The organism is Yoonia sp. 2307UL14-13, assembly GCF_037572755.1.
Classification (GTDB): domain Bacteria; phylum Pseudomonadota; class Alphaproteobacteria; order Rhodobacterales; family Rhodobacteraceae; genus Yoonia.
Genome location: NZ_JBBIFZ010000006.1, coordinates 1 through 111,015, shown reverse-complemented (window position 1 = coordinate 111,015; position 111,015 = coordinate 1). Strand labels below are relative to the sequence as shown.

The window sequence follows — 111,015 nt, the reverse complement described above, 5'->3', positions numbered from 1 at the left end:
TTCCGCTGCCGCCACTTTCGGTTGCGGCATAGGTGATCTGGCCCGTCGTGACTGGCCAGGTTTTGCTCGCCCGCGCTTTCCAGGTTTGCATCCCGCCCAGCACGAAAATGAATAAAGCGGCGCAGAATAGAAGGACGGCAAACGAACCAGCAATGGCGGTCTTCATTGCGCTAGCTCACCGGCGCATAGACGCGGCAGCTTGGATCCACAGGGATCGCGCTGACAAGGAACGGCGTTTCGGGGGGCATCCCGCTTTCCTCGACCCACACGCCGTTCACGCAGAAATCCTGCGCATAGTTTCCAAGATTGAAGCCAAAGCCAGGATTGCCGCAATCCTCTGCCGTACCGTCCGCATTCCAGGCCTGGCTGACGCCCAGACCGATCTCGCCCGGGGTCATGAAAGAACTGCGGGCAGGATTGTAGCGCAACATCCAGCTATCATCGGGCTCGCGGCTTGCCATGTCCCATTTCCCCAGCAACTGCCCGTCCTTGTAACCTGCGATCTTGAACAGGGTCACGTCGTCCTCGGTCACGAGCGGTTTGTTCAGCGCACCGGGGGCAAGGGTCATTTGTCCGGTCATCGTATAATCATTCGCTCCCTTCCAGCAAAAATAGAAATCCGCCGCATGGGCGTTTGTGGCGAACAGGGTCAGGGCGGCGGTCAAAAAACACTTCATCGAAAATTCTCTCGCATCACATGGCCCGCCAGATAAAGCGATCCGCAGATCAGGATACGGGCATTTGGCGCGGTTTCGGTGATCGCTGCAAGGGCCGCGCGAACATCGGTGGCTTCGTGGGCGATCATCCCCACCTTTGCCGCCGCCGCCGCGGTCTCGGTCGCGGTCAGGGTCGCGGCTTCACCGGGGATGGACACGGCGTACAGGCTTTCGGCATGGGCGGTGAGTGGGGCCATATAGCCCGTGACATCCTTGGTCTTCAGCATCCCGCAGATCAGATAGGTCGGGCGTTTGGGCATGGCCGCCAACGTATCGGCAAGTGCGCGCCCCGCTGCCGGGTTATGCCCGCCATCCAGCCAAAGCTCAGCAGGTGCGACCAGATCCACCAGCGCACCTTTGGTCAACCGCTCCATCCGGGCGGGCCAATAGGCGCGGGTCACGGCAGCCTCGCAGGCCGCTTCATCCTGACCCAAAGCGCGCAAAGCGGCCAGCGCCGCGCCCGCATTCATGATCTGGTGCGGACCCGGCAGATTGGGCGGGGGCAGATCGAGCAACCCGCGTTCATCCTGATAGACCAGCCTTTCCCGCTCTATCGTGACATGCCAGTGCTGACCATGGACCAGCAGCGGCGCGCCCATCAGCGCCGCCTGTCGTTCGATCACGGCCAAGGCGTCATCGTGCTGCGGCCCGACGACACACGGCACCCCGCGCTTGATGATCCCGGCCTTTTCGCCCGCGATCTCGGGCAGCGTTTCGCCCAGATATTGCTGGTGGTCCAGATCGACGGGGGTGATGATCGTCAGTGCGGGCCGGTCCACCACGTTCGTCGCATCCAATCGGCCACCCAGACCGACCTCGAGCAAGGTGTAATCGGCATCGGTCTCGGCAAAGGCCAGCAGCGCAGCAACAGTCGTGATCTCGAAATACGTGATCGGCTGACCGTCGTTCGCGGTATAGCAACGATCCAGAACGGTGGTCAGCGCATCCTCGGAAATCAGTTCGCCTGCCAACCTGATCCGTTCATGAAACCGCGCCAGATGGGGCGAGGTATAGGCATGCACCTTCGCGCCACCCGCCTCCAACCCCGCGCGGATCATCGCCTGGGTCGAGCCCTTCCCATTCGTCCCTGCAATATGGATCACCGGGGGCAGCGCGTTCTGCGGATTGCCGACCGCCTCCAACAGATGCCACACGCGATCCAGCACCAGATCCATGACTTTGGGGTGCAAGGTCATCATCCGGTCCAGGATCACATCGGATCGGGTTGTCACTTCGCCTCTTCTTCCGCCGCCGCAAGCTCTTCGGCGGCTTCAGAGGTAATCTCGGGCGCGGGCAGGTCCCCTTTGACCGGCGCATCCTGCTTCATCAGCAGGCGTACGATCGTGACCAGCTCGTCCTTCAGATCGGTCCGCTTGGTCACCCGGTCCAGCATGCCGTGATCCAGCAGGTACTCGGCGCGCTGGAAGCCTTCGGGCAGCTGTTCCCCAATCGTCTGTTCAATCACGCGCGCACCGGCAAAGCCGATCAGCGCGTTGGGTTCGGCGATCTGGACATCACCCAGCATCGCATAGGATGCCGTCACACCACCCGTCGTCGGATGGGTCAGGACCACGATATAAGGCAGGCCCGCCTCCTTCAGCATCTGCACCGCGATCGTCGTCCGGGGCATCTGCATCAGGCCCAGGATACCCTCTTGCATCCGGGCACCACCGGCGGCGGAAAACAGGATCAACGGGCGTTTCAGGGCGACCGCGCGCTCAGCGGCAGCAACGATCGCATTGCCCACATACATCGACATCGATCCGCCCATAAAGGAAAAGTCCTGCACGGCCACGACGACAGGCGTGCGGCCCATGGCCCCCTCGGCCACCAGCATCGCATCTTTTTCGCCGGTTTTGCGGCGCGCTTCCTTGATCCGGTCGGTATAGCGTTTCTGATCGCGGAAATGCAGCGGATCGGGAACCGGCTCGGGCACCGGCACCTCGACAAAGATGCCGCCATCAAAGATCGAGCGCAGCCTGTCGCGCGCACCGATGGCCATGTGATGCCCGCAATTCGTGCAGACGTTCAGGTTGTCGGCCAATTCGCGATGAAACAGCATCGTCCCGCAGGAATCGCACTTGGTCCAAAGGTTTTCAGGCACTTCGCGTCGCGAAAACAGCGAATTGATCGTAGGGCGGACGTAATTGGTGATCCAGTTCATCGGGCGACCTTTTGCTTTACAGACCTGAAATATGCCTCACTGATGCGGAATGCAATCAACGGCGCAACGCGATCCGGGCGGCCAGCCACATGACCAGAACCGTCATGCACATGATGGCAAGTTCGAACATCGCACCCGGTGTCGCAAGCGCCTGCGCGCTGAAATCAAAGCCTTCGCGGTCGATCGCCGGATACAGAAACAAGGCCAGACCCGACGCAGGTTGCCCTTCGATGCCCAACACCATCAGCGCGAAAAAGTTGTTGGCCAAATGCAGGCCGATCGCCGCACCCAACGTCCCTGTTCGGGCCGTCAGGTCCGCGCAGGCCAGGCCAAGCGCCGTCGCCCAGATCATCCACAAAGTGCTGTCCGCAGTTCCTTCGCCATTGCCGTAATGCGCAAAACCGAAGATCATCGACGGCAGCACCATCCAGATCAACCGCGATGACGACAGACAGGCGAGCTGTTGCTGCAGATAACCGCGGAAATAGATCTCTTCCGTTCCGACCTGCAACAGCAGCACGATCAGCCCCGGTACGATCATCAGGGCCCACCATAGCGGATCACGGATTTCGGCCATCTCTGAAAGCGGCAGCCATGGCGGCAGAAACTCCAGCACCAGCAAAAGAAAACCAACACCCAGTACCACCCGCCACAGATCGGCCAGCGCCTGTTCGGGCGCGCCGATCAACGACCAGAAGCCGCGTGCGTGCACGATCCGCAAAACGATGACAAAGGCCCAGCCGACCAATCCGAAGATACCAAACTGCAAAAGGGTCGCCCACGTCGTGACCCCATCATAAAACGCCTCTGCCCCGTCGGGACCCAGAAGACTTGCCAGGATCGGTGGCAGGGTGAAAAATGCGACTTCGAAGCAGATGATCATCACCGCAATGCGCCACCGTTCGGACCGGGTCCAAGCGGGTGCGATAAACGCCTGATGCGGCGCATATGGGGTCTGGTGATCGCTCATCGCCCAACCATGACGGGGCCGCAACGCGGGTGCAACAACACTTGCACCGGCAACGCCCTCTATTTAGACCCCTTTCATCAGTTTCCGGGAGACGAACAGATGCTCAAGAATCAGACCGACAAGACCAAACTGCCCAGCCGTCACGTGACCGAAGGTCCCGCCCGCGCACCGCATCGGTCCTATTTCTACGCGATGGAACTGACAGAAGCCGAGATCAACCAGCCCTTCGTCGGCGTCGCGACCTGCTGGAACGAAGCCGCGCCCTGCAATATCGCGCTGAACTGGCAGGCGCAGTCGGTCAAGACAGGCGTGAAAGCCGCAGGCGGCACCCCACGCGAGTTCACGACGATCACGGTCACGGACGGCATCGCGATGGGGCATGAAGGGATGCGGTCCTCACTCGCCAGCCGCGAGGCGATTGCCGATACGGTGGAACTGACCATGCGCGGCCATTGCTATGACGCGATCGTGGGCCTCGCCGGTTGTGACAAATCCCTGCCGGGGATGATGATGGCGATGGTACGTCTGAACACGCCGTCGGTCTTCATGTATGGCGGCTCGATCCTTCCGGGCAAGGTGCCCGACGGCGCAGATGTTCCCGCCGATTTCGCCTCCCGTGATCTCACGGTTCAAGACATGTTCGAAGCCGTTGGTCGCTATCAGGCGGGCGATGTCTCGGACGCGCAACTCGCTGTTCTGGAACGTGTTGCCTGCCCAAGCGCCGGAGCCTGTGGTGGCCAGTTTACCGCCAACACAATGGCCTGCGTGTCCGAGGCCATCGGCCTCGCGCTGTTCAACTCGTCGGGTATGCCAGCACCTTATGAGAGCCGGGGAGAATACGGCATTGCGTCCGGCGAAGCGGTCATGACCCTACTCGACAAGAACATCCGCGCCCGCGATGTGGTCACATTGAAATCGCTGCAAAATGCCGCGCGCGTCGTGGCCTGTACCGGCGGATCGACCAATGCCGGGCTACACCTGCCCGCGATTGCGCATGAGGCCGGGGTCGACTTCACGCTAGAGGATGTCTGCGACATTTTCCGTGACACGCCTTATTTCGTCGATCTGAAACCGGGCGGACAATATGTGGCAAAGGATCTCTATGAGGCGGGTGGCGTGCCGGTGGTGATGAAAGAGCTGCGCAAATCGGGCCTGATCCACGAGGATTGCGTCACTGCCAGCGGACGCACCATCGGTGAAGAAATCGACCGCGTAACGGGCGAGGCTGATGGTCGCGTCATCTACCCCGTCGAAAACCCGATCACCAAAACCGGCGGCGTCGTCGGGCTGAAGGGCAACCTTGCGCCCGAGGGTGCCATCGTAAAGGTCGCGGGCATGTCGGAAGAGGAACAGGTCTTCACCGGACCCGCGCGCGTCTTCGAATCCGAGGAAGAGGCGTTCGAGGCCGTCAAACAGCGCGGCTATAAGGAAGGCGAGGTCATCGTCATCCGTAACGAAGGGCCGTCCGGTGGTCCGGGCATGCGCGAAATGCTGGCCACGACAGCGGCGCTATCTGGGCAAGGCATGGGCAAAAAGGTTGCGCTCATCACCGACGGGCGCTTTTCAGGCGCAACACGCGGGTTCTGCGTCGGCCATGTGGGGCCAGAGGCCGCGCATGGCGGGCCCATCGGCATGCTGGAAGACGGCGACGTGATCACCATCAACGCGATCACCGGTGAATTGTCCGTCGATCTGACGGATGAGGAACTGGCAACGCGCAAAGCCAACTGGAAAGGCCCGAAAGAGACGATCTACGCCTCCGGCGCGCTATGGAAATACGCGCAACTTGTTGGCGGGGCGCAAAAGGGTGCGGTCACCCATCCGGGCGCCAAGGCGGAAAAGCACATCTATATGGACCTCTGATCTTGCGGGTTTCCTTCGTCATGGCGGCGCTGACGCTTGCTGCCTGCGACCAGCAGCGACCCGCCAAATCGGTGGCACTCGTCCAGGGCGACATCATGGCAACCGCCCCGGCGGGCTATTGCATCGACCCCGCCACCAGCACGCCCGCCAACGGCTTTGCCGTCATGGCCCCCTGCGCCACCTTGGGCGGCCGTGACCCCGCGCCGGACGTGCTGGGTGTCGCCACGGTACAGGTCGGTGCTGCAGCCAGCGGCACCGTCGCGGGCGAGGAAGAGACCTTGCGCAATCTGATGCAAACCGCTGCAGGGGCGCAGCTGCTCAGCAATTCAGGCGACGCAAACCAGATCGAGGTACTGGACACGAAAACCGACGAAAACACCGTCACCGTGCATTTTCGTGACGACGGCACGCCACCCGTCGACGGCATGGGCAACGAGGAATGGCGGGCATTCACCGATATCGGCGGGCGGCTGGTGACGGTGGCCGTGCGCGGTCTGGCAGCGGCGCCGATGGATGGGGATACAGGTACGTGGCTGCTGGGACGGGTGGTCAACGGTCTTGTGCCGACACGGCCCGGCGAAAGCCCCGAAACATAAGCAATTTCACAATTCTTTGCCGCTACACTAAACACAAGGGGCAACGTTTGGGACGAACATGGCGATAAACCCCGATGGTCTGATAGGGCGGATGCTGCACCAGCGGGCGCTGCGGCGGTGGCAGGCCGCCGCAAGGGCGGCGGTCACGGCTGATCTGTCGGCGCTCCGGGCGCAACGGCAACAGGCGCGGCAACTACGCAATCCGCTGCGGGAACTGACTTATATCGCCAATGACCGGCTGGCCCTGCCACGCATTGGGACAAACACTTTTCCTCGGCCTGCGGGCACCGATTGGGCCTGGCGTCCGCAGCTTTGGCGCGGGGCGCTGCCAGAACGCGGGATCGCTCCGGCGCTTAACAAACAACGGCTGGGGCCGGATCTGGGGGTCTTCCACGATTGCCCGGCCAATGAAATCTCGTTGCGGCAGGTGCGAAATACACGGGACGATGATCTTGCCGCCTTCGGCGTGACGGTCGAGGTGTTCCAGTTCGACGGCAGCTTTCTGTCGCTCGTGCTCGACCTGCCGCAAGGCGCCTGCACTGGGCTACAAAGGCGGCACCTGATCCGGCTGACCACAGCGCTCGACCGGGAAAGGCCGATCCGGCTGTACACCAGGCTGAACGTCAAACACGGACCGAATACCGAACAGATCCTGCTATCGCTGCCCGAAACCACAGATGAGGGTCATGTCGAGTTTGACCTTGCCTATAGCCAACTCAACGAAAAACGGGCCGAGAAAATGTGGATCGATCTGATCTTCGAAAACCCCGCCATGAACCGGATCACCCTGCGCGACCTGAACATATGCCGGTTCCCCCGGGCCGAGGTATAAGAACGGAACATGGGCAAACTTGCACTGACGAAGACACGGCTGGCGCACGGCATCTGGGAAGGGGTCCTGTCCGGTGCCGGGCACGATACACCGCAACTGCGGGTCACGCACCAGGGGAAACTGCTCGATGGGCCCGACCTGCAGCACGATCCCGACCAGAATGTCTGGCTGGTCAGCATCAGCATCCCTGCGCGGCTGATCAGCGACGGGGTGCAAACCTTTGTGATCAGCGATGCGCAGGATAATACGCTTGGCAGCTTTACCCTGATGTCGGACGAGGTGATGGAAGGCGACCTGCGCGCGGAAATCGCCCTGTTGCGGAGCGAGCTTGAAATGCTCAAACAATCGTTCCGGCGGCATTGCAGCGAAGGATAGGCCGAAACATTCGGGCGGGCATTGTTTCAGACGTATGCAATCTTGACGACAAGTCGCCGTAAACGTTTCGTCGTGTGGGTGATTGAACCGTGATGGCGATGATGCACAATCCTTGGCAAAATGATCAATTTCGCACAAGACTTACGTTTTCGGATGGTATTTGGATCAATCGGCAATGCCGGTCTCAACTGATTGTCAGAACGGCAACCATATCAGGCAACGCTGCGTAACAACGACGTCAACAGGGACTTGAAAGGACTGCCCAATGAACCGTCGTTTTGCTTTGAAATCTTCCATCGCCGCTGCCGGTCTGGCCATCGTTGCCGCCTGTGCGCCGATGACGGAACCCGACATCGTCGATATCGCCGCCTCGAACGGTAATTTCAACACGCTGGTCGCCGCCGTGACCGCCGCCGATTTGGTGGACACGCTGAAGGGCCCCGGTCCATTCACCGTCTTCGCGCCGACGGACGCGGCATTCGCGGCCCTGCCAGCAGGCACAGTGGACAACCTGCTGCTGCCCGAGAACAAGGATCAGCTTGTCGCGATCCTGACCTACCACGTCGTGCCAGGCGCTGTGACCTCTGACCAGTTGGCAGGTCAGCGGCTGAGCGTCGCAACCGTGAATGGCGCCAACGTACATATCGACGGCACCAACGGTGTAAAAGTCGAAGAGGCGAACGTCACGACCGCCGATATCATCGCATCGAATGGCGTGATCCACGTGATCGACAGCGTGCTGTTGCCCTAAACATAGAAAGGTGGCGGATTGCTCCGCCACCTTCTCCCCCCTGACCCGACGCGACCAGCGCGTTGGGATCGCTGACCTCCGGATCAGTCGAAGTTATAGATCACCGATGCACCCAGCGTGTTGATACCGTCGCGCAGTTCGTCGTCGGTTTCGCTGTTGAACGTCGTCGTGTAGCTGGTGCGCAGCGACAGCGTGTTGGTCATCGCCACGTTCAGCGCCAATTCGTTGATCAGCGTGGTCGCCGTCTCGGAATAGATCACGTCGGTGTCGTTGGTGACATAGGTCGCATCCGACAGGCTGTAGAACACGTTGGACGAAACCGATGCGGCTGCTTCCGACACCTGATCCTCGTCAATACGCTCGGCAAAACGGTAGCCGGGACCAGCCTGAACCGACCACTGGGTTCCGGCTGTATCGATGATCCGATACCCCAGACCGCCACCGCCAAAGATGTCTTGTTCGAAATCACCTGCCTCATCGGCAGTGTTGTCGAACGCGGCTTCGATCTTGCCAAAGGCGAACAGACGGTCGGTCAGGTCGCGGCGGTAATCGACACCGGCCAGCAACGTGTCTTTGGTGACTTCGTCATTCGCTTCGCCATAGGCCAGGCTTGCGGTGATGTCGAAACCGTTCACGCCGTCATATGTGCCGTAGCGCAGGCCAAAACCGACATCGGTCGTCGTGTCGCCATCGTTGTTCACGGACGTGCCGCGGAATGCCAGCGATCCATAATCGCCCACTTCGCGGCCCTGGTTGCCAAATCGGTCCAGATCGCGGTCACGATCATCCTCGATCGCTTCTTCGATGTCTTCGACGGCGTCAGCCGACGCATCCTGGTTGTCGAAAGCGGTCGTTTGCGCAGATGCGGCTGCGGCAACGAAGCCGCTGATCGCTGCAATGATAAAGACGTTGGTTTTCATGGGTCTATCCTTTCCCAACAAGGTGACCCGTCCTGTTCGTCGAACGGGAGCATTTCTGCTGGGTGGACACTTAGACCGTCGCTAACGTCAAGGGAAATTCAAATTAATTATAGTTAAGGGAAGTATTACTCATGGATCGGTTTACTCTCCCAGAACCTCGACCTCTTGATCTTCGCTGATGTCGCGCAGTTGCGCGATCACCGCTTCGCCATCCGCCTCGGCCAGGTCGACGACCTTTTCCAGCGCCGCATTGGCGGCCTTGTAGGTATTGTTGTCCAGGTCATCGCGCCAGACCGCCCAAACCGGATAGGGAAAGCGCGGCGCGTCCGGCACCAGATGCAGTTGCCCACCGTCGATATACCGTTTGATGTAACGCGCTGGCAGATAGGCCGCACCTTTGCGGTTGATCAGGTACTCCGCCGCCATTGCCCCCAGCGAAAAGGTCAGGCCTGGATTGGTCAGATCAGGCAGTTCCAGCGCATGGGCTCCTACGAATTCCGGCCCCCAATCGACGAACAGATAGTTTTCAGCCAGATCATCGAAATCTGCATCGGGCCACGTGGCGACCATGACCAGTTCTTCCTCCAGCACCTTGTCGGCGATCAGACCAGGGCGCAGTTGCGGCATATATAACAGCCCGACCTGCATGATCCCCTCGATCAGGAATCGGGTCAGACGGTCGGGCATGCCCAGCTCGGCCCGGATATTCAGATCAGGCATGTCTGCGCGCAGCGCATCCACCCAGCGAAAACCCAGCCGCGGCCACAGTGAATATTGTGCGCCGATCGTCAGACTGCGGGTAAAGCCCTCCGGAATGGCAACTTGCTGGCGCGCCTCTTCCCAGACGCGGATCATCGACAGGGCATAACGTTCGAATTCGCGCCCCGCATTCGTCAACTCCGCCCCGGCCTTTGAGCGGGTGAACATCGGCTTGCCCAATGAATCCTCCAACCGCTGAATACGCAAGGACACGGCGGATTGCGTGACATAAAGCCGTTCGGACGCGGACACGAACGATCCGGTCGCCGCCACTTCTAGGAACGTCTTCAACAGGGTGATATCCATCATGCCCATCCATATGTAAAAATCGTCTTATATATATTTCTTATTCGTTTTTCTTGAATAAGGAAAGGGCGTAAATATCCCTCAGCAGCCAAGAGGCCGCACATCAGACACCTCGAGTTGGGAAGGGTAAAGAGATGAAAAACTTTGTAATCCGCAAGGCCGTTCTGGGCTTCGCCGCCATCAGCATGATCGCCCTCAGCGCATGTTCGACGGAAAAAGTGGTCGACAACACCGTAGACGGGACCCTCTTCGTCGGTCGCACCGCAGTCAAAGGTGTTGTCGGTGCCGGCAAGCTGGCTGTGCGCGGCACTGGCGCCGCCTACAACGCTGTGACTGGCCAGGCTGAATAAGAAAACCGAAACGCGGTTGTCCTCGGCAGCCGCGTTTACGTATTTTTAGCCCCTTCGACAAAATCCGACCGTGCGTTGCGTTAACCTAGGGGGTGACGTACGCAAAGGTCCGATGGAATTCCGATGGTTTTCCGATGCAATTCCGATAGCCTATTCAGCGTTAATCATGGCCGAAAGGGATTAACGCACCGTCCCAGATTTCGTCGTGCATTAACCAATATGACGCCGCGTTTGGGGGTGACGCGCACGTCAACTTTGGCCATTGTCCCGCCCCAAACGGGAGGCGACACATGACCCAATATCCACATCTTCTGGCACCACTTGACCTTGGCTTTACGACGCTGAAGAACCGCGTCCTGATGGGCTCGATGCATACCGGTTTGGAAGAAACCAAAGACTGGAACCGCGTCGCCGAATTCTACGCCGAACGCGCCCGCGGTGGTGTCGCGCTGATGGTCACTGGTGGTATGGCCCCCAACCCCGAAGGCGGGGTTTTCCCAGGCGCTGCGGGGCTTTACACCGATGAAGACATCGCTAACCACAAGGTCGTCACCGACCGCGTTCACGACGCCGACGGCAAGATCGCGATGCAGATTTTGCACGCCGGTCGCTACGCCTACAGCCCTAAATGCGTCGCCCCATCCGCGATCAAATCCCCCATCTCACCCTTCCCCCCGGCCGAGCTGGACGAGGAAGGGATCGAAAAGCAGATCAATGACATCGTCACCGCCGCCGCCCGCGCGCGACAGGCGGGATATGACGGGGTCGAGGTCATGGGGTCCGAGGGCTACTTCATTAACCAATTCCTCGTCACCCACACCAACAAGCGCGAGGACCGCTGGGGCGGATCATACGAGAACCGGATGCGCCTGCCAGTCGAGATCATCCGCCGGGTCCGCGAGGCCGTAGGCACTGATTTCATTGTGATTTATCGCCTCTCCATGATCGATCTCGTGCCCAACGGATCTACCTGGGAAGAGGTCGTGCAACTAGCCAAAGCCATCGAAAAAGCGGGTGCCACAATCATTAACACCGGCATCGGCTGGCACGAGGCGCGCATCCCCACCATCGCCACCTCCGTCCCCCGCCGCGCCTTTACGTGGGTGACAAAAAAGCTGATGGGTGAGGTGCAGATCCCGATTATCACATCCAACAGGATCAACATGCCCGAGGTCGCGGAAAACGTGCTCGCCGATGCGTGCGCTGACATGGTCAGCATGGCGCGCCCCTTCCTTGCGGATGCGGATTTCGTCGCCAAGGCTGCGGCAGGCAAGGCGGCGGAAATCGCGCCCTGCATAGCGTGCAATCAGGCCTGTCTGGACCACACATTCAGCGGTAAGCTGTCATCTTGCCTTGTGAACCCACGCGCCTGTCATGAAACCGAACTGATCATCGAACCTGCTGACACGAAAAGGAAAATCGCTGTCGTCGGCGCCGGGCCCGCGGGCCTGTCGTCGGCCATCACAGCGGCTGAGCGCGGCCACGACGTGACCATCTTCGACAAATTGGACGAAATCGGCGGACAGCTTAACATGGCCAAACAAGTCCCGGGGAAAGAGGAATTCTGGGGCCTCGTCGATTACTACCGCACCATGGTTGCCAAGGCCGGGATTACGCTGCAACTCGGCACCACGGCTACGCTTGAGAACCTGTCAGACTTCGACGAAATCATCATCGCAACCGGCGTCCTGCCCCGCGATCCCGCGATTCCCGGACAGGACGGCCCGAACGTGCTCAACTATATCGACGTCCTGCGCGGCAAGGCCGATGTTGGCCAAAACGTCGCCATCATCGGGGCAGGCGGTATCGGTTTCGACGTTGCCGAATTCCTCGTCACTGATGACAGCCCGACCGAAAACCTTGATGAATGGCTGGAAGAATGGGGGGTCGGCGACCCTGCCAATGTCCGCGGCGGTTTGCGGCCCGAAGGTCCCCAGCCAGAGGCAGCGGCCCGGCAGGTAACACTTCTTCAACGCAAAGCCGAGAAGCTGGGCAAACGTCTTGGCAAAACCACGGGTTGGATTCACCGCGCCGGGCTGCAGATGAAGAACGTCCAGATGATCGGCGGTGTGAACTACGAAAAGATCGACGCCGAGGGGCTGCATGTCAGCAAGGGTGAAGCCCGCGAAGACCCGAAGGTGATTCCCGTAGACACGATCATCCTTTGCGCCGGACAGGTGTCTGAACGTAGCCTCGCGGATGATCTGATCGCTGCCGGGCGCAACGTGCACGTGATTGGCGGTGCCGATGTGGCCGCGGAATTGGACGCAAAACGCGCAATCGACCAGGGTACGCGGCTTGCTGCCACACTGTAGGCGGCAAGTTGCCGTTGGGTCACTTTGGCTAATAAAACAAGGCCTTTCGGGGCCGTTCGAACTGGTTTTTTCAATGGAATCAGCTGTTTCCACACCTTCACCAAACCCATAGATACCCCGGTATTGTCAGGCGTTGGTCCTATTCCTGCCCGATTTCAGCACGAACACTAGGTCGATGAATGATGAGCTTGGGAAAACGTAATGGATCGTCTGACAGAAATGGAAGCCTTCGCCACGGTCGTTGATCAGGGCGGGTTCACAGACGCCGCGAAAAAGATGGGGATTTCCAAATCCGCCGTCTCCAAACACGTTTCCTCGCTCGAGGCGCGGCTTGGTGCGCGCCTCTTGAACCGGACGACCCGCCGGGTGAGCCCCACGGAAATCGGTCTGGCCTATTATGATCGCGCACGACGGGTACTGAACGACGCGGGCGAGGCGGATGCGCTGGTGACATCCATGCAATCCGCACCATCGGGCCTTCTGAGGATCAGCGTCGCGACGGACTTCGGGGTGAACCATCTGTCCCCGGTTCTGGGCGATTTCCTGAGCGAATTTCCCGATATCACCGTCAATATGGTGCTGAACAATCGCTACGTCGAACTGATCTCTGAAGGGTTCGACATGGCCGTCCGCATTGGTGAACTGGAAGACAGCACCCTGCGCGCGCGCAAACTGACGGAAACAACCAAACGCATGATCGCAAGTCCGGCCTATTTTGAGCAGTACGGCCGCCCGGAGAAGATCGACGACCTCAACGAACACAAACTGCTGCATTATTCCAACCAGGCAAATTCTGCCGTTTGGAAACTGACAGCACCTTCGGGCGAAAAACGGCAGGTACGCACAGCGGGTTGGCTGACCGTGAATGATGGTCAGTCGCTGCTGAACGCATGTGTCGGTGGTTTGGGCATCGCTTATCTGCCAAGTTTCCTGTATGCTGACGCCATGCGGAACGGTCAGGTCGAAGAGGCGATCCCTGACCTGCCACAAGAAACGCAAGGCATCTATGCCGTCTACCCGCCAGGCCGCTTTACGCAGCCCAAGGTGCGGGCATTTATCGATTTCCTGGTTCACGCCTTCGCCGAGAAGGGTCCCGATAGCTGGTAAGCTAACAGAATTTTCCCAAGGTGCATGTCACCCTACTGGCGCGGCCGTGTTGTTGGCCGCGCTTTTTTCTTGAAAGGGTTCAGCCCTTTTTGAGGCATTCACGCCCCAGAAGCTCCGCAATCTGCACGGCGTTCAATGCCGCACCTTTACGAAGGTTGTCGGACACGCACCAAAGGTTCAGCCCATTGTCGATCGTGCTGTCCTGCCGGATCCGGCTGATGAAGGTCGCAAAGTCACCGACGCATTCAACTGGGGTCACATAACCGCCGTCTTCACGCTTATCGATGACCATGATCCCTGGCGCTTCGCGCAGAATGTCGCGCGCTTCATCTTCATCGAGGAACTCTTCGAACTCGATATTCACGGCCTCGGAATGGCCCACAAAGACAGGCACACGAACGCAAGTCGCGGTGACCTTGATCGATGGGTCGACGATCTTTTTCGTCTCGGCGACCATCTTCCACTCTTCCTTGGTCTCGCCGCTGTCCATAAACTTGTCGATATGCGGGATCACGTTGAAGGCGATTTGCTTGGTGAATTGCTTGGCCGGTTTGTCATCGGTGGGGTTGTAGATCGATTTGGTCTGATCCCACAGCTCATCGATGCCGCCTTTGCCCGCGCCGGACACGGATTGATACGTGCTGACGACGACGCGCTTGATCTTGGCGCGGTCGTGCAACGGCTTGAGCGCGACAACCATCTGCGCTGTCGAGCAATTCGGGTTCGCGATGATGTTCTTTTTATCATAGCCGTGAACGGCCTGCGGGTTCACCTCTGGTACGATCAGCGGCACGTCGGAGTCATACCGATAAAGCGATGAGTTATCGATGACGACACATCCCGCTGCAGCGGCCTTGGGTGCATAGATCTTCGTCGGGTCCGACCCGATGGCGAACAGCGCAATGTCCCAACCGGTGAAGTCGAACGTGTCCAGGTCCTTGGTCTTCAAGGTGGTATCGCCAAAGCTGACCTCGGTTCCCAGCGATTTGCGGCTGGCAAGCACGGTGATTTCATCAACGGGAAACGCCCGTTCATGAAGGATATTCAGCATTTCGCGGCCCACATTGCCGGTGGCGCCTGCGACGACGATTCGATAGCCCATTGGCTGGCTCCTTGGTTGCAAGTGGCGCCTCTTACCGTGCTGCAGCGCATAGGAAAAGGGGGGGTAAGTCGCGTGACGTCATGGGCCACGACGGTGAACCAACGATGAATAAGCCATTAACCTACATTTAAGTTAGGTTTTGTGCGAAAAGTCACTTTCATTTATCACGAAATGTATAGGCTTACAGTCGGTCACGATGATTACGCGACCGTGTTTTGAACGAGTGAAAGAGAATTACGATGAAGAACCAGTCGCTTCGGGGATTGTGCATGTTGATGGCGCTGGCCGTGATACCCGGTATTGCCGCCGCCGATCAAATCACCCTGACCTCACCTGACAACACCGTCCGGCTGACCGGAAACTTCATCGGCTTCGAACAGGACAGTTATGTCATCGATCTGAAAGGTCATGAAGTCCGCGTACCGATCGTGACGATGAACTGCGAGGGGGCCGATTGCCTTGGGTTTTCGCCGCTGCCGGTCGCCGTTCAGGTCGGCGGCTGACGGGCCCAATAAGGGCCATCGTCTAAAAATACTGGTACAATACGGATTGTGATGTAATCTTCACGCGCCAGCAAACTGTTATGCGGCATGGTTTCGGATGAGTGGAGGAGAGTTGCCGTGACCAATCAATCGCCTTGGCGATGGCCTATTCCGGTGGGTGTCAGCATCTTGATTGCCCTTTCGACACCCGCGGTCAGCGCCGGAGAAATGACCCTGACATCCGCCGATGGCACGGTGCGCTTTACCGGAGAGTTCCTGAGGCTCGAAGGGCTAAGTTACGTGATCGAAGTCAACGGAAACGAAGTCGCCGTTCCTGCGTTCGAAGTGAATTGCGAAGGTGAGGATTGTCTGAATTTCCCGCCTTTGCCGCCAGTATCACCAGAAAACGGTTAACCGGCGCGCTGCCGTTCGATATAGGCCCGCAGCTCTTCGGTTTCGTGCCTTGCCTCGCGCAGACCATCCATGGCGGCGCGCAACTCCGCCTCGGTTTGCGATAGCTGGTTCGTCATCTCGGCCTCGCGCTGCTGCAGATATGTAATGGCCTGATCGCGCGTTTCTTCGGCCTCGTGCAGCGCTTGTGCCATCTTGTCCAGCTCGCCCACCTCGGCCTTGGTGACGCGGGTAAAGCGGTTGACCAGCCAGCTGGCGAACCAGCCCAGCATAAAGGCCACGAACAGGATAATGGCGGTGGCGATGATGAATTCGGTTCTGTTCAACGTCTTGCTTTCATTTAGTCGCTGCCGTCGTCCGCAGCGGGCGCATCCTCGGATGGTTCTTCATCTGGCGCCTCGGCGGCGATTTCGTCAAGCACGCTTGTCTCTTCCGCCGTCGATTCCGGAATGATCAGACTGAACTCGATACGCCTGTTCGCCTCGCGCCCGGCCTCGGTTTCATTATCGGCGATCGGGTCGGATTCACCATATCCAATCGCGTCGAATGTGCCCACGGGCACGCGCCGCGATTGCAGCGCGGTCAATACCGCCTCTGCCCGCTGTTGGCTGAGCGCCTGGTTCATGACCTCGCGGCCCTGACTGTCGGTGTAGCCGGCGACGCGGATGCGCAAATCGCCGCAACGTTTGAGGATTTCGGCGATGTCGTCCACGACCGCCTGTGCCGAAGCTGAGATATCGGCCGAGCTTGGGTCGAAAGTGATCTTGCGGTTTTCAGTGACCACACCGATCTGCTCGATACATTCCTCCGGTGTCGGCAGGCCCGCGATCGGGTCGAGCTGTTCAACATATGTCACGTCAACCTCGAACGCCGCACCTTGACCCAATTTGTCGATCAGCAGGCGTGAAATTTCGGCGCTCGCGTCCTGATTGCCCGTATTGCCGCGCACCTGGATGTTGTCGGGCTGCACGATGACAGCGCCGTTCGACAGTTTCGACAGGGCCTCGATCCCCGCCAATACCCGGACCGACCAACCGCTTGGCAGACCATTGGCCAATCGTGTGCCCATGGTGATGCTGGCCTGACCGAATTTCGCATTGGCGAAGTTTTCCGCGACCGTGTTGGTGACCGCATCAGGGATGCGTCCACGCAGCTGAACCTCGCCTTCGGGGCTGAGTGTGGCGGTGAATTGCGGCGGGCCTCCGCTTGATGTTTCGGGCCGTTCGGGCAGTTCGGACGACAATGCAAAGGCCGGTGGCAGGGCGTTTTCCAACTCGCCGACCACGTCGTCGAAGGTGCCTTGGCCCGTGCCCAGCGGCGCGATCAGCGTCACATCGGTATCGGCGATCGTCACGGTCCCGCCACCCAAATCGGCTACGGCCCCGATGGAAAGCGCCACGGCTTCACCCCAGGTTTGGGAAGGCGTACCCAAAGCGAGCGTGCAATTCGCCCGTTCCGTCAGGCCGGCCGCGCTTGCCGCCGAGAGCACCTGGCTAAGGGCTTCTTCCGTATCAACCGCACAGGCGTCGAATTGCGCCCCGTCCGCATCGATCCGAAAGCGGGTTGTGAACGGTGAGATCACCGGACGCGGCGCACCGATATTCACGGCAAGGCGAATGCTGTCAGGCGTGTTGCGGGCCAGCAACGTCTCGAGCCGGCGCTTTTCTTCGGGACTGTCCGAGATCGCATTGATGACGACCCGTTCGGCATTCACCGAAATCTTGGATCGTGGCAATTCCTCAAGCGCGCGCAGGCTGTAGTTGACGGCATCACGCCATGTTTCGGGCTCGGGATAGTCCGCGACCTCCAGCAGGTCGGTCACCGGCTTGCCGTCGGCGATATCCGTGATCCGTTCAGCAAGGTCGTCACGATCGGCGCTTGCCGGGATCAGCCCGATCAAAGATACCCCGGCATCGTTGCGCAGGATTTCGATCGCAAATTCCGGGGCCTTGATTTCCTCCGAATCGGCGACGGACAGATTGTCGATCACTCGGCTGGCATCGACCATTTCGCCAGCAGCGGAAATGGCGCGGAACCGTACCGCCTCGGTCGGTGCGGTGCCTTCAAGGATGACTTGCAGGCCGTCACCCAGCACCGAAGCCCATTCATAGCCCTTGTCCACAAGGGTTTCGCGTACCGCGATGACCGAGCGTTCTTCGACAATGGCAACGGCACTGCGGGCGGCCGTAAAGGCGCCAAAGGCAGCGACGGCAAAAACCACAAGGCGGATCATAAGGGCAGAAAGGCGCATGAAGTTCCGTTCGTTAGGTGCCGCCTGCATAGGCCTGCACGCGGTGGGGTGCAATCACACCAAAAGCGCCAAAGCGAAAAACGGCAAGGGTAGCATACCTGCATTTCGGTTGGATCGGAACAGGCGCAGCAGACCATCATTGTTGTCGGGATCGAACCGGGCCAGCTGCCAGGTCATATGCCAGCCCATCGCCCAGGGTCCACCGATCGCCAGCACCAAGGACAGGATCGACCGTTCGTGCGATGCCATGACTACCGCGACACCGAACAGGACCACGGTGATCGTCAGGAAAAGCCGCAGCCATTTGCGTGTATCTTCGCCGAATAACCGTGCCGTGGATTTCACCCCGATCAGCGCGTCATCGTCTGTGTCTTGATGGGCATAGATCGTGTCGTAGAAGAGCGTCCACGCGATCCCGGACATGTAAAGGACAATCGGCGTCGGTCCGATCTGATTGGTATGCGCGGCCCATGCCAGCAGCGCGCCCCAGTTGAACGCGATGCCCAGAAAGAGCTGCGGCCACCAAGTGAACCGCTTGGCGAAGGGGTAGATCGCGACCGGTAGCAGGGCGATGATTCCCAGAAGGATCGCGGTGTCGTAAAAGCTGATGAGGATCACGAGGGCGAGCAGTGACTGCACGATCATCCAGATCAGAGCATTCCGCACACTGACCTGACCCGACGGGATGGGCCGCGATCGCGTGCGCGCGACAGATCCGTCGATATTCCGATCGCTGATATCATTCCACGTGCAACCTGCGCCGCGCATCAGGAACGCGCCCAGACCGCAACCCACAAGCGTCCAGATATCATGGGTGCCCCCACGACTCGTGGCAAGCATCGCAAGGCTTAGTCCCCAAAGACACGGCAGATAAAGAAGCCACGTGCCGATAGGCCTGTCGGCCCGGCTCAGCCGCAGGTAGGGGCGCGTGAAACGCGGTGCGAACCGGTCGACCCAGTTATCCGGGATCGCATCGGCGACGGTGCCGTCGGCCTCTGGCGTCTGGGCTTGGTCGGTCATATGGTCCGCCTCATGGCATCCAAGGTTCGGCTTTTTGTAGATCACCCATTGGGGGAAGGGCAATCGGTTCCGCTGTCGCGGGACCAGGCGCACTACCTGTTCGGGGTCATGCGGCTGGGGCCGGGTAGGGTGCTGTCGCTAATCAACAGTCGCGACGGCGAATGGAATGCTGAGGTTGCCGAGGCGGGCAAGCGTGGCGGTGTGCTTGTTTGTCAGACGCAAACCAAACCGTTGCAGATGCCGCCCGACCTGTGGCTGTTGTTTGCGCCGATCCGGAAAGAGCGGACGGCGTTTATCGTCGAGAAGGCGGTTGAACTTGGCGTGGCCCGGATTTGCCCGATACACACAGCGTACACACAGCGTACACACGGCGTGCGCACAGACAAGCTGCACGCCCACGCGGTCGAGGCCGCCGAGCAGTGCGGCGGGACATTTGTGCCCCCTGTGGATGAACCGGTAAAATTGGAGAAGGTGCTGGCGGAGTGGCCCTCTGATCGCATGTTGATGTTTTGCGATGAAGCGATGCTGGATCAGCGTGTCGACCTTCCCCAAAAGGTCGGCCCATGGGCGATTGTCATCGGTCCGGAGGGCGGGTTCTCAGACGCTGAGCGGGACATGCTGGGCGCGATGCCGATGGCTCACCCGATCAGCCTTGGCCCTCGCATACTGCGCGCGGATACGGCAGCGGTTGCCGCGCTGACGCTTTGGCAGCACCAGTTGGGGGATTGGGGATGAGCACCGACCCCATTCTGCGCCTCTACCTCTTCTTCGCGACCGAGAATGACAGCGCCCTGATCCTGCGCCGATCGGGGAAGAAGATGTATAACCTGATCGGTTGGGACCGCAGCAACGACGGTTTCGTCGAAGGGCAATGGCTGAAAAAATCCGTACGGGCAGAGGATTGCGCGCTGTCGCCTGATGGGCGGCATTTCATCTATGCGGTGCGCGAAGCAAACCCCGATACCCGCGCGACGTCGAATTACACAGTGGTGAGCCGTGCGCCATGGTTCACGGCCCTCGCGCTTTTCCCGCAGGAATGGGCGTGGCGCAGTGGTGGCTATTTTCTGGATAATGATTTGTATCGCATCCATGGCGATACGGACTATGACGACATTGTCGGTGCGGCGGATGGTCTGTTTCAGGTGGTCGTCGGTGAGATTACGAAGGACTGCCGCACCGGTTTACGCCTGCGGAATGGCCAGCCCGCCCCGCTCAGCAAGGCGTTGCGTGATCAGTTACTGGATGGCGGGCCAGTGCAACGCGACATCGCAATGGATCGCTACGAAACACAGGCCGGGCGCTTGTATCGGTTGGCCAATGGCGAACCTGAACTGATCCGCGACTTTACGGATATGGAGCCGCAATTCATCCGCGCGCCTTACGATACACGGTCAAAGCAGGACGTCGCCGACGACTGGCACCCGTTAAGGGATGACGGATGATCAAGGCCGACCCAGCTGACCAACCCGAGATCACGGCATTTCTGCAACCCCATGCCCCGTTCGCGATGTTTCCAATGAGTAACTTGGCTGATCATGGCATGTCTGGTGGCCATGATTACGCGATGACCTGTTGGGTTGCGCGCGAAGCGGGCCAGATTACTGATGTTATGAGCCTTTGCGACAACGGAATGGCCATGCCGTTTTTGCCGTCGGGCGACCACACCGCAGCTCTTGCCGCGCTTGGCGATCGTGATGTCATCGGCATGGCCGGACCCCGGCAGCAGGTGCGCGGATTGATGGCGCTTGGTTTTGCCCATGCCAAATGCACGTTTGATCATGATGAGCCACAGTTTCTTTTGTCGCTGAAATATCTGATTATTTCTGACGGACCGGGTGACCTGCGCCCGCTGACCGACGCACCAACCGACATCATCACCGGATGGATCAAGGATTACGACGTCAACACCCTCAATGCGCCTGAAGAACAAGCCACAAAGCAGGCGGCGAAGACCTATGACCGTTATGTCGCCACCCAAAGTCATATGGTGCTGATGGACGGCGACACCCCACTGGCCATGACCGGCTTCAACGCGCGTCTGCCCGATATCGTGCAGCTTGGCGGCATCTACACCCCGCCGGCTCTGCGCAATCAGGGTCACGCCCGCCGCGCCGTCGCCTTGCATCTGGCGCAGGTGGCAAAAGAGGGCGTGACCCGCGCCACTCTGTTCTCGGCCAGCGAAGCCGCGGCAAAGGCGTACCAAGCCGTTGGTTTCCGCCAGATCGGCGAATGGTCGCTGATCCTTTTCGACGGTCCGCACAGGGTATCCTTCACATGATCCCCGCGACGGAAGGCGACATTCCGGCGATTGAGGCCTTTTTACGTGTGCACATCGCGACCTCGATGTTCCCGCTGGTCAATCTGCGGGATCACGGGATGGCGGGTGGTCATGCGCGGGCAGTGACCTGTTGGGTGAAATGGAGCTCTGGGCAGATCACGGATGTGCTGGCACTGACGGACGAGGGGGTCGTGTTTCCGCAGTGTCCGACCGGGCCCTGGGGTGATGTCGCCGTGATCCTGACGGGGCGTATGGTGAAAGGCGTGCTGGGTGCAGCGGATCAGGTGACTGCCTTGCGACAGACGATTGGGCTGACGCAGAAAGCGGATTTGGACACGAAAGAGCCGTTGTTCGCCCTACCGTTGGCCGATCTGGTCATGCCCGACGTCAGCGGCTTTGTCTTGCGTCCGTTGTCTGCCGTCCCGCGCGACTTTGTCGAGCGGTGGCGCGCCGATTACAGTATTGAGGCGCTGGCGGTGCCTGGTGTCGACGCTGCTGAACAGGCCGCTAAGGATATCGTCGGTTATCTCGAGCAGGACAGTCATCGGCTGTTGCTGAAGGAGGGAGAGCCGGTGGCCATGACCGGGTTTAACGCCATGCTGCCGGAAACGGTGCAGATCGGTGGGGTCTACACGCCGCCTGCGCATCGGTCACAGGGGTTCGCACGCCGCGCCGTTGCGCTGCATCTGGCCGAAGCGCGTGTGAAAGGTGTGAAAGAGGCCATTCTCTTTGCCGCCAACGCCCCCGCGGCGCGGGCTTATGAGGCAATCGGCTTCCGGCGCATCGGTTCATTTGCCATCGCCCTTAACGCCGATCCGCAGGTCATCCATGGCTGAGTTCCTCCGCCCCGAAGTCCGTGCCTTTCTTGAGAAATGGCGCGAGGTGATAGCTGCCTTGGCCATGCTCATCCTCGGCCTCTGGATGGTACTGACGGGCGTCGGTATCACCCCTTGGATCGGCGGCGCCTTCATGCTGGTCGGCATCGGCTGGACTTATGCCGGTGTCCAAAGGGTTCGGTTTGACCAAGGCCATGACGGCCCAGGTGTCGTACAAATCCGCGAACGGCGTCTGGCGTATTTCGGACCGCTGGATGGTGGCGTGATGGATATCAACGACATTACCCGCCTGACGCTTGACCCGACCAGTCACCCGGCACCAAGTTGGATCTTGGAGGGTGAGGGCGGGCAGCGATTGTCGATCCCGGTGAATGCAGCCGAAGCCGACGACCTGTTCGATGTCTTCGCGGCATTGCCGGGTATCGATACATCCGAGCTGCTGAACGTGCTGTCACGCACACCCGATGCGCGGGTCGTGATCTGGGAAAGGACCCGCCCGCTCTTGCATTGACAGTGCGGTTGGTTCACTGCACCGATGGTAATCTCGTGACCACAGCGCGGAGCGTTTCATGTCTATCCCACAAACCGGCGGTGGCCTGATCGAAAATCATTCGCAACTCGCAGAGTATCTGGCCAAGGGGTGCAAGCCGAAGGATCAGTGGCGGATCGGAACGGAACACGAAAAATTTGGCTATTGTCAGGATAGCCTGCTGCCATTGCCCTATGATGGCGAACGTTCGATCCGCGCGGTACTCGAAGGGTTGCAGCGGCTTTATGATTGGCAGCCAGTCAACGAAGACGGCAAGATCATCGGCCTGACCAAACACGGCGCGAGCGTCAGTCTGGAACCGGGTGGTGCGCTGGAATTGTCCGGCGCGCCGTTGGAGACGATCCACCAGACTTGCGATGAGGTGAACACCCATCTGGCCGAGGTGAAATCGGTCGCTGATGGAATCGGGGTCAAGTTCATCGGCCTCGGTGCGGCGCCCGAATGGACACATGAGCAGATGCCGCTCATGCCCAAGGGCCGTTACAAGCTGATGAACGACTACATGACCAAGGTCGGCACGATGGGCACGGCGATGATGCGCCGGACCTGCACGGTGCAGGTGAACCTCGATTTCAGTTCCGAGGCCGACATGGTGCAAAAGATGCGCGTTGCACTGGCCTTGCAACCGGTGGCGACGGCTTTGTTCGCCAATTCGCCGTTCTTTGAGGGTCAGCCCAATGGCCACAAATCCTGGCGCGCGCGCATCTGGCGCTCGCTTGATGCGGACCGGACCGGCATGCTGCCGTTCGTGTTCGAAGATGGGTTCGGGTTTGAGCGCTGGGCGGAATGGGTTCTCGATGTGCCGATGTATTTCGTCTATCGCGATGGGGAATATGTCGATGCGCTGGGCATGTCGTTCCGGGATTTCCTAAAGGGCGAGCTGCCCGCGCTTCCCGGTGAGAAACCGACTTTGTCCGACTGGGCGGACCACCTGACCACGGTATTCCCCGAAGCGCGGGTGAAGCAGTTCATCGAAATGCGCGGTGCGGATGGCGGGCCATGGCGCCGTCTATGCGCGTTGCCCGCATTCTGGGTCGGGTTGATGTATGACCAGACGGCCCTGGATGCCGCGTGGGACCTGTGCAAGGGCTGGACCGTAGAACAGCGCGAGGCGTTGCGGGTCGGTGCCTCGGTTGACGGGCTGGCAGCGCAGGTCGATGACATCAACATGCATGATGTTGCACGCGAAGTTGTCGCGATTTCCGAGGCCGGGCTAGTTGCAAGGTCGCGTCCGGGGGCTGGCGGGCTTGTTCCTGACGAAACGCATTTCCTTTCGGCGCTAAAAGAGACGCTTGAAAGTGGCCAGACCCCTGCCGACGAATTACTGGCGCATTATCATGGTGATTGGGGCGAGGACCTGACCCGGATTTACGCGGAATACAGTTACTGACGGTCCAAGCCGGACGGACCCTGGGCGCCGGAAACCTTCCCGCCGATCTTCGTCTCTGTCCCCTGACGTAGTCTTTGGATATTCGCCCAATGCCGTGCGTAGATCAGCATAGCCATCGCCATGGCGAGAAAGGCGAAAACCCCAAAGCCGGTGAAGAGCATGACCACCGGCAGCCACCCCGCCGCGACCAACGCGGCCAGCGATGAATAGCGGCTGATCAAGGCCACGATCAACCAGATGCCGCAGGCCGCAAGACCCATCGGCCAGGCCAGCGCGCCGATGACGCCAAGATAGGTCGCGACGCCTTTCCCCCCCTTGAATTTCAGCCAGGCTGGAAAGCAATGCCCGAAAAGCGCCATCAGCCCGGCGAGTTGTGCTGCATCCATCGCGCCAAACCGCAGGGCAAGCAGGACGGCAACCGCCCCTTTGCCCGCGTCGATCAGCAGGGTCAGTACGGCGGCCTTTTTATTGCCTGTCCGCAGGACGTTCGTGGCACCGATATTCCCCGACCCGATCGCGCGCAAATCACCAAGGTTCATGACCTTGGCGAGGATGATACCCGTCGGGATCGATCCGAAAACGTAACCGATGACGCCCCAAAGGATCAGGATTTGGGTGGTGCTTTCAATCGGTGGCATTAGGCGCCCTCCCAGATGCGGGTGCCGTCCACCCATGTGCCCAGAACCCGGCCTTGCAACCGCGCCCCGTCGAAAGGTGTATTCTTCGATTTGGACAAAAGTTTGGTGCGGTCGAGCACAAACGGTGCGTCAGGGTCGAACAGGATCAGGTCGGCGGGCGCACCTTCCTGCAGCCGTCCACTGGGCCGTCGCAGGATACGCGATGGGTTCAGGGACAGCGCCCGGAACAGGCGCGGCAGGTTGATCATCTCGGCATGGTAGAGCCGCAATGCCGCAGGCAAAAGCGTTTCAAGGGCGACCGCGCCGCTCGCCGCCTCTTCATAGGGTAGCCGTTTGCTTTCTTCGTCCTGCGGTGTGTGCATCGACGAAATGCAATCGATCAAACCATCCGCGACCGCCTGGATAACGGCGATCCGGTCATCCTCGCTTCGCAGCGGGGGTTTCAGTTTGAAGAACGTTCGGTAGTCCGCCACGTCCAGTTCGTTCAGCGTCAAGTGATGGATGCCAACCCCTGCGGTGATATGCAGCCCGTTCCGTTTGGCCCGCTCCAGCGCGGGCAGGGCGCGGGCCGTGGTAATCTGGTCCACATGATAGCGGGCGCCGGTCATCTCGAGCAGGCTGACGTCGCGGTCAAGGCCCATGCGTTCGGCCATCGCCGATACGGCGGGCAGGCCGCGCAACGATGCGAACTTGCCGGACGTCGCTGCCGCGCCTGTGGACAGGCCCGGCTCTTGCACGTGGGCGATAACCAGCGCGTCAAGACTGCGGGCATAGGTGAGTGCGCGGCCAAAGACCTTCGTATCGCTGACCACACGGTCGCAATCGGTGAAGGCGACCGCACCAAGGTCTTGCAAAAACCCGATCTCGGTCATCTCGCGCCCGTCACGGCCTTTGGTCAGGGCGGCCATCGGCAGGACGTGGACCGGCGCATCCAACTGCGCACGGCGTTCGACGAATTCCAAAGTCTCGGGCGTATCGATCGCGGGCAAAGTGTCGGGGCGGGTGACCATCGTGGTGACACCACCTGCGGCGGCGGCCCGCCCGGCAGAGCGGAAGGATTCCTTGTGCCGTTCCCCCGGTTCGCTGACCTTCACGCCGATATCGACGATGCCGGGGGCAAGACACTGGCCGCCGCAATCGATGATCTTCGCGCCGTCGGGCAGTGTCGGGTCGCCCTCGAAAACCTCGGCGATCAACCCGTCCTTGACAAGGATCGACCCCGGCGCGTCGGTCAGCGCAACCGGATCGATCAAGCGGGCATTGGTCAGAAACGTTGTGGTCACGGCAGGTCCTTTTGAATGGCGCGGATGTGCTGGAATACGGCTCTTCCGTCCTGCAACAACTCAAAGCCAATGGGCACGTCGTAGGTTCCGTTCTTGCTGCGCCGGGTTTTGCTTGCAAAGAACACGCTGGACAGATCACCGTCTTCAAAAGTGATCTGGGTATCCTTGCTGATCGGATAAGAGGCCAGATTGCGTCCGCGTAAGGGAAGGCTGGTGGCGATAAAGGCGCGTTTGTTGGTTAGGGTGTACCATGTGTGCCGCCGCCGATAGGCCGCCCCATATGTCGCGAACCAGATGATCCCGACCCCGACGCTGAAGTGGATCAGGCCAAACATCCAAAAGAAGCCACCAGCCAAGGATGCCATGATCATCCAGAACAGGGCGAACCCGGCGAAGGCGCAGCCGAAAAGCAGCATAAAAAGGGATTTGCCGCCGATTTTCAAACGGCCATCGGGGCGACCCTGCCAGATGATATCTTCGTCCGGGTCCAGAATACCATCCCACGCATCGCCATGTTTGTCGGTCAGTCGGTCCATCACGCGATCCAGATCATCAGCCCGACCAACAACATCATCGCAATTAGGACGTACATGGCGATCATGCCGCTGATACGTGCCTGCGATTTGGCGGGTTTCACCGGCGGATCGCCGATGACCCCTGTAGCACCGTCGCTGGAGAGCGGTTCGAGCACCTGAATCTGCGCGTCAGGCACATAGGTCGTTACATGTCGCACTTGGGGTGCAAGGGTCAGCGTGACCTCTTCCCCACGTGTGGCGCTGGACATGATCAGGATCGCGTGGCCTTCGATCCGGTTGACAGCGCTGATATCATGTTCCGCAATCTCGATGTCATAGCCTTGCCGGATGTAATCGGTCAGCGACATAGAGCTGAGATCGATGATGTTGATCACGTCGACATAGGTCGGGTCGAGCGCGTCTGTACCGAAAAGTGTGGCCAAAACTTCGGGCATCTCGGCCGGTAATCCGTCGCGCACCTCGAAAATACGGATCTGGCCGAAATCATTGGCGGGGATGGTCAGTGTCATGTCTGCTCTGCCTGGATTTTGCGGATCATCTGATAGACTTCACGCGCATCGACAATGCCGTCGAACCCGATCTGATGGGTTGTCTTGTCGCCATCGCTGTCGCGGTCATGCACGGTTTTGAAATGGACGCTGTCGAAGTTGCCCTGGGTTAGGGTGATGATGTCGTCTGGTTTGATCTGAAAAGATTTCAGACTGTGCCGATAGAAGGAATTGGCGATATAGGCGCGTTTATTGGTCAAGGCATAACGGGTGAACCGGTGGCCATAGATCGCGGCAAGCCAGCTACCCACCACAAGCCCGGCGCCGACGGTGAGGAACGGCACGGAAAATGCCAGCAGAAAGATCCCCATGGCGATGCCGAAAAGGTTCCAGCCCTGGAAAAAGCTCGCGAACGCCGACCCGGCGATCATCAGGCCGCCACCGAAAAACGGTACCCCGAAGATCGACAGAAACAGCGTTCCCCAAAACGACCTGATCCCCGGTTCGGGCGCACCTTGCCACAGCAGCACTTCGCCGGGTTCAAAGTAATCGTCCCAACGGTCATGTTTGGGCGGCTGCGTAAAGCGGGTGATCAAGCTATCACCTCTTGCGGGCCGCGTGATTGACGCAGGTTGCGGGCGAGAAGCTCCATGGCGGCCATCCGCACGGCAACGCCCATCTCGACCTGTTCCTGAATGACGGACCTGTTGATGTCGTCGGCGATCGTCCCGTCAATCTCGACCCCGCGGTTCATTGGCCCGGGATGCATGACGATGGCGTCGGGCTTGGCCTTGGCCAGTTTTTCGGCGTCTAGCCCGTAGCGATGGAAATACTCCCGTTCGGACGGGATAAAGCCACCATCCATCCGCTCTTTCTGTAGCCGCAGCATCATCACGACGTCTACGTCCTGCAGCCCTTCGTTCATGTCCTCGAACACCTCGACGCCGAATTCGCTGATCCCCGACGGCATCAGCGTCGGCGGCGCGATCAGCCGCACCCGGTTTTCCATTTTGCCCAATAGCATGATGTTCGACCGTGCGACGCGCGAGTGGGCGATGTCCCCGCAAATCGCGATGGACAGCCGGTGCAGCCGCCCCTTCGCCCGGCGAATCGTCAGCCCGTCCAATAGCGCCTGCGTCGGATGTTCATGCCGCCCATCACCCGCATTCAGCACTGCACAATTCACCTTCTGCGCCAGCAGGTCGACAGCGCCCGAATGCGGATGGCGCACGACCAGCAGATCCGGCCGCATCGCATTCAGCGTCAGTGCCGTATCGATCAGCGTCTCACCCTTTTTGATGGACGAGGCCTGCATTCCCATATTCATCACATCCGCGCCCAGACGCTTGCCCGCCAGTTCGAAACTCGACTGCGTGCGGGTTGAGTTTTCGAAAAACATGTTGATCTGCGTCAGCCCAGCCAGCACGTCGCGATGCGGGATGCCCTTGCGATTATGATCGGCATAGCTGTCGGCGAGGTCCAGAAGTGTCGTGATTTCAGTCGGATGAAGATGTTCGATGCCCAAAAGATGTTTGGCATTGAATGTCATGTTGTGCGCTCCAACCGATGTTTCCGCCTTATAGGCGGGTGGGGGGATGCCTTCAATGCCAGACCCTCTGCACATTCGGGGCAAAGCGGCTTAGGGTCAGCCTATGGAATCGGATAGGACATATTGGGCGGACTGCGCCGCGCTGGAATGGCAGGTGGAACTGGGCGTGACCGATGCCATCGGTGATGATCCGTTGGATCGGTACCAGTTGGAGACGAAAAAGCCCGCGCCCAAGCCTGCCACAGCGCCCACACCACCACCCACGCTGATGGCGGAAGAGGTCGACCCGGTCGCCATCGCCCGCACAATGGCCAGCAAAGCAGGCGATTTGCAGACGCTCGCATCGGTCATGCAGGCTTATGAGCATTGCGAGTTGAAGAAAGGCGCTAGGTCTTTCGTGTTTTGTGACGGCCAGCCGGAGGCGCGTGTTATGATCGTAGGCGAAGCGCCCGGACGAGACGAGGACCGGATGGGCAAGCCGTTCGTGGGCCGTGCCGGACAACTGCTCGACCGGATGCTGGAGGCCATCAACATGGGCCGCGCCCACGATGATCCGGCGCGGGCGGTCTATATCACCAATGTCCTGCCCTGGCGCCCCCCGTCGAACCGCACACCCGACAAGGCCGAAATCGCGATGCTGCTGCCGTTTCTCGAACGGCACATTGCCCTCGCCGACTCCAACCTACTGATCCTTATGGGCAACACACCCTGCCAGGCCCTGATGGGCCGCACCGGGATCACGCGCATGCGGGGGCAATGGACAGAGGTGCTTGGCAAGCCGACCCTGCCGATGTTCCACCCCGCCTATCTGTTGCGAAACCCGATCGCCAAACGCAAGGCATGGGCGGATTTGCTGGATCTGAACGCAAGGCTGCGTGGATGAAGATCCTTGCAGCGTCCGACCTGCATCTGAATACCGATTGCCGCACGGCGATCCTGCAGCAAGCCCCACGGGCCGATGTGGTCATCATCGCGGGCGATTTCGCGCAGCGTCGGAAGGGGCTGGATGAATTCATGCCGCCATTCGAAGCGATTGCGGACAAAGCTATTTTCGTGCCGGGAAACAACGAAACCGAGGAAGAGTTGCGTGCCGCGACCTCAGCCAAAGTGCTGCACGGCGATACGACTGAATGGCAGGGCCTGACCATTGCGGGCATCGGCTGCGCCATCCCGCCCTTACCGCCGCTGCCTTGGGGCAGTGCGGATATGACGGAGGACGAAGCCGAAACCATGCTGGGCCGGATCGCGCAAGCGGATATTCTGATCAGTCATTCCCCGCCATATGGGCATTGTGATTACCACGTCGGACTTGGCCGTCATCTGGGATCAGTGGCGTTGGAAACGGCGATCCGGCGCATGAACGCCAAACTCGTTCTATGTGGCCACGTCCACGATAGCTGGGGTGCGCGTTCGCAAATTGGCGCGTCAACTATCGCCAATGTTGGCCCCGTTCCCGTTTTCTTTGAGGTCTGAACCATGAGCCGCATCGACGAAACCCTCGACTTCATGCCGGTCCGCATCGCGGTTCTCACCGTCAGCGACACGCGGCGGATGGATGACGACAAATCGGGCCAAACCCTCGTCGATCGGATCGAAGGCGCGGGGCACATGGTCGTGGACCGGAAAATCATCCCCGATGAGCGCGCGCAGATCGCCGGCCAACTTCGCGAATGGTGCGCCGATACGCGCGTCGATGTGGTCATCTCGACTGGCGGGACGGGGCTGACAGGCCGCGATGTCACCGTCGAAGCGCATCGCGATGTCTATGAGAAAGAGATCGATGCCTTCGGCACGATCTTCACCATCGTCAGCATGCAAAAAATAGGCACTTCAGCGGTGCAAAGCCGCGCGACCGCAGGAGTCGCGCGAGGCACATACCTCTTTGCGCTGCCCGGAAGCCCCGGCGCCTGCAAGGATGCGTGGGATGAAATCCTGGCCAAACAGCTCGATTTCCGCCACCGTCCCTGCAATTTCGTCGAAATCCTCCCAAGACTTGATGAACATTTGCGCCGGAAGTGATCCGCACTACCGTATAAACAACGGCGGCGGATATGATCCGCCCATTTTGAAACGGAGACGACGTATATGCGGTTCTTACGGCGCAGCCTTGTAGGCGTTTTCCTTTTGGCCGTTACGGTGGCGTTGATCGCGCTTGCGGCAAATACGGTGCGGGTCGCCGTCGTCGAACGGCTGAACGAAGAGCCGCGCCGTGCCCCGGCGCGTGAACGGGTGATCGCGGCCAACGTACTGACGCTCGAACCCCAGAATATCGTGCCCGAGTTGACGGTCTTCGGCGAGCTGCGCAGCCGCCGCACCTTGGATTTGCGCAGCGCGACAGGTGGCACGGTGCTGGAGGCCAGCGATGCGCTGGTCGAAGGCGGGACGGTGACGGCGGGCCAGATGCTCTTGCGGATCGACCCGGCAGAGGCGCAGGCCGCACTTGATCGTGGCAAGGCGGATTTGCAGGACGCCGAGGCCGAGTTGCGGGATGCCGAGCGGGCGCTTTTGCTGGCGCAGGATGAATTAGAGGCCGCGCGGGCGCAGGCCACATTGCGGGAACAGGCTTTGACCCGGGCACAAGACCTGCAAGGCCGTGGTGTGGGAACGGCCGCGAATGTGGAAACCGCGGAACTTGCCGCTTCGACCGCGCAGGCAACCGTTCTGACCCGCAGGCAGGCCGTTGCCACCGCCGAGGCGCGCGTGGATCAGGCGGCCACGCGGCTGGCCCGCGAACGCATCAACCTGTCAGAGGCCGAGCGCGATCTTGCCGACACCGAAATCACCGCGGCCTTTGATGGCGCACTGGCCGAGGTCAGCGTCAGCCCCGGCGGACGGATCACCCCGAACGAACGTTTCGCGCAGCTGGTGGACCCGACCATGCTCGAGGTCGCGTTCCGCGTGTCGACCTCGCAATATGCGCGGCTGCTGGATGGCAATGGGTCTTTGATCAACGCACCTGTGCAGGTGGCGCTGGATGTCTCAGGTATCGATTTGCGCGCCACCGGGCAGATCACGCGCGAAGGTGCAAGTGTGGGTGCAGGGCAGACGGGGCGTTTGATTTTTGCCTCGCTTGAGAACGCGCCGGGCTTCCGTCCCGGCGATTTCGTGACCGTCAGCATCGATGAGCCGGAGTTGACCGATGTGGCCGTCGTCCCCGCAACCGCCGTGGCCGCGGACGAGACCGTGCTGGTCGTCGGTGAAGAGGATCGCCTGCAAAGTGCAAACGTGACCTTGCTGCGCCGGCAGGGCGACGACGTGATTGTCACGGTCGGCGATCTTGCCGGGGCCACCATCGTTTCCGAACGCTCACCCCTGCTGGGTGCGGGCATCAAGATACGTCCGATCAGACCCGGCGGGGCGGAGGTGTCGGCAGAGCCCGAGATGATCGCGCTTGATGCCGATCGCAGGGCCAAACTGATCGCCTTTGTGACCGACAGCCGCATGCCGGATGAGGTCAAGACAAGGATCATCGGGCAGTTGGAACAGGATGAGGTGTCGTCCGAAACCGTCGCCCGCCTTGAAAGCCGGATGGGCAGCTGATGGCGACCGGGGGTGACAGGTTGAGCGCGGGGGCGGGCGGTATCCTGTCCTATTTCACGCGGCACCGGACAGCGGCGAACCTGTTGCTGGTGTTGATGATCACGGCGGGTCTGTTCGCCTTTCCGAACATGCGTGCGCAGTTCTTCCCGGATGTCGTCGTCGATGATATCGACGTGTCGGTCACCTGGGATGGTGCCGGGGCCGAGGACGTGGACGCCGCCATCGTTCAGGTGCTTGAACCGGTCCTGCTGGGCGTCGAGGGTGTCACATCTTCATCCGCCCGTTCAACCGAAGGCCGCGCCTCGGTCCGGCTGGAATTTGAGCCAGGCTATGACATCGACCGCGCGGCAGAGGATGTGCAGCTTGCCGTCGATAGCACGACCAACCTGCCCGAGGATGCAGACGAGCCCAATGTCAGGCGCGGCGGCTGGCGTGACCGTGTCACCGATGTGGTGATCAGCGGACCGGTCAGTGTCGAACAACTGGCCCGGTTCGCGGATGAAATGTCGACGCGATTGTTCGCAGAAGGGGTCACCCAGGTTTTGGTGCAGGGCGTGGCGGCACCATCCACGATCGTCGAAGTCCCATCCCTTTCACTGATCGAATATGACATCAGCATGGCCGACATAGCGGCCAGCATCGGGGAAGAGGCGGCGGCGGACCCGGCAGGCGATGTATCTTCGAACGCGCGGGTGCGCACGGGTGTGGCCAAACGTTCAGCCGATGATATCGGCGCGATTGTCCTGCGGTCGAACCCGGATGGATCAAAGCTGACGGTCGCCGATGTCGCCACGATCCGGGTCGAGGGTCCGGATCGGGAAAGGGCCTATTTCGTTGGCGACAACCCGGCGATCAAGCTGCGGGTGCAGCGATCGTCGCAGGGTGATGCGATCGGAATGCAGGAAACCGTCGAAGAGGTCGCGGATGAATTGTCGGCCATCCTGCCCGCCGGTGTGAATATCGATCTGACCAACGGCCGGGCCGAATTCATCACCGGGCGTCTCGATATCCTGTTCGAAAACGGGCTGACCGGGCTGGCGCTTGTGGTGGCCCTTTTGTTCCTGTTCCTAAATGCCCGCACGGCGTTCTGGGTAGCTGCCGGTATTCCCGTGGCCATGCTGGCCGCGATCGCGCTGATGTATCTGGTGGGGATTACGATCAACATGATCTCGTTGTTCGCATTGATCATCACGTTGGGCATTGTCGTCGATGACGCGATCGTCGTCGGCGAACACGCCGATTTCCGGGTGCGGCAGTTGAAAGAAGACCCGACGGTCGCCGCCGAGAATGCTGCGAAACGGATGTTCAGCCCGGTGTTTTCGGCCACGACGACGACGATTATCGCCTTTTTCGGCCTCGTCATCATCGGCGGCCGCTTTGGCGACCTGATCGCCGACATCCCCTTCACGGTCATCGTGGTGCTCGCGGCCAGCCTTGTTGAATGTTTTATCATCCTTCCACACCATCTGGCCCATTCGATGCGCCATTCGGCAAAGGATCATTGGTACGATTGGCCGTCCCGAACCGTCAATCGCGGGTTCGACTGGTTCCGCGACCGTCTGTTCCGGCCCTTCATGGGCTTTGTCATCTGGGCGCGCTATCCGGTCTTTGGGTTGGCGCTGGTCGTCTTGGCTTACACGGTGTCTCTCTTCATCCAGCGCGATGTCAGCTGGCGGTTCTTCAATGCGCCTGAACAAAGCCAGGTGACAGGCAACTTTGCCATGCTGCCCGGCGCGACCCGCGAAGATACGCTCGAGATGATGCGCGAGATGCAGCGCGCGACCGAGGTGCTTGGTGCGGAATACGAGGAAACCCACGGCACCAACCCGTTGAAATTCGTGGCGGCAGAGGTTGGGGGCAATTCCGGACGCGCGATTGCGGGGTCCGAGACAAAGGATGCCGATCAGCTTGGGTCGATCACAATCGAACTGATCGATGCCGACAGCCGACCCTATACCAGCTTTGCCTTCGTGGCGGCCTTGCAGGACAGTATCCGCCAGCATCCTCTGGCCGAGACGGTCAGTTTCCGGTCATGGGGGTCCGGGCCGGGTGGCGATAGCCTGGATATCCAGATGTTCGGTGCGGACAGCGACACGTTGAAGGCGGCAGCCGAGGCGCTGAAGACAGAACTGGCCCAATTCGCCGAGATTTCGGGGCTGGAGGATTCGCTGGCCTACGACAAACAGGAACTGATCCTTGAATTGACGCCGCAAGGGCAGGCGTTGGGGCTGAGCATCGACGGTCTTGGTCGGGTTCTGCGCAATCGGTTGGGCGGAATCGAGGCGGCAAGCTATCCCGAAGGTGCGCGATCGGCCACGATCCGGGTGGAATTGCCGGCTGGGGAGTTATCAGCCGATTTCCTCGACCGTACTCAGATCCGCACGGGCGAGGGCGCTTACGTTCCGCTCGCGGACGTCGTGTCGGTGATCAGCCGCACCGGCTTTTCCTCGGTCATTCGCGAAAACGGGATACAGCTGATTTCGGTCCAGGGAGATCTGGATGACGACGATGCCGCACGGGCGACGGAAATTCAGCAGACCATCAACGAAGACATCCTGCCGCGGATTGAAACGAATTTCGGGATCGAAAGCCAGCTATCGGGCCAAAGCGAACAGGAACGCGAATTCCTGAGTGACGCGCGAACCGGACTGATCCTTGTATTGTTGGGGATTTATCTGACACTCAGCTGGATCTTCAGCAGTTGGACCCGGCCCGTCGTCGTCATGGCGATCATCCCGTTCGGCCTGATCGGAACGATCTACGGCCACTATGTCTGGGATGTGCCGCTGAGCATGTTCACCGTGGTCGGCATGATCGGAATGGTCGGAATCATCATCAACGACAGTATTGTGCTGGTTACGACGGTGGATGAATACGCGGAAGAGCGGGGACTGATCCCGGCGATCATCGACGGCGCATGTGATCGTCTGCGACCGGTGATGCTGACGACGATGACCACGGTTCTGGGCCTGATGCCGCTACTTTATGAAGGGTCCAATCAGGCGGAATTCCTGAAACCGACGGTGATCACCCTGGTCTTTGGCCTGGGGGCGGGGATGTTCCTGGTGTTGCTGGTCGTGCCGTCGCTGATGGCGATGCAGCATGATGTCGGCAAGCAGGTGCAGGCGGCCAAGCGGGCATTGCGGGGTCGGCGTTTCGCGATGGGCGCACCGGCGGGATTGGGTGTCGCGGCGGCGCTGGCGCTGGCGGCGCTGACCTTCGTGCCGTATCTGGTGACGGGTACGGCACTTCCCTTGGCAGTTGCGGTTCTGCCTGTTCTGGAAAACGGAATCGCGGCTGCGCTGGGGCTGTTCGTGGCCGGACTTATGCTGTCGCTGTGCCTGATCTACGCAGGCGCTGCGCTTGTCATCGGCGGCGCGCGGCGCAGCGCTTAACCGGCGCGGCAGCCCTGAATATCGATCGCCTGCTCGCTACCCAGCACGGTGAACCGCAGGGCGGATCGGTCCAGCGCGAATGCCTCGCCCGTCGTATTGACCATGTCCACTGTCGCTTGAAGCGCATCACCCACACGGGTGACATCGGCCTCTGATACCCAGATCGCGGGGTTGCCGGATTCCACGACAACAACCTCTGACCCACCGGTCGATCCGACCTCCATTGTCGTCGTGACCTTTAGACCATCTTGGATCGGCGCGATTTGACAGATAACTTCGCCCACCCCGGCCTCGGCCGCCGAAAGCGGCTGGTTGATCAGCGCGGCGGTGATCGCGCTGTCACGTTCGCCAGCGGATGGAAGAAGCGCGTCGAATGTCGCGCTGACGGGGATACAGATTTCCTCGCAGACGCCGATGGTCAATACGCCGTCGATTTCGATGTCTTCATCAGGATCGCGGCTTTGAATGGCCAGGGGAAAAACGACGCTGTCGTAATAGCCGATGGATTGCAGTCCGTTTTCATAAAACACATGGGGCACTGGCCAGTGCGGCGTGACACCAACGATATTGCCTGAGCCCGCAAATGAGAATTGCGGCGGGATGCCCGCATCGCCCGGCGCGCGCCAATAGGTCTTCCAACCGGGGGCGAGCGTGATTCGAATGCCGGCCATGTGTATGCCGCTTTGCATACGCCAACCCGGCAAAATCTCAACTTTGGCAAGATCGTCGTAAGGATCCGCAACCGCAAGAGCAGGTAGACCAAGAATAACAAGGAATTTAAGCAAGATTTGGCGCATAAACCCTCATGAAACATTGACCCTGTAATAGGAAGTCACGTTTGGGCGAGGGCGTCGCTACGTTGCCCTTGCGTCAACCCTAAGGAAAACCGAAAATACGCCATGATCACCGAAACGGATAGCCTTGCCGGCAAGATGCTGATTGCCATGCCCGAAATGAGCGATCCGCGCTTTGCGCAAAGCGTCGTTTATATGTGTGCCCATGCCGAGGATGGTGGCATGGGACTTATCGTGAACAAGCCGCAGACAGACATACGTTTCAGCGACCTGCTCGAGCAGTTGGGCATCGATTGCATGCCGGGTGTCCGCGATATCCGCGTGCATTTCGGGGGGCCTGTCGACAACGCGCGCGGATTTGTCCTGCACACAAGCGATTACCGGTCCGAGGCGGGCACGCTGCAGGTCGACGATCACATCGGGATGACGGCTACACTGGACGTGCTCGAGGACATCGGGCGCGGGCAAGGCCCCAAAACCTCGATGCTGGCGCTGGGCTATGCCGGTTGGGCCCCGGGACAACTGGAATCCGAGATCGCCCAGAATGGCTGGCTGATCGGCGACCCACGCGACGACATCGTCTTTGGCCGCGCGAACGAACATAAATGGATGGCCGCGATGAAGGCGATGGGGATCGACCCGCTTTTGCTGTCATCGACGGCGGGGCGGGCTTAACCCTTTTTGTTCAGGGTCGTGATCAAGTTAAAGAGCGCCATGGCCACCTTCCCAAGCGCATCGGACAGTTCGGCCATGTTCGCCTTTTGACTGGCCAGCCGCTGCCGGCGGAGTAACTGCCGGGGCCGAACCCGTTCTGCCGATGGATCATGTGGTTGAAATGGCTTTGCGATGTCAGGTCGCGTTCGACATTCCTGATCGTCTGTTTCCAGGTCTCGATCTTGCGCACGCTGGTTTTTGCCCGGCCATGTAATGACATGAAGGCACCACATCCAAGGATCGTGTTAGCTGCCGCCTTCGCCATCCAAAAGCGCATTGATGATCGCATAGGCGCTATCGCTCGACCAATCCGCATCGCCCTGCAGGCGGGCGATTTCCTGACCCTCCGGGTTCAGGATAATCGTCACGGGCAGCCCCAGAACCCCCAGACTACGGGCCAGCGATTGCCGCGCATCGGTGTGCAGCGGCAGGTTATCGACGCCGATCTCGTCGAAAAACCGCTCCATCCCCGGGCGTGGATTGCGGCCCGTGGCCACCGTAACGACCGAAAAGTCATCGCTGCCCAGTTCCGCCTGCATTTCCGACAGCATCGGCATCTCTTCCCGGCATGGTGCGCACCATGTCGCCCAAAAGTTCAGAACAACGTGCTGGCCCGCATAATCGGCCAGCGTCATCTCTTCCCCGTCTTCGCTGGTAAACGGAGTATCAGACCCTTTGATCGGCGCGCTGTGCACGACCAGTTTCCGCATGTCGCCCTCGCGCAGCGCGGCAATGTCAGGCCCCTCGGCCATTGCTTGGTTTGCAACGCCCAAAAGGGCCGTATAAAGCAGGGCAGATACCAATTTCCGCATAGGCGTTTCCTTCATGACCAAGACCGCGAATACGATGTGGGGCGGGCGTTTCGCCGCCGGACCAGACGCGATCATGGAGGCGATCAACGCCTCGATCGGGTATGACCGCCGTCTTGCACCGCAGGACATCGCAGGGTCGCGTGCCCATGCCGCCATGCTGGCCGCCACAGGCATTATTACGGATAGCGACGCCGAGGCGATCCGGGAAGGCCTGCTCACCGTTTTGTCAGAGATTGAAACGGGGGCATTCACCTTTTCGACGGCGCTGGAAGACATCCACATGAATGTCGAGGCGCGGCTGAAGGAACTGATCGGAGAGCCTGCGGGGCGGCTGCACACCGCACGGTCGCGGAACGACCAGGTCGCTGTCGACTTCCGGCTGTGGGTCCGCGATCAATGCGACCAGGCGGATGAGGCTTTGGGCGCTTTGCAAAAGGCGCTGCTGGGCCAGGCCGAGGCAGGGGCCGACTGGGTCATGCCCGGCTTTACCCATCTGCAGACAGCCCAGCCGGTCACATGGGGCCACCACATGCTGGCCTATGTCGAGATGTTTGACCGTGACAGGTGGCGCATGACGGATGCGCGTAAGCGCATGAATAAGTCACCGTTAGGCGCGGCTGCCTTAGCCGGCACATCGTTCCCTATTGATCGGTATATGACAGCAGAAGCCTTGAGTTTCGATGCGCCGATGGCCAATTCATTGGACGCTGTATCCGACCGCGACTTCGCTCTGGAATTCCTCAGCGCCGCGAGCATCTGCGCTATGCATCTCAGCCGCTTGGCCGAAGAACTGGTGATCTGGTCCTCTGCCCAATTCCGCTTTGTAAAGATGTCCGACAAATGGTCCACCGGATCGTCGATCATGCCGCAAAAGCGCAACCCGGACGCGGCAGAACTGATCCGCGCCAAGATCGGGCGGATCTTTGGGGCCAATGTTGCGCTGATGACGGTGATGAAGGGCCTGCCGCTGACCTATTCCAAGGACATGCAGGAAGACAAGGAACAGGTCTTTGACGCCGCCGACAACCTGATGCTGGCCCTTGCCGCGATGACAGGGATGGTCGGCGACATGACCGCCAATCGCGACAACCTCAAAGCCGCCGCCTCAAGCGGATTTTCGACCGCCACCGATCTGGCCGATTGGCTGGTGCGCGAGCTTGGGCTACCTTTCCGGGACGCGCATCATATCACCGGATCGCTGGTCGCTGTGGCCGAAGAAAAGGGCTGCGACCTGCCGGACCTGACGTTGGACGATATGCAAAAGGTGCATGATGGCATCAGGGCCGATGTGTTCGATGTGCTGGGGGTTGAGAACTCGGTGGCATCTCGGACAAGCTATGGCGGGACGGCACCGGCAAATGTGCGTGCGCAAATCGCGCAGTGGAAAGAGGTTTTGGGATGAGAATATTCGGGTTCCTTCTGGCAGCGGCCTTTTTGGCCAGTTGCGGCGCAAACGGCGCCCCGCTACGACCCAACGCGAATGTCGGTGTCAGTGTCGGCAATGGCGGTGTGAACACCAATGCTAGCGTCGGGGCTACGAATGGCACCGTATCGGTCGGAGTTGGCTTCTGATGCGTTACGTCTTTCTGCTGCTCGCTATCTGGGGCACGATCCACCCGATGTATTACTTCATCACGTGGTTTCAGGAAAACACGTGGAGCATCATGGCCATGGTCGATGCGTGGCACGCCAATGCGGCCACCAGCGGCCTGACATGGGACCTGACGATCGCCGCGGTCGCGCTGACGATCTGGATCCTCATCGAGGTGCCGAAGACCAAGAATTATTACGGCCTCGTCGCAATCCCCGCGACCTTTTGCATCGGGGTCAGTTGCGGATTGCCGCTGTATCTGTTCTTTCGCGAACGGATTATCGTGATCCGGGATCGCAGTCCCGTCAGAGTCTAGGGCACACATTTGGACCACTTCCTCTACCGCAACGGCGCCCTCCACGCCGAAGACGTTCCCGTGGCCGACATCGCCGCGGCCGTCGGCACGCCCTTCTACGTCTATTCCACTGCGACGCTGACCCGGCATTTCAAGCTGTTTGATGACGCACTTGACGGGATGGATCACCTCGTCTGCTTCGCCATGAAATCCGCTTCGAACCAGGCGATCATCAAGGTGCTCGCCGATGCGGGCGCGGGCATGGATGTCGTGTCAGTCGGAGAATACCTGCGGGCCAAGGCGGCAGGCGTGCCCGGCGACAAAATCGTGTTCTCGGGCGTCGGTAAGACAGCAGACGAGATGCGCACAGCGCTCGATGGCGGCATTCGCCAGTTCAACATCGAATCCGAGCCGGAAATGATCGTTCTGGACCAAGTTGCGCAATCACTCGGCGTCCGCGCCCCAATCACCGTCCGCGTCAATCCCGACGTTGACGCCAAGACGCATGCCAAGATCGCCACCGGCAAATCCGAAAACAAGTTCGGCATCCCGATCAGCCGCGCCCGCGACGTCTATGCGATGGCCGGTAAGCTGCCGGGCCTCAAGGTCATCGGGATCGACGTGCATATCGGATCCCAACTGACCGAACTCGCCCCGTTCGAAGCTGCCTATAGCAAGGTCGCCGAACTGACCGAACAACTGCGCGCCGACGGGCACGACATCACCCGCCTCGACCTCGGCGGCGGTCTGGGCATCCCGTACACCCGCTCAAACGAAGCGCCGCCACTGCCCACCGACTACGGCAATCTCATCAAACGCACCGTCGGTCACCTCGGTTGCGAAATCGAAATCGAACCGGGGCGCCTCATCTCCGGCAATGCGGGGATCATGGTGACCAAGGTCATCTACGTGAAATCCGGCGAAGATCGCGATTTCCTGATCCTCGATGCCGCCATGAACGACCTGATCCGCCCCGCCATGTACGAGGCTTGGCACGATATAGTCCCCGTCATCGAACCGGCCCCCGGCACCGAACCGGCCAAATATGACGTCGTCGGCCCCGTTTGCGAAAGTGGCGATACTTTCGCCAAATCGCGCGAAATGTCGCCTGTCGGTGCCGATGATTTGGTCGCTTTCCGCTCTGCGGGGGCCTATGGGGCGGTCATGTCGTCCGAATACAACTCGCGCCCCTTGATCCCAGAGGTGCTTGTGGACAAGGATCAATTTGCAGTTATCCGCGCACGCCCTACCTATCAAGAGATGATCGCGCGCGATACGCTGCCGCCGTGGCTGGGCTAAACCAGCCCAAAACAGGAGAGGGCCTCTGAAGGACCACCCGGATCAAATGCGCCACCTGCGCCTACCCGTGACGGCAACGCGCATCGGCATGGTGGCCGAGCAGATCGTGCGCGCCTTCTGGCCGTTCTGGACGGTCCTGTTCCTGATCCTCGCGCCACTTATGATGGGTTGGCATGACACGCTGCCGGTCGAGGCGCTATGGGGTGGTGTCGTCGTGGCCGCAATCGCGCTCTTCGGCACCTTTGCATGGGGTTTCCGCCGCTTTCACCTGCCGGATCGGGCCGCTGCGGTCGAACGGGTTGACGCCGCCATGCCGGGTCGCCCCATCGCGGCACTGGCTGACACCCAAGCCATCGGCAGCGGCGATATGGGGTCAGAGGCAGTCTGGCGCGCGCATGTCGCCCGCATGGCCGAACGGACCAGGGATGCCCGCTATGTCAAACCGGATTTGCGGGTCTCGCATCGCGATCCATATGGCTTGCGTTTCATCGCGCTCTTGTTCTTCGTAACGGCGCTTCTTTTCGGGTCGCTTCTGCGCGTCGGATCGGTTGGTGAGCTAAATGCGGGGCAGGATATCGACCTTGCCGCCGGACCCGTCTGGGAAGGATGGGTCGAACCGCCCGCCTATACCGGCAAACCATCAATTTACCTTAACGACGTGCCTCCCGGCCCTTTGCGTGTACCGGCGGGCAGTAAAATTACCCTCCGCCTCTACGGCGAAGTCGGGGCACTGACTGTCGCCGAAACCGTATCGGGCCGAACGGGGGAAATCACCCCTGCCTCCGACGCGCAACAGACCTTTGAAATCACCCAATCGGGCCAACTGGCCATCGAAGGTGAAAACGGCGTGACCTGGCAGGTCAGCGCCATTGCCGACAACCCACCGACGGTGACCATATCCGAACCGGTCGAGGCCTCGGCGGATGGTGAGATGTCGCAGCTCTTTGCCGCCAGTGACGATTACGGCGTGGAAACCGGAACGGCGACGATTAGCTTGAACCTCGCAGCGGTCGATCGCGCGCATGGTTTGGTCATCGATCCCGATCCTGTCGAACCGCTGGTTCTGGACCTTCCGATGCCGTTCACCGGCGACCGATCCGAATTTGATGAAACGCTGATCGAAAACCTTAGCCAACATCCTTTGGCCAATCTGCCGGTGACCATGCAGCTCGAGGTGATCGATGCATCGGAACAAACCGGCCAGAGCGAACCAAAGGAGCTGATCCTGCCCGGTCGCCGCTTTTTCCAGCCTTTCGCTAAGGCGGTGATCGAACAACGGCGCGACCTGATGTGGTCCAAGGCCAATGCGCGGCGGGTCACGCAGGTTCTGCGCGCCATATCTCACCGGCCCGAGGGACTGTTTTCCAACGAAACCACTTATCTGCGCTTGCGCACAATTATCCGTCGTTTGGACACGATGGCCGAATTCGGGATGAACGATGAAGGACAGGCCGAGATCGTCGAGGCCCTGTGGGACCTTGCCATTCAACTGGAAGACGGACGGCTCAAAGACGCCCGCGAACGGCTGGAACGCGCGCAGGAACGTCTGGCTGAGGCGATGCGCAATGGTGCTTCTGACGAAGAAATCGCCGAACTGATGCAGGAACTGCGCGAGGCCACGAACGACTACATGCGCATGCTCGCCGAAGAGATGGAGCCGGGCGAGAACGGCACCGATCAGCGGGATACGGCGGAAAATTCGTTCGAATTCACGCAGGACGAATTGCAGGCGCTTATGGACCGCATCGAAGAGCTGATGCAGGAAGGCCGGATGGCCGAGGCGCAGGAATTGATGGAACAGCTCAACGAGCTAATGGAAAACATGCGCGTCACCCAAGGTGAGGGTGGCGACGGCCCACAAACGCCGGGCCAGCAATCCATGCAGGATCTGGCCGAGACATTGCGCGATCAGGAAGACCTGTCCGATGAAGCGTTCCGCGATCTGCAAGAGCAGTTCAATCAGGGCCAGCAAGGTCAGCAGGGTCAGCAGCAGCAACCGGGACAGCAGGGCCAGCAAGGGCAACAACAAGGCCAGCAGCCCGGTCAACAGGGTCAACAAGGCCAGCAAGGGCAACGCCCAGGTCAGCAGGGCCAGCAAGGCCAGGACGGTCAGGATGGCCAGCAGGGCGAAGGCCAGGGCGTCGGTGAGGATGGCCAAAGCGGCCAGCAAGGCGAAAACGGTGCCGGCGGCGAAGGCGGCGATGCCCGCACGCTGGCCGAGCGCCAGCGCGCCTTGCGGCAGCAACTCAATGATCTGCGCGGCAATATTCCCAGCCTCGACGGAGACGCCGCCGATATCGCGCGCCGCGCGCTGGGCCGGGCCGAGGGTGCGATGGAAGGGGCCGAGGACGCCCTGCGTGAAGGCGATCTGGCCGAGGCGATCGACCAACAGGCCGAGGCGATGGATGCCCTGCGCGACGGGATGCGTCAGCTGGGTCAGGCTTTAGCTGACAACCAAACCGATCAGCCGGGGCAGGGCGAACAGCAAGGCGATCAGGCCGCACGCCCGACACCCAGCCAGCGTGATCCTTTGGGGCGCGAGGCTGGAAATACCGGGCAGCTTGGCACCGATCAGCAGATGCTGGGCCAGCAGGATATCAACCGGCGGGCTGAGGAGTTGCTGGATGAAATCCGCCGCCGCTCGGCCGAACAGGAACGGCCCGAGGTCGAACGGGATTATCTGCGGCGGTTGCTGGATCAGTTCTGATCAGTTGTTGCGTCAGTCGCCGGGACCGCATCGACCGATCCCTCAGATCCTTCCATGTAGCTGGCGACCAATTCCCGCGCGGCGATGATCTGATTATCCAGCCAAACGCGCAGGTTATCGACCGTCTGCACATAGGTTTCCATGTAAGGCGCGGTCTGCGGCAGGTTTTCGAGGATTTGGTCGACAAAGAAATAGGGCGCGATCAGGATCGCGATCAAAATCAGGACGAAAAAGAAACCACGGCGGAAACCGCGACGCTGTTTGATCTCTTCCTGTTCTTCCTCAGTCAGGCCCGAATCGTCGTTGGCGGTCGCGCGGGCGCGCAAGGTCGCGTTGATTTCGTCGATATCGGGCATTGTGCGGACATTTACACCGGCAACCGCGCCGGTCGATGCAGCGGCGACCGCAGCGGGACTTTGGTCGTCTTCTTCCGTCATCTGCGCGATGCGTTTGCGGGTTTCCGCGGCGCGTTCACTGGCTGATTGGCCGGCCTTTTCCGATGGGTGCGGCTGCGCCTCTTCGGTCGCGCGGGCCTGCTGTTCATGCGCGGCCTCTTCCCGCAGGATATCGGCGATGGATGAATCAAGCGGTTGGCGCTGCGGCGCGTCCTCGATCGGCTGGTGCCTGGGGCCATCATCATCGGCGACCCGTGTCGCCGGTTTGGGTGTGGGCCGTTGCGTCAGCGGACGCCCGGCGACCTTGGGTTTGTCCATCTGGAACCAGGTATGCGCGCAGCTTGAACATTGCACATCCCTGCCGCCTTCGGGAATGACATCGTCAGCGATGTCATATTGCGCATTACATTTCGGGCAAATCAGCCGCATCTTGTTATCCCTCTGCCCGCCAACCCACAGTTCTTATTGCCTGATTACGCTGCAATCTAGCAATCGGCGCGGCAAAGGCAAAGGATTTGCGCGCAGGCCCGGTGGGGATCATTGCAACATGTTGCAGTTTTGGGCAGAACGGCGCCGGGATCAAAGGATGCGCGACAGTGATCGAACTGGAAAATGTCTCTTACGGCTATGGGGGTCAGGCGCTATTTTCCCAAGTGTCGCTATCACTTACGCCAGGCGCGTTTCATTTCCTGACCGGTCCGTCCGGGGCGGGGAAAACCACGCTGTTGCGTCTGTGCTATGCCGATCTGCTGGCGATGCAGGGCCGGATCAGCCTGTTCGGGCAGGACGCTGCGACGCTGAACCGTGACGCGGTGGCAATGGCACGGCGCCGGATCGGGGTGGTGCACCAGGATTGCGCCTTCCTTGACCATCTGTCGATCGCCGAAAATATCGCGCTGCCGCTGACGGTCGCGGATCGCGGGGACGAGGCCGCGGCCAACCTGCCGGAATTACTGAATTGGGTCGGCCTGACTGCCCAGATGGACCAGCTGCCCCCGACTTTGTCGGGGGGCGAACGGCAGCGCGCGGCACTTGCGCGCGCCGTGATCATGTCACCCGATGTCATCATCGCGGATGAGCCCACGGGCAACGTCGATTGGGAGATGTCGCAGCGCCTGCTGACCCTGCTGGTCGAGCTGAACAGGATGGGCAAGGCCGTCCTGATCGCCACCCACGACCTGACGCTGATCCGCACGATGAAATCAGAGATCAACGCCCGGGTGCTGCGCCTGAAAAACGGTGCGCTCGAACAGGCCGGGGCAGAGCTATGAAGGCAGTGCTCGACCTGATCGTCGGCGACCCGCAAGCCGATCGCGCAGTGCCGCCAACCGGGATCACGGCGCGACTGACGATATTCGTGGCCGGTGCGATGGCCTTTCTGGCAGTATTCGTGCTGGCCCTGTCGCTCAGCGCCGGGCGGGCCGCCGATCGCTGGGCGAACGAACTGGCGCAGGCCGCGACCCTGCGAATGCCTATCGACACACCGGCCGAAGAGATCGCGCGTGCAGTCGACATCCTGAACACGACGCCGGGGATCGCCGCCGCGCGGGCCTTGACGGTCGATGAACAGCAGACGCTGCTGGCCCCCTGGTTGGGTGCGGAACTGACGCTCGACGCGCTACCCGTCCCGCAACTGATCGAAATCGTCGCGACAGACGAAGGCTATGATCGGGCAGGCCTGCAAGCCCGGCTGACCGGAGAGTTTCCCGATGCCGTGCTGGATGATCATGGCCGCTGGCGCGCGCCGCTGATCGCCGCAGCCGGTCGGTTGCGACTGATCGGTGGGATCGTCACGCTGCTGATCGGGGGTGCCATGGCGGCGATGATCGTGCTCGCCGCGCAGGCGTCCCTTGCCGCGAATGCTCAGGTGATCCGGGTGCTGCGTCTTGTCGGGGCGCGTGACATCTATATCGCCCGCGCCTTCGTGCGGCGGTTCACCCTGCGGGCCCTTATCGGCGCCGTGATTGGCGCTGTCTTCGGGGTGATCGCATTGCAGCTTTTGCCAGATGGTGGCGCGACGGGTGGTTTCCTTGCCGATATCGGGTTTCGGGGGGCTGGGTGGCTATGGCCTCTGGTCATTCCGCTGCTTGCGGCTATCGTGGCGTTCGTTGCGACGCGGGCGGCAGCCCTTGCGCGGTTAAGGGATGAGACATGAGTTATGCGGTACAATGGGTCCGGTCGCTGATCTTCAATGCATCGATGTATGTGGCGATGCTGGTCATCGGGGTCGCCTATCTGCCCGCCGCCATCGCCTCGCGTCGGGGCGCGATCGCGGGCTGTCATATGTATTGCCGCTGGGTGATCTGGAGCGCATCGTGGATGATCGGGCTTAAGGTCGAAATTCGGGGTGAACCGCCAACGGATGAGGTCATGGTCGCGGCCAAGCACCAATCGTTCTTTGACGTGCTGGTGATCTATGGGGCGATCCCACGGGGTAAGTTCATCATGAAATCCATCCTGAAGTATGCTCCGATCATCGGGCAATTTGGCCTGCGCATCGGATGTATCCCAGTGCAACGGGGCAAGCGGGGTCAGGCCATCAAAAGAATGGTCGCCGACGTGCAGGCCGGTCGTGCATTGCCGGGGCAGTTGATCATCTATCCGCAGGGGACCCGCACAGCACCCGGTGACTACCGCCCCTACAAGATCGGGACTGGTGCGCTTTATCGGGAATTGGGTCAGCCGGTCGTGCCGGTCGCCACAAATGTGGGGGTGTTCTGGCCCAAACGCGGTGTGCTGCGCAAACCGGGCATTGCCGTTTTCGAGTTTCTGCCGCGGATCGCGCCAGGCCTGCCCGTCGATGAATTCATGACCCGGCTCGAGGCCGACATTGAAAAGACGTCGAACAGGCTCAATGCAGAGGCCGGATTTCATGCCCTCCCATCGGATCACTGACATCGCCGCGCTCGAGGCGCTTTATGGCACGCCGGGTGAGGCGTCGCTGATCAAGGTCGCCGATCATCTGACCCCGCTTTATGCCAAATGGATCATGACATCGCGCCTGTGCATCGTATCGACCGTCGGGCCGAGCGGCACCGACGGCAGCCCGCGCGGCGATGACGGGCCGGTCGTGCAGTCGCTCGATCCGAAAACGCTGCTGTTGCCCGACTGGCGCGGCAACAACCGGATGGACACACTGCGCAACATCGTGGCGGACGGGCGGATCAGTCTGCTGTTCCTGGTGCCGGGATCGAACAATGTGATCCGTGTGAATGGCACCGCAATCGTGTCCGTCGCGCCCGACCTGTTGGAAAGGTTCGGCCAAGCCGGGCGCCTGCCGCGCAGCGTGGTGGTGATCACGGTGGCCGAAGTCTATAGCCAATGCGCCCGCGCGCTGATGCGGGCCCGGGTGTGGGGCAGTGGCGATGAAAGCGGCGATCTGCCCGGCGTCGGCGATCTGCTGGCCGAACAAAAGGCCGATTTCGACGGTGCCGCCTACGATGCGGCTTGGGGCGACCGGGCAGCCAAGACGATGTGGTAGGTCAGCGCCGTAACCGCGGCAGGGCCAGATTGCTCGACCGGCCCAGCCCATAGCGCAGGCAGCAGCCGATCACGACCAGGCTGATCATCAGCCACAACCCGCCCCACATCACCGTGGTGCCGCCGAACTCATCCGCCAGCATCCGCGCATCGGACCGCAGATAAGATCGCGCGATCGTGTCGCTGAAGATGTCATAGGGCACGTAGAACATGCTGCTAAGGCCAATGATCCGCAGGATGAGATCGTTGATGGCATGTCCCAGAAAACGGGCGCTCAGCAACATGGCAAGGCCTGTGCCAATCGTAAACATCAACGCAAACGCATCCCGCACATAAAGCGCGGCCACCAAAAGCGTCACGGCACCGCATAACGCCATGATCCATTTGTCTGCCTTGGTTCGCAAAGCCGCAATCAACAGGACAACGCCGATCAGCAGAGACCCCAGATACCCGGCGCTAAGGCTGATGAAGCGATTGCCGCCGCGACCGGCGACAAGGCCACCCTGTTGCGCATCGATATTCAGGTTCAGAACCTCGCCACCCGTCAGCGTAATTGCGATGGCGTGGGACAATTCATGCAGATAGACGATCAGTATCTTCAGAGGGATCATCACCGGCGTAGACCACAGTGCAAAGACCAACAGGGTCAACAAGACCAGTTGCCAGTGCCCCCGGATCAGACGCATCGACCCGTCAGGCGGCGAGGCCGGTTTGCCCCAGCCGCAGATACTTGGACCGGCGATCGCCGCGCAGATCTTCCGGCGACTGATCCGTCATGGCATCCAGCATCTGGGTCAACGCTTTGCCCACGCCGGTAAAAATCGCCTCACGGTCCCGATGGGCGCCGCCAAGTGGCTCACTGATCACCTTGTCGCAAACGCCCAACTCGCTCAGGTCTTTGGACGTCAGGCGCAGCGCCTCTGCTGCTTCGCGCATCTTTTCAGCGTCTTTCCACAGGATCGAGGCACAGCCTTCGGGGCTGATCACGGAATAGATCGAATGTTCCAGCATCGCGACCTTGTTCGCCGTGGCAAAGGCCACCGCGCCACCCGATCCGCCCTCACCAATGACGATGCTGATCAGTGGTACGCCCAGGGCCAGGCATTTCTCGGTCGATCGCGCGATGGCTTCGGATTGTCCGCGTTCCTCTGCCCCTTTGCCGGGATAGGCGCCAGGCGTGTCAACAAGGGTGATGACCGGGATGCCGAACCGATCGGCGAGGTCCATGAGGCGAATGGCCTTACGATACCCTTCGGGGCGGGCCATACCGAAATTCCGCTCGATCCGTGATTTGGTGTCGTTGCCCTTTTCATGGCCGATCACCATCACTGGCTTGCCATCGAACCGGGCGAGGCCGCCCATTACTGCGTGGTCATCGGCAAAGTTCCGGTCACCCGCCAGCGGCGTGTATTCGGTGAACAAGGCCTCGATATAGTCCTTGCAATGCGGCCGTTCGGGGTGGCGGGCCACGAGGCATTTCCGCCAAGGTGTCAGATCGGCATAGAGCTTTTCCAGAAGGTCGCGCGCCTTTTTATCAAGGGCAGCGGCCTCTTTCTCGACATCCATTTCATCGTTCTCGCGGGCCATGGCGCGCAGCTCTTCCGCCTTGCCTTCGATCTCGGCGAGGGGTTTTTCGAATTCGAGGTATTGGGTCATGCCGTCCGTGCCTTTTGCCTGCGCTCAGCTGTGTATGGCCGATGCGAAATGCCTTGGCAACGTGTGGCTCAGCCCGCAATCATCTCGGACTGGCGCACGATGACCTCGGCCTGCTTGATCGAGGCGATATCCACCAGGCGACCCTTGTAGACGGTCGCGCCTTCGCCGCGTGCCTTGGCGTCTTCCATCGCAGCGAGGATTTCGCGGGCTTCGGTGACGGCTTCCTCAGACGGGGTGAAGACTTCGTTGGCAAGGGCGATCTGCTTGGGGTGGATCGCCCATTTGCCGACCATGCCGAGGGTGGCGGACCGGCGGGCCTGTGCGCGATAGCCATCGTCATCGCTGAAGTCGCCGAAGGGCCCGTCGACGGGCAGCACCCCATGGGTTCGGCAGGCGGCGACGATGGCCGTTTGTGCCCAATGCCAGGGGTCGGAATAGTGGTGCGTGCTGCCGTGCAGCATGTAGTAGTTTTCCTGCGTGCCACCGATCCCCGTGGTCTGCATCCCCATGGAGGCCGCGAAGTCGGCCGCACCCAGCGACATTGCCTGTAGGCGGGGTGAACTTGCTGCGATCTCTTCCACATGGGCGATCCCGGCAGCGGATTCGATGATGACCTCAAAGCTGATTTTCTTCGTGCGGCCCTTTGCTGCCTCGATCGCTATGACCAGCGCATCCACCGCGTAAACATCCGCCGCGCAGCCGACTTTCGGGATCATGATCTGATCAATCCGGTCACCTGCCTGTTCGAGCACATCGACCACATCCTTATACCAATAAGGGGTGTCGAGCCCGTTGATCCGCACGCTCAGGTACTTGGTGTTCCAGTCCACATCGTTGATCGCCTGAATGACATTGGCGCGGGCTGTGTCCTTGTCGGATGGCGATACGCTGTCTTCGAGATCAAGGTTGATGACGTCCGCAGCGCTAGCCGCCATCTTCTCGAACAGCTTGGTGTTCGAGCCGGGGCCGAACAGCTGGCAGCGGTTCGGGCGGGCGACGGGGGCGGGTTGCAGGCGGAATGACATGAGCGATCCTGTGGGTGTAATAATTGCGCGTTGGGTTGCGCAACGGGTAGATTATTGCGCGGTGATGGGCAAGTGTATTCTGCAGGTGCAGCATGGTTGCAAAGTTTTCCTTGGAAAACTTTGACGGGCAGAAGGAATTTTCGAAAATTCCTTCGCTTCAGACCCCCGCAGCCACAATCGCCCTGGCCAGTACCGGCACCGTTTCCGCGTTCAGCCCCGCCACATTGATCCGGCTGTCACCAACCATGTAGATCCCGTGTTTGTCCCGCATCTCCTCGACCTGTTGCGGCGTCGCGCCGATCCGGCTGAACATGCCGCGGTGATGGGCGATGAAATCGAACCGGTCGGAATTGGTCAGCCGTTTCAGCTCATCCGCAAGCTGCTGACGCAGGGCGAGCATGCCGTTGCGGGTTTCTTCCAACTCGGCTTCCCAATCGGCTCGTAACGCGGGATCGGTTAAGATCGTGGAAACGACCCGCGCACCGTGGTCGGGCGGGAAGGAATAGTTCTGCCGGTTGAGGAAGGCGAGTGTCTGTTGTGTCAGCGCTTGCTGGTCCGCATCCTTGGCCACCGCCATCAGAATGCCTGTGCGTTCGCGGTAGATGCCGAAGTTCTTGGAACAGCTTGCGGCGATCAGGCAGTTTTCGAACGATCGCGCGATCAGGCGGGTGATCTGGGCATCATCATTCAGCCCGTCGCCAAAGCCTTGATAGGCGATGTCGATCAGCGGCACGGCGCGCTTTTCCTGCAGGATGCCAATGACTTGGCTCATCTGGTCATAGGTCAGGTTCGCGCCGGTCGGGTTGTGGCAGCAGCCATGTAGCAGAACCACGTCGCCCTCCGCGACCTTGCGCAGGTCGGTCAGCATCCCGTCGAAATCGACTTCGCGCGTGGCGTTGTCGAAATAGGTATATTTGGCCATTTTCATGCCGAGATATTTCAGGATCGATGGATGGTTGGGCCATGTGGGGTTGGAGAGCCAGACGGTCGCATTGGGCGCGGCCAGCCGGATCAGTTCGAGCGATTGTCGAATCGCACCCGTGCCGCCGGGTGTGGCGACGGCGGCGATACGCTCGGACGGGACGGCGTCGCCCAAGACCAAATCGCGCATGGCTTTGCCAAACGCGGGGTCACCGGCAAGGCCGGTATAAGCCTTGCTGGATTGGTCCGCAAGGATGCGCCGCTCAGCCTCTTTCACGGCCCGCATGACCGGCGTGTTGCCAGAGGCATCCTTGTAGACGCCGACGCCCAGATCGACCTTTTCATTGCGCGGATCGGCCTTGTAGGCCGCCATCAGTGCAAGGATTTTATCGGCAGGTTGGGCTGTGAGATTTTCCAGCATCATGGGGCTCCGGTTGCGATGGGAAGGTCGGCATACATGCCCCATTCGGACCATGAACCGTCATAAAGCGAATGATCGGTTTTCCCGATCCGTTCGAGGGCGAGGGCAAGGATCGCGGCGGTGACGCCGGACCCGCATGTGGTGATGACAGGCTTTTGCAGATCGATGCCTGCATCCATGAAGATGGTGCGCAGGGTATTGGGCGGTTTCATCGTGCCGTCTTCGTTCAGAAGGTCCTGATAATACACGTTTTTCGACCCCGGAATGTGACCCGCACGCAACCCTTCACGCGGTTCGGGCGCGTCGCCGCGAAAGCGGGCCGGGGCGCGGGCGTCGATGACCTCGTGATCGCCGAGTTTCGCCGCGCGGGCGACATCCGTCACGTCGCGGACCATGTGCCGTTGGGGGGTCACCGTCATGTGCCGGTCGCGGATCACTGGCGGGTTGGCGGTGACCTTGAACCCGTCGTCCAGCCACTTGGGTAGGCCCCCATCCAGCACAGCGATATTGGTCTGCCCCATCAGCCGAAACAGCCACCAGACACGCGCGGCAGAGAAGATGCCGGACCCGTCATAAACCACGACCTGATGGCCGTCGCCGACGCCCATGGACCGCATGCGGGACATGAATTTTTCAACGGGCGGGGCCATGTGCGGCAGTTCGGATCGTTGGTCGGAAATCTCGTCGATATCAAAGAAACGTGCGCCGGGGATGTGGCCCTTTTCGTACTCGGCCCGGGCATCGCGATCGGCGTCGGGCAGGTACCATGAGGCATCGAAAATCCGCAGGTCCGGGTCCTTGAGATGGGCGTCGAGCCACTCTGTGCTGACCAGTGTTTTGGGGTCGTCGGATGCGGGCGCGGTCATGTTGGAATCCTGTCCTCTGCCAGCCGCATGGGTAGCGCGCGGGGGCGGATCAGACAAGGGGGATGCGTCGCCGGGCAGCATCGCCGCGAATCATTCGTTAATGCTGGGGTTTTGGCGAAAATCGGCGATCGGAATTGCATCGGAAAACCATCGGAATTCCATCGGACCCTCGCGTGCGCCACCCCCTGGATTAACGCAACGCGCGGTCGTTTTGGTTAAGTATGTCTTGCGGCGGCGTCCGATCATGATATTTGAGTAATGAATATTCATTACTGTAAGTGAACCATGCCCCGCCCGACCAAGGAACAGGTCTTTGACCAGATCAAGGATGCCGTCGTCGCGGTTGTCGCCGCGAAGGGAATCGGTGCGGCGTCGGTGGGTGAGATCGCGAAGGCCGCGAAGGTGTCGCCCGGAACGATCTATCTGCATTTCGAAAACAAGGACGATATGCTGCAGCAGGTCTATCTGCGGATCAAATACGAGTTCCACGCGACCTTGATGACGGCCGCTGATGCGGGCACGGCGCAAGAGGTCATCCGTCAGATGTGGATGAACCTGTTCGATTTTCTGCATCGCCGCCCGAATGACTTTCTGTATCTGGAATATGCCGGTGCCGCGCAGGTGCTGACGGATGAACAGCGGACGGAGGTCGCGCCGTTGCAGGCCGAGGTAAATGCGCTGGTTCAGACGACGCTGGATCGCGCCAGCATGGCGAGCGTGTCGCTGGATGTGGCTGTCAATCTGCTGATCGGTCCGGCGATGCATCTGGCCCGCAAGGCGGTGCTGTCCGGCGCTGTGCCAGAGCAGGCCGAGATCGATCAGACCTTTACCCGTGTTTGGGCCAGTTTGCGCATGTAACGCGCGCCTTCTTCACATCGAAAGGATGATACCATGCCAAAGACCATTCTGATCACCGGAACCTCGACCGGTTTGGGCGTCAGCCTTGCCGTGCAGGCCGCACAGGCGGGCCATATCGTTTATGCGACCATGCGGAACCTTGCCAAACGCGGGGTGCTGGATGCCGCGGCGCAAGAGGCGGGGGTTTCACTGAACGTGCTGCAGCTGGATGTGCAGGATATGGCGACGATCACCGCTGCCGTGGATCAGATCATGGCGGATCATGGCCGCATCGATGTGCTGATCAATAATGCTGGGGCCGGATACGTGCGATCAACCGAGCAGGCGACGCTGGAAGATATCGACTGGGTGATGGATGTGAATTTCATGGGCGTCGTCCGCTGCACCAAGGCCGTGATCGGTCATATGCGCAAGGCGCGGTCGGGCCATGTTGTTACCGTGTCGTCTGTCGGGGGGCTGGTGGGGCAGCCGTTCAACGAAATCTATTGCGGCGCCAAATTCGGGGTCGAAGGGTATATGGAGGCGATGGCGAGTTACATCACCCCCAGCTTCGGCATCAACTTCACGACCGTTGAACCGGGCGGGATCAAGTCGGAATTCGCGGCCTCGGTCCTGAAACAGGTGGGCGAGACCGGCGGGATGCTGGAGGACGAGTATTTGCCGATCCTGCAGAAATACGTGGGCGGATCGCAGGACCGGCAATCGGGCGAGAGTGACATCTATCAGACCGCGGATGAGGTGGCTGCTGTGGTGATGGAATGTGTTGCATCCGATAGCCCGCCGATCCGCAAGCGGACGTCAAAATGGGGCGAGGATTTCTGTGCGTTGAAGACCGACCTGGACCCGGACGGGAAGAAGCTGCAGGCGCAGGTGGTGAAGCAGTTTCTGGGCGGGTGAGGAGGAGGCCCCGGGTCAAGCCCGGGGCGCTGACGCCGTTTCACCCCTGATAACCGCGATTGATGACCTGTCTTCATTTACATAGAGCAATGTAGAAAGCGCCAGAGAGTCGTCATGCCATGAAGTCCCTCATTCTTGCGACTGCCACGATTTTCCTATTGGCAGTTGGCTTTTTCGCGTGGACCTGGCGTTATCCGCTGCACATTGGCTGGCAGGGTGAAATGCCCGTGGGATATTATCGGTTTCAGGTGGTGACCTACCAAACCGCCGATTATGGGCATCGAAACAATGTGGGCGTATTTTCCAAAGTCGGCACGACGGCTGACTTTTTTCAGTATGTGACAGGTATCAAAAAACCTGCGGACTTTCAGCTTGGCGATGGGTAGGGCGCCCAAGCCCGATAACTTTCTGGGACGTCGAATGCATGCCCTTCTGCTTTCGGCGTGTTTGGCGGGTGAAGGGGTGGCCCCGTCAAGCCCGTGGCGGGTGTCCCTGGTGGTGGCGCCGTCCCGGGCTTGACCCGGGACCTATCGGTTTGAGGGTGCGGAAGGGATCTTCGGGAGAGTGATTTGGTGTTTGTGTTGGTGGCCCTTGGTCAGCTCTGCGGGGCTTTGCTGCCGTTCGTTCCTTAAACCCAGATGTCTGCTAAGACTGATTGAGAAAATCAGCGGGTTAGGCGAGAATCATGAACATCAAACGTATTCCGAGCAATGCACCCGGTCGCAGTGATGCTGTAGCTTTCAACGGGATGACATTTCTAGTCGCCTACGATCCCGACGCGGCAGAGGAAATTCAGGCGCAGACTCGCAACTGCCTAAGGTTTCTGGAGACTAAGCTATCCGAGGTAGGTAGCGGAAAACAGGCGCTCCTTCAGGTCACAGTGTTCTTAAGCGACATGACAATGAAACCAGCGATGGACGAAGTATGGTGTGATTGGATCGGGCCTGAAAATAACTGGCCTCAAAGAGCATGCGTTGGCGCTGACTTGGGCGACGATGTATCGCTCATTGAGATCACTGCTATTGCTGCACAAATTGAAACCTGACCCTCGCGCGTTGTGCAGCATTGCGTAGGTTTGGGCTCAAACCAGACATGCCCGAAGTATCCAACGCCAGCGACACACGCTCCCATCATGCTGCAGCACCGTCCGTCCCCCCCCACACCCCAAAGGCGACCGCGCCACACCCTGCGAAACCTGCCTGCCGCCTCTTGACGTGGGGGTGACGTGGTTTGATAGTCGTGCTTAATATTGTTTGTCTCTTGGCTGGCGGCCCCTCCCGCGATCGCCGGTAAAAAGTCATCTAGAACGCAGAGGTTGAAAGATGTCGATTTCCTTTGATCAGACAGGTCGTTTCGGTCGCCTGACCACGAATTTGGGCGACAGCGCACTCGCCCTCATGCGCTTTAACGGTGAGGACGCGGTCAATGCGCTGTTCACCTATTATGTCGAGGCGATCTCGCTCGAGCCGGATATCGACCTGGGTGGTCTGATCGGCAGCCATGCCAATATCGCCTTTGAAACCCTGATCGGTGAGACCCGCCATTTCGACGGCATCGTGACCGAGGCCGAGAATATGGGGGGCAGCACCAACGGGAACCTTTATCGTCTGACCTTGCGCCCCTGGTTCTGGCTGTGCGGGCAGCGCAAGAACCATCGTATTTTCCACAACAAGACCGTCGTGCAGATCATCGAAGAGGTGTTCGGCGACTGGAGCGGCGCCTCTGACCCGTTGTTCGAGAACCGGTTGGCCAGCAATTACCCCGAGCTGGAATACACCGTGCAGTATGGCGAGAGTGATCTGGATTTCATCACCCGCCAGATGGAGCGGTTCGGGATCAGCTATCATTTCACCCATACCGATGGCGGGCATACGCTGGTCATGACCGACATGTCCGAGAATTTCACCCCGCTGTCGGGCCAGACCCGGCCCTATGTGAATGCGGTGGGTGAGTACAACATGGAGGAAGAGCATTTCTGGGGATGGAAGGCCGGTCGTGGTCTGACCACCGGTGCGGTCCGCATGGCCGATTTCAACTTCAAGACGCCGAAGAAAGCGATGGAGGTCGATCGCGCAGGGGATCCCGGTTATGACGCCCATGGTGCCATCGAATCCTATTATTACCCCGGTGATTATCCGGATCAGGGCGCCGGTAAATCGCTGAGCAATCTGCGCCTGACGCAGGAACAATCCCGCGATCGCAGGCACCGCGTGCAGGGCAACGTCACGACGCTGAGTTCCGGCATGATCGTCGGCCCGAAAGAGCAGAAGGCCCCGGTGGTCAAGCCCGGGCCTTATGTCTGCCTGATGGCCCGCCATTCCTATACATCCGACAGCTATGGCAGTGGTGATACCGATACCGACGAGATGGCCTATCGCGGGGAATATGTGCTGACCGAGCTGGACGCGCCCTATGCGCCGGAACGCAAGACAGCTCGCCCGATCATCCACGGCCCCCAGACCGCGATGGTCGTGGGCGAGGGTGAGATCGATTGTGACGAACATGGCCGCATCCTTGTCCGGTTCCATTGGGATCTGGCGGGCGCCAATTCCATGCGGTGCCGGGTCGTGCAGACCTCGGCCTCGGGTGAGTGGGGCGGCATGATCATCCCGCGGATCGGGATGGAGGCGGTCGTCGAATTCCTGGAAGGGGACCCGGACAAGCCGATGGTCACGGGCTGCGTGTTCAACGGCGGCACGGACAGCCCTTATCAGCTGCCTGCGCACAAGACGAAACACGTGATGCGTGCCGATACCCATCAGGGCAGCGGTTTCAATGAGATCAGTTTCGAGGCCGAGGCTGGTCAGGAAAACATGGCCATCCATGCCCAGAAGGATCAGACGATCCGGGTTTTGAACGACCAAAGCGCCAATATCGCCGCCAACCGGATCGAAAATATCGGGGCCAATGCAAGCACCGCCATTACGGCCAACATGATGGAGCGGGTGGGCGCGAACAAGAGCATCACCGTCGGTGGTGGGGGCAGTGCCGGCCTGCTGCAGATGCTGATGCCGCTGGTGCAGGCGGGGGGCAAGTTCCTCAAGAAAGGCGCGCAAAAGGGCGGTGCGCCCGGGTCGGTGATGACCTTTGCCGGTGGCGTTGCCGGGGTCGCGGACATGCCCAAGGAGCTGGCCGCGATCGCGCAAAAGCAATCCTTTTCCGGCAGCGGCGAACATCGCAGCGGCGGTGGTGCCGCGCAGTTGCTGCAAGGCGCGATCATGTCCGCGCTTTTGGGCAAGCTGATGCCTGAAACCGGGTCGATGAACACCACGGTCGAGCGGCATAAAAAGGATACCATTGGCCAATCTGCCACCGAACAGATCGGCGTGGCCAAGAACACGGTTGTGGGCAACGTCATGACCACCTCGGTCGGGAAGCTGAAAAAGACCAAGGTGGGCGAGGATTACGAGCTGGAGACGAAGAAAAGTATCTTCAGCCGCACCCGCAAACATGTGTTGCATGCCAAGGACAAGTTCACCATCGCCGGACCGGGTGGCACGATCATCATCGACAAGTCCGGGATCACCATCAAGACCAAGCATCTGAAGGTGAAATCGCCCAAGGTCGACTTTACCTCGGGTGCGCCGGACCAGGTGGACGCGCTGAAATCGGACAAGGCTTTCGTGCAGGATTGTAAAGGCAAGTAGTCGGTGGCGATCACCTTCAACAGCTGCACCCATTGCAATGATTGCGACGATCTGCTGACAGAGATTCAACGGCGGATGCACAGCACTGAATCAGGCGGTGACAAAGGGCTGCTGACCCGCGTGCGTGAACAGATGTTCGGGTGTCAGACGCCCACGAACACGGTGAGTTCGCATGCCAGTTGCGCAAGCCACCGTTTGAGCGGCACGTGGGACGGCCATAACGAGGCCATTCGCGGCCAACATCGTCGCTTGCGCGATGCGGTCGACGACTACGATGACAACGATTGCGGTGACAAAGTCACTGACCAACCAGCGGCGCAACGTTTCATGCGCGGCGCACGCAATCTGGCCTATGGATCGCCGCCCGTTGTTGCGCCCGGCGACTATCAGGGGCCTGCGGGTTTAGCCAATATGGCCGCCGATCCGCCTGGGCGGAGCTGGGGGCAATGGTTGCGCGACGGAGCGCAGGCCGTGTGCGTTGGCGGGTTGCGTGCCGGGGGCACGTTGGGCGGCGCCGTTGGCGGTGGGCTTGTTATGGGTGGCAAGGGATTGCTTACCGGTGCGGGAACGGGAACACTGTTCGCCCCTGGCCCAGGCACTGTCGGCGGCGGTGTGATCGGCACGGCAGCCGGTGTATCAGTCGGTGTCGTCGGCGGCGGCGGTGCGGGTTACCTTGCCGGTGATCAGGTCGCAGATTGGTTATGCTATTGATGGCCCGGATCAAGGCGGAGGCCGATTATGTCCACTGACATCTGGAACTATCCCGAGACCGAGGCCGTGTTCCCGCCGTCACAGATGCATGAGATCATCGTTTGGTTGTCCTTGGATAGTCTGGGAGTGTTCTGGGAAGACTACCCGGTTTTAGCTGAGTACCTGCCGCAGGCACGAGATGCTGCCCGAGCAGCGCTTGAACCCTATCAATGGGGTGAAACGACAGCACCCGCTGAGACAAGACTTGATGAAGCGCTGGCCGCCAGAATTTCGCCAGCCAAGTCCCGCGAAATCGCGCTTTTTCTGCAGAGTCTTGTGAAATTGGAGAGCCTTGATCAAGTCGGCCCCTGGCGCGCATTCTTTGGAGAGTTCCAACATGCGCTTTCCGTTGAGGGCTTGAAACCGGAAACGGCACAATTATTGTCCGATCACTTCAAAGAAGAGGTGGTTGCCGAAAACACGGCCCGGACACAAAAACTGCAAGAGGCCGTTACGGATGTCGCGCTGTCTGATTGGGATTTGGCAATACATGCCTATTACGGCTTCAACTATTACAGCACAGATCAGTTTGACAAGAGCGTGGTCATCGTCGGTTTGAGCGAATTGACCGATGCTGTGCTTTTCAATGCTTTTCTGGCCCGACGAGTCACCACGTTGCCCGAAGCCGAACAAGACGCGGTATTGCAGGCCGTCCGGCAAAACTGGGTAGACATTGCCGAGGCCGACCCGATTGCGGCAATGAAAGGTGAAACAGTTGATGGCGAAGCCATTGCAGCTGCAATCCCGCCTGCATCCGTTTTGGTCCAGACATATACCGGTACGACTGAATGAAGTTGGATCAGGCCTATTTCGATCGCGTCGTTGCGTTGCAGAATGATGCGCATCTGTCGGCCTTGATCAAAGCGGTGCAGGCGGTGCCTGCCTTGGCTGACGGGACGGATGATCAAAGGGCAGCGATCGCCGACACCGTGCAACAGATATGGCACGATGCAGAGGCACTTGATTTTGAAAAACCTGTCTCTCGGCAGAAATACGTCTTGATCTACCTGACGCAAGCCCAATGGATGAAGAAACCTGCCCATCTGGCATATGCTGCCCGGATGATCGGCACGCCCAACCAGAACTGGCGTATCGAAAGTGGCGTGTTGGCAGTTTATGCGAATGTTGTTGCCGCGCACTATCTTGCAGCCCCGCTGATTGCGTTTATCAAGGGCGAGGAAAAGACAGGATGACCCCATGACCTCTGACGCATCCGACAACCCGCCGTTGGACCTGCCGCCGTCGATTTCGCCGCCGCCGGAACAGGAGGCGCTGGAATTGGGGATCGAGGCCGCCGTGTTCGATCCGCTGGATGCCGATGCCGCCGCGCTGGAAGAGGCGGGTGATACCGAGACGCTGCCGTTGAAGGCCTATCTGATGCTGGATGCGTCGGTCGATCCGGATATCCCGGTCTGTATCGAGGCGTTCAACAGCCCCTCGCGCTGCCTGTTCGATGGTGACGCTTTCGATCAACTGGCCGAGGTGGGCCCGTGGCTGGTTGAGGTCAAGCGCTATGACGATGCCTGGGACTGGTTTGTCGAGGATGGCTTGGGCAATGATTGGGGCATCATCATCCATACCCGCCTGCCGCTGATGCGTCTCAAGGTGCAGATGAAGAAATTCATCAAGATCGAGGACGAAGAGGGCGAGACCTATTTCTTCAAATTCTACCGGCCTGAACATTTCAACACCTATATCCCGGCCTTTGACGACGATCAGATCGCCCGCTTTTCCCGCGGGGTTGAGGCGTTCTTTGCCGAGACGGTCGACCCCGCACATCATCTGACCCATCACAAGGTGGTGGATGGCAAGTTCCAGTCGGAAAACATCGACCTGGTCGCCTTGGGTGAGCCGTTGCGGATCAAGCCCCCATCGCCCGAGGATGCGCAGGCTTTGATCGACGAGGTGATTCAGGATATGAAGGGGTCATGATGTTTGATTGCTGGGGAATGTATGATGGGTAAACCGATTGCCGTGCTGGGGTCGATGCATGTCTGCCCCAAGATCGATCCGGGCCCCAAGCCGCATGTGGGCGGCCCCGTGCAAAGCGCGGGCCAGAGCCACGTGAAGTTCAATGGGCTGCCGCTGGCCGTCGAAGGCGGTCAATGCCTGTGCACCGGCATGCCGGGCCCCGACAAGATGAGCAAAGGTTCGTCGAAGGTGAAGATCAACGGCAAGGGCGTCATGCGGATCGGCGACAGCACCGGCCATGGCGGCAAGATCGTGATGGGGATCCCGACGCTGACGTCGGATTAGAGCGGCGTTTTTAGAAGCTGAATTGTGCTCTAGCTATTCGGATCGCCTGGCGGGCATGGCTCTCAGCTCTGATGGGCAACCGTCGTGAGGCCGTCAGACCCGAACGGGTTGATTTGTAGACACCGTTTTTCTGCTCTTTCGCGAGGCTGAGGTGATGTTTCGCCAGAGGAGCATTAAATGACCGGCTTAAATCCAACACCAAGTTGCGGTCGTCGACGTCCGTCACCTCTGACCCGGTGTATCCTCCCAACGTGACCTCACCGCCCAGATGGTGGACACGATGATCACCACCTGGAAGGGGGCGTAGATCACGATCATCAGCAACAGGATCCGCCAGAACAGCGTCAGTTGCATGATGATCGTCAGTGTCACCGCGGGCAGGAAGAGTGCTGCGAGGATCAGGGCGATGATCAGGATGTCCACTGCCACCGGCCACCATGCCGCCTTGAACGACGGGCGGATGCCCGCCGCGATGCGCTTGCGCGCGAGCGTCCGGCTGATGATCATTCAGTCACGCAGCAATTCGTTGATCCCGGTCTTTGATCGCGTGCGTTCATCCACCCGTTTCACGATCACCGCGCAGTAGAGGCTGATCCCGTTCTTGGACGGCATCGATCCGGCGACGACGACGGAATAGGGGGGAACCTCGCCGTACATGACCTCGCCGGTTTCGCGGTCCACGATCTTGGTCGATTGCCCGATGAAGACACCCATGCCAAGGACCGATCCTTCGCGGACGATGCAGCCTTCGACAACCTCGGACCTTGCGCCGATGAAACAGTTGTCTTCGATGATCGTGGGGCCTGCCTGCATGGGCTCCAACACGCCGCCGATGCCGACGCCGCCGGACAGGTGCACGTTCTTGCCGATCTGCGCGCAGGAGCCGACGGTCGCCCATGTGTCGACCATCGTGCCTTCGTCCACATAGGCACCGAGGTTCACGAAGGACGGCATCAGCACGACGCCGGGGGCGATGAAGGCGGATTTGCGGACGACGCAACTGGGGACCGCGCGGAAACCGGCGGCCCGCCATTGGTTATCGCCCCAGCCTTTGAATTTGCTATCGACCTTGTCCCACCAGCCACCGCCCTGTGGGCCGCCGTCCTGCTGTTCCATGTCCTTGATGCGGAAGCCCAGCAGCACCGCCTTTTTGGCCCATTGGTTGACGTGCCATTTGCCGTCATCCTGTTTTTCCGCCACGCGCAGGCTGCCGCTGTCGAGGGCGTTCAGCGTATCCTCGATCGCTTCGCGGGTTTCGCCTGTGGTGGTGGGGCTGATTGTGTCACGGGCCTCCCACGCGGATTCGATGGCGGTTTCAAGGGCAGCATTGGACATGGGCAGGCTCCGTCATTGCAGTTTGGCGCGGTCTAGCGGAGTGACCGGGATCAATCAACGCTGCCCAGCCCCGCTGCCGTGAATTTGGATACGAATGCGGGATCGATGTCTTCGTAGTAGCGGCGGATCAGCAGGGCCTTTTGCCGTATGAGCGCGTGATCGCGGGCAAGGCGTGCCAGGTCTTCCGGTGCATGCAGAAGAAGTTCCGCATAGGTGTTGATGTCGTTCTCGAGGCTGGATGCGCCATAGTCCGAAACGAACCCCGCTTTGTAGTAAGGCTGGAGGTCGATCGCGTAGGTCGTGGCTGCGGCCAATCTGTCGCGGTCATCGGTTGGAAAGCTGACATCCGCCGGTAGCAGCGCCGACCACTGTTCGCGGGGAAACGGGTATGACGCGACAAGTAGGCTGGAATATTCATGATGAAAGGCACGCTGGACAAAGCCATCGTGTTGGCCCGGCACGATATAGTCGGTCGCCAGAATGATCCAGAGGGGTGGTTGTACAGTGCCGCCGACCCTTGTTCCGGATATCGTCAATTCGCCCGCGATGGCCAGACCGGGTGGGACCTGCCGGAAGGTGTCGGGTGGATAGGCGGCCAACGCATCATCAATGGCCCCAAGCGCCAGTGCAAGCTGCCATCGCGACGGTGACGTCCCGTCTATGCGCGGGTCGAGGCCAAGTTCGGCGACGGAGGTCGTCGTCAGCGTGGCACCGGTCAACGACGTCAGTTTGGTCGTCAGGGTCGAAATGCGCCACTCTACCCAGGCAAATGCCGCGGCGGCGATCAGTGCCGCGGCGGCAGAGGCGAAAATAAGGCGTTTGGCCGTCACCTATTGCTGGACGGCGATCGTCGTCGCGGTCGCCCCGACCAATATCACCGTCATGGTGCTTGCATAAGCGGGCGCAGCCACGCCTGATGCCCCACCCGAGAAGAAAACGCTGGCACCGTAAGCCACCGTGATGATACCCGCCAAGATCAAGGCCCCGGTCGAGGCCTTTCGAAAAACGTCACCCCAATCGGTTTCGGGTGCCCGGGTCGGGCTGGGGGCGGGATTGTAGCTTGGTGATGTGACCGGGATCGGCACCAGTTCGGGCTTGGGCAACTTTGGCTCGATCTCGAGCTCGATCTTGTAATTCACTGCGAAGAAAGAGTCGCCCGCGATCTTTCCCTTCAGCTCTGGATAGGCGATTTCGGCTTTCAGCACCGGCATGCCCGTGCTGGACGAGAATTCGATACCAACGGCGGTTTTCGGAGCGTTGATATTGTTGGCCGACACGATCATCTTGTTGGTGAACTTGATGCTTTTCGTCGTCGGGTCGAACGAGACCTTGTTGCTGGACACCAGCGTCGACAGGCTTGTCTGTGCGGTCGTCTTGCTGCCGAGTTCCCAACTGCCGTTCAAGACGCCGGTCAACGGCACTTTCGTGCCCGGATTCACGAGAATGCGTCCTTTCTGCCGGATACGCGCGATGAACGTTCCATAGTCCAGAACGAGCGGGTCCCCTTTCAGATCGTAGGCGATCGACATGGGCATCTGAATCGACGGAATCTGATCTTTCAGCTTACCGCTTGGGGCCCCGCACTTGTCGGTGCAGACAGGCAATGGCGGATTGTCGGCAACGATGGGCAGCATCAGCGTCGCGTCGGCATAGATGAGGTCGGGATCGACGATCTTTTTGGCGCCGGCATTCACGACATCGGGTTGATTGTTGAAGGCATAGATTCGTGGCCAAGCGTAGGGGTCCCCCAACTTTCGGGCCGCGATATCCCAAAGTGTATCGCCCGATTTTATATTGTAAGGAACACCCGTATATCCCATGTCTGCTTATCCCCAATGTTTCAAAAGGTCTGCGGTGACCCGCGAATAGCCGCAACCAAACGTCACGATTCCAGTGGACGTTACAAGACCCCGAGAATTAAACAACCGATCGATTGCGCCTGTTTCAACGCCATTTGATCGAACAGCCCATGGAGGGGGTCTGCGTGGTCGGGCCGGTGCCGGTCTCGGCCACCTTGCGCATGGCGCCCAGCAGTTCGGGGACACGGTTCGCAGGGTCTTTCATCCCCGCATCGTCGAGCCGTCCGCGATATTGCAGGCCGCCCGTCCGGTCGAAGCCGAAGAAATCTGGTGTGCAGACGGCGTTGTAGGCGCGGGCGGTGCTTTGGTCGGCATCGACCAGATAGGGCACGTCGAGCCCGTGTTGTGCGGCGAAGACGATCATCCTGTCGGGGCTGTCGGCGGGATGGCTGTCCCAATCGTTGCTCATGATGCAGGCGGCGCCGATGCCCTCGGCGCGGAGTGTTTTGATGTCGTTCGCCAGCCGGTCGATTACGGCGACCACATAGGGGCAGTGGTTGCAGATGAACGCGATCAACAGACCCTTTTCACCCATCAGGCTGTCCCGGCTGTGCCGGATGCCTTCGGGGGTGGGCAGATCAAAGTCGGGCGCGGACCAGCCAAAGTCGCAAATCGGGGTTTCCTGCAGCATCCGGCCTCCTTTCGGTGATTGCATATTCCATTGCATCCTGTGGCCCGACGGGCAAGGCTGTCACGAAACAAACAGGACCCGCCATGCAAGACAACCGCCACCACCCGTTTCGTGACAGTCATCAGGACCGCGAGGCGGCAAGCCACATTCCCGACACCCCGCAAACCCGCGCGCCATCCTATGCGCTGGCCTTTGCTGATGAGGATTTCTTGTGTCGCGAGGAATTGCGGCCCGTGCGTCTGCAGCTGGAATTGCTGAAGCCCGAGATGTTCCTGAACGAGGCGGGCATCAACTCGACCATCGTGCTGTTCGGTGGTGCGCGTATCCCGGAACCGGCCAAAAAGGATGGCGCGCGGACGCAGACGCTGGCCGACCTCAGCCGGTATTACGACGAGGCGCGGCGCTTTGCCGAGATGATGACGCGGACATCGCTGGAAGGTGGCGGGACCGAGGATGTCATCGTCACCGGCGGTGGCCCCGGCGTGATGGAGGCCGGCAATCGCGGCGCACAGGATGCCGGGGGCCGGTCCATCGGGTTGAACATCGTGCTGCCGCATGAGCAGGCCCCGAACCCGTATGTGACGCCCGATCTGTGCTTCAACTTCCACTATTTCGCGATCCGCAAGATGCATTTCCTGATGCGCGCCTCGGCCGTCTGCGTCTTTCCCGGCGGGTTCGGCACGCTGGACGAATTGTTCGAGGCGCTGACCCTGATCCAGACGGGGCGCATGGCGCAGGTGCCGTTCCTGCTGTTCGGGCGGGAGTTCTGGGAAAAGATCATCGATTGGGAGGCGCTGGCGGATGCGGGTACGATTTCGGAGGATGATCTGAAACTGTTCCGGTTCGTCGAGACAGCGGATGAGGCCGTGGCGGCCTTGGACAGTTGGGAAGGCAAGGGCGAGAAGCGCGGGGTTATTCCGGGGCGGTGATGGGGTGAGTTTGACACTTCCGTCAAAAATGGATGCCATACAGTAAAAGTCCAATTTAATCGGGGCTGCTACAACGGCGTAAGATAAAACTTGATTTGAGCCCCAGTTTTTAGATGACATTAGTATACGCTTCTATAGGTCAAAGCAGCGCCACTATAATTTCTGATATTATGCTTAGCCGTAATCGCCCTCGGACTGACGGCAAACCGTTGTGGTTGGTCGCTGAAGACAATGTGCAAGAACACGGTTACGCAACAGTTGGGCATACGCAAAAAACGGTGATGTTCAATCGGCGATGCTTGTACCTCTGGGCAGGAAATATGCTCATTGCACGATCAATATATAAGTTTTTAAGAGCACATTTTAGTAAGTCATTCACAGAAATTGAGCAGTTACTCGAGCAGGAATATTCAAAAGACCAACTTGACCGCGTCGATTATGCTATCGTCCGGTTTAGGAACGGCCAGACCGAATTCTTTGGGTCTGGAGGCATACATACTGATCTAGGGGGAGTAGTGACATGGGAGGCTGGCTCTGGTGGATACTTTGTGGATCCTGCTCACCACCTTGCCGAGCAGACTACAGGGCCAACTGAGGATGGTGACATCCTTAATGCGGAAGCAACGGACCTACTAATTCGCCTTTATCATGGAGAAGCTGGTGCCTATGAGTACCACTCCTTCCGGTCCGGGGGATGGTATGAAGTAACCGTACTTCGGGACGGTCTATTTCATAAAGTCCCATACGCTGTCTGCTACTATGATTTGGATGAAGTTGAAAAGAGTAGCACTTATGAACCAACGATGGCAATTTTTGCGCGCTACATGACCGATACTCTACTGGTGAACAGGGCGTGGGGCGGAAAAGCATCGTTAATTATTAGCTGCGTTGACTCTTTCAAAACTCAGACGGTTCGCAACATCACCGAACCTGATCGTTACTTTCTATCAGGTCTAAATAAATGGCCATTATTGTTTCAACATACGTTTCGCCAAGGCGGCAAGAGTATTATGACGCTCGTTTCTCAGGATGATCAACTTTCTGAGGATATGCAGATACTGGACCTAAGTTCGCCAAGATTTTTAGTGAGCGACGACACTCGTGATTTCATAGATGAGCAACTATTGATAGAAGCGGAAGCCTAAAATCAGACCTTGTGACCGGAGACTCTACCGGGACCTCAACCGCCTGCAGACGTCGGCACTTCCAGTTCCTGCATCGGGGCGAGATCGGGGTGGCGCACGGCTTGCATCGCCGCCTTAGCCAGAAACTCGCCCGCTGTGTTCACCTGTTCGGACATCGTCAGGATGTCGGCGCGGAAGAGTTTGAGGAACGGTACGGCCTCTTTCGCGTAAACGTCGACCTCTTGTCCGACGGTTGCGCCGAATTTCTCGATCCCTGCCACGGCGGCCATGGCTGATGAGGTCGAGGCGCAGAGGACCGCGTCGATATCGCTTTGCCGTCCCAAGATGTCGATCATGAAATCCACGATCTCTCCGCTGACACTGTCGCTGGTGATGCCTTTGGCGATCGTGCAGCCGATCCGACCCGCCTTGGCCGCGTTTTGCGCGCCGTCGATCATGTGCAGGGCATAGTTCTGTGCCTGGGGCGGCGCGATGACGAGGATGTGCTTGCGTCCGCGCCCGATCAGCTCGTCCGTGGCCAGGTAGGCGAAGGCGCGATTGTCGAAATCGTAATAGGGGTGCTGATCCGCCCAGTCGGTTCGGCCATGGGTGGCGAAAGGGAATTTGCGGTCCATCAGGTAGGCGACCCGGGGGTCCTGAGGCTGGATCTGGTTGAGGATCACCGCATCCGCCGATCCGGTTTCCACGATGTAACGCACCGGGTCCATCCGGTCCTGATCGGGGAAGAACGGGGTCATGATCATGTGAAACGGCGTGTTACGCAGCCCGCTGGCGACAGAGGCGATCAGGCGCGCATTGTGGGTCATCAGGTCATGTTCGGTGGACATGACAAGGCTGATCACGTTGGTCCGCCCGGTGCGCAGGCGCACGCCCGCCCGGTTGGGCACATAGCCGATTTCGGTCGCGATGCGGCGGATCAGTTTCTTGGTTTCACTGCCGATATCGGGTGCGTCGTTCAAGGCGCGCGAGACTGTCGGCACCGCAAGGCCGCTGATCCGGGCGATGGTTTTCAGCGTCGGCTTTTCGGTTTTGGCTGGCCCGTCGGACGGATGTTCCGGTGGTGCCTTTTGCTGCGACATTTTGTGCCAAGCTCCCGTTTTTTTGACCCGTTTTCGAGGTCCATCGCCTGCTTCGGATATCAGCGATTGTTGGAAAATCGCTTCAAATACGGATGTTTATCGCGGCCACATCCTGATTTTCCCCATACTGGCTTAATACTTCTTGCGAGGTCAATCTAAATCGTTATAGATTTTCTGTAACGATTTAGAACCAGGGAGAGAGAATCGTGAAACTGACAACAAAACTGCTTGCTGCGACTGCCATGGTCAGCGCGTCCGCCGTGTCTGCCGTGGAATTGGAGGTGACCCATTGGTGGACGTCGGGCGGTGAAGCCGCCGCCGTCGCGAAATTCGCCGAAGCCTGGGATGCAACAGGCAATACGTGGGTCGATGGCGCGATCGCCGGTTCCGGCGGTACAGCGCGCCCCATCATTATCAGCCGTATCCTGGGCGGTGACCCGATGGGTGCTACGCAGTTGAACCATGGTCGTCAGGCAGAGGAACTGATCGAAGCTGGTTTGCTCTTGGACCTGACCGATGTGGCCGAAGCGCAGGGTTGGAAAGATATCGTGAACCCGTCGTCGCTGCTGGATGCCTGTACGCTGGATGGCCGTATCTACTGCGCGCCGGTCAACATCCATTCCTGGCAATGGATCTGGCTGAGTCATGACGCCTTTGAAAAGGCGGGCGTCGATGTGCCCGCGAATTGGGATGAATTCGCCGCCGCCGCGCCCAAGCTGGAAGAGGCGGACCTTGTCCCGCTGGCCATGGGTCAGCAGGGCTGGCAGCAGAACGGTGCATTTGGCGTCATGACCGTGGCGATTGCCGGGCTTGATGCATGGCGCAAGGTTGTCGTCGACAAGGACGCAGACGCAGCGCGCGGACCGGAATATGCCGCCGTGTTCGAAGCGGCAGTTGATGCCCGCGAAATGGCTGCCAATTCCAACGTGCAGGATTGGAACCAGGCCACCAACATGGTGATCACCGGTCAGGCCGGCGGTCAGATCATGGGTGACTGGGCGCAAGGTGAATTCCAGGTGGCCGGTCAGGTCGCGGGCGAAGACTATACCTGCCTGCCCGGTCTGGGCGTGAACGAAATCCTGGATACCGGCGGTGATGCGTTCTATTTCCCCGTTCAGGACGATCCAGAGATCGAAGCGGCGCAGAAAGAATTCGCCGCCATGCTCCTTAGCCCCGAAGTGCAGGTATCCTTCAACCTTGCCAAGGGCTCTCTTCCTGTCCGTGGCGACGTTGATCTTTCCGCAGCGAACGATTGCATGCAGAAAGGTCTGGAGATCCTGGCCGCAGGTGGCATCATGCCATCAGGTGACATGAACCTGTCCGCCGACACGCAGACCCAGATCGAGGACCTGATGGCCGAATTCTGGTCCAGCGACATGTCTGCCGCCGACGCGCAAGAGCGTTATGCCAGCATCATCGAGACAGCCGATTAAGGCCACTCGCAGGTGGTGCAGCGCTATTTTGCGCTGCACCAAACCAAACCGTGACATCTTTCCCGTAACGGAGCCGACACGATGACCGTGATTTCGGACCATTCGACAAGCGCGTCCAAACGCCCGAACCGGTTGTTCAGAAACCTGATGGCCAAGGTCGCGTCGATCCCGATGATCCTGACCGCCCTGGTCGTGTTCGTTGGCGGAACGACCTGGACGATCGTCTATTCCTTCACCGGATCGCGCATGCTGCCCAAGACCAACTGGGTCGGCCTTGATCAATATGAACGTCTTTGGACGACGGATCGCTGGATCATCTCGATCAAGAACCTTGCGCTGTATGGCGTCTGTTCCCTGATCCTGACGCTGGTGATCGGGTTCACGCTGGCCGCCCTGCTGGACCGCAAGATCAGGGGCGAAAACGTCTTTCGCACCATTTTCCTTTATCCTTTCGCCTTGTCATTTGTTGTCACCGGCCTTGCCTGGCAATGGATCCTCAACCCCGATTTCGGCTTGCAGAGCGTGGTGCGGGATTGGGGTTGGAACAGTTTCACGTTCAATCCGCTCAACGACCCCGATACGGTCATGTTCGGCCTGCTGATCGCAGGTATCTGGCAGGGGTCGGGCCTGATCATGTGCATCATGCTGGCCGGTCTGCGCGGTATTGACGAAGACATCTGGAAAGCCGCCCGCGTTGACGGGATCGGCACAGTCAAGACCTACGTCCAGATCATCATCCCGATGATGCGGCCTGTTTTCATCACCGCCCTCGTCCTGATCGCCAGCGGGATCATCAAACTATATGACCTTGTGGTCGCCCAGACGAATGGTGGGCCGGGGCTAAGCTCTGAGGTGCCTGCGAAATACGTCATCAACTACATGTTCCGCGCTCAGAACCTTGGGCAGGGCTTTGCAGCCTCGACCATGATGCTGGTGTCGGTGGTGATCATCCTGATCCCGTGGGCTTACCTTGAATTCGGAGGCAAGAAACGTGGCTGATGCATCCCTGATGTCCCCTGCGGCTATCGAGGCCCGCGGCCCGAAACCCAAAAAGGCGTTCAGCCGCGCGAATATCTTTATCTACGGCACACTCCTTCTTGTCAGCGTCTACTATCTCCTCCCGTTATACGTGATGATCGTGACCTCCTTGAAAGGCATGCCCGAAATCCGGATGGGCAACGTCTTTGGGCCCCCACTGGAGATCACGTTCGAACCGTGGGTCAAGGCCTGGTCGCAAGCCTGCACCGGCCTTGACTGCACGGGGCTTTCCAAAGGGTTCTGGAATTCGGTCCAGATCCTGATCCCGTCGGTCGTGCTGTCGATCGCGATTGCCTCGGTGAATGGCTATGCGTTGGCCAACTGGCGGTTCAAAGGGTCCGAGGTGTTCTTTACCATCCTCATCATCGGCGCCTTCATCCCCTATCAGACGATGCTGTATCCCATCGTGATCATGCTGCGCGAGATCAGGTTGATGGGTGATCTTTGGGGGCTGGTGCTGGTGCACACAGTTTTCGGGATGCCGATCCTGACGCTGCTGTTCCGCAACTACTTTACCTCTGTCCCGGAAGAACTGTTCAAGGCGGCCCGGGTGGATGGCGCCGGGTTCTGGGGTATCTATTTCCGGATCATGCTGCCAATGGCGCTGCCGATTTTCGTCGTGGCGATCATCCTGCAGGTGACGGGTATCTGGAACGATTTCCTGTTCGGCGTGATCTATACCAAGCCGCAGACCTACCCGATGACCGTGCAGCTGAATAACATCGTGAACTCGGTCCAGGGGATCAAGGAATACAATGTCAACATGGCGGCGACGTTGCTGACCGGGCTCGTCCCGTTGGTCATCTATTTCGCCTCTGGCAAGTTGTTCGTGCGCGGGATCGCCGCGGGCGCTGTGAAAGGATAAACGATGGTTCTGCACAGTTTGGTCAAATCCGCAGACGATGTACCGCCCGTCACGACCTCGACAGGAGAAGATACCAGTACGATGACCCATTCCGTTGAAATCAAAGACCTCGACCTTGCATTCGGGGCGGTGAAGGTACTGCAAGATCTGAACCTGAACATCGATGAAGGTGAGTTTCTGGTTTTGCTGGGATCATCCGGGTGCGGGAAATCGACGCTGCTGAATTGTATCGCGGGCCTGCTTGAGGTCACGGATGGCCAGATCTTCATCAAAGGCAAGAACGTCACATGGGCTGAGCCCAGCGAGCGCGGCATCGGCATGGTGTTCCAATCCTACGCGCTGTATCCGCAGATGACTGTGAAAGGGAACTTGTCATTCGGGCTCAAAAACGCGCGGGTCCCCAAGGCCGAGATCGAAAAGCGCGTCGCGCGGGCAGCGGAGATTTTGCAGATTCAGCCGCTTTTGGATCGTAAGCCCGGTGCATTGTCGGGTGGCCAGCGGCAGCGGGTCGCTATCGGTCGGGCGCTGGTGCGCGATGTGGATGTGTTTTTGTTCGATGAACCCCTGTCGAACCTTGATGCCAAGCTGCGGGTCGATCTGCGGGTTGAACTGAAGCGGCTGCACAACCAGCTGCAGAACACGATGATCTATGTGACCCATGATCAGGTCGAGGCGATGACCTTGGCGGATCGGATCGCCGTCATGAAAGGCGGCAACATCATGCAGTTGGGCACACCGGACCAGATCTATAACCAGCCGCGCAATCTGTATGTCGCCGATTTTATCGGCAGCCCGTCAATGAACTTTATCGAAGGGCATCTGGAAGATGGGACCTTTAAGGCAGATGGTATGACCATCCCGATGGATGGTTATGCGTTCGCAGGCCAGCCCGTAGATAGGCCCGCCGTCATCGGCATTCGGCCCGAACACGTGATCACCGGTGAATTGGCCGACAAGGCACCGCTGCAATTCGATGTGCAGATCGATCTGGTCGAACCCATGGGGTCGGACACGCTTGTCTATGCGAGCCTCGGGGGTAAGGCGTTTCGTGTGCGGATGGATGGTCAGGCCTCTGTCCGGTCGGGCGAGACCCTGCGCATCGGGATCGACCCATCGCGCGCGTCGCTTTTTGACAAAGGGACCGAGGACCGCCTGTGACCCATGTAAACCTTGCGGGTGAATGGCGACTGTCGGACGATAGTGGCGCATATACCTGCCCCATGCACATGCCGACCGATGGGATCACTGCGCTGCATCGGGCGGGGCTGATCAACGATCCCTATTGGGGCCGGAACGAGTATGATCTGCGATGGATCTGCGAACGCGATTGGACGGCGACGCGGACGTTTGACCTGACAGAAACGGATGTCGATCTGGTTTTGTCCGGCGTCGATACGGTTGTCACGGTCAAGGTGAATGATCGGGTTGTCCTGCAGGCCGAGAATGCGTTTCGGGATTATCGCGTCGCATTGACGGATGCCGCACGGGTCGGCACGAATACGATCAGCGTGACGTTTCATTCGCCGGTTGCCGTCGGCGCGGAAAAGCTGGCCGCGCATCCATTCCACATCCCCAACGGCATTAATTGCCCGATCCCGAACGGCAACATGCTGCGCAAACCGGCCTGCGATTTTGGCTGGGACTGGAACATCGCGCTGGCGCCGTTCGGGATTTACGGGACGATGGCGATCGAAGCCTCTGACGCGCCGCGCATCGACCGGATCATGGTCGCGCAGGATCATGATGACGATGGTGTCGATCTGACCCTGACGGTGCATGTCACTGGCCCGGATGGCGATGTGACCGCGCGGATCGCCGATCAGGAAGTGTGCGCACGCTGTGTGTACGGTGTGTGTACGCTGTCTGTACGCATTGCACACCCCCGTTTGTGGTGGCCTGCGGGGCAGGGGGACCAGCCGCTTTACGACCTGGAAGTGACCTTTGCCAAGGCAAAGGCCACGCGCCGCATCGGTCTGCGCAAGATGGAACTGGTGACCGAAACGGATGCTGTGGGCCTTGGTTTCAAGTTTCGGGTGAACGGTCGCGATGTCTTTGCCAAGGGCGCGAACTGGATCCCGGCAGATGCACTGGCGGGCCGGATTACGCCAGTGAAAACAATGGCTTTGCTGCAATCCGCGGTCGACGCCAACATGAACATGATCCGCATCTGGGGCGGTGGCAGGTATGAGGATGACTGGTTCTACGACCTTTGCGATGAACTGGGTCTGATGGTCTGGCAGGATTTCATGTTCGCCTGCAATCTTTATCCGTCCGATGATGCATTTCTGGATGAAGTACGGGCGGAAGCCATCGATAACGTTTCAAGAATTCACCACCATGCCTGCCTCGCGCTGTGGTGTGGCGACAACGAACTGGTCGGTGCATTGGATTGGTACGACTGCTCTCGCAAAGACCGTGATCGGTATTTGGTGAATTATGACCGTCTGAACCGCACGCTTGAAGTCGCGTTGAAACAGACCGATCCAAACGCCAACTGGTGGCCGTCTTCGCCCACGAAAGGGTACATGAATTTTGGCGATGCCTGGCACGAGGACGGATCGGGCGACATGCATTTCTGGTCGGTCTGGCACGAGGGGCGGGACTTTGAGCACTACCGGGACGTAAGCCCGCGGTTCTGCTCGGAATTCGGGTTTCAAAGCTATCCTTCGATGCGCGCCGTGAACCGGTTTGCTGGCGCGGAGGATCAGAACATCGCGGCGCCCGTTCTGGAGAGCCATCAGAAGAACGAAGGCGGCAACGCCCGCATTGCCGAGACGCTGTTTCGCTATTTCCGCTGGCCGAAGGATTTCGCGAACTTCGTCTATCTGTCGCAGGTTCAGCAGGGCCTTGCGATCAAAACCGCCGTTTCGCATTGGCGCAGCCTCAAGCCCCGTTGCATGGGCACGCTGATCTGGCAGTTGAACGATACGTGGCCCGTTTGCAGCTGGTCATCGCTGAATGATGATGGTGAGTGGAAACTGCTGCACCATATGGCGAAACGGTTCTATGCGCCGGTTCTGGTGACGGCGGTGCCGGACGGCGATGAGATTATTCTGCGTGCGGTCAATGACTTGCCCGAGGCGGTCGTGTTGGACGTCACGGCGCATGCCGTCGGGATGGATGGATCGGTCCGTGCGCTGGGGGCGGCGCAGGTCAATGTGGCCGATCAGGCGGTGGAGGCGATGCGTTTGCCTTCGGATTCCGTTGGCGATCAAGAGATGGTGGTGTTCAACTGGACCGGTCCGAATGGCATCCATGGCGGCGATTTGTTTGCCCCGCATCCGTTCAAGCATTACGATCTGCAGCCCCCATCTTTGCAGCATGCGGTCGCGCAAGAGGGCGCGGATTGGCAGATCACGCTGCGGGTTGAAGCGCTCGCGGTGTTTGTCGCGGTCGAGTCGGATGTGCCTGGTCGGTTCAGCACCAATGCGATCCCCTTGTTTCCCGATTATCCGATCACGATGACATTTATCCCGGATGATCCCGCCGTCGCCCCGCAATTCACATTCCGCGATCTGCATAGCGCCACCTTTGCCTGAGAAAAGGACAGTCTGATGACCCGCATTTCTTACCAACTTTACTGTTCGCGCAATTTCCCTCCGTTGGAGGATACGCTGAGGATGCTGGCGAAGGCCGGGTATCAGGAGGTCGAGGGGTATGGCGCGCTGTTCGCCGATGCCGTGGGCCTGCGCGGGATGCTGGATGCGCATGTGCTGCGGATGACGAGCAGCCATATCAGTATGGACATGATCGCGGGCGACCCGGACGGGACGATCGCGCTGGCTGAGGACCTTGGCATCAAGAAAATATTCGCGCCGTTCCTGGCCCCCGATGATCGGCCTGGCGACAGCGCCGGATGGCGTGCGTTTGGCCAGCGTCTGGCCGAGGCGGCAAAGCCGTTGCAGGCTGCCGGTCTGGTCGTCGGTTGGCACAATCATGCGTTCGAGTTCGATGCGACACCGCAGGGGGACGTGCCGTTGGACCTGATCGTCGCGGCGGATGACAGCCTGATGCTGGAGCTTGATCTGGGATGGGTCCGTGTTGCGGGCCACGATCCGGTGGCCTGGATCGAAAAGTATGCGGGTCGGATCACGACCGTGCATATCAAGGATATCGCCCCCGATGGTCAGGCCGCGGATGAAGACGGGTGGGCCGATGTGGGCCATGGCATCATGGATTGGTCAGCGATCCATACCGCATTACAGGCCACGGGCGTGACCCATTACGTGGCCGAACACGACAACCCCAGTGATCACGAACGTTTTGCCACGCGCAGCATGGCGGCGATGCATTCATTCTAAAGGAAAGACCATGACACAACTTGGCGTCGGCATCATCGGATGCGGCAACATCTCGACTGCCTATTTGCGGCTGGCCCCGCTGTTCAACAACCTGTCGGTCAAGGCGGTGGCGGATATCGACATGGCCGTGGCGCAGTCGCAGGCGGCGGCGTTCGATGTGCGGGCAGAGACGGTGGATGACCTCTTGAATGCACCGGATGTGGATGTGGTCGTGAACCTGACCATACCGGCGGTGCATTATCAGGTCACGCGGTCGATCCTTGAGGCGGGCAAGCATGCCTATTCCGAAAAGCCACTGGTGCTGACGCTTGAAGATGGCGAGGCGTTGCGCGCATTGGCGGCGGCCAAGGGGCTGCGCGTCGGCTCTGCCCCCGATACGTTTCTAGGCGGTGCCCATCAGCAGGCCCGTGCGGCGATCGATGCGGGCGATGTGGGCCGGATCATTGGTGGGACGTGCCACGTCATGAGTCACGGGATGGAGGCCTGGCATCCGAACCCTGATTTCTTTTTCCAGCCCGGCGCTGGGCCGGTTCTGGATATCGGGCCCTATTACGTGACGAACCTGATCCAGCTGATCGGGCCGGTAAAATCGGTGGCAGCGTTGGCCACGGCGACGTTTGATCAGCGGACGATTGGCAGTGGCGACCGGGCGGGTGAGACCGTGCCCGTGGACACGCCGACCAACATTCATGCGCTGCTGGAATTCGCAAATGGTGCGACAGTCACGCTGGGGGCGAGTTGGGATGTCTGGGCGCATGGCCATGCCCCGATGGAGCTGTATGGCGCGGATGGGTCGATCTTTGTGCCCGATCCGAATTTCTTTGGGGGTGAGGTCGCGATGGCGCGTGCCGGGGAAGAAACAGCCGCCTTGCCAGCCTGGGATCATGCGTTTGGTGTGCCGAATGAGGATGCCCGCGCGAATTATCGCTGTGCCGGTTTGGCCGAGATGGCCGCGGCGATCGCCGAGGGTCGCCCGCATCGCTGTAGCCTCGACCTTGCCGTGCATGCGGTTGATGTGATGACCGGGATCATCACGGCGGGGCAGGAACGCCGGTTCGTCGATATGACGACGACGTGTGAGCGACCTGCGGCTTTGTCACCTGATGAGGCGAAGGCGTTGCTGGCTTAGGCTTTCGACAGCTCGGAGCCGGATTTCAGGACTTCGTCGCCGTCGTCTTGTTTGATCTTGTAGGCGGGATCGTCTTCGCTTGCGTCGCGCGTGACCTCGGTTCCTTTGATCGTGAGCGTGATCTTCTGGGTGTATTTTTTGACGACGTCACCAGTCGCGGTGCCGTTGCCCCAGTTCCATTCGACTTTGTCGCCTTCGCTATAGTCTGCCATGGTCGTCCTCTTTCCTTGATCGAAGAGACAACCGTCGATGGCCGATCAGGTTCCGGTCTCGGCCGCGATCTGGGCGCGGGACTTGCGGGCGCGTTCGGTGGCAGACTTCAACTGACCGCAGGCGGCCATGATATCCTCGCCGCGCGGCGTGCGGATGGGGGAAGCATAACCCGCCTTGTAGATGATATCCGCGAAGGCGCGGATGCGGTTGTTGGAAGATCGTTTGTAGGGCGCGCCGGGCCATTCGTTGAAGGGGATCAGGTTGATCTTGGCCGGGATGCCGTCGATCAGTTTGATCAGCCGGCGGGCGTCATCATCGGTGTCGTTGACGCCATCAAGCATGACATATTCAAAGGTGATCCGCTCGGAATTTGACACTTTGGGATAGGTCCGCAGTGCGTCCAACAGATTGTCGATATTCCAGCGTTTGTTGATCGGGACGAGCTTGTTGCGCACGTCGTCGGTCGTGGCGTGGAAGGACACGGCGAGTTGGCAGCCGATTTCTTCGGCCGTCCGGGCGATCTCCGGGACGACGCCGGAGGTCGATAGCGTGATCCGGCGGCGGGACAGTTGAATGCCGTGCGGGTCCATCGCGATTTTCATCGCGTCGCGCACGTTTTCGAAATTGTAGAGCGGTTCGCCCATGCCCATCAGCACGATGTTCGAGAGCAGCCGCATTTCTTCCTTTGGCGCGCCGGGGGTCGGCCATTCCTCCAAGTCATCTCGGGCGAGCATGACCTGCCCGATGATTTCGCCCGCGGTCAGGTTGCGGACCAGTTTCTGTGTGCCGGTATGGCAGAACGAACAGGTCAGCGTGCAGCCAACCTGGGATGAGATACACAGCGTGCCGCGATCTTCCTCGGGGATGTAAACAACCTCGACCTCGTGCCCGCCAGCGATGCGGACGAGGTATTTGCGGGTGCCGTCCTCGGAGACCTGGCGGGTGACGACCTCGGGCAGGGCGATGACGAATTTTTCGGCCAGCATCGCGCGGTAGTCTTTGGCGAGGTTCGTCATCGCGCCGAAATCGCGCACGCCCCAATGGTAGATCCACTGCCAGATCTGGCCGACCCGCATCTTGGCCTGCTTTTCAGGCGTGCCCGCGTCGATCAGCGCGTCCCGCATCGCGTCGCGTGTCATGCCGACAAGATTCACCGGCCCGTCCGGCAGCTTGCGCGGGATGGTCATCACGTCTTGCGTAATCGGGGCCTTGGCGTCCATTTGTCTGCTCCGCAGAAAGGTCAAAGCAGCCATATAGGAGAAAGGCCCGGTTTTCACAAGAAAGCCGGGCCTGACGTTCAGGAAAACATCACGTTAGCTGGTGCAGCGCTTTTCAGCCTCTTCCACCGCGGCGGTGAAGCCCAGCAGGCTGAACGTGTCGATGGTCGTCGTGCCGCGGCTGGAGCGCCCCGTTACGACAGCCTGTGCACCGCGTTTCATCGCGGCGACGAATTTCGCATCGTCTTCGGGGGTGGCGGGCCAGGCTGTTTCGCCTTCGGTGAACATCTGGAATGTCGTACCGCCGACTTCGAGACTGACGGTCGAGCCCCCGGCGAAGGGATAGCCGCCAGCGAACATCACCTGACCGGTTACATCCTCGGCTGGACGGTAGAACACGATCAGGCGGATATCGCCACGGTTCACCGTGACGACGCTGCCATCGCGTCTGTTCACCGTTTCCTTGGGTGCGGAAACGGCCCAGCATTCGTTGGGGTCGCTTTCGACGAAGACGCTCCAATCGGTGTTGGCTGCGATGCGGTTATCGCTTTCCTCTTGCGCGGTTGACATACCCGCAAGACACAACAGCGCGCCCATACTCATTACACGTGAAATGTTCAAAATCATTCTACAGCCTCCAAGCTGTCTTTGCCTCTGTTCCTGCTTTCACCAATCGTGCCTTTAGGTCATCATTTCGGCTGGCAGGCCTTGCTTCAACTCGATAGCCATAGGCTAGCAAAAAATTACCGATGGGGAAAACCCCAATCGCTCCGATCGTGCAATGACTGGGAAATGGGGAAATAAAATGACGCAACCTGTTGATCTGGTCGAGGTCTGGCGTGGGGACCTGATGGAATGCGTGCATCAGGGGCATGCGGTGGTCTGCGATGGGTCCGGTGACGTCGTCGCGGCGTGGGGTGATCCGACCGCGCTGATCTATCCGCGGTCGTCCTGCAAGATGATCCAGGCGTTGCCGTTGGTGGAAAGTGGCGCGCGGCTAAGCGATGAACAACTGGCGCTTGCCTGTGCCTCGCATAATGGGGCGGCGATCCATACGGACCGGGTGAACGCATGGCTGCGCGATCTGGACCTGACCGATGATGCGTTTCGATGCGGGCCGCAGATGCCGAATGACCGTACGGCCCGAGAAGGCCTGATCAAGGCCGACGAAGCCCCCTGTCAGGTGCATAACAACTGCTCGGGCAAGCATGCAGGGTTTTTGATGCTGGCGCAGCATCTGAAGGCCGGGGCGGAGTATCATGAGATTGATCATCCCGTGCAGCAAGCCTGCAAAGCGGCGTTCGAGGAGGTCACGCAAGAGGCCAGCCCAACATTCGGAATCGACGGATGTTCCGCCCCGAACCATGCCTGTACCCTGCATGGATTGGCGAAGGCGATGGCGTTTTTCGCCAGCGCGCAGGATCGGTCGGATGCCCGCAGTCAGGCGGCAGTGAAACTGACCCATGCCATGGCGAAATACCCGGAACTTGTCGCGGGAGAGGGCCGCGCTTGCACCGAACTGATGCGCGCGATGGGCGGCAAAGTGTCGATCAAGACCGGGGCCGAGGGGGTCTTTACCGCGATCATCCCCGAGAAACGGCTGGGTGTTGCGGTCAAGATCGCCGACGGTGCGACGCGGGCGAGCGAATGCGTGATTGCCGCGATCCTTGTACGCCTTGGGGTGCTGAACCCTGATCATCCGGCGACACAGGCCCGGATGATGGCCCCGATCACGAACCGCCGCGATATACTGACCGGACAGATCAAGCCGGTTGCCGCGTTGCATCCCGTTTGATCACAAGGCACACCAACGATATCCCAAACCGAAAGCGATCCTGCCATGCCCTTCACCCTTGCCACCTGGAACATCAACTCGGTCCGTTTGCGTGAGGACATCGTCGCGCGGCTGATGCGCGAGGAGGCCCCGGATGTGCTGTGCCTGCAGGAATGCAAAAGCCCGGTCGACAAGATCCCGTTGGAGCAGTTTCAATCACTTGGCTACACCCACATGGTTGCGCGCGGGCAGAAGGGATATAACGGGGTCGCCATCTTCTCGAAAATCCCGATGGAGGAAGCGGGGGCCGCGGATTATGCCGATCTGGGCCATGCCCGCCACATCGCGGGGCGGTTGGAGAACGGGGTGACGGTTCACAATTTCTACGTTCCGGCGGGCGGAGACATCCCCGATCGCGGGAAGAACGTGAAATTCGGCCAAAAGCTCGACTATCTGACGGCCATGCGCGATGCGTTTCACGCCGATAAGCCACAGAAATCCATTTTGGTCGGCGACCTGAACATCGCCCCGCGTGAGGATGATGTTTGGAGCCACAAGCAACTTCTGAAGGTCGTCAGCCACACGCCGATCGAGGTCGAACACCTGACCGACGTGATGGAAGCGGGCGATTGGGCGGATGTGACCCGCGCGGACATCCCCGAAGGACGGCTGTATAGCTGGTGGTCGTATCGGTCGCCCAACTGGGACGCGGCGGATAAGGGCCGTAGGCTCGATCACATCTGGGCCAGCCCTGACATCAGGAATGCCGCCCATTCCAGCCGGATCATGCGTGACGCGCGGGGCTGGGAGAAGCCCAGCGATCACGCGCCGGTTTTTGCGACATTTGATCTTTGAAGATGAACCTGTTTTCGCGCACGCCGAAGGGTGATTTGAACCTCAATTATAACATCATCGCCGGATATTCAGTTGGTTGGCTGCCCTATTCGGAAAAGGCGATCCAACTGGCGTTTCCGCATTTGAAGGTGAAGGCAGCGACGGTGCCGGGCTATGGCCCTGACACAGAGGATGGGTTTGCCCTGTTCGACGGCGATCAGGATGAGCCTGCACTTTGCATTACCAAGGACAGCGAAAGCGGCTATGCTTTCTCGGTGACGGCGCATAACGGGCAGGCGCAATCGTTAGGGTCATACCGCGTTGGGGAAATCCTGCTGGGTGACTTCCGCGACGATCATATGGAAGAGGCTGATTTTTGGGTCGATGGGTCGAAGATCGTCGTGATGGGCGGTGTGACGGACCGTGGCGCAATCTACGGTACGCGCCACCTGTTCCTGCCGCCCGATGATCGGACCGGCGATCTGCGCAAGGCGGGCCCGGATGTCTGGCGCGCATGCGTCCTGTCGGAAATCCGGTTCTTTGTCTCGGGTCGCCGTATCCGACCCACCAAAGAGATCGATGCCGCAGATGGTGTGAAACAGGTCAAGAAGCATCGCGGGCAGGCCCCGCAGCCTTTGCAACCCGGACCAAATCTGTGCGACGGCGACCCGATCACGCTGTTGTTGAAGGGCCTTTATTCCCCGAAAGAGGCGCAAAAAGCCTATCTGAAACTGGCGGATATCGCGATCCATAATGGCGACGTCGCGACGACCAAGGCCAAGATCAAGGCTGTGTTTGAAAATCATAACTCGCCGGAAGACGTCGCGCTGCGTCTTTCCGAGATGTATAATGAGGAACGTCAGACGGTCTTTATGTTCCCGCTGGATTGGAAGGAAGAACCGTCGTGGTTGGCGTCTCAGATCTCGGCGGTGCTGGGGGATGAAGCGGTGGCATTGCCCGACATGACACAAACCAGTGTCGCGCAGGGTGGCGTGTTCGAGGCCTATGCCGCCTGCCTGCAAGACGCAGGATTTGATCTGTGGGGCTTGGACACAGGGTCAGACACCCATTGCCTGTTCGTCGCCCGCAAGAAAGACCGCAATCGAATAACCAAGCTGATGATCCCGACCCAATCCAACGCCTTACCTTGGAAAGGATGAACGCCCCATGAAAGCTCTTGTCCAACTGCATGACGGGTACAGCAACACGGCGACTGGCCCGAATATCGAAGACATGTCGCCCTTTGTCGCGTTGCAGGACGTTCCCAAGCCTGAACCCGGCGATGGGCAGGCGTTGATCAAGGTGCATATGTCGGCGGTAAACCCGTCCGATATTCATTTCATCAAGGGTGAATACGGACAGCCGCGCGTGAAAGGCATGCCCGCCGGGTTCGAAGCTGTGGGTGAGGTTGTCGCGGGTGATACGCCGCTGAAAGGGCAGCGGGTCAGTTTCTTTGCCGATGCGTCGGGCACCTGGGCGGAATATGCGATGACGGATGCTGCGCGGTTGGTGCCGTGCCGTCCCGACCTGTCGGAGGTGGATGCGGCGGGACAGTTGGTGAACCCGCTGACGGCCATTGCGATGTTTGACATTGTAAAAGAGAGCGGGGCCGACAGCTTTGTTCTCAATGCCGCCGGATCGCAGCTGGGCAAGCTGATGATCGCGCTGGGCCGTGATCACGGGATTAAACCGATAGCCGTGATCCGGCGCGCGGAACAAGCGGCCGCGTTGCGGGACCTTGGCGCGGCAGAGGTGATTGTGACCAGTGAGGATGATCCGCTGGGGCAGGCGCAGCCGATCTTCAAGTCGCTCAAACCACGCATCCTGTTGGATGCTGTGGGCGATCAGTTCACGTCGGACCTGTTCTTTGCCATGCCCAGCCATGCGCGGTGGGTGAATTACGGGAAACTGTCGACCGAGACCCCGGCGCTTGGCCAGCTGGGGCAGATGATCTTTCAGGGCAAGGTGATCGAGGGGTTCTGGCTGACGCGGTGGATGAAGCAGGTTGATCCGGCACGGATCCCGGCAGCGTTCATGGAAATTCAGGAACGGTTTGTGTCTGGGAAGTGGACGACCGATGTGGCGGGTATCGTGCCATTGTCCGAGGCGATGGAGAAGCTGCCAGAAGTTTTGGCCAAGCCGGATGGCAAGGCGTTTATTGACCCGCGATCTTAGCGATCTCTGACATCGGCGCCGCCTCTAACAAATCCCCCGGCTGACAGTCCAGCACGGCGCAAATCTTGGCGAGCGTGTCGAACCTGATCCCTTTCACCTTCCCCGACTTCAGCAGGCTGATGTTCTGTTCGGTAATGCCGATGGCCTGCGCAAGGTCGCGGGATTTCATCTTGTGCAGGGCCAGCATCACGTCGAGGCGGACGATGATTTCAAGGTCTTTCATACGAAAGACCGGTTTTCGGCGGCTGCATCGGCGGCTTCGCCCATGGCCCAGCCGATCACGATGATCAGGCCGCCGGAGAGGGCAAAGAAGATCATTTCGTTGTTCACGCCGATCGCCAGAATGCGCTGTCCCGGTGGGTTCGCGAATGTCAGGAGGACCGTTTGGATCGGGCGGATCACGAACGATGTCGCAGCGAGTGTCAGGAAACCTTGCCCGATCCGCTGGATCAGGCGCGCGCAATGATCGGTCAGTACCTCGCCGTCGTGATACGCGACGAACAGTTTTCGCATCGCGTCGAGCGTGAACATGAGGATCGCGAGGCTGATAAGGCCGAGGATCAATGAAATCGCCAGCTGCGTGCGCGTGACATCGGGCGATACCGGCTGATCGATATACCAGTGATCGGGAGTGAGCGGGGTGGTCAAGAGCCCGATGGTGATCCCCGTGGGCAGAGCAACCATCGTGGCGATGGTGATCCATCTGAGAATACCTGCCAGTTTGGTCACGCGATGTAGATTTTGCATTTCTCACCTTTTTGTTTCTAAAATTTAATGTAAAACAATAAAAAATATCTGTCAAAGGAGATTCATATGAGAGTTAAGGTTCTTTTTGCAATCCTGCTGTCGGGATGCACCAGCATTGTGCCGATGACCGCGATGCGGCTGAGCGGTTTGTCACCCACCACCGCTGATCCTGCGGATTTCGCGGTTGATCTGACGTTGCCTGCCGGGATCGATGTCAGCCCCGGCGCGGCCAGGTTGCTGTTTTCGACGACCCGCACCGATACAGATGAAACGGCCAGTGGCGCATTTGCGCTGCTGCGGGACGGTTCGGTGTTTCGCGTCGACCCAGCCGATCATGACGCCCTGCGAGCGCTGCAGGCGACGGCGCGGGATTGGGATGCGGAAAACCCGGATGCGACCGAGGGATCGATGCTGATCAATGTGGCCCCCTGCCGGGTCGGCGCGGGACCCGCAGCGGATGCAACCGTCAGCGTTGCAATCCAGATGGAGCAAGACGGTGCGTTCCTGCCGCTGGTGCGGAATGGCCCGCTATCTGCGGTCGCGTCAGAAGAGCAGTTGCGCGAAATGCCCGATTGTCCCTAACCCGCTTGTTGAAAAAGCGCCGGGGCATTGCTAATTTCAGGTTATGCCCTGCGCCGGGGTCATGACGGCGCGTTTTAAGGAGGACAATGCACTGTCTCTTAACCCTGCGGCTGCAACAGCGGCCAATCCCGGGGCTCAGGCTTTGAAAGCCCCGAAAACCGCGACCAGCGAAGGCCTTTTGGCTGCTGTGCTGAAATCCCTCGACGACGACAAAGGTGAAGACATCGTGCAAATCGATCTGCGCGGGAAATCCGAGATGGGTGACCATATGGTCATCGCCTCGGGCCGGTCCACCCGTCAGGTCACCGCAATGGCGGAAAAGCTGACCGATCGGCTCAAGCAGGAATTCGGCGTGATTTCCAAGGTCGAGGGCAAGGCATCGGGCGATTGGGTGCTGATCGATACGGGCGATATCATCGTTCATATCTTCCGCCCCGAAGTGCGCGAGTTCTATCAGCTTGAAAAGATGTGGCAGACCGGGGCGGCCTCGACCGCCTGATGCGCATCCATATCTGCGCTGTGGGCCGATTGCGCAAAGGGCCCGAGCGTGAGCTGATCGACGATTACGTGGCCCGGTTCGACCGGACCGGGCGCGCCTTGGCCCTAGGACCTGCGCAGATCATCGAAGTCGAGGACAAAAAGGGCGGCGGAATGACCGCCGAAGCTGTTTTGTTGACGCGGGCGGTGCCGGACGGCGCGCTGATCTGTACATTGGACGAGCGGGGGAAGGTGATGTCATCGCCCGATTTTGCCCGGCTCTTGGGCCGGTGGCGGGATCACGGGCGGCAGGATGTGGCCTTTGTCATCGGCGGCGCGGACGGGATCGACCGTGATTTATGCGCCCGAGCCGACGCCAGTTTGAGTTTTGGTAAGATGGTCTGGCCGCATATGCTGGTCCGCGTGATGTTGGCGGAACAGTTGTATCGGGCCGCCTCTATTCTGGCCGGGGGGCCTTATCACAGAGCTTAGAAGCCTCCGGCGGGAGTATTTTTGGCAAGATGATAAGAGGATTTCGTTCCCTCGCGTGTCGCGCTAAGGATGCCGTGAATTGTAATGGAGTTGCTGATGTCTGTGCCAAAGCCCGTTGTTCTGTGCATTCTTGATGGGTGGGGGCTGCGCGAGGACAGCACGGCGAATGCCCCGGTGCTGGCCGATACGCCGAATTTTGACGCTATCATGCAGGGGCCGCATGCGCAGTTGATCACCCATGGCAATGATGCCGGTCTGCCAACGGGTCAGATGGGAAATTCCGAGGTGGGCCATACCAATATCGGGGCAGGGCGTGTCGTCGCGATGGATCTGGGTCAGATCGAGATGGCGATCGAGGATGGGTCGTTTTTCGAGGCGGAAGCGCTGCAGCGCTTTATCGCACAGGTGAAAGAGAGTGGCGGGACGGCCCATTTGATGGGCGTCGTTTCGGATGGTGGCGTGCATGGGCATCTTGGTCACATCGTCGCCGCCGCAAAGGCCGTGACCGACACCGGTGTGCCGGTTGCGGCGCATGCGGTGACGGATGGCCGGGATGTCGCGCCGAAATCGGCGGTGGATTTCATGGCAGAGCTTGAAAAGGGCCTGCCCGATGGCGCCCGGATCGCGACCGTTATCGGCCGCTATTATGCGATGGACCGCGATAATCGCTGGGGTCGGGTGCAGCAGGCCTATGATGCGATGGTCGAAGGGCGCGGAGACAGCGCCGAAACGCCGGAGGCCGCGATCAAGGCGGCCTATGACGCCGACAAGACCGATGAATTCATCCCGGCGACCGTTATCGGTGATTATGCAGGGTTGGCTAAGGGTGACGGGCTATTTTGCCTTAACTTCCGGTCCGATCGGGCGCGGGAAATTCTGGCGGCGATCGCCGATCCGGACTTTGACGGTTTTCAGCGGGAGAAACCGGAATTGGCGGCGCGGCTGGGTATGGTCAGCTATTCTGACAAGCATGATGGGTGGTACGATGTCGTTTTCCCGAAGCGGGATATCCAGAACACGTTGGGTGCGTGGGTCGCCAAACATGATCTGCGCCAGTTTCGATTGGCAGAGACCGAAAAGTATCCGCATGTGACGTTTTTCCTGAATGGCGGTGTCGAGACGCCAGAGAAGGGTGAGGATCGCCATATGCCGAAATCGCCCGATGTCGCCACCTATGACCTGCAGCCGGAAATGTCGGCGGGGGAGGTGACTGCGCGTTTCGTGCAGGCGATCGAGGAAGGTTACGATCTGATCATCACCAATTATGCGAATCCCGATATGGTCGGCCATACCGGTGATCTGGATGCGGCGATCAAGGCGTGTGAGGCCGTTGATGCGGGATTGGGTGAAGTGCGCGAGGCGCTTGCAAAGGCGGGTGGTGCGATGATCGTCACCGCCGATCACGGAAATTGCGAGACGATGGTCGATCCGGAAACGGGCGGACCGCATACCGCGCATACGCTGAACCCTGTGCCGGTGGCTTTGGTCGGTGGGCCCGATGATGCCGCGCTGCATAACGGGCGGTTGGCTGATCTTGCGCCGACGATCCTTGATCTGATGGGTCTTGATCTGCCGCCCGAGATGACCGGGCGCAGTTTGATCGAAAGATGAGGTGGCTGGCCCTTTGTCTGTGCTTTGCGTTTCCCGCGCATGCCCAAAGCCCCGAGGCCGCAGCGGGTGAAGCCATCGACCGCCTAGAGGCTGCGCAGGTGCAACTTGCGGCGGCGCGGACCCGGAATGATCGGGTGCGTGCGTTGACCGAGACGATCCTTGCCTATGAGGACGGGCTAGCCGCGTTGCGGGACGGATTGCGGCAGGTGGCGGTACAAGAGGCGGTTCTTCGGGGTGATATGGACGCCCGTCGGGGTGAACTGGCCGATCTGCTGGGCGCGTTGCAGATGTTGGGGCGGGTGCCTGCGCCGGTCGTGCAAAGCCATCCCGACGGGGCGCTGGCCGCTGCCCGCGCGGGTGGGGTGATGGCTGATCTGACCCCGGCGCTCGAGTCGCGGATCGCTGTTTTGCGCGAGGAACTGGCGATGTTGGACCGGTTAGGCGAAACGCGGCAGAGGGCGCTGGATACCTTGCAAGATGCGCTGGAGAATGCGCAGGAGGCGCGCAGCGCGTTGGGTCAGGCGGTGTCGGATCGAACCGACCTGCCGCTGCGATTTGAGGAAGACCCGGTGCAGACTGCGTTATTGTTGGCCAGCGCGGAAAGCCTGGATGGGTTCGCCGCCGGATTGGCGGGCAGTCTGCCCGAGACGACCGTCGCTCTGTCGCCCGAAGGGAACCTGCCCTTGCCGGTGGCGGGCTATGTCCTGCCGGATGATGGCAGCGGGCGCGATGGTGTGCGGATCGCCACCGAAGCGCAGGCGCTGGTCACCACCCCGGTCGCCGCCACGTTGCTGTATCGTGGGCCGCTTTTGGATTATGGTCAGGTCGCTATTCTTGAGCCTGCGGCGGATATGCTATTTGTCTTTGCGGGACTGCAGGCCACGTATGGCGTTGCGGGCGAAATCCTGCCCGCTGGTGCACCGATCGGATTGATGGGTGGCGACGTGACGGAAAATGACGGCAATTTGAGCGAAATAAGCGGCTTTGACGGCGCGGAACGCAGCCAAACCCTTTATCTTGAGGTGCGAGACGGGCAAAGTCCCGTGAACCCGGATGCATGGTTTGCGCTGGAATAGACATAGGATAGGTGATGAAAAAGTTGATCTTGGCCGCTGCAGGCGGCGCGGTACTCGGACTTTTGGTAACCAGTCAGGTCGCTGGCCCCTTGCTGGCGCAGGAAGCCAAGAACAATGCCAGCGTCTATGAACAGTTGGACCTGTTCGGCGATATCTTTGAGCGGATTCGCGGTGGCTATGTCGAAGAGGTAGACGACAAGGCGCTGATCGAGGCTGCAATCGACGGCATGCTCACATCGCTCGATCCGCATTCGAGCTATCTGTCACCGGACGATGCGGCGCGGATGCGCGTGCAGACATCGGGGGAATTCGGTGGCCTCGGCATCGAGGTCACCCAAGAGGAAGGGTGGGTCAAGGTCGTGGCCCCGATGGATGGCACACCGGCGGATGCAGCGGGCATTTTGGCGGGCGATTATATCACCGCCGTGGATGGAGAAAGTGTGCTGGGTCTGACCCTGGATGATGCGGTCAACCTGATGCGCGGGCCGGTCGGGTCGGAGATCATCGTCACCGTCGTGCGCGAGGACGAGGCCGAACCTTTCGACGTGTCGATCATTCGCGACACGATCAAGCTGACCGCCGTGCGCAGTCGAACGGAGGGCAGTGCCGTCGTGCTGCGTGTGACGACATTCAACGATCAGACCTTTCCCAACCTCAAGGAAGGGATGGAAAAACAGATCGCCGAGGCGGGCGGGATCGACAATGTCGACGGGATCGTTCTGGATTTAAGGAACAATCCGGGTGGGTTGCTGAACCAGGCGATCAGGGTGTCCGATGCGTTTCTGGAAGCGGGTGAGATCGTGTCCACCCGCGGACGTTTCAGCAATGATGGCGAACGGTTCAACGCAGAACCGGGCGATTTGGCTGATGGCAAACCGATCGTCGTGCTGATCAACGGCGGCTCGGCTTCGGCGTCCGAGATCGTGGCGGGTGCCTTACAGGATCACAGGCGGGCGATCATCGTGGGCACGAATTCCTTTGGCAAGGGGTCCGTGCAGACCGTCATTCCGCTGCGCGGCGAAGGGGCCATGCGCCTGACCACGGCGCGATATTATACGCCGTCCGGCCGTTCGATCCAGGCTTTGGGGATTTCGCCGGATATCATCGTCGAACAACCTCGCCCGCGTCCGCAGGACGAGGAAGAGGCGGAGGAGAACGAACGGACGCGGACCGAAGCCGACCTGCGCGGATCGCTTGATAATGACAGTCTGACCGAAGAGGAATTGCTGCAAATCGAAGAAGACCGCACCCGTGCCGAAGCGGCGGCGCAACTGCGCGAGGATGATTATCAGCTGGCTTACGCGATCGATATCCTGAAGGGGCTGAATGCGCTGGGGCCGACGTCGTTGGACGAGCGGTAAGGGCGGGGCGCCTTGGTTTACCGGGCGCCTACCTGCCAGTTAGATTTCATTCGGATTCAGGCGACGACCATGTAGTGCATGATGCATGCATAGCGGTATACTTGTGGACGTAATCGTTTACACATCTTTTGATTGTTTTTTGACCCTACGGAAGGCATTTTGAAACGGCTGGTGGAGAATCGCCACATGGGAGGATGTCATGACGCTACCCCTGCAAGGTCTCGATGTTTTATTGGTCGAAGATGATTTCATGGTGCTGATGGACGTGAAAATGCTTCTTGAAGATGCGGGCGCACGTGTGTCCGCGGCGGCTTCGGCTGAACAGGGGGCGATCCTGAGTGATAAGGCCTATCACGCCGCGATTCTTGGGGACGGTTTGCCAGAACACGATATTTATCCCGTCGCCGATCGGCTGACCGCCCGACGCACCCCGGTGATTTTCCATGCGGGCGGCGCGAAATCGAAAGGTTTCGGGGAGCGCTTTCCATCGGCCATTTCGATCGCGCGTCCGGCAAGCGAGGCGCAGCTTCTTCAGTCGATTTGTGGGCGGGTTGTCGCGGCTTAAGTAAGGTGGGTTTACACCCACCCTACGCTTTGACGCGCTCGCTTTTTGGATCGTAGAACGGTTTTAGCTGTGCTTCAGCCGCGACTTTTGCGCCCATTACGTCGATCTCATACGTGCTGCCCAGCATGTCCGCCACTTTCTCCCCCGGTTCTGCACAGGGTACGTAGCCCATACCCACCGCAGAGCCGAGATGGTGGCCGTAACCGCCGGACGTCAGATAGCCCACCACATCACCGTCCCGCAGGATCGGTTCATTGTGGTAAAGCAGCGGTTCGGGATCGGTCAGTTTGAATTGCACCAGCCGCCGTTCAAGCCCGTTGTTCCGTTTGCGCAGCACCGCGTCCCGTCCGATGAAATTGGGTTTGTCGGTTTTAACGGCAAAGCCTAACCCTGCTTCGAGCACGTGATCCTCGGATGTGATGTCATGACCGAAATGGCGGAAGCCTTTCTCCATCCGGGCGGCATCCATCATGTGCATGCCGCAAAGTTTCAGATCTAGTTCCTGACCGGCCTGATGAAGCGTTTCGAACACATGGCCGGCCATGTCGGTGGACATGTAAACCTCCCACCCCAGTTCACCCACATAGGTCACGCGGTGGACGCGGGCGAGGCCCATGCCGATTTCGATCTCTTGCGCGGTGCCGAACGGGTTCACGTCATTCGAGAAATCGTTGGGGGACACCATTTCCAGCAGCTTGCGGCTATTCGGGCCCATGATCGCAAGCACGCCTTCGCCTGCGGTCACGTCGGTGATGACGACGTTGAAATCGCCCACATGCCGTTGCATCCAGACCTGATCGGCTTGTCGGGTCGCCGCCGGTGTCACGACCAGATAGCAGGTTTCGGACAGGCGGGTGACGGTCACGTCGGCCTCGATCCCGCCCTGGTTGTTCAGAAATTGAGTATAGACGATCTTGCCCACCGGCACGTCGTAATCGCCGCCGCCGACATAGTTCATGAACGCCATCGCGTCCCGCCCTTCGACGCGGATTTTGCCGAAGGAGGACATATCGTACATGCCGACATTCTGGCGGATCGCGGTGACCTCTTCGCAGACGTTGTCGAAGAAGTTCTGACGTTTCCACGAATATTCATAGTCGGGTACTTGGGTCGGTTTGGCGAACCAGTTGGCGCGCTCCCATCCGGCGAGTTCGCCCATGACCGCGCCATTATCGAGCAGGTGCTGATGGAACGGTGTGCGGCGCACGCCCCGCGCGGTCGCCTTTTGGCGGAAGGGGAAGTGGTCGGCATAAAGCAGGCCAAGCGTTTCCTTGGACCGTTCGAACAGGTAGGTTTTGTTCCCCTGAAACGGCTGCATCCGGCTGATATCGACATCGCCCAGATCGAAGGGTTTTTCGCCGCTGTCCATCCATTGTGACAAGGCCATGCCCGCGCCACCGGCGGATTGAATGCCGATGGAGTTGAACCCGGCAGCGACCCAGACGTTGTCCATCTCGGGCGCGAGCCCAAGGTGATAGGCGTCGTCGGGCGTGAAACTTTCCGGTCCGTTGAAGAAGGTATGAATACCCGCCTCTGCGAGCATCGGCAGGCGTTCGACGGCGGCCTCAAGGATGGGTTCGAAATGGTCGAAATCCTGCGGCAATTCATCAAACTCGAAATCCGCAGGGATGCCATTCATGCCCCAGGGCTTGGCGTTGGGTTCGAACGCGCCCAGCAGTATCTTGCCTGCGTCTTCCTTGTAGTAGGCGCATTCGTCGGGCACCCGCAGGACAGGCATTTGTTTCAGACCCTCGATCGCCTCTGTGACGATGTAGAAGTGTTCGCAGGCATGAAGTGGTACGTTCACGCCCATCATGTGGCCAACTTCGCGCGCCCACATCCCCGCGCAATTCACCACCATATCGCATTGGATCGTGCCGCTTTCGCCGATGCCTTCCCATTCAACGGATGTCACACGACGGCCTTCGGTGTTGATCTTGGTGACCTTTGTCCGTTCGGCCACGATCGCGCCGTTCATGCGGGCACCCTTTGCCAGCGCGTGGGCGATATTGGCCGGGTCGCCCTGGCCGTCCAGCGGCAGGTAGACCCCTGCCGTCACCCCGTCGATATTCAGATGCTCATAGCGTTGTTTCACCTCGGTCGGCGAAATCTCTTCGACCTCGACACCGAAAGAACGGGCCATGCCAGCCTGGCGATAGATCTCTTCCTTGCGTTCGTCGGTCAGGGCGACGGTGATCGACCCGCAGCGTTTGAACCCTGTAGCGACGCCGGTTTCCTCTTCGAGATTGCCGTAGAGTTCCTGCGAATACCGCGCCAATTTCGTCATGTTCGACGATGCGCGCAGCTGCGCGATCAGCCCTGCGGCATGCCAGGTCGTACCGCAGGTCAGCTGCTTGCGTTCGAGCAGCACGACATCTTTCCAGCCCAGCTTGGCCAGATGATACGCGACAGAGCAGCCGATGACCCCGCCCCCGACAATGACAACGCGCGCCGCGCTTGGAATGGTCGCCATAACAAAAATCCTCAGGTTGAACTTTGGCCAATCGTTTTCATATTTCGCGGTTCACGTCGCGTCAAAAACGCCAGAGATGTCGCAAATCATGTCTTCATACGTCCGTTTTTCCGGGCGAGGTTCGGGGTCATCCCGAAGGTTTCCCGATAGATCGCTGTGAACCCGCTGGGAAAGCCGCAGGCGAGCCCGATTTCGTTGATCCGCATCTCTGTGTTGAGCAGCAGATTATTCGCCCGACTCAGCCGAAGTTCGCGGTAGTACCGGTTTGGTTTGGTGCCCAGCATCCGGTTGAACCGTCGTTCCAGCGATCGTTTGGACAGCCCGGTTTCATCGGCGATCCGGCTGATCGGCAGGGGCACCTCAATGTTTTGCTGCATCAGTGCGATGGCGGAATCGAGCGCTGTATCCCCGGTTGCCAGCACTGCCTTGCCCGAGAAGGGTTGCAATGTGTTGTGGTGCCGTATCCGTTCATGCAGCAGGATGTCGGCGACCGTCATCATCGTTGCCGACGATACATGCCGGCTGGCGAGCGACAGCGTCACATCATATGTCGCCTCCATTCCCGCGCAGGTGATGATGGCGCCAGCGTCGACGGCGAGCGCGGATTTCGTTTCGAACAGGCCGAGTCGCTCGAGCAAAATGGTGCGGTTTTCCCAATGGGTCGTGTGTCGCTGTTCGGCCCCGCGTTTTTCGGCGATATACCGGCTTGCCGCTTCGGCCAGAAGGACCACCCGTGCCTGGCGGCTGATATATGCCCGCATTTGCGTGCCCAAGGCCAGGTCGGGGTGGCCCGCATCGGCATTGCCGAGCGCCACGAGGTAATCTGCGCTGGGCTTGTCGGTGAAAGGGTCAGTCGCGACTTCGGCACCGGCACTGCTGCGTATCGGGCCGCCGCTGATCGAGACATAGCGCCAGTCGAAGACCGGTTGCGCGCTGATCCTGTTGGCCAGCCGCAAGACATCGACGACCCCGGCCAGTTCGGTCAGGACGAACCCATGGGCAACGGCGATATCGAAGCGGACCGTGTGTTCCATGGCTAGACGATCGTATGCCCCGCTTTGCCCAGTGCCGTCGCCAGATGGGCGATATGCGCGGGGCCGATTTCGCAGCAGCCGCCGAGGATCGTTGCGCCCTGATCGGCCCAACCCAGCGCAAATTGGGTGTAGGTCTTGGGGTCGATGTCGCGGGATCGAAGGCTGGCCACCGTCGGTTTGTCCTTGAGGAAATCCTTGGTGATCTGGGTGAAACCGTTTGCGTAGGCGCCGAACGGTTTATCTGATGTAGCGAGAACATCCATCGCCGCCGCCATCGCCTCGGGTGCGGCACAGTTGGCCAAGAGCGCCGACGCGCCGTCGGCTATGGCGATCACGTCGGCCAAGGGCTCACCCGAACGCAGCCGCGTGCCGTCCTGGTCATCGACCGTCATGGCAAGCCAGACGGGTTTGGCGGTACTGCGCGCGCCTTCCAGAACGGCCTTTGCATGGGTGATGGAGGCGATCGTTTCGCCAATCAACAGATCGACATGCGGCGCCAGAAGCTGTGCGACCTCGGCATAAAGTGGCACTGCGGTTGCTTGATCGGGATGGATGTCAGGACGATAACTGGCGATCAGCGGGCCGATCGACCCGGCGATGCGCCCGTGCCCGGCACAGGCGTTGATCGTCTCATCCAGGGCGATCCGATGCAGATCACTGAACCGATCCTCCAGCGGGGTCCCTGCAAGCCGATCCCGGTGCAGCGCGTAGGTGTTCGTTACATGCAGCCTTGCGCCCGCAGCGACGAAATCCCGATGGATATCGGCGACCATACCGGGATGGTCGACCATGACCTGGGTCGACCAAAGCGGCGTTGGCGCGTCGGTGGATCGGCGCACCAATTCCTGACCCAAACCGCCATCCATCAACGTAATCTGTGCCATCAGGCCCGAATGCGTTCGTTCTCTGGATCCCAGAGCGGTTGATCGGGGTGGACGGTTGCGGCAAAGCGTTCACCGTAAATCTCGATCTCGACCTTGTTGCCGGGGACGTTGATGTCGGTGCGCAGCATGCCAAGTGCGATGGACTTGTTCACGCGGAAACCCCAATCACCCGATGTGGTTTCGCCCACCACTTCGCCATTGACCCAAATGGGCGACATATAGGGTGCGTCCGCGGGGCCTGGATTGTCGATGGTCAGCGTCGCGAACCCTTTCTTGCTGCCTTGCTGCTTTTCGTTCATCAGCGCGGCCTTGCCGGGGAAGTCCTGCGGCTTGTTGAAGCGGATGAACCGCTCCAGCCCGCCTTCGAGGAGGGAATAGTCCGTCGATAGGTCGCCCTTCCAGGACCGGTAGCCTTTTTCGACCCGCATCGCGTTCAGGGCGAACATGCCAAATGGCGTGGCCCCGGCCTCGCGGATTGCGGTGTAGGCGTTGGCGCTGTCTTCCATCTTGGTATGCACTTCCCAGCCAAGTTCACCGCCAAAGTTGATGCGGAAGAGTTTCGCGGGTTTACCCGCGACGGTCGCATCCTGAATGGTCAGCCAGCCGGTCGAAAGGTCACCATCCGAGATTTGCGCCATCAGATCACGCGACTTTGCACCGGAGACAAGGTGCGTGGACCATTCCGACGTGATGTCCTTCAATTCCAGTCCCGGCGCCAGTCGATCGCGGAGGAATTCGAAATCGTGCCATTGCGCGACGGCGGCGGTCATCAGCCAGAAATCATCCTCGCCCCGGCGAATGATCGTTACTTCGGTCACGATCCGGCCGCGGCTGTCGGAGAAATAGCCGAGGTTCATCCGCCCCGCCTTGGGCAATGCCCCGGCGATCTGGCCGCGCAGCCATTCGGCGGCACCCTCACCTTTCAAAGTGTAGCGGGAAAAGCCGGGCATATCGAGCACGGCGACGCCATTCGTGGCCGCCTCGACCTCGCGCTCAACGCCTGCTTTCCATGGACCCTGGCGTTCCCATGTTTCTGTTGTCTCAGCGGAGGTGTCCTCACCATCCTGAGCAAACCAGTTGGCGCGTTCCCAGCCATTGTACGCGCCCATCTGGGCCCCCGCCGCGATCAGCGCGTCGTGGTTCGGCGATAATTTTTTGTCGCGCCCTGCGGGCCACATCTTGTGAGGGAAGTGCATCCCGTATTCATGACCATAGGTTTCGAGCGCCTTGGCGTGGCAAAAATCGTGATCGGCGTAGTCGGTGTAGCGGCGCGGATCGACGGCCCACATGTCCAGTTCGGTTTCGCCTTCGGTCAACCATTCCGCCATGACCTTGCCCGCGCCGCCGCCCTGGACGATGCCGAAGGTGAAGGAATGTGCCTCGTAAGCGTTTCGCACGCCGGGCATCGGGCCGATCATCGGGAGGCCGTCGGGGGCATAAGGGATGGGTCCGTTGATGTTGCGCCCGACGCCGCCGGTGGCGAGGACAGGCACCCGCTCCATCGCGTCTTCGATGTACCACTCCAGGCGGTCCAGATCATCGGGATAAAGCTGAAAGCTGAAATCGTCCGGCATTGGATCGTCCCTGGTCACCCAATGCGCCTTGCAGTTCCGTTCATAGGGGCCGAGGTTCAGGCCATTTTTATCCTGCCGCAAATAGTAGCTGCTGTCGACGTCCCGGATCATCGGGGTCTTTTTGCCGTTTTCCTTGGTCCAGGCTTTGATCTCGTCGATTTCCTCGGTCAGAAAATACTGGTGGGACATGACGACCATGGGCACATCGCGCCCGCCATAAGGCTTGAACCATTCGCCGACGCGGGCGGCGTAGTAACCGGCGGCATTCACCACTTTTTCGCATTTGATATCGCCCTTGTCGGTATGGACGATCCATTCACCTGTGTCGGTCTGCGACACGCCGGTCGCGGGACAGAAGCGTTCAATCCGGGCGCCCAGGTCGCGGGCACCCTTGGCGAGCGCCTGCGTCAGCTGTGCCGGATCGATATCCCCGTCCAGCGGGTCCCACAGAACGGCCGACAAATCATGCATTTCGACAAAGGGGTTGTAGTCCTTCATGTCCTCGATGCCGATCATTTCCATCGTCAGGCCCATCGCCCGCGCCTGACTGGCGACCTGTTCGAATTCCTGACGGCGTTCTTTGGTGTGACCCAGGCGCAGCGCGCCGGTCACGTGGTAATTCATGGGATAGTCGACCTCATCCGCCAGCCCGCGATACATTTCCAACGAATAGCGCTGCATGTTCATCACAGCCCAGTTCGGGGCGAAGTTCGGGCAGTTGCCCGCCGCGTGCCACGTGGACCCCGCTGTCAATTCGTTCTTTTCCAAGAGCACACAGTCGGTCCAGCCCTTCTTGGCCAGATGGTATAGCGTAGATACGCCAACGACACCGCCACCGATGATGACGACGCGCGCGGTCGAGGGGAAATCAGCCATGGGTCACTCTCTTTCTACTCCGGTACGTGCGGCGCATCGTCCGGAATGGTGCATTAATCGCCGGCATCGGCGGTGAAGATATGTTTGCCCGGGGTGAAACCGGTCGGTTGATCAAGACATCCGACGGCGATGCCGAGGTGATCGGCGCCGTCGGGCTGGTAGAAGAGGCTGGATCCGCAATGACTGCAAAAGCCGCGGCTTGCATGATCGGAGGAGCGATACCAACTCAGGGTGTCCTCGGCGATAAAGGTGACGTTTGTCAGATCGGCACGGGTCGCGGCCCAGTAGTGGCCGCTGAAGCGGCGGCATTGGCTGCAATGGCAAAATGTGGCTGTCGGGCGTGCATCGATGACCGCAAAGGTCACCTGACCGCATGCGCACCGTCCCTGCATGGCCCTAATAGACCGGCGGCGAGATCACCCAGATCACGTCGCAGGTTTCGTCATAGGGATTGGCCCAGCTGAATTGTTCGCCGCGCAGCCGAAAGCTGTCGCCCGGCGCCAATTTGAACATCTTGCCATTGATCCAGATATCCAGATGGCCGTTGATGATATAGCCGACCTCTTGCGTTTCGCGGCTGAGCGGGGCGGGCAGTTCCGATCCCGGTGCAAAGGACGAATGCAGCACCTCGAAACTGTCGGTCAGGTCCGGTGACAGCAGTGCCTCGGTCAGGCCCGGTGTGCGGCTGCCGATGGGCCTGCGCGCATGGGCGCGCACGATCAGGCCATCCTCACCGGGCGCGGCACCAATTTGTACGAGGCTGGAAATCGACACATCCAACAGTTCCGCCATCTTGCCCAGATCGGCAATCGCGGGGCTGGAGATATCCCGTTCGACCTGGCTGAGCCATCCGACGGATCGCCCCATCGCATCAGCCAGATCTGTCAATGTCATCCCGCGTGCCTTACGCAATGCGCGCAGGTCCGCACCCAGCGTGCGCGTCGGCCGTTTATCGTCCGGCATGAGATATCCGTGAAAATATGACATTATTTTTCATGATGCATAATCTCCCGTCAATGGCAACACGACATTGTTGCGAATTTGACCTAGAGGCAAGCAAAGTACGCTACTTTGTGAAGGTGGCCTTAAGTATCATGTCCAAAGCGTCCGCATCGGTTTGATCGAAAGCGTTCGACTGGTCACTGTCCAGGTCGAAAACGGCGGTGACTGCGCCGCTATCGTCGAACACCGGCAAGACCAGCTCCGACCGCGTGCTGCTCGCGCAGGCGATGTGGCCGGGAAAGGCGTCTACGTCGGGCACGATCTGGATTTCGCCGGTCCGTGCCGCCGCCCCGCAAACACCGCGTGCAAAGGGGATGACAAGGCACCCATGGCCGCCCTGATACGGGCCGATCTTCATCAGTTCCGGGGCGACGACGCGGTAAAATCCGGTCCAGTCAAAGCGATCGTCGGCATGATGCACTTCGCAGGCGATCGTCGCCATGAGGGCGATCGGATCATCCTCGCCTTCGGTGAGGGCTGCGACGGTTTGTGAAAGAGTTTCGTAGTCAACGCGCATTTTCGACCAAAATCAATGATCACAGTGATCAAACATCCCCCATCACAATACCAGAGGCAAGACCACTGCCGCGTAAAGAAAAGGCCGGGGAAATCTCCCCGGCCTATCAGATTTTAGCCCTTGTATTCTGGCTGCTGTTCCAGTGCTTCCTGCGAGCTGTCGATGTAGACACGCAGGTCGCCACCATCAGCCGCACGCATGATCTGCAATTCGTCGAACGTAACGGCGACCGGGCGTTCACCGATGCCCAACAAACCACCCACATCAATGACTGCCTGATCGATCAGGCCGTCGTTTGTCATGAGCAGTTCGCTGATTTCACCGACATCTTCGTCGTTCGGGCCATAAACCCGCGCACCGGTCAAATCATCTGCGGTCAATTCGGTGACCTCGGTTGTCTCGTAACCTTCACGCTCGATGTTTGGCTGCGTCAGCATTTCACGAGGAGACTCGGCCACAACTTCGGCGTCGCCTTCAACTGCCATGGTATCTGTGTCCTGACTGCCATCGGCCATTTCAGTTTCCATGGTGGCAGCGTCTTGATCTGCATCAGCTGACGACATTTCGGTTTCGTAGGCTGGCGCCTCTTCAACACCGGCTGCGTTCGCGTTCACGACGAGGAAAAAGTCGTCGCCTTCGCCGTCTTCACTGACGAATTTCAGCTCGGACATATTGATGGCGACATCCTTCTCGCCTATCCCCAAGAAGCCGCCGACACCCACGATCACGTTTTGCACTTCGCCATCGCGCGTCAGCAAGATTTCATTGATTTCGCCGATGTCATCCCACTCGGTCTCATCACCGGCCGCCATCGTCATTTCGTTGTTGATATCGGCTTCGCTTGCATAGACGCGCATACCGATCAATTCTGAAGCGTTCAGGTTTGTTTCGGCGTCAAAAGTTGTATCCGAGAAGACAGAACTTTGGTCCTGCGCATATGCCGCGGTTCCCAGAACGAGTGCTGTTGCGGCTGTCGTCAAAAAGCGTGTCATTGTTTTACTCCCATAGAGTTTGCGTTGTCTTCAGCGCTGTGTGTTAAAAACGATGAAACCTGAGAAGCGTTCCCAAAATCGACACACTTTATGATTGCGAACGCTACGGCCAACTGATTGTCCAGACGGCGGAATTCGTTTGCATGACGTCAGCCGCGTAGATGTGGGTGAAGAATCGTTTTTTTTGCCGTCCTTGCAATCTGCATGGCCGCTGCACATACCAGATTGAACCGCAATGACGTGTCTTAGGGAAACGTGATGGCCGACCTTTTCAACAGTACCCCAGAACCCGATACGGCGCCTCGCCCTTTGGCCGATCGGTTGCGGCCCGCAAGGTTGTCCGACGTGATCGGGCAGGAACAGGTCCTGGGGCCAGAAAGCCCGCTGGGTGTCATGCTGGCCTCGGGGGCACTGTCTTCGTTGATCTTCTGGGGTCCGCCGGGTGTTGGCAAGACGACCATCGCCCGCCTGCTGGCCGACGAAACCGACCTGCATTTCGTTCAGATCAGCGCGATCTTTACCGGTGTTCCAGACCTGCGCAAAGTGTTCGAGGCCGCCAAGATGCGTCGTCAGAATGGTAAGGGGACCTTGCTGTTCGTGGACGAAATCCACCGCTTCAACAAGGCACAGCAGGACGGGTTTCTGCCGCATATGGAAGACGGGACCATCCTGCTGGTAGGCGCGACAACCGAGAACCCGAGCTTTGAGTTGAACGCCGCCGTCCTGAGCCGCGCGCAGGTCCTGGTGCTGACCCGGCTTGATCTGAAAGATCTCGAATTGCTCGCCCAGCGGGCCGAGGCCGATTTAGGCAAACCGTTGCCTCTGGATGGTCACGCGCGTGAGGCTTTGCTTGAGATGGCCGATGGTGATGGGCGCGCGCTTTTGAACCTGATCGAGCAGATCACGGCGTGGCGGACGGATGACAAGCTGACCACTGATGATCTGACCAAACGGCTGATGAAGCGCGCGGCGAAATACGACAAATCGGGGGACGAGCATTACAACCTGATCAGTGCCTTGCACAAATCCGTGCGCGGGTCGGACCCCGACGCCGCGCTGTATTGGTTTGCCCGGATGTTGAACGGCGGTGAGGATCCCCGCTATCTGGCGCGTCGCATCACACGCATGGCGGTGGAGGATATCGGGCTTGCCGATCCGCAGGCGCAGGCGGTCTGCCTGCAATCGTGGGAGACTTACGAGCGCCTTGGCAGCCCAGAAGGTGAGTTGGCGTTGGCGCAGGCGTTGACCTATCTGGCGCTCGCGCCGAAATCGAACGCGGCCTATGTGGCCTACAAGGGGGCGATGTCAGCGGCGAAAAAGACCGGGTCAGAGCCGCCGCCAGCCCATATTCTGAACGCGCCGACGCAGTTGATGAAGGATCAGGGTTATGGCGCGGGTTATGCCTATGACCATGACGCCGAGGACGGGTTTTCTGGGCAGAACTATTTCCCTGATGGGATGAAGCGTGGGGTTTACTACACACCGGTTGATCGCGGGTTCGAGCGTGAGCTGAAGAAACGGGTGGACTACTTTGCGGGCCTGCGCGCCAAGCGCGGGAATTGACATCCGCAGGTCAAACCGCCAAGGGACGCGCATGATTTCACCGGTTATCTCTGTCGCTGTTGGGGGCGCGCTGGGCGCTGTGCTGCGTTATGTGGTTGGCCTTGTCGTGGCCTTTCCTATGGGCACGCTGACGGTCAATGTTGTCGGGTCATTCGCCATCGGGATCGTCTGGGTCTGGTTGGCCGCCAAAGGGCTGCAACACTGGCTGCCCTTGATCATGACCGGGATTCTTGGCGGGTTTACCACATTCTCGGCCTTTTCGCTGGATGCCCTGCGTCTGGTCGAAGACGGGCGGACCGTGGCGGCGGGCGGCTACATCGCCGCGTCGGTTGTCCTGTCGATTGCCGCTTGTGCCGCGGGCCTGTGGCTTGCCCGAGGTCTGACATGAGCGGCGTGCAAACCCGAATCGTGGGGCCTGACGATGGTGATCAACGGCTGGACCGCTACCTGCGGCGTCTGTTCCCGCATCTGACACAGGGCCGCATCGAAAAGATGTGCCGCAAGGGCGAATTGCGCGTCGATGGGGGGCGGGTGAAGACCAGCACCCGGTTGGAAACCGGGCAAAAGGTGCGCATCCCACCGTTGCCGAGTGAGGCGGAGGCCGCTGCGGCATCGGCGCTGGCCAAGCAGGGTGTCACCAAGGCTGATGCAAAGATGATCCAATCCTGCGTCATCTATCGCGACGATCACATCATCGCTTTGAACAAACCGGCCGGTTTGGCCACGCAGGGTGGGTCCAAAACCATCCGCCACGTTGACGGTCTGGCCGAGGCCCTGACCTTTGGGATGGACGAAAAGCCACGCCTTGTGCACCGGCTTGACAAGGATACATCCGGTGTTCTTCTGCTGGCGCGGACACGGATGATGGCGAAGGACCTAACGGAACATCTTAAGCATCGCGAAACACGCAAGATCTACTGGGCGGCGATCGCCGGCGTGCCCCATCCGCGTGCGGGCACGATCAAATACGGGCTGGTCAAGGCACCCGGCCATGGGCGCGGTGGTGAGAATGAAAAGATGCGGTGTGTGCATCCGAACGATGTTGCGACAACCGAAGGTGCAAAGCGGGCGACGACCGATTACGCCGTCATGGACACCCTTGCCAGCCGCGCGTCATGGTGTGCACTGGTTCCGATCACCGGGCGCACCCACCAGTTGCGCGCACACATGGCCGAGATCGGGCACCCAATCGTTGGCGACGGCAAATATGGCGGGTCTGGTCAGGAAAACCTCGGCGATGGCTGGGGCGCCGGGATGGGGTCCGAAATCGGGCGCAAGATGCATCTGCACGCGCGCAGCCTGACCATCAAACATCCGGCGACTGGCGCGATGCTCCATATCACCGCGCCTTTGCCCGAGCATATGCAAAACACATGGGATTATGTCGGCTGGAACGTCGATCATGCACCCGTCGATCCGTTCAACATGCCTGATGAGTGATCTGCGCCTTGCCATCTTTGACGTCGACGGCACGCTTGTCGACAGTCAGGCCGAGATCATGGCGGCCATGACGCTGGCCTTTGCCAGTGAGGGGCTTGAGATGCCCGCGCGGCCTGCGGTCCTGTCGATTGTCGGGCTGTCGCTGGCCGAGGCATTCGCGCGACTGGTTCCGCAGACCGAGACCGTGCAACAGGGCCGGTTGGTCGGCGCCTACAAGGATGCCTTCGCCGACCTGCGCACGAATGACAAAGAACTTGGCCCGCTTTTCCCCGGCGCGCGCGAAGTGTTGGACACGCTCCGTGCCCAAGACCACACGCTCCTCGCTGTTGCGACCGGTAAATCGCGGCGGGGGTTGGACAAGGTTCTCGAACGGCACGGCCTGACCGGGTTTTTCCACAGTGAACAGGTGGCCGACCATCATCCGTCGAAGCCGCATCCATCCATGATCAATACCGCGCTTGCCGAAACCGGCGTGAACCCTCGGGCCGCCGTGATGATCGGCGACACCACCTATGACATGGACATGGCCCGGGGGGCAGGGGTGAAGACCATCGGCGTGAGCTGGGGCTATCACGACGCCAACACGTTGCAGCCTGACTGCTTGATCGACAGCTTCGATGTTCTGCCACAGGCCATCGATGAGGTGATCGGGATCGACGCATGACGGAATGGAAGGCCAAAAGGTTCTGGAAAGCGGCTCAGGTCGCCCCGCTTGACGGTGGCTTTACGGTGCAACTCGATACGCGAACCGTGAAAACGCCGGCGAAGGCGGCTTTGAAACTACCGACCGAGGCTATGGCACACGCCATCGCGGCCGAGTGGGACGCTCAGGTCGATTTCATAGACCCACGGACCATGCCCGTCACCCGAGCCGCCAACGCCGCCATCGACAAGGTCGGTGCGCAGCGGGAAGAGGTTGTCGCGTCGCTCGCGGAATATGGCGACAGCGACCTGCTATGTTATCGGGCCGCAGGACCCGAAGGTTTGATCGGACGACAGGCTGCGGGATGGGATCCGCTGCTTGATTGGGCCGCCGAAACCTTCGGCGCCCGGCTGTGGGTCGGAGAGGGTGTCATGCATGTTGCGCAAGACCCGGCGGTTCTGGACAAGCTGAGGCGGCAGGTGGACAGCTTTGACAATTTCGCGCTGGCAGGCGTGCACGACCTGATCAGCCTGTCCGGTTCCCTGATCCTCGCGCTGGCCGTCACCAGGGATCGGCTGAACCCGGACGAGGCATGGAGCTTGTCCCGGATCGACGAAGACTGGCAAATCGCCCAATGGGGTGACGACGAAGAGGCGAGCGCGGCCGCAGCGGTCAAGCGGCAGGCCTTTTTGGACGCGGCACGATTCTACGGGCTTTCCATTCGGTGAAAGAAACAGAGTGTTTTGCAGCACCACCTGCCAAAACCGCCAATTTTTACGGCATTTGCCCTGGTCGACGCACTAGTCACCCTTGACGTGATCGCGCAATTCCGCACACTCTAACGACGCTGAGGCCGGGTGACCGACCTCATTCATCATGAACGTCTATCGGGACGGGATAAAAATTGGCCGCACCTTTATGGGGCGGAAACTCAGGAAGAGGTAAAAATGACGAAAACCGTATTCTTCGGCGCGCTGACTGTTGCTGGTCTTGCTGCCGGCATGGCTTCGGCGGCAACGCTTGATGACATCAAGGCACGCGGCTCGCTGAATTGCGGCGTGACGACTGGTCTGGTTGGCTTTGCGGCCCCGGATGCAAATGGTGTTTGGACTGGTTTTGACGTTGGTGTATGTCGCGCGGTTGCTGCGGCGATTTTTGGTGACCCGCAAGCGGTCGAATTCGTTCCCACCACGGGTCAGACCCGCTTTACGGCGCTTGCCTCTGGTGAAGTCGATATGTTGGCCCGGAACACGACATGGACTTTCAGCCGTGATGTCGACCTGAAATTCGAATTCATCGGTGTCAACTATTACGACGGTCAGGGCTTTATGGTGCCCAAGGAACTGGGCGTGAACTCGGCCAAGGATCTGGATGGCGCGACCGTCTGCATTCAGACCGGCACCACGACCGAGCTGAACCTTGCGGATTTCTTCCGCAGCAACAACATCAGCTATGAGCCTGTGCCGATCGAAACCAATGCCGAAGCACAGCAGCAGTACCTTGCTGGTGCCTGTGACGTCTACACGACGGACGCTTCGGGCCTTGCCGCGACACGTGCGACCTTTGAAAATCCGGGCGACCACGTGCTGCTGCCGGAAATCGTTTCGAAAGAGCCGCTGGGCCCACTGGTCCGTCACGGTGACAACGATTGGGGCGACGTGGTGCGTTGGACGCTGAATGCGCTGATCACTGCGGAAGAACTGGGTGTGACGTCGACCAACGTCAACGATCTGGCCGCTGCACCGACGGACAATCCAGAGGTCAACCGCCTGCTGGGCACCGAAGGTGAACTGGGCGCGATGCTGGGCCTCGACGCCAACTGGGCGCAGAACGCGATCGCTGCCGGTGGTAACTATGGCGAATTGTTCGAAAAGAACATCGGTGAGAACACACCGATCGGTCTGGCCCGCGGCCTGAACGCGCAGTGGACCGAAGGTGGCCTGATCTATTCGCCACCATTCCGGTAAAATCTGAAAACGGCAAAGGGCTCGGTGAAAACCGGGCCCTTTTCCCAATAGCTACCGCTGCCAAAAATGCGCATCCCGCGCGCTGAGACATTCGGCATAATCGAAGCCAGCGCGACTGAAAACGGGAGCCACGGGGAGATATAAATGTCGACGTTGACCGACCCGCCGAGCCCTTCGTTTCGGCTGAGCCAGCTTATATATGATACGCGCTATCGATCGATCACGATCCAGGTCGTTGCCCTGATTCTGATCATCGCCGGATTTTCATGGCTGATTAACAACACGATCCAGAACCTCGAAAACCTTGGTAAGGATTTCGACTTTGGCTTTTTGAGCAGCCCGGCTGGTTACGATATCAACCAGATGTTGATTGAATACGACAACCAGATGAGCCACGGACGGGCCGCGCTGGTGGGTATTCTCAACACGTTGTTGCTTGCCTTCATTGGCTGCATTGCCGCCACCATCCTTGGCGTGATCGCTGGTGTCTTACGCCTGTCGAAAAACTGGGTCGTCAACAAACTGATGTCTGTCTATGTCGAGGGGTTCCGCAACGTTCCCTTGCTGCTTTGGATCATCTTCATCTTCGCGATCTTGTCAGAGTCGCTGCCACAGCCGCGCGATTTCCGCGGGGACGAACCCGAAGCATCAATGATCCTGTTCGACTCTGTCGCGATCACTGGCCGCGGAACGTATGTCCCCCGGATTGCCTTTACCAATTCGATCAGTGGAAACGAAGCCGTCGCGCCGCAAGAGGACCTGACCCCGGTCGCGTCGGGCTGGTCCGACTGGCTGCTGATTTTTGGCGTGCTGGCGGCGAGCCTTGTCGGCATTCGGTTCCTTCGCAAACGGGCTGACCGGATTCAGGAGGCGACGGGTGACCGACCCAACACGCTTTACGCAAGTCTCGGCCTTTTGATCGTACCCGTCGGGCTGGTGCTGTTTTTCCTCGGTGCCACGATCGTCCAACCCTACCTGCGCGGCTTCAACTTTACCGAAGGCGTTTTCATGCGGAATTCGTTCCTCGCGATGTTGCTGGCCTTGTCGCTGTATACCGGCGCTTTCATCGCCGAAATCGTGCGTGCCGGTATTCTGGCCATCAGCAAAGGTCAGACCGAGGCCGCCTATGCGCTGGGTATCCAGCCCAGCCGCACCATGAACCTCGTCATTCTGCCGCAAGCCATGCGGGTGATCATCCCGCCGCTGATCTCACAATATCTGAACCTGACCAAGAACTCGTCCCTGGCTTTGGCTGTTGGCTACATGGATGTCCGCTCGACCCTGGGCGGCATCACCATCAACCAGACCGGCCGAGAGTTGGAAGGGATGCTGTTACTGGGTGGGTTCTACCTTGTGCTGTCGCTGCTGATTTCGGCGGTGATGAATTTCTATAACACCTCGACACAGCTGAAGGAGCGGTAGGATGAGCGATACACACGCACAAACCGTCACCTATGTCCGCGAAAGCATGCTGCCCCAGCAGGAACCGCCTGCATTGGAGCGGGGAGCCATCAAATGGATCAGGGAAAACCTGTTCTCGGGCGTTCTCAGCAGCGTTCTGACCATTCTTTCGATCTATGTGATCTGGACCGTGCTGGCCGGCATCATTCCATGGCTTGCAAACTCCGTTTGGGGTACTGCCAGCCTGACCGAATGCCGCGAGGTTCTGGCAGAGCGCGGGCTGACCTCCCATGATGGGGCCTGCTTTTCGGTTCTGAATGACCGGTGGCATCAGCTTGTCTTTGGTTACTATCCGTCCAACCTGTATTGGCGGCCGATCCTTGCGCTGCTCTTGTTCCTGGGCGGCTTGGCCCCGATCCTGTTCCCCAACCTGCCGCGGCAGATGCTGATCCTGACCGGCATCGCGCCTTTGGCCTGTTTCTGGTTGATCTGGGGCGGTTCGGTCTGGACACCGATTGTCATCGCGCTTGGGTTCTTTGTCGGCTATGCCGCCCACAAGTTTTTCCTGCAGCTTGCGGGAAATCTGGCCGCGGTGATTGGCGCTATCGTGCTGCCGCTGATCTTTTGGTTGCTGGTGGCGGGTCCGTTGTCGGGAACGCTGCAAGACCTGATCCCGCTCGGCATTCAATTCGTCGAAAGCCGGTCCATCGGTGGCTTCCTTCTGGCCTTGGTGATCGGGCTATCGGCCATCGTACTGTCGCTGCCATTGGGCATCCTCTTGGCGCTGGCACGGCAATCCAACCTGCCGATCATCAAATATTCCGCAGTGACCTTTATCGAGGTCATCCGGGGCATCCCCCTGATCGTCTGGCTTTTCACGGCGCAGCTCTTGTTGAACTACTTCCTGCCTCCCGGCACGAATTTCGACCTGACACTGCGGGTGATCATCATGGTGACCTTTTTCTCGTCCGCTTACATCGCCGAGGTGATCCGCGGTGGCCTCGCCGCGCTGCCAAAAGGTCAATACGAGGCGGCGGATGCGCTGGGCCTTGATTACTGGAAATCCATGCGCCTGATCATTTTGCCGCAGGCGCTGAAAATCTCGATCCCCGGGATCGTGAACACATTTATCGGGCTCTTCAAGGATACGACGCTGGTCCTGTTCATCGGTCTGTTCGACCCACTTGGCATTGCATCGGCGATCCGGGCCACAACCGACTGGAACGGTATCTATTGGGAGCTTTTCGTCTTTATCGGCGTCCTGTTCTTCATCTTCTGTTTCAGCATGGGCCGTTACTCACTCTACCTGGAGAAAAAGCTCCAGCGTGAACACCGCTAAGGAGACCTGACAATGGTTGAAATGACAAAAGAACGCGAAATCGATCGCAGCCAGATGCAGGTCTCGGATGAGGTCGCCATCGAAATCCGAGGGATGAACAAGTGGTATGGCACGTTCCATGTGCTGCGCGATATCGACCTGACGGTGAACCGGGGGGAGCGGATCGTCATCTGCGGCCCGTCGGGGTCCGGAAAATCGACCTTGATCCGCTGTATCAACCGGCTGGAGGAACACCAGCAAGGCAGCATCGTCGTAGACGGAACGGAACTGTCATCGGATCTGAAAAACATCGACAAGATCCGGTCAGAGGTCGGGATGTGCTTTCAGCACTTCAATCTGTTTCCCCATCTGTCGATCCTCGAAAACTGCACGCTGGCCCCGATCTGGGTGCGCAAGACACCCAGGAAAGAGGCAGAGGAAATTGCGATGCATTTCCTTGAAAAGGTGAAGATCCCGGAACAGGCCGACAAGTATCCCGGCCAGTTGTCCGGCGGTCAACAACAGCGCGTTGCCATTGCCCGGTCGCTTTGTATGAAGCCGCGGATCATGCTGTTCGACGAACCGACATCGGCACTGGACCCAGAGATGATCAAAGAGGTGCTCGACACCATGATCGAACTGGCCGAGGAGGGGATGACCATGCTGTGTGTGACGCACGAGATGGGCTTTGCCCGTCAGGTGGCGAACCGGGTGATCTTTATGGATCAGGGTCAGATCGTCGAACAGAACGAGCCCGAGGAATTCTTCCTCAACCCGCAGTCGGAACGGACGCAGTTGTTCCTGAGCCAGATTTTGGGTCACTAATCGCGACGCAGCCCCGGAGGACGACCCGGGGCCTCCGACTCACTTCAACAAATCCTGCGGCACGACAAAGTCGACCACACGCCCTTTGCCGGGCCCAACATTTCGCCACGCGCCGATATCGAAATCCATGACCGTCGTCGCGCAGGTGGGATAGTCATCAAAACGCGGATGATCCGGCATCTGGCCCGCCAATGCGTTGGCAAGTATCCCGATTCCGGGATTGTGGCCGATAACGGCCAAAGTCCCGGCATCTTGTTTGCTGACCAGATCAAGCATCGTGTCGGGGGCGGCGTGGTACAACGCCGCGGACAGTTTCAACTTCGGCGCAGGCAAAAGCTGTGGCAGGATCAGCGCGGCCGTTTCGCGCGTGCGGGCAGCATCGGAACACAAGACGACCTGTGGCACATAGCTGCGTTCCGCCATCCATGCACCCACGGTCTTGGCCGATTGACAACCCCGCGTGTTCAGCAATCGGTCATGATCGTCGGCGGTCGGATCGTCCCAACTGGATTTCGCATGGCGGATCAGGATCAGACGAAAGGTCATAGGAACGCCTCCATATGAAAAGCAGCCTGCGCGGGCAGACGGCGCCCTTGACCGATAGGGCAGGCGTGGCGGGCAAGGCAACCCCGCATGCGACATGTCCGGCCTTCGCGGCTATGCAAATGCGCTTTGCATCGGTCGACATCATAGCCATCGGCGAAGGCGTCGACGGGGCAGGCCGACAGGCAGGGTTGGCCGGTGCAAGTGTCACATGGTCGATCACCTGTCCCGATCTTGGCTGACCCCCGATGCCGGATTGCCCCGCGATAGGATGCGAACATGCCGATTTCTTCATGCACCAGAAATCCGATCGGCGACGGCCATGCCCGGCCCGTGGCTACGGCCCAGCGTTGAAACGGGGCGTAAGGTGGACCGCCGAAGGGAAAGATCGGCGTGCCGCCAACCGTATCGGCCACAGCCCCCAGAACACGGGCCGACCAGCGGTCCAGTGGATCGGGCGCGCTTTCGGCATATTCGGGACTGCCGCGAAAGATCGGCCAGAATGCAGGTTCGTCCGGGCCGATCAGCGTCAGGGCGTCGTCGCCATCGGTACATTCGCCCAACACGCGCAGACCATGGGGGTCAAGCTGCGCCCGCCAATCCACTCAGCGTACTCTGCGCCATGTCGGCGGGATCGACCCGGCCTCGTTCGGGACGAAACTCAGCACATCATCCACGCAGGCATAATTGCCGCTGGATTGACCCCAGCCAGCACCATCGGCGGTGGTTAAAGGAATATCCATCCGGGTGCCCAGAACATCCGCTGAACCGACAAGCGCATAGTCGGTCGCGTTGGCGACATAGGTGGCCCCATCGTCGGCGGTGATATCACCGCGGGAATAGCCGCTGATCGTGATCGTCATCGGGGGCACATCGGGCATGGCTGCCGCGACGGCCAAGTCCTGTGCCAAGAGCGACATCGCGCCCGCCTCGCTGATCTCAAGCGTTGCGGAGCCGCTTTCATAGCTGGCCGTGCCGCCCATCTGCGCACCCATCGCATTGGCAAAGTCATTCGCATCCATTTGCCAAAGCCCGACAAGACATGTGTCAACGGCAAAAGCAGGCTTCGACAAGACCAGCAGTATCAGAACAGGTTGCATGGCGTTTTTCATAACAGGCTCCCTCACAGGCCAGGCACTTTCGCTCGGTGCCATTTCTGTTTCGAAGTTTAACCCGTTTTTTCCGCAATGGCGGTAAAATTATGCAACGCAGTCGAACGAGCCGGGTTACGCGCCTGTCTTTTCATCTTCGGGTCGAAGCGCCTCGATCACTTTAAGACCTGTCCGCCAGACAGCCGATTTGGCCGTGGATATGGTCCGCTCGCGACCTTCCTTTTTTGCGCGCACTATTGGTTTTTCTGGCAGAAAGAGTGCTGGCGACCCCGGCAGGATTCGAACCTGCAACCTGCCCCTTAGGAGGGGGCTATTCAACACTATCTTTTCCTTTCTTTTTCAATTTCTTAGAAGCTTTTGACTTACGCTTCTGTTTGGGTTTTGTCCGAAATCGACGTCGAATTTCCTCTTCATCGGTCTCAGAATGGGCATAGGTGCTAAGTGGAAGTGTCGGGTCGGACCACCTACCAGCCTTGGCTGCGGTAACTGGATCAACCTTTTGGCGAACCACCAACTCGGTGAAAAAACCGTGGCGACCTGCCGCGCGCGCTGACAAATACGGGATTCCCGCTTTCTTACAGATTGTTATCCAGCGTTTCCGATATCCTGTCGCGGTTCCGTACCCAAAAAGACGTTCCTCTAACAGCTGGCCAGTCCGAGGATTTCTTGTTCGCTTTGATGGAAGGGCTTCAATCTCTGCCATCATCGTGACCCAGCCCCCTGAAATCGGGCCACTGAAGTGTTAGTAATCCGTCCCAAGAGAGGATGGACTATGAAACGCAGATTTAGTGACGAGCAGATCATTGGGATGATCAAGGAGTATGAA

General features: G+C 59.8%; 118 protein-coding genes (1 of these 118 only partly in view). 70 read left to right on the top strand and 48 right to left on the bottom strand.

The genetic code is table 11. The features are described from left to right. The 5 genes in view from V8J85_RS14995 to V8J85_RS14975 are tightly spaced (at most 55 nt apart) and all read right to left on the bottom strand, a layout consistent with a single transcriptional unit that may run on beyond the window. A protein-coding gene (locus V8J85_RS14995) for a DUF3592 domain-containing protein (RefSeq protein WP_339954571.1) crosses the window boundary here: on the bottom strand, nt 1-166 show its 5' end (the start). It extends 329 nt beyond the left edge of the window; 166 of the gene's 495 nt are visible here — the first part of the coding sequence; it begins with the start codon at nt 164-166; the stop codon falls past the left edge of the window. A gap of 4 nt (nt 167-170) precedes the next feature. Further along, nucleotides 171-677: a hypothetical protein gene (locus tag V8J85_RS14990; RefSeq protein ID WP_339954570.1), complete on the bottom strand. Its 507-nt coding sequence runs from the start codon at nt 675-677 to the stop codon at nt 171-173. Beyond that, nucleotides 674-1,915 (bottom strand): bifunctional folylpolyglutamate synthase/dihydrofolate synthase, encoded by a 1,242-nt coding sequence (locus V8J85_RS14985; RefSeq protein ID WP_339954705.1) that lies wholly within the window; start codon nt 1,913-1,915, stop codon nt 674-676. Before V8J85_RS14985 ends, V8J85_RS14990 begins: the two co-directional genes overlap by 4 nt. 29 nt (nt 1,916-1,944) lie before the next feature. Further along, nucleotides 1,945-2,880, bottom strand: coding sequence for an acetyl-CoA carboxylase, carboxyltransferase subunit beta (gene accD / locus V8J85_RS14980; protein ID WP_339954569.1), 936 nt, complete (start codon nt 2,878-2,880; stop codon nt 1,945-1,947). Between the two features lie 55 nt (nt 2,881-2,935). Beyond that, nucleotides 2,936-3,850: a CPBP family intramembrane glutamic endopeptidase gene (locus tag V8J85_RS14975; RefSeq protein ID WP_339954568.1), complete on the bottom strand. Its 915-nt coding sequence runs from the start codon at nt 3,848-3,850 to the stop codon at nt 2,936-2,938. Nucleotides 3,851-3,949: 99 nt separating this feature from the next. Here V8J85_RS14975 and ilvD point away from each other — a divergent pair, with 99 nt between their 5' ends. The 5 genes from ilvD to V8J85_RS14950 all read left to right on the top strand — a co-directional run bounded on the left by ilvD (nt 3,950) and on the right by V8J85_RS14950 (nt 8,267). Beyond that, nucleotides 3,950-5,713 carry a dihydroxy-acid dehydratase gene (ilvD, locus tag V8J85_RS14970; RefSeq protein WP_339954567.1) on the top strand — a complete coding sequence of 588 codons (1,764 nt, stop codon included), beginning with the start codon at nt 3,950-3,952 and terminating at the stop codon, nt 5,711-5,713. 2 nt (nt 5,714-5,715) lie between these two features. Further along, nucleotides 5,716-6,309 carry a dihydroxy-acid dehydratase gene (locus V8J85_RS14965; protein ID WP_339954566.1) on the top strand — a complete coding sequence of 198 codons (594 nt, stop codon included), beginning with the start codon at nt 5,716-5,718 and terminating at the stop codon, nt 6,307-6,309. Between the two features lie 58 nt (nt 6,310-6,367). Next, nucleotides 6,368-7,141 (top strand): DUF6478 family protein, encoded by a 774-nt coding sequence (locus V8J85_RS14960; protein WP_339954565.1) that lies wholly within the window; start codon nt 6,368-6,370, stop codon nt 7,139-7,141. 9 nt (nt 7,142-7,150) lie between these two features. Continuing rightward, complete coding sequence (locus tag V8J85_RS14955; protein WP_339954564.1) at nt 7,151-7,516, top strand: hypothetical protein; 366 nt, start codon at nt 7,151-7,153, stop codon at nt 7,514-7,516. A 265-nt stretch (nt 7,517-7,781) separates the two neighbouring features. Then, complete coding sequence (locus V8J85_RS14950) at nt 7,782-8,267, top strand: fasciclin domain-containing protein (protein ID WP_339954563.1); 486 nt, start codon at nt 7,782-7,784, stop codon at nt 8,265-8,267. Nucleotides 8,268-8,350: 83 nt separating this feature from the next. On the opposite strand, the gene V8J85_RS14945 is transcribed toward V8J85_RS14950, so the two are convergent. Both V8J85_RS14945 and V8J85_RS14940 read right to left on the bottom strand, forming a co-directional pair. Continuing rightward, entirely contained in the window at nt 8,351-9,187 is an 837-nt protein-coding gene (locus V8J85_RS14945) for a DUF481 domain-containing protein (protein WP_339954562.1), read from the bottom strand. A 141-nt stretch (nt 9,188-9,328) separates the two neighbouring features. Beyond that, the gene (locus V8J85_RS14940; RefSeq protein WP_339954561.1) at nt 9,329-10,255 is read right to left on the bottom strand and encodes a LysR family transcriptional regulator; all 927 of its coding nucleotides are present in this window, start codon (nt 10,253-10,255) and stop codon (nt 9,329-9,331) included. Between the two features lie 131 nt (nt 10,256-10,386). Between V8J85_RS14940 and V8J85_RS14935 the strand changes: the two genes are divergently transcribed. From V8J85_RS14935 to V8J85_RS14925, 3 genes are all read left to right on the top strand, one after another. After that, on the top strand, nt 10,387-10,602 hold the full coding sequence (locus tag V8J85_RS14935; protein ID WP_339954560.1) for a hypothetical protein: 216 nt from the start codon (nt 10,387-10,389) through the stop codon (nt 10,600-10,602). 290 nt (nt 10,603-10,892) lie between these two features. Then, on the top strand, nt 10,893-12,917 hold the full coding sequence (locus tag V8J85_RS14930; protein ID WP_339954559.1) for an NADPH-dependent 2,4-dienoyl-CoA reductase: 2,025 nt from the start codon (nt 10,893-10,895) through the stop codon (nt 12,915-12,917). 201 nt (nt 12,918-13,118) lie between these two features. Next, on the top strand, nt 13,119-14,024 hold the full coding sequence (locus tag V8J85_RS14925) for a LysR family transcriptional regulator (RefSeq protein ID WP_339954558.1): 906 nt from the start codon (nt 13,119-13,121) through the stop codon (nt 14,022-14,024). A 79-nt stretch (nt 14,025-14,103) separates the two neighbouring features. Here the strand turns inward: V8J85_RS14925 and V8J85_RS14920 are convergent, their stop codons facing one another. Next, nucleotides 14,104-15,126: an aspartate-semialdehyde dehydrogenase gene (locus V8J85_RS14920; protein ID WP_339954557.1), complete on the bottom strand. Its 1,023-nt coding sequence runs from the start codon at nt 15,124-15,126 to the stop codon at nt 14,104-14,106. Nucleotides 15,127-15,395: 269 nt separating this feature from the next. Between V8J85_RS14920 and V8J85_RS14915 the strand changes: the two genes are divergently transcribed. Further along, nucleotides 15,396-15,629: a hypothetical protein gene (locus V8J85_RS14915; RefSeq protein ID WP_339954556.1), complete on the top strand. Its 234-nt coding sequence runs from the start codon at nt 15,396-15,398 to the stop codon at nt 15,627-15,629. A gap of 207 nt (nt 15,630-15,836) precedes the next feature. Then, the gene (locus tag V8J85_RS14910) at nt 15,837-16,022 is read left to right on the top strand and encodes a hypothetical protein (protein WP_339954555.1); all 186 of its coding nucleotides are present in this window, start codon (nt 15,837-15,839) and stop codon (nt 16,020-16,022) included. Here the strand turns inward: V8J85_RS14910 and V8J85_RS14905 are convergent. The 3 genes from V8J85_RS14905 to ubiA are packed head-to-tail and all read right to left on the bottom strand — an operon-like array spanning nt 16,019 to nt 19,290. Further along, the gene (locus V8J85_RS14905) at nt 16,019-16,345 is read right to left on the bottom strand and encodes a hypothetical protein (RefSeq protein WP_339954554.1); all 327 of its coding nucleotides are present in this window, start codon (nt 16,343-16,345) and stop codon (nt 16,019-16,021) included. The two genes, V8J85_RS14910 and V8J85_RS14905, sit on opposite strands and share 4 nt — an antisense overlap. 14 nt (nt 16,346-16,359) lie before the next feature. Further along, complete coding sequence (locus V8J85_RS14900; protein WP_339954553.1) at nt 16,360-18,270, bottom strand: OmpA family protein; 1,911 nt, start codon at nt 18,268-18,270, stop codon at nt 16,360-16,362. 54 nt (nt 18,271-18,324) lie between these two features. Further along, complete coding sequence (gene ubiA, locus V8J85_RS14895; protein ID WP_339954552.1) at nt 18,325-19,290, bottom strand: 4-hydroxybenzoate octaprenyltransferase; 966 nt, start codon at nt 19,288-19,290, stop codon at nt 18,325-18,327. 12 nt (nt 19,291-19,302) lie between these two features. Between ubiA and V8J85_RS14890 the strand changes: the two genes are divergently transcribed. From V8J85_RS14890 to V8J85_RS14865, 6 genes are read left to right on the top strand one after another with little or no spacing between them, the layout of a single operon-like run. After that, complete coding sequence (locus V8J85_RS14890) at nt 19,303-20,025, top strand: 16S rRNA (uracil(1498)-N(3))-methyltransferase (protein ID WP_339954551.1); 723 nt, start codon at nt 19,303-19,305, stop codon at nt 20,023-20,025. Then, on the top strand, nt 20,022-20,732 hold the full coding sequence (locus V8J85_RS14885) for a hypothetical protein (protein WP_339954550.1): 711 nt from the start codon (nt 20,022-20,024) through the stop codon (nt 20,730-20,732). The genes V8J85_RS14890 and V8J85_RS14885 overlap by 4 nt, the downstream gene beginning before the upstream one ends. Beyond that, entirely contained in the window at nt 20,729-21,568 is an 840-nt protein-coding gene (locus V8J85_RS14880; RefSeq protein WP_339954549.1) for a GNAT family N-acetyltransferase, read from the top strand. The genes V8J85_RS14885 and V8J85_RS14880 overlap by 4 nt, the downstream gene beginning before the upstream one ends. Next, nucleotides 21,565-22,404 (top strand): GNAT family N-acetyltransferase, encoded by an 840-nt coding sequence (locus V8J85_RS14875; RefSeq protein WP_339954548.1) that lies wholly within the window; start codon nt 21,565-21,567, stop codon nt 22,402-22,404. The genes V8J85_RS14880 and V8J85_RS14875 overlap by 4 nt, the downstream gene beginning before the upstream one ends. Continuing rightward, on the top strand, nt 22,397-22,915 hold the full coding sequence (locus V8J85_RS14870) for a hypothetical protein (RefSeq protein WP_339954547.1): 519 nt from the start codon (nt 22,397-22,399) through the stop codon (nt 22,913-22,915). Before V8J85_RS14875 ends, V8J85_RS14870 begins: the two co-directional genes overlap by 8 nt. Nucleotides 22,916-22,973: 58 nt before the next feature. Further along, nucleotides 22,974-24,344, top strand: a complete 1,371-nt coding sequence (locus V8J85_RS14865; protein WP_339954546.1) for a glutamate--cysteine ligase — start codon at nt 22,974-22,976, stop codon at nt 24,342-24,344. On the opposite strand, the gene plsY is transcribed toward V8J85_RS14865, so the two are convergent. The 6 genes from plsY to V8J85_RS14835 are packed head-to-tail and all read right to left on the bottom strand — an operon-like array spanning nt 24,338 to nt 28,838. Beyond that, entirely contained in the window at nt 24,338-24,982 is a 645-nt protein-coding gene (gene plsY / locus V8J85_RS14860) for a glycerol-3-phosphate 1-O-acyltransferase PlsY (protein WP_339954545.1), read from the bottom strand. The two genes, V8J85_RS14865 and plsY, sit on opposite strands and share 7 nt — an antisense overlap. After that, entirely contained in the window at nt 24,982-26,265 is a 1,284-nt protein-coding gene (gene pyrC / locus V8J85_RS14855; protein WP_339954544.1) for a dihydroorotase, read from the bottom strand. The genes plsY and pyrC overlap by 1 nt, the downstream gene beginning before the upstream one ends. Continuing rightward, nucleotides 26,262-26,801 (bottom strand): aspartate carbamoyltransferase catalytic subunit, encoded by a 540-nt coding sequence (locus tag V8J85_RS14850; protein ID WP_339954543.1) that lies wholly within the window; start codon nt 26,799-26,801, stop codon nt 26,262-26,264. Before V8J85_RS14850 ends, pyrC begins: the two co-directional genes overlap by 4 nt. Further along, nucleotides 26,801-27,310 (bottom strand): hypothetical protein, encoded by a 510-nt coding sequence (locus V8J85_RS14845; protein ID WP_339954542.1) that lies wholly within the window; start codon nt 27,308-27,310, stop codon nt 26,801-26,803. Before V8J85_RS14845 ends, V8J85_RS14850 begins: the two co-directional genes overlap by 1 nt. Further along, nucleotides 27,307-27,885, bottom strand: coding sequence for a hypothetical protein (locus V8J85_RS14840; protein ID WP_339954541.1), 579 nt, complete (start codon nt 27,883-27,885; stop codon nt 27,307-27,309). Before V8J85_RS14840 ends, V8J85_RS14845 begins: the two co-directional genes overlap by 4 nt. After that, nucleotides 27,882-28,838, bottom strand: coding sequence for an aspartate carbamoyltransferase catalytic subunit (locus V8J85_RS14835; RefSeq protein ID WP_339954540.1), 957 nt, complete (start codon nt 28,836-28,838; stop codon nt 27,882-27,884). Before V8J85_RS14835 ends, V8J85_RS14840 begins: the two co-directional genes overlap by 4 nt. 103 nt (nt 28,839-28,941) lie before the next feature. On the opposite strand from V8J85_RS14835, the gene V8J85_RS14830 reads away from it, so the two are divergent. From V8J85_RS14830 to V8J85_RS14810, 5 genes are all read left to right on the top strand, one after another. Further along, nucleotides 28,942-29,721: a uracil-DNA glycosylase gene (locus tag V8J85_RS14830; RefSeq protein ID WP_339954539.1), complete on the top strand. Its 780-nt coding sequence runs from the start codon at nt 28,942-28,944 to the stop codon at nt 29,719-29,721. Beyond that, nucleotides 29,718-30,311: a metallophosphoesterase family protein gene (locus V8J85_RS14825; protein ID WP_339954538.1), complete on the top strand. Its 594-nt coding sequence runs from the start codon at nt 29,718-29,720 to the stop codon at nt 30,309-30,311. The genes V8J85_RS14830 and V8J85_RS14825 overlap by 4 nt, the downstream gene beginning before the upstream one ends. 3 nt (nt 30,312-30,314) lie before the next feature. Beyond that, complete coding sequence (moaB, locus tag V8J85_RS14820; protein WP_339954537.1) at nt 30,315-30,857, top strand: molybdenum cofactor biosynthesis protein B; 543 nt, start codon at nt 30,315-30,317, stop codon at nt 30,855-30,857. 66 nt (nt 30,858-30,923) lie between these two features. Next, nucleotides 30,924-32,378, top strand: a complete 1,455-nt coding sequence (locus V8J85_RS14815) for an efflux RND transporter periplasmic adaptor subunit (protein ID WP_339954536.1) — start codon at nt 30,924-30,926, stop codon at nt 32,376-32,378. Next, on the top strand, nt 32,378-35,773 hold the full coding sequence (locus V8J85_RS14810) for an efflux RND transporter permease subunit (protein WP_339954535.1): 3,396 nt from the start codon (nt 32,378-32,380) through the stop codon (nt 35,771-35,773). Before V8J85_RS14815 ends, V8J85_RS14810 begins: the two co-directional genes overlap by 1 nt. Here the strand turns inward: V8J85_RS14810 and V8J85_RS14805 are convergent. Then, a complete protein-coding gene (locus tag V8J85_RS14805; RefSeq protein WP_339954534.1) occupies nt 35,770-36,570 on the bottom strand; it encodes a protein-disulfide reductase DsbD domain-containing protein in 801 nt (266 codons plus the stop codon). The genes V8J85_RS14810 and V8J85_RS14805 overlap by 4 nt on opposite strands. A gap of 102 nt (nt 36,571-36,672) precedes the next feature. Here V8J85_RS14805 and V8J85_RS14800 point away from each other — a divergent pair, with 102 nt between their 5' ends. Then, nucleotides 36,673-37,242: a YqgE/AlgH family protein gene (locus tag V8J85_RS14800; RefSeq protein ID WP_339954533.1), complete on the top strand. Its 570-nt coding sequence runs from the start codon at nt 36,673-36,675 to the stop codon at nt 37,240-37,242. A 284-nt stretch (nt 37,243-37,526) separates the two neighbouring features. Here V8J85_RS14800 and V8J85_RS14795 read toward each other — a convergent pair whose 3' ends face one another. Beyond that, nucleotides 37,527-38,093: a TlpA disulfide reductase family protein gene (locus V8J85_RS14795; protein ID WP_339954532.1), complete on the bottom strand. Its 567-nt coding sequence runs from the start codon at nt 38,091-38,093 to the stop codon at nt 37,527-37,529. Nucleotides 38,094-38,106: 13 nt separating this feature from the next. Here V8J85_RS14795 and argH point away from each other — a divergent pair, with 13 nt between their 5' ends. From argH to V8J85_RS14770, 5 genes are read left to right on the top strand one after another with little or no spacing between them, the layout of a single operon-like run. Beyond that, nucleotides 38,107-39,495, top strand: a complete 1,389-nt coding sequence (gene argH, locus V8J85_RS14790; protein ID WP_339954531.1) for an argininosuccinate lyase — start codon at nt 38,107-38,109, stop codon at nt 39,493-39,495. Then, the gene (locus V8J85_RS14785) at nt 39,492-39,665 is read left to right on the top strand and encodes a hypothetical protein (RefSeq protein WP_339954530.1); all 174 of its coding nucleotides are present in this window, start codon (nt 39,492-39,494) and stop codon (nt 39,663-39,665) included. Before argH ends, V8J85_RS14785 begins: the two co-directional genes overlap by 4 nt. Then, on the top strand, nt 39,665-40,000 hold the full coding sequence (locus V8J85_RS14780) for a DUF2834 domain-containing protein (RefSeq protein ID WP_339954529.1): 336 nt from the start codon (nt 39,665-39,667) through the stop codon (nt 39,998-40,000). Before V8J85_RS14785 ends, V8J85_RS14780 begins: the two co-directional genes overlap by 1 nt. A gap of 9 nt (nt 40,001-40,009) precedes the next feature. After that, a complete protein-coding gene (gene lysA, locus V8J85_RS14775; RefSeq protein WP_339954528.1) occupies nt 40,010-41,278 on the top strand; it encodes a diaminopimelate decarboxylase in 1,269 nt (422 codons plus the stop codon). Between the two features lie 46 nt (nt 41,279-41,324). Beyond that, complete coding sequence (locus tag V8J85_RS14770) at nt 41,325-43,985, top strand: DUF4175 domain-containing protein (RefSeq protein ID WP_339954527.1); 2,661 nt, start codon at nt 41,325-41,327, stop codon at nt 43,983-43,985. Here V8J85_RS14770 and V8J85_RS14765 read toward each other — a convergent pair. Beyond that, nucleotides 43,976-44,809 (bottom strand): zinc-ribbon domain-containing protein, encoded by an 834-nt coding sequence (locus tag V8J85_RS14765; RefSeq protein ID WP_339954526.1) that lies wholly within the window; start codon nt 44,807-44,809, stop codon nt 43,976-43,978. The two genes, V8J85_RS14770 and V8J85_RS14765, sit on opposite strands and share 10 nt — an antisense overlap. 167 nt (nt 44,810-44,976) lie before the next feature. Between V8J85_RS14765 and V8J85_RS14760 the strand changes: the two genes are divergently transcribed. The 4 genes from V8J85_RS14760 to V8J85_RS14745 are packed head-to-tail and all read left to right on the top strand — an operon-like array spanning nt 44,977 to nt 47,861. Next, a complete protein-coding gene (locus tag V8J85_RS14760) occupies nt 44,977-45,651 on the top strand; it encodes a cell division ATP-binding protein FtsE (protein ID WP_339954525.1) in 675 nt (224 codons plus the stop codon). Further along, nucleotides 45,648-46,535, top strand: coding sequence for a cell division protein FtsX (locus tag V8J85_RS14755; RefSeq protein WP_339954524.1), 888 nt, complete (start codon nt 45,648-45,650; stop codon nt 46,533-46,535). The genes V8J85_RS14760 and V8J85_RS14755 overlap by 4 nt, the downstream gene beginning before the upstream one ends. Further along, nucleotides 46,532-47,275, top strand: coding sequence for a lysophospholipid acyltransferase family protein (locus V8J85_RS14750; protein WP_339954523.1), 744 nt, complete (start codon nt 46,532-46,534; stop codon nt 47,273-47,275). Before V8J85_RS14755 ends, V8J85_RS14750 begins: the two co-directional genes overlap by 4 nt. After that, entirely contained in the window at nt 47,253-47,861 is a 609-nt protein-coding gene (locus V8J85_RS14745) for a pyridoxamine 5'-phosphate oxidase family protein (RefSeq protein ID WP_339954522.1), read from the top strand. Before V8J85_RS14750 ends, V8J85_RS14745 begins: the two co-directional genes overlap by 23 nt. Before the next feature lies 1 nt (nt 47,862). Here V8J85_RS14745 and V8J85_RS14740 read toward each other — a convergent pair whose 3' ends face one another. The 5 genes from V8J85_RS14740 to sseA all read right to left on the bottom strand — a co-directional run bounded on the left by V8J85_RS14740 (nt 47,863) and on the right by sseA (nt 52,749). Beyond that, nucleotides 47,863-48,546 carry a M50 family metallopeptidase gene (locus V8J85_RS14740; RefSeq protein ID WP_339954521.1) on the bottom strand — a complete coding sequence of 228 codons (684 nt, stop codon included), beginning with the start codon at nt 48,544-48,546 and terminating at the stop codon, nt 47,863-47,865. Between the two features lie 7 nt (nt 48,547-48,553). Then, nucleotides 48,554-49,516: an acetyl-CoA carboxylase carboxyltransferase subunit alpha gene (locus tag V8J85_RS14735; RefSeq protein WP_339954520.1), complete on the bottom strand. Its 963-nt coding sequence runs from the start codon at nt 49,514-49,516 to the stop codon at nt 48,554-48,556. A gap of 68 nt (nt 49,517-49,584) precedes the next feature. Beyond that, the gene (locus tag V8J85_RS14730; RefSeq protein ID WP_339954519.1) at nt 49,585-50,541 is read right to left on the bottom strand and encodes an L-malyl-CoA/beta-methylmalyl-CoA lyase; all 957 of its coding nucleotides are present in this window, start codon (nt 50,539-50,541) and stop codon (nt 49,585-49,587) included. 157 nt (nt 50,542-50,698) lie between these two features. Beyond that, nucleotides 50,699-51,883: an amino acid aminotransferase gene (locus V8J85_RS14725; protein ID WP_339954704.1), complete on the bottom strand. Its 1,185-nt coding sequence runs from the start codon at nt 51,881-51,883 to the stop codon at nt 50,699-50,701. Next, on the bottom strand, nt 51,883-52,749 hold the full coding sequence (gene sseA / locus V8J85_RS14720; protein ID WP_339954518.1) for a 3-mercaptopyruvate sulfurtransferase: 867 nt from the start codon (nt 52,747-52,749) through the stop codon (nt 51,883-51,885). The genes V8J85_RS14725 and sseA overlap by 1 nt, the downstream gene beginning before the upstream one ends. Before the next feature lie 285 nt (nt 52,750-53,034). Between sseA and V8J85_RS14715 the strand changes: the two genes are divergently transcribed. The 10 genes from V8J85_RS14715 to V8J85_RS14670 all read left to right on the top strand — a co-directional run bounded on the left by V8J85_RS14715 (nt 53,035) and on the right by V8J85_RS14670 (nt 61,157). After that, nucleotides 53,035-53,607: a TetR/AcrR family transcriptional regulator gene (locus V8J85_RS14715; RefSeq protein WP_339954517.1), complete on the top strand. Its 573-nt coding sequence runs from the start codon at nt 53,035-53,037 to the stop codon at nt 53,605-53,607. Nucleotides 53,608-53,640: 33 nt separating this feature from the next. Then, on the top strand, nt 53,641-54,504 hold the full coding sequence (locus V8J85_RS14710; RefSeq protein WP_339954516.1) for an SDR family oxidoreductase: 864 nt from the start codon (nt 53,641-53,643) through the stop codon (nt 54,502-54,504). A gap of 119 nt (nt 54,505-54,623) precedes the next feature. After that, nucleotides 54,624-54,890, top strand: coding sequence for a hypothetical protein (locus V8J85_RS14705; protein ID WP_339954515.1), 267 nt, complete (start codon nt 54,624-54,626; stop codon nt 54,888-54,890). A gap of 299 nt (nt 54,891-55,189) precedes the next feature. Next, on the top strand, nt 55,190-55,549 hold the full coding sequence (locus V8J85_RS14700; RefSeq protein WP_339954514.1) for a RidA family protein: 360 nt from the start codon (nt 55,190-55,192) through the stop codon (nt 55,547-55,549). Nucleotides 55,550-55,826: 277 nt separating this feature from the next. Then, nucleotides 55,827-58,151 carry a type VI secretion system Vgr family protein gene (locus tag V8J85_RS14695; protein ID WP_339954513.1) on the top strand — a complete coding sequence of 775 codons (2,325 nt, stop codon included), beginning with the start codon at nt 55,827-55,829 and terminating at the stop codon, nt 58,149-58,151. A gap of 3 nt (nt 58,152-58,154) precedes the next feature. Next, entirely contained in the window at nt 58,155-58,862 is a 708-nt protein-coding gene (locus V8J85_RS14690; protein WP_339954512.1) for a hypothetical protein, read from the top strand. 84 nt (nt 58,863-58,946) lie between these two features. Then, the gene (locus V8J85_RS14685) at nt 58,947-59,693 is read left to right on the top strand and encodes a hypothetical protein (RefSeq protein WP_339954511.1); all 747 of its coding nucleotides are present in this window, start codon (nt 58,947-58,949) and stop codon (nt 59,691-59,693) included. Beyond that, a complete protein-coding gene (locus V8J85_RS14680; protein ID WP_339954510.1) occupies nt 59,690-60,094 on the top strand; it encodes a hypothetical protein in 405 nt (134 codons plus the stop codon). The genes V8J85_RS14685 and V8J85_RS14680 overlap by 4 nt, the downstream gene beginning before the upstream one ends. 4 nt (nt 60,095-60,098) lie before the next feature. Continuing rightward, nucleotides 60,099-60,833, top strand: coding sequence for a DUF4123 domain-containing protein (locus tag V8J85_RS14675; protein ID WP_339954509.1), 735 nt, complete (start codon nt 60,099-60,101; stop codon nt 60,831-60,833). 21 nt (nt 60,834-60,854) lie between these two features. Beyond that, nucleotides 60,855-61,157, top strand: coding sequence for a PAAR domain-containing protein (locus V8J85_RS14670; protein ID WP_339954508.1), 303 nt, complete (start codon nt 60,855-60,857; stop codon nt 61,155-61,157). A 222-nt stretch (nt 61,158-61,379) separates the two neighbouring features. On the opposite strand, the gene V8J85_RS14665 is transcribed toward V8J85_RS14670, so the two are convergent. From V8J85_RS14665 to V8J85_RS14645, 5 genes are all read right to left on the bottom strand, one after another. Then, nucleotides 61,380-61,664, bottom strand: coding sequence for a hypothetical protein (locus tag V8J85_RS14665; RefSeq protein ID WP_339954507.1), 285 nt, complete (start codon nt 61,662-61,664; stop codon nt 61,380-61,382). Then, nucleotides 61,665-62,492, bottom strand: a complete 828-nt coding sequence (dapD, locus tag V8J85_RS14660; protein WP_339954506.1) for a 2,3,4,5-tetrahydropyridine-2,6-dicarboxylate N-succinyltransferase — start codon at nt 62,490-62,492, stop codon at nt 61,665-61,667. A gap of 50 nt (nt 62,493-62,542) precedes the next feature. Beyond that, nucleotides 62,543-63,322, bottom strand: a complete 780-nt coding sequence (locus tag V8J85_RS14655; RefSeq protein WP_339954505.1) for a hypothetical protein — start codon at nt 63,320-63,322, stop codon at nt 62,543-62,545. Next, on the bottom strand, nt 63,323-64,312 hold the full coding sequence (locus tag V8J85_RS14650) for a LysM peptidoglycan-binding domain-containing protein (RefSeq protein WP_339954504.1): 990 nt from the start codon (nt 64,310-64,312) through the stop codon (nt 63,323-63,325). A gap of 124 nt (nt 64,313-64,436) precedes the next feature. Beyond that, complete coding sequence (locus V8J85_RS14645; protein ID WP_339954503.1) at nt 64,437-64,982, bottom strand: thioredoxin family protein; 546 nt, start codon at nt 64,980-64,982, stop codon at nt 64,437-64,439. Nucleotides 64,983-65,065: 83 nt separating this feature from the next. Here V8J85_RS14645 and V8J85_RS14640 point away from each other — a divergent pair, with 83 nt between their 5' ends. Beyond that, on the top strand, nt 65,066-65,911 hold the full coding sequence (locus tag V8J85_RS14640) for an LOG family protein (RefSeq protein ID WP_339954502.1): 846 nt from the start codon (nt 65,066-65,068) through the stop codon (nt 65,909-65,911). Between the two features lie 113 nt (nt 65,912-66,024). Next, the gene (locus V8J85_RS14635; protein ID WP_339954501.1) at nt 66,025-67,056 is read left to right on the top strand and encodes a hypothetical protein; all 1,032 of its coding nucleotides are present in this window, start codon (nt 66,025-66,027) and stop codon (nt 67,054-67,056) included. A 35-nt stretch (nt 67,057-67,091) separates the two neighbouring features. Here V8J85_RS14635 and V8J85_RS14630 read toward each other — a convergent pair whose 3' ends face one another. Beyond that, entirely contained in the window at nt 67,092-68,135 is a 1,044-nt protein-coding gene (locus V8J85_RS14630; RefSeq protein WP_339954500.1) for a LacI family transcriptional regulator, read from the bottom strand. A gap of 206 nt (nt 68,136-68,341) precedes the next feature. Here V8J85_RS14630 and V8J85_RS14625 point away from each other — a divergent pair, with 206 nt between their 5' ends. From V8J85_RS14625 to V8J85_RS14595, 7 genes are all read left to right on the top strand, one after another. Further along, a complete protein-coding gene (locus V8J85_RS14625; protein ID WP_339954499.1) occupies nt 68,342-69,568 on the top strand; it encodes an ABC transporter substrate-binding protein in 1,227 nt (408 codons plus the stop codon). A gap of 81 nt (nt 69,569-69,649) precedes the next feature. Continuing rightward, the gene (locus V8J85_RS14620; protein WP_339954498.1) at nt 69,650-70,567 is read left to right on the top strand and encodes a carbohydrate ABC transporter permease; all 918 of its coding nucleotides are present in this window, start codon (nt 69,650-69,652) and stop codon (nt 70,565-70,567) included. Nucleotides 70,568-70,577: 10 nt separating this feature from the next. Next, nucleotides 70,578-71,471: a carbohydrate ABC transporter permease gene (locus tag V8J85_RS14615; protein ID WP_339954703.1), complete on the top strand. Its 894-nt coding sequence runs from the start codon at nt 70,578-70,580 to the stop codon at nt 71,469-71,471. A gap of 81 nt (nt 71,472-71,552) precedes the next feature. Further along, nucleotides 71,553-72,629, top strand: coding sequence for an ABC transporter ATP-binding protein (locus V8J85_RS14610; protein WP_339954702.1), 1,077 nt, complete (start codon nt 71,553-71,555; stop codon nt 72,627-72,629). After that, nucleotides 72,626-75,010 carry a beta-mannosidase gene (locus V8J85_RS14605; RefSeq protein ID WP_339954497.1) on the top strand — a complete coding sequence of 795 codons (2,385 nt, stop codon included), beginning with the start codon at nt 72,626-72,628 and terminating at the stop codon, nt 75,008-75,010. The genes V8J85_RS14610 and V8J85_RS14605 overlap by 4 nt, the downstream gene beginning before the upstream one ends. Nucleotides 75,011-75,025: 15 nt before the next feature. Next, nucleotides 75,026-75,772: a sugar phosphate isomerase/epimerase family protein gene (locus V8J85_RS14600; RefSeq protein ID WP_339954496.1), complete on the top strand. Its 747-nt coding sequence runs from the start codon at nt 75,026-75,028 to the stop codon at nt 75,770-75,772. Nucleotides 75,773-75,782: 10 nt separating this feature from the next. Continuing rightward, nucleotides 75,783-76,901, top strand: coding sequence for a Gfo/Idh/MocA family protein (locus tag V8J85_RS14595; RefSeq protein WP_339954495.1), 1,119 nt, complete (start codon nt 75,783-75,785; stop codon nt 76,899-76,901). Here V8J85_RS14595 and V8J85_RS14590 read toward each other — a convergent pair. The 3 genes from V8J85_RS14590 to V8J85_RS14580 all read right to left on the bottom strand — a co-directional run bounded on the left by V8J85_RS14590 (nt 76,898) and on the right by V8J85_RS14580 (nt 78,928). Continuing rightward, a complete protein-coding gene (locus V8J85_RS14590; RefSeq protein WP_339954494.1) occupies nt 76,898-77,113 on the bottom strand; it encodes a hypervirulence associated TUDOR domain-containing protein in 216 nt (71 codons plus the stop codon). The two genes, V8J85_RS14595 and V8J85_RS14590, sit on opposite strands and share 4 nt — an antisense overlap. A 45-nt stretch (nt 77,114-77,158) precedes the next feature. Continuing rightward, nucleotides 77,159-78,334, bottom strand: a complete 1,176-nt coding sequence (gene rlmN, locus V8J85_RS14585; protein ID WP_339954493.1) for a 23S rRNA (adenine(2503)-C(2))-methyltransferase RlmN — start codon at nt 78,332-78,334, stop codon at nt 77,159-77,161. 93 nt (nt 78,335-78,427) lie between these two features. Next, nucleotides 78,428-78,928 carry an invasion associated locus B family protein gene (locus tag V8J85_RS14580; protein WP_339954701.1) on the bottom strand — a complete coding sequence of 167 codons (501 nt, stop codon included), beginning with the start codon at nt 78,926-78,928 and terminating at the stop codon, nt 78,428-78,430. 208 nt (nt 78,929-79,136) lie between these two features. On the opposite strand from V8J85_RS14580, the gene V8J85_RS14575 reads away from it, so the two are divergent. Genes V8J85_RS14575 through V8J85_RS14560 form a run of 4 tightly spaced genes read left to right on the top strand, consistent with a single transcriptional unit; the run spans nt 79,137 to nt 83,114 of the window. Further along, nucleotides 79,137-80,126: an asparaginase gene (locus V8J85_RS14575; RefSeq protein WP_339954492.1), complete on the top strand. Its 990-nt coding sequence runs from the start codon at nt 79,137-79,139 to the stop codon at nt 80,124-80,126. Between the two features lie 45 nt (nt 80,127-80,171). Then, entirely contained in the window at nt 80,172-80,960 is a 789-nt protein-coding gene (locus V8J85_RS14570) for an exodeoxyribonuclease III (protein ID WP_339954491.1), read from the top strand. 2 nt (nt 80,961-80,962) lie between these two features. Next, nucleotides 80,963-82,099, top strand: coding sequence for a DUF6630 family protein (locus V8J85_RS14565; protein ID WP_339954490.1), 1,137 nt, complete (start codon nt 80,963-80,965; stop codon nt 82,097-82,099). A gap of 7 nt (nt 82,100-82,106) precedes the next feature. After that, entirely contained in the window at nt 82,107-83,114 is a 1,008-nt protein-coding gene (locus V8J85_RS14560) for an alcohol dehydrogenase catalytic domain-containing protein (protein WP_339954489.1), read from the top strand. Here the strand turns inward: V8J85_RS14560 and V8J85_RS14555 are convergent. Both V8J85_RS14555 and V8J85_RS14550 read right to left on the bottom strand, forming a co-directional pair. Beyond that, nucleotides 83,095-83,337, bottom strand: coding sequence for a helix-turn-helix domain-containing protein (locus tag V8J85_RS14555; RefSeq protein WP_339954488.1), 243 nt, complete (start codon nt 83,335-83,337; stop codon nt 83,095-83,097). The genes V8J85_RS14560 and V8J85_RS14555 overlap by 20 nt on opposite strands. Beyond that, entirely contained in the window at nt 83,334-83,861 is a 528-nt protein-coding gene (locus V8J85_RS14550; protein WP_339954487.1) for a hypothetical protein, read from the bottom strand. Before V8J85_RS14550 ends, V8J85_RS14555 begins: the two co-directional genes overlap by 4 nt. Before the next feature lie 66 nt (nt 83,862-83,927). Between V8J85_RS14550 and V8J85_RS14545 the strand changes: the two genes are divergently transcribed. From V8J85_RS14545 to V8J85_RS14515, 7 genes are all read left to right on the top strand, one after another. After that, the gene (locus V8J85_RS14545; RefSeq protein WP_339954486.1) at nt 83,928-84,443 is read left to right on the top strand and encodes a hypothetical protein; all 516 of its coding nucleotides are present in this window, start codon (nt 83,928-83,930) and stop codon (nt 84,441-84,443) included. A gap of 43 nt (nt 84,444-84,486) precedes the next feature. After that, nucleotides 84,487-84,942, top strand: a complete 456-nt coding sequence (rsfS, locus tag V8J85_RS14540) for a ribosome silencing factor (RefSeq protein ID WP_339954485.1) — start codon at nt 84,487-84,489, stop codon at nt 84,940-84,942. Continuing rightward, nucleotides 84,942-85,412: a 23S rRNA (pseudouridine(1915)-N(3))-methyltransferase RlmH gene (rlmH, locus tag V8J85_RS14535; RefSeq protein WP_339954700.1), complete on the top strand. Its 471-nt coding sequence runs from the start codon at nt 84,942-84,944 to the stop codon at nt 85,410-85,412. The genes rsfS and rlmH overlap by 1 nt, the downstream gene beginning before the upstream one ends. Before the next feature lie 96 nt (nt 85,413-85,508). Then, a complete protein-coding gene (gene gpmI, locus V8J85_RS14530) occupies nt 85,509-87,023 on the top strand; it encodes a 2,3-bisphosphoglycerate-independent phosphoglycerate mutase (protein WP_339954484.1) in 1,515 nt (504 codons plus the stop codon). Then, nucleotides 87,020-88,099, top strand: a complete 1,080-nt coding sequence (locus tag V8J85_RS14525) for a murein hydrolase activator EnvC family protein (protein ID WP_339954483.1) — start codon at nt 87,020-87,022, stop codon at nt 88,097-88,099. The genes gpmI and V8J85_RS14525 overlap by 4 nt, the downstream gene beginning before the upstream one ends. Before the next feature lie 14 nt (nt 88,100-88,113). Further along, the gene (locus V8J85_RS14520) at nt 88,114-89,460 is read left to right on the top strand and encodes a S41 family peptidase (protein WP_339954482.1); all 1,347 of its coding nucleotides are present in this window, start codon (nt 88,114-88,116) and stop codon (nt 89,458-89,460) included. A gap of 199 nt (nt 89,461-89,659) precedes the next feature. Beyond that, the gene (locus V8J85_RS14515; protein WP_339954481.1) at nt 89,660-90,025 is read left to right on the top strand and encodes a hypothetical protein; all 366 of its coding nucleotides are present in this window, start codon (nt 89,660-89,662) and stop codon (nt 90,023-90,025) included. Between the two features lie 22 nt (nt 90,026-90,047). Here V8J85_RS14515 and V8J85_RS14510 read toward each other — a convergent pair whose 3' ends face one another. The 8 genes from V8J85_RS14510 to V8J85_RS14475 form a co-directional block, all read right to left on the bottom strand. Further along, nucleotides 90,048-92,498 (bottom strand): GcvT family protein, encoded by a 2,451-nt coding sequence (locus V8J85_RS14510; RefSeq protein ID WP_339954480.1) that lies wholly within the window; start codon nt 92,496-92,498, stop codon nt 90,048-90,050. Between the two features lie 86 nt (nt 92,499-92,584). Further along, nucleotides 92,585-93,532 carry a GlxA family transcriptional regulator gene (locus V8J85_RS14505; RefSeq protein ID WP_339954479.1) on the bottom strand — a complete coding sequence of 316 codons (948 nt, stop codon included), beginning with the start codon at nt 93,530-93,532 and terminating at the stop codon, nt 92,585-92,587. A gap of 2 nt (nt 93,533-93,534) precedes the next feature. Beyond that, nucleotides 93,535-94,416 carry a homocysteine S-methyltransferase family protein gene (locus V8J85_RS14500; protein WP_339954478.1) on the bottom strand — a complete coding sequence of 294 codons (882 nt, stop codon included), beginning with the start codon at nt 94,414-94,416 and terminating at the stop codon, nt 93,535-93,537. Then, nucleotides 94,416-96,866 carry a GcvT family protein gene (locus tag V8J85_RS14495; protein WP_339954477.1) on the bottom strand — a complete coding sequence of 817 codons (2,451 nt, stop codon included), beginning with the start codon at nt 96,864-96,866 and terminating at the stop codon, nt 94,416-94,418. The genes V8J85_RS14500 and V8J85_RS14495 overlap by 1 nt, the downstream gene beginning before the upstream one ends. Before the next feature lie 53 nt (nt 96,867-96,919). Next, on the bottom strand, nt 96,920-97,258 hold the full coding sequence (locus V8J85_RS14490; RefSeq protein WP_339954476.1) for a GFA family protein: 339 nt from the start codon (nt 97,256-97,258) through the stop codon (nt 96,920-96,922). A gap of 4 nt (nt 97,259-97,262) precedes the next feature. Beyond that, nucleotides 97,263-97,853 carry a helix-turn-helix domain-containing protein gene (locus V8J85_RS14485; RefSeq protein WP_339954475.1) on the bottom strand — a complete coding sequence of 197 codons (591 nt, stop codon included), beginning with the start codon at nt 97,851-97,853 and terminating at the stop codon, nt 97,263-97,265. Nucleotides 97,854-97,932: 79 nt separating this feature from the next. Beyond that, a complete protein-coding gene (locus V8J85_RS14480; protein ID WP_339954474.1) occupies nt 97,933-98,385 on the bottom strand; it encodes a GAF domain-containing protein in 453 nt (150 codons plus the stop codon). A gap of 113 nt (nt 98,386-98,498) precedes the next feature. Further along, nucleotides 98,499-99,377 (bottom strand): PRC-barrel domain-containing protein, encoded by an 879-nt coding sequence (locus tag V8J85_RS14475; protein WP_339954473.1) that lies wholly within the window; start codon nt 99,375-99,377, stop codon nt 98,499-98,501. A 258-nt stretch (nt 99,378-99,635) separates the two neighbouring features. On the opposite strand from V8J85_RS14475, the gene V8J85_RS14470 reads away from it, so the two are divergent. The 9 genes from V8J85_RS14470 (at nt 99,636) to V8J85_RS14430 (ending at nt 108,534) form a co-directional block, all read left to right on the top strand. Further along, the gene (locus tag V8J85_RS14470) at nt 99,636-100,940 is read left to right on the top strand and encodes a replication-associated recombination protein A (RefSeq protein ID WP_339954472.1); all 1,305 of its coding nucleotides are present in this window, start codon (nt 99,636-99,638) and stop codon (nt 100,938-100,940) included. A 31-nt stretch (nt 100,941-100,971) separates the two neighbouring features. After that, complete coding sequence (crcB, locus tag V8J85_RS14465; RefSeq protein WP_339954471.1) at nt 100,972-101,328, top strand: fluoride efflux transporter CrcB; 357 nt, start codon at nt 100,972-100,974, stop codon at nt 101,326-101,328. Then, nucleotides 101,325-102,380, top strand: coding sequence for an RluA family pseudouridine synthase (locus tag V8J85_RS14460; protein ID WP_339954470.1), 1,056 nt, complete (start codon nt 101,325-101,327; stop codon nt 102,378-102,380). The genes crcB and V8J85_RS14460 overlap by 4 nt, the downstream gene beginning before the upstream one ends. After that, nucleotides 102,373-103,044 (top strand): HAD-IA family hydrolase, encoded by a 672-nt coding sequence (locus tag V8J85_RS14455; protein ID WP_339954469.1) that lies wholly within the window; start codon nt 102,373-102,375, stop codon nt 103,042-103,044. The genes V8J85_RS14460 and V8J85_RS14455 overlap by 8 nt, the downstream gene beginning before the upstream one ends. Further along, a complete protein-coding gene (locus V8J85_RS14450; protein WP_339954468.1) occupies nt 103,041-103,751 on the top strand; it encodes an ATP12 family chaperone protein in 711 nt (236 codons plus the stop codon). Before V8J85_RS14455 ends, V8J85_RS14450 begins: the two co-directional genes overlap by 4 nt. Before the next feature lie 219 nt (nt 103,752-103,970). Next, nucleotides 103,971-104,990 carry an amino acid ABC transporter substrate-binding protein gene (locus V8J85_RS14445; RefSeq protein WP_339954467.1) on the top strand — a complete coding sequence of 340 codons (1,020 nt, stop codon included), beginning with the start codon at nt 103,971-103,973 and terminating at the stop codon, nt 104,988-104,990. 144 nt (nt 104,991-105,134) lie between these two features. Continuing rightward, the gene (locus V8J85_RS14440; RefSeq protein WP_339954466.1) at nt 105,135-106,412 is read left to right on the top strand and encodes an amino acid ABC transporter permease; all 1,278 of its coding nucleotides are present in this window, start codon (nt 105,135-105,137) and stop codon (nt 106,410-106,412) included. Between the two features lies 1 nt (nt 106,413). Further along, complete coding sequence (locus V8J85_RS14435; protein WP_339954465.1) at nt 106,414-107,730, top strand: amino acid ABC transporter permease; 1,317 nt, start codon at nt 106,414-106,416, stop codon at nt 107,728-107,730. A 12-nt stretch (nt 107,731-107,742) separates the two neighbouring features. Then, nucleotides 107,743-108,534 (top strand): amino acid ABC transporter ATP-binding protein, encoded by a 792-nt coding sequence (locus V8J85_RS14430; protein ID WP_339954464.1) that lies wholly within the window; start codon nt 107,743-107,745, stop codon nt 108,532-108,534. Nucleotides 108,535-108,573: 39 nt separating this feature from the next. Here V8J85_RS14430 and V8J85_RS14425 read toward each other — a convergent pair whose 3' ends face one another. From V8J85_RS14425 to V8J85_RS14410, 4 genes are all read right to left on the bottom strand, one after another. Further along, nucleotides 108,574-109,080, bottom strand: a complete 507-nt coding sequence (locus V8J85_RS14425; protein ID WP_339954463.1) for a SixA phosphatase family protein — start codon at nt 109,078-109,080, stop codon at nt 108,574-108,576. Continuing rightward, complete coding sequence (locus V8J85_RS14420) at nt 109,077-109,682, bottom strand: ferredoxin (RefSeq protein ID WP_339954462.1); 606 nt, start codon at nt 109,680-109,682, stop codon at nt 109,077-109,079. Before V8J85_RS14420 ends, V8J85_RS14425 begins: the two co-directional genes overlap by 4 nt. Beyond that, nucleotides 109,683-110,189 carry a hypothetical protein gene (locus V8J85_RS14415; RefSeq protein WP_339954461.1) on the bottom strand — a complete coding sequence of 169 codons (507 nt, stop codon included), beginning with the start codon at nt 110,187-110,189 and terminating at the stop codon, nt 109,683-109,685. It abuts the gene before it with no gap. Nucleotides 110,190-110,499: 310 nt separating this feature from the next. Continuing rightward, nucleotides 110,500-110,895 carry a hypothetical protein gene (locus tag V8J85_RS14410; RefSeq protein WP_339954460.1) on the bottom strand — a complete coding sequence of 132 codons (396 nt, stop codon included), beginning with the start codon at nt 110,893-110,895 and terminating at the stop codon, nt 110,500-110,502. Nucleotides 110,896-111,015 lie beyond the last annotated feature (120 nt).

What these genes read in the sequence shown, in the direction of transcription:
- V8J85_RS14990 (WP_339954570.1), bottom strand. Translation starts at nt 677, where the DNA reads ATGAAGTGTTTTTTGACCGCCGCCCTGACCCTGTTCGCCACAAACGCC.
- V8J85_RS14985 (WP_339954705.1), bottom strand. Translation starts at nt 1,915, where the DNA reads ATGATGACCTTGCACCCCAAAGTCATGGATCTGGTGCTGGATCGCGTG.
- accD (WP_339954569.1), bottom strand. Translation starts at nt 2,880, where the DNA reads ATGAACTGGATCACCAATTACGTCCGCCCTACGATCAATTCGCTGTTT.
- V8J85_RS14975 (WP_339954568.1), bottom strand. Translation starts at nt 3,850, where the DNA reads ATGAGCGATCACCAGACCCCATATGCGCCGCATCAGGCGTTTATCGCA.
- ilvD (WP_339954567.1), top strand. Translation starts at nt 3,950, where the DNA reads ATGCTCAAGAATCAGACCGACAAGACCAAACTGCCCAGCCGTCACGTG.
- V8J85_RS14960 (WP_339954565.1), top strand. Translation starts at nt 6,368, where the DNA reads ATGGCGATAAACCCCGATGGTCTGATAGGGCGGATGCTGCACCAGCGG.
- V8J85_RS14955 (WP_339954564.1), top strand. Translation starts at nt 7,151, where the DNA reads ATGGGCAAACTTGCACTGACGAAGACACGGCTGGCGCACGGCATCTGG.
- V8J85_RS14950 (WP_339954563.1), top strand. Translation starts at nt 7,782, where the DNA reads ATGAACCGTCGTTTTGCTTTGAAATCTTCCATCGCCGCTGCCGGTCTG.
- V8J85_RS14945 (WP_339954562.1), bottom strand. Translation starts at nt 9,187, where the DNA reads ATGAAAACCAACGTCTTTATCATTGCAGCGATCAGCGGCTTCGTTGCC.
- V8J85_RS14940 (WP_339954561.1), bottom strand. Translation starts at nt 10,255, where the DNA reads ATGATGGATATCACCCTGTTGAAGACGTTCCTAGAAGTGGCGGCGACC.
- V8J85_RS14935 (WP_339954560.1), top strand. Translation starts at nt 10,387, where the DNA reads ATGAAAAACTTTGTAATCCGCAAGGCCGTTCTGGGCTTCGCCGCCATC.
- V8J85_RS14930 (WP_339954559.1), top strand. Translation starts at nt 10,893, where the DNA reads ATGACCCAATATCCACATCTTCTGGCACCACTTGACCTTGGCTTTACG.
- V8J85_RS14925 (WP_339954558.1), top strand. Translation starts at nt 13,119, where the DNA reads ATGGATCGTCTGACAGAAATGGAAGCCTTCGCCACGGTCGTTGATCAG.
- V8J85_RS14920 (WP_339954557.1), bottom strand. Translation starts at nt 15,126, where the DNA reads ATGGGCTATCGAATCGTCGTCGCAGGCGCCACCGGCAATGTGGGCCGC.
- V8J85_RS14915 (WP_339954556.1), top strand. Translation starts at nt 15,396, where the DNA reads ATGTTGATGGCGCTGGCCGTGATACCCGGTATTGCCGCCGCCGATCAA.
- V8J85_RS14910 (WP_339954555.1), top strand. Translation starts at nt 15,837, where the DNA reads ATGACCCTGACATCCGCCGATGGCACGGTGCGCTTTACCGGAGAGTTC.
- V8J85_RS14900 (WP_339954553.1), bottom strand. Translation starts at nt 18,270, where the DNA reads ATGCGCCTTTCTGCCCTTATGATCCGCCTTGTGGTTTTTGCCGTCGCT.
- ubiA (WP_339954552.1), bottom strand. Translation starts at nt 19,290, where the DNA reads ATGACCGACCAAGCCCAGACGCCAGAGGCCGACGGCACCGTCGCCGAT.
- V8J85_RS14890 (WP_339954551.1), top strand. Translation starts at nt 19,303, where the DNA reads ATGGCATCCAAGGTTCGGCTTTTTGTAGATCACCCATTGGGGGAAGGG.
- V8J85_RS14885 (WP_339954550.1), top strand. Translation starts at nt 20,022, where the DNA reads ATGAGCACCGACCCCATTCTGCGCCTCTACCTCTTCTTCGCGACCGAG.
- V8J85_RS14880 (WP_339954549.1), top strand. Translation starts at nt 20,729, where the DNA reads ATGATCAAGGCCGACCCAGCTGACCAACCCGAGATCACGGCATTTCTG.
- V8J85_RS14875 (WP_339954548.1), top strand. Translation starts at nt 21,565, where the DNA reads ATGATCCCCGCGACGGAAGGCGACATTCCGGCGATTGAGGCCTTTTTA.
- V8J85_RS14870 (WP_339954547.1), top strand. Translation starts at nt 22,397, where the DNA reads ATGGCTGAGTTCCTCCGCCCCGAAGTCCGTGCCTTTCTTGAGAAATGG.
- V8J85_RS14865 (WP_339954546.1), top strand. Translation starts at nt 22,974, where the DNA reads ATGTCTATCCCACAAACCGGCGGTGGCCTGATCGAAAATCATTCGCAA.
- plsY (WP_339954545.1), bottom strand. Translation starts at nt 24,982, where the DNA reads ATGCCACCGATTGAAAGCACCACCCAAATCCTGATCCTTTGGGGCGTC.
- V8J85_RS14850 (WP_339954543.1), bottom strand. Translation starts at nt 26,801, where the DNA reads ATGGACCGACTGACCGACAAACATGGCGATGCGTGGGATGGTATTCTG.
- V8J85_RS14845 (WP_339954542.1), bottom strand. Translation starts at nt 27,310, where the DNA reads ATGACACTGACCATCCCCGCCAATGATTTCGGCCAGATCCGTATTTTC.
- V8J85_RS14835 (WP_339954540.1), bottom strand. Translation starts at nt 28,838, where the DNA reads ATGACATTCAATGCCAAACATCTTTTGGGCATCGAACATCTTCATCCG.
- V8J85_RS14830 (WP_339954539.1), top strand. Translation starts at nt 28,942, where the DNA reads ATGGAATCGGATAGGACATATTGGGCGGACTGCGCCGCGCTGGAATGG.
- V8J85_RS14825 (WP_339954538.1), top strand. Translation starts at nt 29,718, where the DNA reads ATGAAGATCCTTGCAGCGTCCGACCTGCATCTGAATACCGATTGCCGC.
- moaB (WP_339954537.1), top strand. Translation starts at nt 30,315, where the DNA reads ATGAGCCGCATCGACGAAACCCTCGACTTCATGCCGGTCCGCATCGCG.
- V8J85_RS14815 (WP_339954536.1), top strand. Translation starts at nt 30,924, where the DNA reads ATGCGGTTCTTACGGCGCAGCCTTGTAGGCGTTTTCCTTTTGGCCGTT.
- V8J85_RS14810 (WP_339954535.1), top strand. Translation starts at nt 32,378, where the DNA reads ATGGCGACCGGGGGTGACAGGTTGAGCGCGGGGGCGGGCGGTATCCTG.
- V8J85_RS14805 (WP_339954534.1), bottom strand. Translation starts at nt 36,570, where the DNA reads ATGCGCCAAATCTTGCTTAAATTCCTTGTTATTCTTGGTCTACCTGCT.
- V8J85_RS14800 (WP_339954533.1), top strand. Translation starts at nt 36,673, where the DNA reads ATGATCACCGAAACGGATAGCCTTGCCGGCAAGATGCTGATTGCCATG.
- V8J85_RS14795 (WP_339954532.1), bottom strand. Translation starts at nt 38,093, where the DNA reads ATGCGGAAATTGGTATCTGCCCTGCTTTATACGGCCCTTTTGGGCGTT.
- argH (WP_339954531.1), top strand. Translation starts at nt 38,107, where the DNA reads ATGACCAAGACCGCGAATACGATGTGGGGCGGGCGTTTCGCCGCCGGA.
- V8J85_RS14785 (WP_339954530.1), top strand. Translation starts at nt 39,492, where the DNA reads ATGAGAATATTCGGGTTCCTTCTGGCAGCGGCCTTTTTGGCCAGTTGC.
- V8J85_RS14780 (WP_339954529.1), top strand. Translation starts at nt 39,665, where the DNA reads ATGCGTTACGTCTTTCTGCTGCTCGCTATCTGGGGCACGATCCACCCG.
- V8J85_RS14770 (WP_339954527.1), top strand. Translation starts at nt 41,325, where the DNA reads ATGCGCCACCTGCGCCTACCCGTGACGGCAACGCGCATCGGCATGGTG.
- V8J85_RS14765 (WP_339954526.1), bottom strand. Translation starts at nt 44,809, where the DNA reads ATGCGGCTGATTTGCCCGAAATGTAATGCGCAATATGACATCGCTGAC.
- V8J85_RS14755 (WP_339954524.1), top strand. Translation starts at nt 45,648, where the DNA reads ATGAAGGCAGTGCTCGACCTGATCGTCGGCGACCCGCAAGCCGATCGC.
- V8J85_RS14750 (WP_339954523.1), top strand. Translation starts at nt 46,532, where the DNA reads ATGAGTTATGCGGTACAATGGGTCCGGTCGCTGATCTTCAATGCATCG.
- V8J85_RS14745 (WP_339954522.1), top strand. Translation starts at nt 47,253, where the DNA reads ATGCCCTCCCATCGGATCACTGACATCGCCGCGCTCGAGGCGCTTTAT.
- V8J85_RS14740 (WP_339954521.1), bottom strand. Translation starts at nt 48,546, where the DNA reads ATGCGTCTGATCCGGGGGCACTGGCAACTGGTCTTGTTGACCCTGTTG.
- V8J85_RS14735 (WP_339954520.1), bottom strand. Translation starts at nt 49,516, where the DNA reads ATGACCCAATACCTCGAATTCGAAAAACCCCTCGCCGAGATCGAAGGC.
- V8J85_RS14730 (WP_339954519.1), bottom strand. Translation starts at nt 50,541, where the DNA reads ATGTCATTCCGCCTGCAACCCGCCCCCGTCGCCCGCCCGAACCGCTGC.
- V8J85_RS14725 (WP_339954704.1), bottom strand. Translation starts at nt 51,883, where the DNA reads ATGCTGGAAAATCTCACAGCCCAACCTGCCGATAAAATCCTTGCACTG.
- sseA (WP_339954518.1), bottom strand. Translation starts at nt 52,749, where the DNA reads ATGACCGCGCCCGCATCCGACGACCCCAAAACACTGGTCAGCACAGAG.
- V8J85_RS14715 (WP_339954517.1), top strand. Translation starts at nt 53,035, where the DNA reads ATGCCCCGCCCGACCAAGGAACAGGTCTTTGACCAGATCAAGGATGCC.
- V8J85_RS14710 (WP_339954516.1), top strand. Translation starts at nt 53,641, where the DNA reads ATGCCAAAGACCATTCTGATCACCGGAACCTCGACCGGTTTGGGCGTC.
- V8J85_RS14705 (WP_339954515.1), top strand. Translation starts at nt 54,624, where the DNA reads ATGAAGTCCCTCATTCTTGCGACTGCCACGATTTTCCTATTGGCAGTT.
- V8J85_RS14700 (WP_339954514.1), top strand. Translation starts at nt 55,190, where the DNA reads ATGAACATCAAACGTATTCCGAGCAATGCACCCGGTCGCAGTGATGCT.
- V8J85_RS14695 (WP_339954513.1), top strand. Translation starts at nt 55,827, where the DNA reads ATGTCGATTTCCTTTGATCAGACAGGTCGTTTCGGTCGCCTGACCACG.
- V8J85_RS14685 (WP_339954511.1), top strand. Translation starts at nt 58,947, where the DNA reads ATGCATGAGATCATCGTTTGGTTGTCCTTGGATAGTCTGGGAGTGTTC.
- V8J85_RS14680 (WP_339954510.1), top strand. Translation starts at nt 59,690, where the DNA reads ATGAAGTTGGATCAGGCCTATTTCGATCGCGTCGTTGCGTTGCAGAAT.
- V8J85_RS14675 (WP_339954509.1), top strand. Translation starts at nt 60,099, where the DNA reads ATGACCTCTGACGCATCCGACAACCCGCCGTTGGACCTGCCGCCGTCG.
- V8J85_RS14670 (WP_339954508.1), top strand. Translation starts at nt 60,855, where the DNA reads ATGATGGGTAAACCGATTGCCGTGCTGGGGTCGATGCATGTCTGCCCC.
- V8J85_RS14665 (WP_339954507.1), bottom strand. Translation starts at nt 61,664, where the DNA reads ATGATCATCAGCCGGACGCTCGCGCGCAAGCGCATCGCGGCGGGCATC.
- dapD (WP_339954506.1), bottom strand. Translation starts at nt 62,492, where the DNA reads ATGTCCAATGCTGCCCTTGAAACCGCCATCGAATCCGCGTGGGAGGCC.
- V8J85_RS14650 (WP_339954504.1), bottom strand. Translation starts at nt 64,312, where the DNA reads ATGGGATATACGGGTGTTCCTTACAATATAAAATCGGGCGATACACTT.
- V8J85_RS14645 (WP_339954503.1), bottom strand. Translation starts at nt 64,982, where the DNA reads ATGCTGCAGGAAACCCCGATTTGCGACTTTGGCTGGTCCGCGCCCGAC.
- V8J85_RS14640 (WP_339954502.1), top strand. Translation starts at nt 65,066, where the DNA reads ATGCAAGACAACCGCCACCACCCGTTTCGTGACAGTCATCAGGACCGC.
- V8J85_RS14635 (WP_339954501.1), top strand. Translation starts at nt 66,025, where the DNA reads ATGACATTAGTATACGCTTCTATAGGTCAAAGCAGCGCCACTATAATT.
- V8J85_RS14630 (WP_339954500.1), bottom strand. Translation starts at nt 68,135, where the DNA reads ATGTCGCAGCAAAAGGCACCACCGGAACATCCGTCCGACGGGCCAGCC.
- V8J85_RS14620 (WP_339954498.1), top strand. Translation starts at nt 69,650, where the DNA reads ATGACCGTGATTTCGGACCATTCGACAAGCGCGTCCAAACGCCCGAAC.
- V8J85_RS14615 (WP_339954703.1), top strand. Translation starts at nt 70,578, where the DNA reads ATGTCCCCTGCGGCTATCGAGGCCCGCGGCCCGAAACCCAAAAAGGCG.
- V8J85_RS14610 (WP_339954702.1), top strand. Translation starts at nt 71,553, where the DNA reads ATGACCCATTCCGTTGAAATCAAAGACCTCGACCTTGCATTCGGGGCG.
- V8J85_RS14600 (WP_339954496.1), top strand. Translation starts at nt 75,026, where the DNA reads ATGACCCGCATTTCTTACCAACTTTACTGTTCGCGCAATTTCCCTCCG.
- V8J85_RS14595 (WP_339954495.1), top strand. Translation starts at nt 75,783, where the DNA reads ATGACACAACTTGGCGTCGGCATCATCGGATGCGGCAACATCTCGACT.
- V8J85_RS14590 (WP_339954494.1), bottom strand. Translation starts at nt 77,113, where the DNA reads ATGGCAGACTATAGCGAAGGCGACAAAGTCGAATGGAACTGGGGCAAC.
- rlmN (WP_339954493.1), bottom strand. Translation starts at nt 78,334, where the DNA reads ATGGACGCCAAGGCCCCGATTACGCAAGACGTGATGACCATCCCGCGC.
- V8J85_RS14580 (WP_339954701.1), bottom strand. Translation starts at nt 78,928, where the DNA reads ATGGGCGCGCTGTTGTGTCTTGCGGGTATGTCAACCGCGCAAGAGGAA.
- V8J85_RS14575 (WP_339954492.1), top strand. Translation starts at nt 79,137, where the DNA reads ATGACGCAACCTGTTGATCTGGTCGAGGTCTGGCGTGGGGACCTGATG.
- V8J85_RS14570 (WP_339954491.1), top strand. Translation starts at nt 80,172, where the DNA reads ATGCCCTTCACCCTTGCCACCTGGAACATCAACTCGGTCCGTTTGCGT.
- V8J85_RS14565 (WP_339954490.1), top strand. Translation starts at nt 80,963, where the DNA reads ATGAACCTGTTTTCGCGCACGCCGAAGGGTGATTTGAACCTCAATTAT.
- V8J85_RS14560 (WP_339954489.1), top strand. Translation starts at nt 82,107, where the DNA reads ATGAAAGCTCTTGTCCAACTGCATGACGGGTACAGCAACACGGCGACT.
- V8J85_RS14555 (WP_339954488.1), bottom strand. Translation starts at nt 83,337, where the DNA reads ATGAAAGACCTTGAAATCATCGTCCGCCTCGACGTGATGCTGGCCCTG.
- V8J85_RS14550 (WP_339954487.1), bottom strand. Translation starts at nt 83,861, where the DNA reads ATGCAAAATCTACATCGCGTGACCAAACTGGCAGGTATTCTCAGATGG.
- V8J85_RS14545 (WP_339954486.1), top strand. Translation starts at nt 83,928, where the DNA reads ATGAGAGTTAAGGTTCTTTTTGCAATCCTGCTGTCGGGATGCACCAGC.
- rsfS (WP_339954485.1), top strand. Translation starts at nt 84,487, where the DNA reads ATGCCCTGCGCCGGGGTCATGACGGCGCGTTTTAAGGAGGACAATGCA.
- rlmH (WP_339954700.1), top strand. Translation starts at nt 84,942, where the DNA reads ATGCGCATCCATATCTGCGCTGTGGGCCGATTGCGCAAAGGGCCCGAG.
- gpmI (WP_339954484.1), top strand. Translation starts at nt 85,509, where the DNA reads ATGTCTGTGCCAAAGCCCGTTGTTCTGTGCATTCTTGATGGGTGGGGG.
- V8J85_RS14525 (WP_339954483.1), top strand. Translation starts at nt 87,020, where the DNA reads ATGAGGTGGCTGGCCCTTTGTCTGTGCTTTGCGTTTCCCGCGCATGCC.
- V8J85_RS14520 (WP_339954482.1), top strand. Translation starts at nt 88,114, where the DNA reads ATGAAAAAGTTGATCTTGGCCGCTGCAGGCGGCGCGGTACTCGGACTT.
- V8J85_RS14515 (WP_339954481.1), top strand. Translation starts at nt 89,660, where the DNA reads ATGACGCTACCCCTGCAAGGTCTCGATGTTTTATTGGTCGAAGATGAT.
- V8J85_RS14510 (WP_339954480.1), bottom strand. Translation starts at nt 92,498, where the DNA reads ATGGCGACCATTCCAAGCGCGGCGCGCGTTGTCATTGTCGGGGGCGGG.
- V8J85_RS14505 (WP_339954479.1), bottom strand. Translation starts at nt 93,532, where the DNA reads ATGGAACACACGGTCCGCTTCGATATCGCCGTTGCCCATGGGTTCGTC.
- V8J85_RS14500 (WP_339954478.1), bottom strand. Translation starts at nt 94,416, where the DNA reads ATGGCACAGATTACGTTGATGGATGGCGGTTTGGGTCAGGAATTGGTG.
- V8J85_RS14495 (WP_339954477.1), bottom strand. Translation starts at nt 96,866, where the DNA reads ATGGCTGATTTCCCCTCGACCGCGCGCGTCGTCATCATCGGTGGCGGT.
- V8J85_RS14490 (WP_339954476.1), bottom strand. Translation starts at nt 97,258, where the DNA reads ATGCAGGGACGGTGCGCATGCGGTCAGGTGACCTTTGCGGTCATCGAT.
- V8J85_RS14485 (WP_339954475.1), bottom strand. Translation starts at nt 97,853, where the DNA reads ATGTCATATTTTCACGGATATCTCATGCCGGACGATAAACGGCCGACG.
- V8J85_RS14480 (WP_339954474.1), bottom strand. Translation starts at nt 98,385, where the DNA reads ATGCGCGTTGACTACGAAACTCTTTCACAAACCGTCGCAGCCCTCACC.
- V8J85_RS14475 (WP_339954473.1), bottom strand. Translation starts at nt 99,377, where the DNA reads ATGACACGCTTTTTGACGACAGCCGCAACAGCACTCGTTCTGGGAACC.
- V8J85_RS14470 (WP_339954472.1), top strand. Translation starts at nt 99,636, where the DNA reads ATGGCCGACCTTTTCAACAGTACCCCAGAACCCGATACGGCGCCTCGC.
- crcB (WP_339954471.1), top strand. Translation starts at nt 100,972, where the DNA reads ATGATTTCACCGGTTATCTCTGTCGCTGTTGGGGGCGCGCTGGGCGCT.
- V8J85_RS14460 (WP_339954470.1), top strand. Translation starts at nt 101,325, where the DNA reads ATGAGCGGCGTGCAAACCCGAATCGTGGGGCCTGACGATGGTGATCAA.
- V8J85_RS14455 (WP_339954469.1), top strand. Translation starts at nt 102,373, where the DNA reads ATGAGTGATCTGCGCCTTGCCATCTTTGACGTCGACGGCACGCTTGTC.
- V8J85_RS14450 (WP_339954468.1), top strand. Translation starts at nt 103,041, where the DNA reads ATGACGGAATGGAAGGCCAAAAGGTTCTGGAAAGCGGCTCAGGTCGCC.
- V8J85_RS14445 (WP_339954467.1), top strand. Translation starts at nt 103,971, where the DNA reads ATGACGAAAACCGTATTCTTCGGCGCGCTGACTGTTGCTGGTCTTGCT.
- V8J85_RS14440 (WP_339954466.1), top strand. Translation starts at nt 105,135, where the DNA reads ATGTCGACGTTGACCGACCCGCCGAGCCCTTCGTTTCGGCTGAGCCAG.
- V8J85_RS14435 (WP_339954465.1), top strand. Translation starts at nt 106,414, where the DNA reads ATGAGCGATACACACGCACAAACCGTCACCTATGTCCGCGAAAGCATG.
- V8J85_RS14430 (WP_339954464.1), top strand. Translation starts at nt 107,743, where the DNA reads ATGGTTGAAATGACAAAAGAACGCGAAATCGATCGCAGCCAGATGCAG.
- V8J85_RS14425 (WP_339954463.1), bottom strand. Translation starts at nt 109,080, where the DNA reads ATGACCTTTCGTCTGATCCTGATCCGCCATGCGAAATCCAGTTGGGAC.
- V8J85_RS14415 (WP_339954461.1), bottom strand. Translation starts at nt 110,189, where the DNA reads ATGAAAAACGCCATGCAACCTGTTCTGATACTGCTGGTCTTGTCGAAG.
- V8J85_RS14410 (WP_339954460.1), bottom strand. Translation starts at nt 110,895, where the DNA reads ATGATGGCAGAGATTGAAGCCCTTCCATCAAAGCGAACAAGAAATCCT.